Raw genomic sequence first — 115,343 nt, forward strand, 5'->3', positions numbered from 1 at the left:
GCGCTCCAAGCGTGCATAAATATAGCACGTCATAGCCAAAATTGCTCAGGATCAGTCCACCGGGGATGGCAAAAAACAGCCCAAGGGACGTGATATTGAACTGCAGCGCGATATATACCGGACGTTTGGCTTCCGGAGCAATGATAATAATCAGATTGTTCGCCACCAGCCGCATGCCATCCATTCCGGCTCCCAGCAGAAAAAAGACGAAACCGTAACTGAGGGCGCTCTGACTCTTCCACACCAGCAAAAATGCGGCGATCATCACGCTGAAGGACAGGGTCACCACCGCCCGGTTACGTCCCCGGGAGGCCAGTTGCCCCCACACCACATTTCCCGCCATGGCTCCCATCATCTGCACCGAAACGTAACCGCCGATCAGCCAGCCGCTCAGCGCTATGGTCTGGTTGGCCTGCAGGATGATAAAGGGCATGGCCAGGAGGTAGGAGTAGGAAAGGGTGATGACCACAATCTGCTGACGCAGGGCACGATCATCGCGCAATATCTCGGCGCAGTGGCGCAGGAAGAGCCCAAAGGAGTCTTCCCTGGCTGCCACGTTCCGCTTTACCGGCTCATCAACCGTGAGGAAGACGAGGTAGGCCACCACCAGAAAACCGGAGCTGACCATGAAGAGCCAGGCATAGCTGGCCGGAGGCTCAAAGTGCTGCAGCACCCAGCCCGCCACCGCACCGCTGAGCACCGCGCCAAAGGCGGCCAGAAACTGGCGCTGGGCCATGGTCTTCCCCAGAAAGCGGTGGCTGAAGATCTTGCCGAGAATTTCGCGGTAGTAGATGGAGCCAAACCCTGCGGAGAAGGAAAAAAGAAAAAGCCCGATGCCAAGCGCCCATAAACTGGCCACTGGCCAGTCGTCCCCGAAGATATACAGGGCCAGACCGATACCGAACCAGCTCAGAAAGCGAACCAGATAAACGATGCGCTGATAGGGCATCACCCGCGGCAGACTCTGGGAATAGAACGCGGCGAACATCTGCACCACAACGGCGCCTCCCCGCAGAAGGGAAGCGAAGAGTCCCACCAGGATATGGCTTGAGCTGAAGTGGTGAACAATCAGGGGCAGGATGGTGGAAGGCTCGGCAATGGTGGTGGCAAGGGAAATACAGAACCCATGCACGAGGTTCTTCCTGTGGCTTGATGGATGATCAACCCCATGGGCGGATGTGCGGGAAAGGGGAGCTGATGCCGGGGTGCTCACTCCAGCCCGTACTCTTTGATCTTGTAGTGCAGGGTGCGGCGGGCAATACCCAGGGCACGCGCCGCTTCCGACTTATTGCCGTCAGCTTTTTCCAGTGCTTCCTGGATCATGCGCTTCTGCTGGTCTTTCATACTGCTGCCGTTGCCGGTGGCAGCACCTGGCCTGGCCGTCATGGGTGGAAGGTGCTCTGCCTCCAGAACCGCTCCACGACACAGGATAATGGCCCGTTCCACCAGATTCTCCAGCTCACGCACATTGCCGGGAAAATCATAGGCCTGCATCTTCTTCAGGAAGCCTTCCGAGCAGCCACTGATAAGCTTGTTGAAACGTTTGGCGTGACTTGCCAGGAAGTGTTTGACCAGCAGAGGAATCTCCTCGCGCCGCTCCCGCAGAGGAGGCAGCTCCACCGGAAAGACATTGAGGCGGAAGTAGAGATCTTCCCGGAAATCCCCGCTGTGCACCATATCCTGCAGATTGCGGTTGGTGGCGGCCAGGATGCGCACATCCACGGGAATGGGTCTGGTGGAGCCGACCCGCTCTATAACTTTTTCCTGAATAGCCCGCAGCAGTTTTGACTGCGCCCCGGGCGTCAGTTCGCCAACCTCGTCGAGGAAGAGGGTTCCGCCGTGGGCCGCCTCAAAGCGTCCCTTCTGCTGGCCAGTGGCACCGGTAAAAGAACCCTTCTCATGGCCGAAGAGCTCACTCTCCACCAGATTTTCACTGAGGGCAGCACAGTTCACCGCCATGAAAGGCGCCCCGGCACGGGGTGAATTGTCGTGTATGGAGCGGGCCACCAGTTCCTTGCCGGTGCCCGACTCTCCCAGAATCAGCACCGACGCGTCCGTGGGAGCCACCATTTCCAGCAGATCAATCACCGCACCCAGGCCCTTGTCACTGTAGACCCCGGGGAAGTGATAGGTGCTCTTCTTCACTGGAGCAGCCACCATGCTGGGATCACGCTGCAGAGCCGCGTCGATATGCTTCTTCAGCTCATCCACATCCACCGGCTTGGACAGAAAGTCTGTGGCGCCCAGCTTCATGGCCTCTACAGCGCCTTTGACGGTGGAAAAAGCGGTGATGACAATCACTGGTGTCTGCAGGCCGCGCTTGCGCAGCTGCGCCAGAAAGGTCAGACCATCCATGACCGCCATCTTCATATCCAGCAGGATCAGATCCGCGCTGTACTCCTGCAGCAGATCAAGGGCCTCCTGGCCATGGCCAGCCTCCAGGATATCCTCATAGCCATGGTCCGAAAGATTGACCTTCAGCATGAAACGATGATTCGCTTCGTCGTCGACAATCAGAATACGCTTTTGCTTTTTCACGGGCTCACCTGGAAGTCGATATGTACGGTAAAGGGGTTCGTGGCGAAAATGCGGCACTGGAAACCATGCAGCTCCAAAATCTTGCGGCTGATGGACAGCCCCAGCCCGGAACCCTTGGTTTTGGTGGTGAAAAAGGGGCGGAAGAGGTCATCGGCATGGCACTGCAGCGACGATTCAACGGCATTTTTCACCTGAACACTGCGAACAGCGCTGTCCAGGAGAATTTCCACCGGCTGCCCATGGGGAGAGGCTTCCACCGCGTTCAGCAGGAAGTTCACAAAAGCCTGCAGCAGTTTTTCACGATCGGCCAGGATGGAAAAATCACTCCCCGTAATGCGCAGGTCGATCTCCTTGTGGGTAATCTCATGCTCCAGCAGATCCGCCGCCTTCTGCCACAGTTCACCCAACTGCACCGGAGCTTTTTCCAGGGGAATATCCTTACCGTAAGCCAGAAAATCATTGGCAATGGTGTTCAGGCGATTGGTTTCGTCCAGAGAGCGCTGCAGAATATCGCGGATATGGGGATCATTTTCCTTTTTCAGGGCAAAGCCGATCAGCCCGGCCATGGAGCTGAGGGGGTTCTTGATCTCATGGGCCAGCACGCTGGAGAAGCGCCCCAGTTCCGCCTCCTGCTCCATGCGCTTGAGCTTCTCCTCCCGCTGCACGTGGATATTGATCAGCTTTACCAGGAAGCCATAGATAACCACCAGCAACACCTGCACAAAAATCACCAGGGAAACATCGAAGTAGTGTTTGTTGCGCAAGGCATTGATAGGGGTTTTGTCGATGCTCAGCATGATGTAGAGGCCTTTGCGGAACATTTCTTCGCGATGGAAGCGGTTCCAGACACCCATAATGCGGCCACCATCGGTCAGACGCAGCTTCCGGTAGATAAAGTAAAAGTCTGCCGTCTCCACCACGAACTCACCCTCAAAGTCCGTCACCAGCCACTGGTGATCAACGGGCTTCAGGGAGACCAGTGGCGAACCGTCACCGGCGTAGATGACCACATTCGCCACCGCCTCCTGCTGAGAGATCTCCTGCAGAAGGACCTCCACCTGTCCGGCATGCATGGGAGAAAACATCATCAGGACACGGTTTCCACTCTCAAAGGCGTGGATAACCGCCCGCCCGAACTCCATGAGGTTGGCCCGGTAGGCTTCCATGGTGCGGTGGGCCGAATAAAGACTCAGCACAATAATGACCGCGTTCAGACAGACCGCAACCAGCAGGAGTGCTTTGAGTTTCTGGGGAATATGCTTCATGAAGAATGACATAAATAAAAACCGGTTTTATTTTCGTTCATATTAACGTAGTATACGAATTTGTGCCCATTACAAACAGGGCACCTTATACACCGTTTTCCCACAAGAAAGCAATGCAGGGGGGCCGCCGACTCCACTTCTTTTCCTGCGAGAAGAGCGCGGACGAAAAGCGAACCCTTGACAAGCATTGCGGGTATCTATATATTCGCTCGGTTTTTCCCTGACAAGAAGGGAAACACGCGTAACCTTGTCAACCATTTACACCGAAATACGTGTACATCAAAGGAGAAGTATTGCCATGGCAGTGCCCAAGAAGAAAACGAGCCGTTCCAGAAGAGGGAGCCGTCGCGCTCACCAGGCTCTGAGCCCCGTACAGACTGTAACTTGCTCTAACTGCAGCGAACCCAAGCGCCCCCACCGGGTCTGCCTTTCCTGCGGCAGTTACAACGAAAAGCAAGTGGTTGAAGTTGATCTCTAGGATCAATCCATCCTTTCCACTTGGAGTCGTCGTTGCATAGGATAGTCATTGACGTCATGGGGGGTGACTTTGCCCCCCAGAACCCCATTGAAGGCGCCGTTCTGGCCCTGGAAGAGTATCAGGACATCGAAATCTGTCTGGTCGGACCGGAACAGGTGATTGCGCAGGAGCTGCAGCGCTACCCTGACTGTCCCCGCGAGCGGCTGCGCATCGTGCATGCCAGTGAGTACATCACCATGGAGGAAGCGCCGGGGATCGCCCTGCGGCGCAAAAAGGACTCCAGCATCCGCGTGGGACTGGAACTGGTTAAAAAGGGAGAGGCGGACGCCTTCATCAGTGCCGGCAATACCGGCGCCGTGATGGGTGGTTCCCTGCTCTACCTCAAAACCATGCCCGGTGTCGCCAAAGCCGCCATCGCCACCTTTCTGCCGACCCTTTCCGGTACCAGTATCATGCTTGACGTGGGCGCCAATGTGGATTGCCGTCCGGAACACATTCTGCAGTTTGCCCTCATGGGCAACTCCTATGCCCGCTACGTCCTCAACAAACCCGCCCCTACGGTGGGTATTCTCAGCATCGGCGAAGAAGACAGCAAGGGCAATGATATCACCCGCCAGACTTTCCGCCTGCTCAACGAGTGCAGCCTGATTGACTTCAGGGGCAACGTGGAGGGCAAGGAAGTCTACAAGGGCGTTGTGGATGTCATCGCCTGCGATGGTTTCACCGGAAATATCGCCCTCAAGGTCAGCGAAAGCCTCGCCTACATGATCTCCACCATGCTCAAGGAAGAATTGGGGCGTGGCTGGTTCAACAAGCTGGGAGCGGTGCTCTCCGTCAAAGCCCTCAAGCGCCTGAAAAAACGCCTCGACTACACCGAGTACGGTGGAGCACCACTTCTGGGCGTTAACGGAGCCGTCTTCATCAGTCACGGCAGCTCCAGCCCCCAGGCACTGAAAAACGCCTTCCGCGCCGCCAGAATCTACGTTGAGCGCGGAGTCAACCAGCACATATACGACGACATCACCAAAACATTCGCTCAACTCAACCATATCGAGAACAATGGACAGGTGTAAGGTGCTCTACAGTAAAGTTGCCTCCATTGCCTACCATGTCCCGTCCAGGGTGCTGAGTAACCAGGACCTGGAAGCCATGGTAGACACCAATGACGAATGGATACGGACGCGCACCGGGATTCACCAGCGCCATGTGGCCGAACCCGGCGAAAAGACCTCCGATCTGGCTTGCGAAGCTGCCAGGAAAGCACTGAATAATGCGGGGCTGAGACCGGAAGATATCGATCTGATCATCCTGGCCACCATTACCCCCGACCACTTCTGCATGCCCAGTACCGCCTGCGAAGTCCAGCGGAAGCTTGGGGCCACCAGGGCTGCCGCCTTTGACCTGCAGGCCGCCTGCACCGGTTTCATCTATGCCATGAAAGTTGCCGACTCCATGATACGTGCCGCTGGCTACCAGCGCGTACTGGTGATTGGAGCCGAAACCCTCTCCTCCATAACAGACTGGACCGACCGCGGCACCTGCATACTCTTCAGTGATGGTGCCGGCGCAGCCGTACTGGTTCCCTCGCAGGAGCCCGGCGTACAAAGCTGTATCCTTCACTCCGATGGCAATTACGGCGACATGCTCATGACGCCCCGCGTCAACTCGGACACCCCCTTCGCCGAGCGCTCCCGCGGCGGAGACGTCGGCTTTATTCAGATGCGCGGCAACGAACTCTTCAAAGTCGCCGTCAAAAACATGTCGGACGTCCTGCAGGAAGCGCTGGAAGCAAGTGGCGTCAATGAAAAGGACATCTCCCTGGTCATTCCGCACCAGGCCAATATACGTATTATCGAAGCTGTTGCCAAACGCTTCGGACTCTCCATGGACCGCGTGATGGTGACGGTGGATCGTTACGGCAACAATTCTGCGGCAACCATTCCCATTGCCTGGGCTGAAGCCCTTGAGCAGGGAAAAATTCAAACCGGTGACACCATTGCCCTGACTGCCTTCGGCGGTGGGCTCACATGGGGCAGCGCCATCGTCACCATTTAAGAGGAGCACTCATGCTACAGGAAAAAAATATTGCCTTTCTCTATCCCGGCCAGGGCTCACAGGTGGTCGGAATGGGCAAGGATCTTTGCCAGCAGTACCACTATGCCCGCCACCTTTTCGAGCAGGCCGGCGATGTACTGGGCTTCGACCTCATGAATATCTGCTTTAACGGTCCCGAAGAAGAGCTGCGCCTGACCAGCATCACCCAGCCCGCGCTGCTGGTGACCAGCGTCATCGCGCACCAGGTCCTGACCCGGGAACTGGGCATGACCCCGAAAACCGCTGCCGGACACTCCCTGGGCGAATACTCTGCCCTGTGCTGCGCTGGAGGTATCGACTTTGCCGACGCGGTAAAGCTGGTTCACCTGCGCGGCAAATACATGCAGGAAGCGGTTCCCGTGGGTAAGGGCGCCATGGCAGCCATTATGAACCTGGACATCGACTCCATCCGCGAAGCCTGTCGCCGCGCGGCCCAGGAGGAGCAGGAAGTGGTTATGGTGGCGAATTACAACCTCCCAAGCCAGATCGTCATCGCCGGCGATACCTCGGCCGTTGAGCTGGCGTGCACCTACTGCAAGGAAATGGGAGCAAAGAAAGCGGTCATGCTGCCCGTCAGCGCTCCGTTCCACTGCTCCCTGATGCAGCCCGCCCAGGACCGCCTGCAAAGGGACATGGAATCCATAACCTTCAACGACCTGCAGTACACCATCATCAATAACGTGGATGCTGCCTACATGTACCGCGCCGAGGATATCCCCACCTCTCTTACCCGTCAGGTGACCGGAACCGTACGCTGGTACGAGAGCATGGAAATTCTGCTGGGAGATGGCATTCACTCCTTTGTGGAGCTGGGCTCCGGCAAGGTGCTCTCGGGCATCATGCGCAAGATCAACAAAGAAGCGCGTATCCTCAACCTGGAGTCCTGTGAGGATCTGAAGAAAATCGAGGAGGCCTTCTATGCTGCTGCACAATAAAGTGGCGCTTGTCACTGGAGCATCCCGCGGTATCGGCCGCGCCATTGCCCTGGAACTGGCGAAAAACGGCGCTGACATCGCAGTGAACTACGCTTCCAGCGAGGGTCCGGCCCGTGAAGTCGTCTCTGAAATCGAAGCCTTGGGACGTCGCGCCATCGCGATCCGCGCCAATGTCTCCGATGCTCAGGAGTGCGCCGCCCTGGTGGAAAGAACCATCAGTGAGCTCGGCACCATCGACATCCTCGTCAACAACGCTGGCATCACCAAAGACGGTCTGCTCATGCGCATGAAGGAAGAGGACTTTGACGCCGTCATCAACACCAACCTCAAGAGTACCTTCCTGATGTGCAAGGCGGTTACCCGCCCCATGATGAAAAAAAGCAGCGGCCGCATTATCAATATTTCCAGCGTGGTCGGGCAAATGGGCAATGCGGGCCAGGCCAACTATGTCGCCAGCAAGGCCGGCATCATCGGCATGACCAAGTCCATCGCCAAGGAACTTTCCGGGAAGAATATCCTGGTCAATGCCGTCACTCCCGGGTTTATCGAATCGGATATGACTGCCGAGCTCAAGGATGACATCCGCCAGACCATGCTCAGCCACATCCCGCTGGGAAGCTTTGGAAAACCCGAGGATGTCGCTGGAGCCGTCGTCTTCCTGGCCTCCAGTCTGGCCGACTATGTCACGGGACAGGTGATTGCCGTCAACGGCGGCATGTACATGTAACACTCCGCCAGCGAGGCAGATCGGGACGCAACTCCCCCCGGAAGCTCCCCTGCACCGGTGACAAACCACTCGCGGTTTTTTACTTGACACCACTATCAACTTTCCCCTAAAGCAGGGGAGAAGTTGGGTGATGAACAATAAACCAGACAGATATTGAGTTTTCAATGCAAAAGGAGTCTTTATGTCCATTGAGCAAAAAGTGAAAGAAATTGTAGCAGAGCAACTTGGTGTAGGAATCGACACGGTAAACAACGAGAGCTCTTTCATTGATGACCTGGGCGCCGACAGCCTGGATACCGTGGAACTGATCATGGCCCTGGAAGAAGAGTTCGGCCTTGAGATTCCCGATGACGAAGCGGAAAAAATTGTCACCGTACAGGACGCCATCAGCTACATCGAAAACAACGGCTGATCTTGAATGCTCACCGCCTGCGGTGAGCATTTTTCACTGCTGAAGCGGAGTACGCGGAATTGACGGAGCTGACCCCGTTCTCTGCGTAACTTCCAGGTACTCTGTACGGGCAGTCTCTGAAAAACCGACTCTCGCAAGAGAATGAACAGGAAGAGGCACATGAAAAGAAGAGTTGTTGTCACCGGACTTGGAGCTGTCAGCCCTGTAGGGAACACCGTTGCACAGTCCTGGGAGTCGCTGATCGCCGGAAAATCCGGTATCGCTCCCATCACTCACTTCGATGCCAGCGAATTTCCAGCACGTATTGCCGGTGAAGTGAAAGACTACGAGATCGACGAGGCCATTGTCTCTAAAAAAGACCAGAAGAAAATGGATCGTTTTATTCATTTTGCCATGACCTCAGCGGCTGAAGCAGCCAAAGACGCCGGCATCACCTATCCTCTTGCCGAGGCCGACGCCGTACGCTGCGGCGTCATCATCGGCTCAGGCATGGGAGGTCTTCCCGCCATTGAGAAATGGCACACGACCGCCCTGGAGAAGGGCTACAAACGCCTGACGCCCTTTTTTATCCCCATGGTCATCGTCAACCTGGCATCGGGACAGGCGGCCATTCTCCTGAACGCCAAAGGCCCCAACGCCTGTAACGTGACGGCATGCGCCACCGGAACTCATTCCATCGGCGACGCCTTTAAAATCATTCAGCGTGGTGACGCTGACCTGATGTTTGCCGGTGGCACAGAAGCCGCAATCACCTCCCTGGGCATTGGCGGCTTTGCTTCCATGACAGCGCTGTCAACCCGCAACGATGAGCCCCAGAAAGCCTCCCGCCCCTTTGACCGCGATCGCGACGGCTTTGTCATGGCCGAAGGGGCCGGTGTCCTCGTACTCGAGGAACTGGAGCGCGCCAAGGCACGTGGAGCACGGATTTACGCTGAAGTGCTCGGCTATGGCATGACCTGTGACGCCTACCATATGACCAGCCCGGCCCCAGAAGGCGAAGGCGCAGCACGCTGCATGCAGATGGTACTCGACGATGCCGGCATGAAGCCCGAGCAGGTCGATTACATCAACGCCCACGGCACCAGCACCTTTTACAATGACCTCAACGAAACCAAGGCCATCAAGAGCACCTTTGGCACCTACGCCTCAAAGCTGAAAGTCAGCTCAACCAAATCCATGGTGGGGCACATGCTTGGAGCAGCCGGGGGCTTTGAAGCCGTCGTATGCTGCAAGGTTCTGGAAACCGGCATCATGCCTCCTACTATCAACTGTGATAATCCCGGCGACGAGTGCGACCTCGACTACATCCCTCACCAGGCGGTGCGGGGTGAAGTAAACTGCACCATCAGCAACTCCTTTGGTTTTGGTGGTACCAACGCCTCACTGCTCTTTGCCAAATACACAGGCTGATGAACGACCACTGCTGCAGCCAGGAACGTATCGCCCCCCTGGAGGAACGGCTGGGTTATGTTTTTATGCGCAAGGAATTGCTGCATACCGCCCTCACCCACCGCTCCTTCTTTCATAGCAATCGAAAATCGGCCGAGAACAACGAGCGCCTGGAATTCCTGGGCGACTCGGTTCTCGGCCTTATTATCAGCCACTATCTGCTTGAGAGCTTCCCCGCCCAAAGCGAAGGAAAGCTCAGCAAGATCCGCTCCTTTATCGTCAACGAAAAGACCCTCTCCCGCGTTGCCCGTGAAAAGATTCAGCTGGGGCGCTATCTCTTCATCGGCAAAGGAGAAGAGAACACCGGCGGACGGAACAAGGCCAGCATTCTCGCTGATGCCATGGAGGCTGTTGTTGCGGCGATTTACCTGGACGGCGGTCTTAATGCCGCTCGCAACGTCATACTGGAACTCATGTCAGAGGAGATTGAGTCAACCGTCTTCAGTAATCGCCACCGCGACTACAAGACCGAGTTGCAGGAACTCAGCCAGGGCTCGCTGTCACTGGCACCGGAATACCGGGTAGAACGGGAGTGGGGCCCCGACCACCAGAAACACTTTGCGGTCAGCCTCTATTTGCACGACCAGGTTTACGGCCATGGTGAAGGAACTTCAAAAAAAAGTGCCGAGCAGAAGGCAGCCCGAGCTGCCATGGAAAAGCTGCGGGCAGAACTCGAAAAAAAGCGGGATGAGGTTACGGGATGAAAAACTTTTCTTATTACACCGTTGTGCCAAAACTGCCTGAACCCCTCAAACCCTTGCAGGAAATATCCCAGAACATGTGGTGGAGCTGGCAGACCGATGCCATAGAGCTCTTCTACCGCATAGATCAGGATCTCTGGAACAACCCCTCCATTGAGCACAACCCCATCCGCCTCATTGGCGCCCTGAGCTGGGAGCGGCTGGAAGAACTGGCCGAGGATGAGGGTTTCCTCAACCACATGAACAGCGTCTACCGCGAATTCCAGCACTATATGACCCTGGAGACCTGGTACTCACGCCTGTCGCGGGACTGGCAGAATTTTACCATCGCCTACTTCTCCCTGGAGTATGGCATCCATGAATCCCTGCCCATTTACTCTGGCGGCCTGGGCATCCTCTCCGGCGACCACCTGAAGTCAGCCAGTGAACTGGGGATCCCCCTGGTGGGAGTGGGGCTGCTCTATCGCCACGGCTATTTCCGACAATCCCTCAACGCCGACGGATGGCAGCACGAGCGCTATCCGGAAAATGACTTTCACAACATGCCCATCAGCCTGGTACGCGACAAAAGCGGGTCCCCCATCAAACCCTACATCGACTATCCCTTTGGACGCGTCTTTTTTCAGATCTGGCAGGTCGCCGTCGGCCGCATCACCCTCTACCTCCTGGATGCCTGCCTGGATGAAAACGCCCCGGAAGGGCGTGAGATCACCAAACAGCTCTATGGTGGCGACGAAGAGATGCGTCTGAAGCAGGAAGTCCTGCTGGGCATCGGGGGTATTCGTGCCCTGAAATCCATAGGCATCAATCCCACCGTCTGCCATATGAACGAAGGCCACAGCGGCTTCATGCCCCTGGAACGCATCCGCTACCTGATGCACGAACAGAGCCTTGGCTTTGACGCCGCTTTTGAAGCCGTATATGCCACCAATATCTTCACCACCCACACACCGGTTCCAGCCGGCAATGATCGCTTCACTGCCGAGCAGGTCATGAAGTATCTTGGGAAATACATCAAGGAGCTCGGCATAGACGCAGAAAGCTTCCTGGGGCTTGGACGGGAGAACCCCGACAACAAGAGCGAACTGTTCTGCATGACTGTGATAGCCATCCGCATGGCCGGCTTCAAAAACGGCGTCAGTCAGCTGCACGGCAGCGTCTCACGCCAGATGTGGAAAAACATCTGGCCCACCGTGCCCGAACAGGAAACCCCCATAGAACACATCACCAACGGTGTACACGTGCTCTCCTGGCTCTCCCGCGATATGAAAGACCTGCTGGAGCGCTACCTGGGCGAACGCTGGGTGGATGACCCCTATGACAAGGAAATCTGGAAAAAAGTCCGCAGCATTCCGGATCCTGAACTGTGGCACGCCAGGGAGGGGCTGCGCCGTCGCCTGATAACCTTTGTGCGCAAGCGACTCAAGGAATCCCTGCAGCGCCGCGGTGCCTCAAAAAGCGAAATGGCCCTGGCCGATGAGGTGCTCGACCCTAAAGCCCTGACTATCGGTTTTGCCCGCCGCTTCGCCACCTACAAGCGTGGCAACCTGCTCTTCAATGACCTGGATCGGCTGCGCAGCATACTGGCTGACGAAAGCCGGCCAGTGCAGTTTATCTTTGCCGGCAAGGCCCACCCCCGCGACGAGGGCGGCAAGCGCATCATCAAGGAGATAATCCACACCGTCGGACTGCCGGAATTCCGCCATAAAATCGTCTTTCTGGAAGACTATGACATCAGCCTTGGCCGCAAGCTGGTTCAGGGTGTTGACCTGTGGCTCAATAATCCCCGTCGCCCCCTTGAAGCCTGTGGCACCTCGGGCATGAAGGTGACACCCAACGCCGGACTCAACATGAGTATTCTCGATGGATGGTGGGAAGAGGGGTACGACCCGGAGCTGGGCTGGAGTATCGGCGGACGCGAAACCTACGACGACCTGAGTTTTCAGGACGAGGTGGAAAGCAATTCCATCTATTCACTGCTGGAAAACGAAGTGCTGCCAGCCTTCTACACCCGCTCCGCCGATGGTATCCCGCGAAAGTGGCTCCAGATGGTCAAAGAGGCCATGGTCAATCTGTTGCCGGTATTCAACACCAATAACATGGTGGAAAACTACACCACCAGATATTACCTGAACGCCAGTATTAACTGGAATCAGTTTGAGTTTGAAAATTTTGCCCACGCCCGCCACGTGGCCACATGGAACAGCCGTGTCAGAGCCCACTGGAACAGTGTCTCTGTGCGCAGCGTCACCATCGGCCAGGGCACTGAACTGGGAGTTGGAGAACTGGCACCGGTGGTGGCCGAAGTCAACCTGGGCAATCTGACTCCCCAGGATGTCATTGTCGAAGCCTACTACGGCAGGATGGAGCACACCGGTCGCAGCATCCAGCAGGGGCAGACGCAGGTGCTCAACAGTGTCGAACACATAGATGGCAACCTCTATCGCTTCCATGGCATGCTGCCCTGCCCCAACAGCGGACGCTTCGCCTGCACACTGCGCGTCATCAATAACTCGCCGCTGGATATCCGACGCCTGGATATCACACCCCTGATCTGGTGGTAATACCCATCAGCGCCTGGATCCAGGCGCTGATGGGCCATCCGGCTCCCGCCCGATCTTCTGCCATGACGCCCCTCCCCGCCCTTGTCTTTCGACGGAAGAGCGTCTATATTGAAGCACGAGCACACAGAATGCAAAATGCCATGACATTGTCATGCCCAGCTTACATCCCCACAGGAGCCCCCGCGAATGAAACCGGAATCACGCGCTACCTGGCTCAGCGTAGCCGCCATCACCATACTCTTTGTTACCCTGCTCGCAGGATTCATCATCACGCATCAACCAGGTGAACGCCTTCAGGAAGAGAGCCTTCTGGAAGAGGAAACTCTCCCGCTGGCCCTGGAAATCGTCGACTTTTCAACACTGCTGGCAGTGGTCGACCTGAATCAGTGCATCGTTCCTCCCGTAGCCATCAGAGACGTTCCTCCAGAGCTGCAGGACATGGACGTCATCCAGGAGAAAAAGGACGCGTTCTTCAAGATGCTCTTCCCCATCATCCTCAAGGTCAACCACGATATCCTCGAGCTGCGGGAGGAAATCCTGGCGGGGAATGTCGACGACGAGCTTTATGAACAGTTCCAACTCAGCCCGGAAGATGGCATTGAACGTCTGCTCAAGCGAGCCGATACCATCCCTCCCAGCCTCGTCTTTGCCCAGGCTGCCATTGAATCGGCCTGGGGAACCAGTCGCTTCGCCCTGGAAGCCAATAACATTTTTGGCCACTGGACCTATGTCCCCGGCACCGGCATTGTTCCCGCAGATCGACCCGCAGGGGCCACCTACGAAGTGCGCATCTTCGAAACCCTCAAGGATTCCGTGCGCGCCTACTACCACAACCTGAATACCAATCGCGCCTACCGCGAATTCCGCGAAGCGCGAACCACAACCAAGGACCCCCTGGAGCTGACCCGCTACCTGCACCGCTATTCCCAGCTGGGCGCGGAATACGGCAAGCGCCTGAACAGCATCATCCGCTTCAATGACCTCCTTCCCTATGATGGCTGCACCCTTTTGCTGGATGAAGACGTCGTGCTCGCCATGGAAAACGGCGACTAAGCTCCCCACGGCTTGGTACCATTGTCTTTACGCAGGCATCCATCAGGATAACCTCTGAAAGTGAAATTTTTCCCTTGCAACCTCCAGGAGCTAGTGATAATAACTATCATTATCATTCACTAGGAGGATCACATGGGAAGGATCATTACCGTACTGCTGAGCGCAGCCTTGCTTTTCACTCTCGTCGCATGCAGCGACAGCAACACTTCTTCGACACAGACCCAGGAACCTGCTTTTATCAAAGATGAACCCGTACCACCGGGAGCCGAGGATGCCCGCGTTGTCGAACTGATCTTCACCCCCCAGGATATTGAACCTGACCACATCACGGTGCAAAGCGGGGAAAAGATCCTCTTCGTCATCACCAATATCGACGAAGAGGGCGAGCACAATTTCCTCTCTGCAGGCGCCGCCATTCCTGAAATCATGGTGTACGGCGGACAGACGGTACGCCGACTGTGGACCGCCCCTGAAGCGCCCGGCGTCTATGATGCCATGTGCACAATCCACCCCTGGATCAAAATGAAACTCACGGTCGAATAACCCCATGTTTCACTCCAAAGCACAAAAGCAGGACAGCCGCTTCACGGTTCTCCTGCTCATACTGATGCTTCTGGCAGTCGCGCTGCTCATCAGTGGCTGTGAGCAGAAACCGGCGCCCTCATCCGGTGAGGAAACTTCATGGCCTCCCCTTGAGACCAGACAGGTGGTAGCCGAGCAACGCCTGTATGTCACCGCCATGCACGAGGACAAGGTCTCCGTCATCGACCTCGCCACAGCCAAAGTTGTTTCAGAACAACGGGTGGGCAGCAAACCCTACGGCCTGGCCATTGACCGCACACACAATCAGCTGCTGGTCGTCTGCGCTCTGGCCCATGAGCTGTGGTTTCTGGATCTGGACAGCCTGGAAATTCTCGCAACCCTGCCCGTCGGTCGAGTGCCGGCCATGGTAACCGTGGATGAGAGCTCCGGAAAAGCTTATGTTTCCAATACCCGCGGCGACGGCATCACTGTTGTGGACACCCAGACCCACCAGGCCGTCGGCCACCTGGTAACCGGCAAGGCTCCCTACAATATTGAGCTTCTGCAGAACGGACACCTCGCTGTACTCAACCACGATGACGCCTTGCTGGTAGTTATTGACCCCACAGATGGAGAAATTGTCCAGCGCTTTGCCGCCATGCCAAAATCCGCTGGCATGGCCCTGCACCCGTCCCGCAACCTGCTCTTCAGCGGCGGACACGGCAGTGCCGATAATGCCGACGAAATCCATATTCACGACCTGAACCTGGGAATCAACACCGGCACCATCCCGACAGGGCAAATGGCGGCCTATATGAGTGTCGCCGATCCCTACCTCCATGTTGTCCTGCACGACAAGGAGGAACTGATTTCCTTTGACCTGGAAACGTACCAGGAAGTAGTCCGCATACCTACCGGCAAGTACCCCTTTGCCGTGGTTCCCGTTGGCTCATCCACACTGGTAGCGGTATCCAACATGGACTCCGAAAATGTGCAGATTTTTGATATAGAACTGCGCGCCGTCCGCCATACCATCGATGTTCAGGGCGGTCCTGTTGGACTTGCGTATCACACCCCGTAAAATGAGAGGAAATTCCATGCAACCACAAGGCAGCATTTTGACGCGTATCCTTCTGTACGTTCCACTGATTCTGGGTCTGTTGGTTTTTCTCACCCCGGAAGTTCTGGTACCCGTCTGCACCGAACTGGTGGAGATGAAAAGCGGAGCCCTGCGCCCCATGCGCTGCGCCTATGCCGCCAAAGCAGAGATGCTGCTGGGCGCTCTGCTGATGGTAACCGGTCTGCTGATCATTCTGTACCGTAAGACGACAAAGCTGGTGGCCGCGCTGGGCCTTATCGTCAGCGCCATCGGCATTGCCATCATTCTGGTTCCCCAATCGTACATTATCGGCGTCTGCATGCACCACACCATGCCCTGCCGCGAAACCCAGAAGTGGCTGGTGGCAGAGGGCGCGCTGGCCATCGCCACGGGCCTGCTGCTGTGGTACCGCTACCGCCGGAGTACCTGACATGCTGCTCCTGGCCTGGCGAAATGTGACACGCCGATTTTCCCAGTCGCTGATAACCATCATCATCGTCGGGGTAGCCATTGCCACCTTCACCGTCGCCCACATGGTTTTCAGCCTGCTGCAGCAGAGCGTGGATCTTTCTTCACAGCGCATGGGCGCCGATATTATCGTGCTGCCCCGAGCTGTCGGGGTCAATCCCCACCAGGCACTCTTTACGGCAGAGCCCGTCAATATGTACATGGACAAGGAGATCCTGAGCACACTCGCCAGCCTGCCGGGAGTACGTCAGGCGACCCCCCAGTTTTTCACCCAGTCACTGGATGAAAGCTGCTGTGATCTGCGCGAGGCGCGCCGCCTCATTGGCTATGATCCAGAGACGGATTTCGTCATCGCGCCATGGCTGAAGGGCAGGGAGCTGGCGGAACTGGCTGACCACGAAATCGTCATCGGTGGCATCGTGCGCCCCTTCTTCGGCAACCGGGCCATCATCCTCGATGGCATCTTTGAGGTGGCCGGGCAGCTGGAGCCCACGGGTACCGGCATGGATGAGACGGTATTCATGAACATCGCCACCGCGCGCCGCCTGGCTGCTGAAAGCCCTGCCTTCACAAGCCTGTGGCATGAGCAGCAGCCCGATGAGCTCATATCCGTAGTACTTATTCAGGCAAATCCCGGACTCCCGCCATCCATGGTCGTCGAGACCATCAGCGAACTCGGGCTCAACATTCGGGCAGTGACCTCCGGTGAACTGGTCTCGGAGATGCGCAATCAGGTTCGGGCCATGGGACAGATATTCCTGTGGCTGTGGGTTGCCCTGGTGCTTATGGCTGGCCTGGCGCTCCTGGGGCGCTTCCTGGCCCTGGCCCGTGAACGCAAGCGCGAAATCGGCGTCATGCGCGCCCTGGGTGGCCAGCGCCTGGATACCTTTGCCATGGTTCTCTGGGAGGTACTGCTGGTAGTGGTGGCCGGTTGGGCAATTGGAGCTGTCTCGGGTGTACTGGTGGCCATCAGGGCACTGGAATGGCTGAAAACTACACTGATCGTTCCTCCCTGGAATCTGACCTGGCACGTGATTCTCACCAGTGGCGCCGCTGGCCTGGCCATTGCCACAGCGCTCGGTGTTGCCTGTGCCCTCTATCCCGCCTGGAGCAGCGCCCGCCTCGACCCCCAGGAAGCTATCGCCCGCAGTGACCTGCGCTGAACACGAGGAGACCCTATGTCACTTTGCAAATTACACAATGTGGTGAAAGAGTATCAGGGTGAAGAGCATGTGCGCCCGGTGGATGGCGTCACCATGGAAGTTCAGCCAGGGGACTTTCTGACCATTGAGGGCCCATCGGGCACAGGCAAGAGCACCCTGCTCTACATGATGGGTGGGCTACTGCGGCCCACCAGTGGTGAAATACACCTGTCAGGGCAGGATATGACCTCCCTTGATGATGCGCAATTAACCAAACTGCGATCCCGCTGTATCGGCTTCATCTTTCAGGAAGCAAACCTCCTGCCAGCGCTCAGTGCACTGGAAAATCTGCTCTTTGCCCTGAGACTGCGTCGCGGCGCATCACCCACTGGCGAGGAGCGCCGCAGGTCCATGGCCATGCTCGACACCCTTGGCCTTGGAGAGCGGATGCACTTTCTGCCCTACCAGCTCAGCGTCGGCCAGCGCCGTCGCATTGCCATAGCCAGAGCTCTTATTACCAACTCGGCACTGCTGATCGCCGATGAACCCACCAACGACCTTGACCCCCACTGGGCCCAAAGGGTCATGGAACTTCTGCAGGAGCAGTCACAGCAGGGAAAGGCGGTGGTGATGGTAACCCACCACGATATCTGGGCCAGCTGGGCCAGGCACCGTTATTACCTGGATAACGGTCAGCTGCGCGCACGCGAGGAGCCTGCTGAAGCCAGACAATTGAAGAACCCACAGACGCAAGGCACCCGCAGAGTCTGAAGCGAAGTACGCTCCCCGTACGCTTCTGCACGCGAACATCCAGCAGGCAGGGTCTCAGTTGGGGACTTTCTGCAGCCTGCGAGACTCTCCAGGCAATCTGGCTGCTCCTGTATCCTCAGAGTAGCCAGATTGCCATTAATCAAACGACATCTCATATCTTCACCTGATTTCATGCAACAGAAATATGGCAATATCCCCAAATAATTAAATAAAGTCCTTATAAAAAAAGGCTTGCTCTCGCGGCGATAGCTTGGTAAAAAAAGTACAAGATAACGATTACTATTACTATTTAATTAAGGCGGTGGAAAATGAAACGGTTTTTGCTCTTGACAGCGGCGTTTGCGCTTGCATTCACAATCATGGCCTGCAGCAGTGACACGAGCTCAGAATACGCTACTCCAGACTATATCAAAGATGAACCGGTTCCTCCCGGAGCTGAAGGCGCCCGCGTTGTGGAGCTGGAATTCACGCCGGAGACAATTCTCCCCAACACCATCACCCTCAACGCCGGCGAAAAGGTTCTCTTCGTTATCCGCAACACCGACGAGGACGGGGAGCACAACTTTCTCTCCTCCGAAGCGGAACTTTCAGAAATTCTTGTCTATGGTGGCCAGACCGTACGCCGTCTCTGGACCGTAACTGACAGGCCCGGTACCTACGAGCCCCTGTGCACGCTGCATCCATGGATCAAAATGACCATGATTGTTGAATAACTCTCGTTACATGAAGGAGGAGAACGTGAAAGAGAAGAAGAGCAAAGGTATTATTTTCGGCACACTGGCAATCGTGGGCACATCGCTCATCATCGCCGCCTGCAGTGGCTCATCCCAGCAGGCCCTTGATCCCAAGGAAGTCTTTTCCAACCTGGGCCCCATGCCCGTTCCGGCTGACAACCCCATGACTCCCGAGAAAATCGAACTGGGCAAGATGCTCTACTTTGACACGCGCCTGTCCGGGGACAACACGCTCAGCTGCGCCAGCTGTCACGAACCGGAAAAGGGCTGGAGCGACGGACGCCGCACCTTCCTGGGCTTCCAGGGGCATCAGGGGCACCGCAACTCCCCCACTATCATCAACAGCGGCTACCACAGCCTGCAGTTCCTGGATGGCCGCATGAAGACCCTGGAAGATCAGGCTCTCGGCCCCATTCAGGATCCTGGCGAAATGAACCTCTCCCTGGATGAACTGGTTGAAAAACTCAATGCGGTTCCTGGCTACGTGCAGAAATTCGATGCGGTTTTCGGCCCTGACAGCATCAACCCGACAAATATTGGCAAGGCCATCGCCACCTTTGAGCGCACCATTGTCATCGACAACACGCCCTTTGACCAGTACCTCAGGGGCAACAGCAACGCCATGTCTCGGGATGCCCAGGAAGGCATGAAGCTCTTTGCCGGCAAGGCCAGCTGCATCAGCTGCCATAACGGCCCCAGCCTCTCCGATAATAACTTCCACAATGTGGGCGTCCTCAATGACAACCCCGGCCGCGCCGGTTTCACCGGAAACCCTGAAGATGACGGCAAGTACAAGACCACCCATCTGCGTGGTATCGGCCACACGGCTCCCTTTATGCACAACGGCAGTCTGCGCACCCTGCGTGATGTCGTGGAATTCAAGAACCGCGGCGGCGATGGGCACCCCAACACCAGCCCCCTGGTTCGTCCTCTGAACCTCAGCGATAAGGAAAAAGCACAGCTGGTTGCCTTCCTGGAAGCTCTGACCGGCGAGCTGCCCCTGGTTGCCAAGCCACAACTGCCATAGATCTCCCACTCTCCCGGGAAGTCGCCCCCTCACGGGGGCGGCTTTTCCTATCTGCACACATGAAGGGAAAAACATGAAGTACTTCACAACCTGCCTGCTTGCGGCTCTTTTTCTTCTGGGCTTTTGGGTTGCCACTCCAACCATGGCACAGGCTGAAAGACTGGTGGAAATAGATGTCCATGCCAGTCAGTTTGAATACAAGCCCAGTATTCTCCGGGTACAACAGGGAGACCGGGTTCGCATCACCCTCATCTCGGAAGATGTCACCCACGGGCTCTATATAGACGGATATGATATCAGCGTCCAGGATATGCCCAAGGATCGCCAGGTAAACACCCTGGAATTTGTGGCCGACAAGGCCGGGAACTTCACCTTCCGCTGTAATGTGGTCTGCGGGCCCATGCACCCCTTCATGGTGGGTACCCTCATCGTTGAGCCCAACGCCAAAACGCCTTTTTTCCTGATCCTGGGCGTCCTGGTGGCCCTGGGCAGCCTCTTCTATGTGTACCGCAAACGCGATCGCATTCTCGGTGGACAGGATGAGTCTGCCACGTATATCGACCTTTCCAGCCGCTACCGCTGGGTAGCCACCCTGCTGAAACAGCGCTGGCTGCAGTACGTACTGATGGCCGTCAATGTCTTCTTCTTCACCATCATTCTCTACGCGGGATTTGCGGGAACCAAGGTGGGCAACGCCAATTTCTCCCTGATCTTCGTGTGGATCGTGTGGTGGGCTGCTCTGATTCTCCTGCTGCTGCCCCTGGGAGGCCGCCTGTGGTGTACCATGTGCCCCCTGCCAGCTCCCGGCGAGTGGATGGACCACCGCGCCTTTGTGGACAAGGGGAAAGAGCGTCCCCTGACCCTGGCCAACAAGTGGCCCAAGCGCTTCAAGAATATCTGGCTGCAGAACTGGTCGTTCCTGCTGGTGGCCATGTTCAGCGGCATTATTCTCACCCGGCCCTTTGTCACCGCCGTGGTACTCTCCCTGTTTATCGGCCTGGCCATCGTCTTCTCGCTGATGTATGGCAAGCGCATTTTCTGTCGCTACCTTTGCCCCGTCAGCGGATTTATCGGCCTCTACTCCCTGGTTGCCCCTCTGGGCGTGCGGGTAGCCGACAAGGACGTATGCCGCAACCACAAGCAGAAGGAGTGCATCGTGGGCACAGAAAAGGGCTACGGCTGCCCCTGGCTGGAAGTGCCCTGGAACATGGATCGCAATGCCTATTGCGGCATATGTACCGAATGCTTCAAGACCTGCTCCCAGAACAACGTGCGCCTGGTATGGCAGAAGTTCGGTCAGGACCTGCTGGTCAGCAAGGGCAAAAGCATCGATGAAGCCTACAAGGCCTTTATCATGCTCTCTTGCGCCCTGGCCTATTCGGTGATTTTCCAGAGCTCCTGGGGCGCGGTCAAGTCCTGGGCCAACCTGAGCATGCCCGGCTTTGCCTATTTTGCCAGCGGATTCCTGGCCCTCAACCTGGTAATCGTCCCGGTGCTCTTTGCCCTGAGCGTCTGGATAGGTCACGGGATGGCCCAGAAGCGTCTGTCCTCGTTCACCAATATCTTCTATCCCGTGCGACAGCTGGCAATCATCACCAAGGGTCTGATTGTAGGGCCCAAAGAAGAGAGCAAAAAGGCTGAAGTCAAAGACGAGGCGGGCGGTATTGCCTTCTCCGATCTGTTTATCACCCTCTCCTACGTGCTGGTACCCCTGGGCCTGGCATGCTGGATGGCCTTCAGCGTCTCTTTCCTCTTTATCAACGGGATATATATCCTGCACGTGATTTCTGACCCCTTTGGCTGGGGCTGGAATCTCTTCGGCACACGTGACCTGGAGTGGAAGCCCGTTGGCACCAGCTTCTACCCCTATATCCAGGCCCTGATCCTGCTGGTCGGTCTGTATTTCTCCAATAACACCGGCGCCAGGCTGCTGGCCAAGTATCCCCTGGAAGCCGGACAGAAAATACGCCTCCTGCTGCCGGTAACCGCTTTTTTGACCATCGTGACCGGCCTGTTTCTCTGGCTGTTCCTGTAAGCATCAAAGGGAGGAATCATGAAATCGTACCGAGAGATTCTGGCAGCAGCGGCCATAGCCCTGATGGTTATCGGCATCCCCATCGGCGTAACCCTGGCCAAAAATATCGGCCAGCCACCCCACACCATCGACCTGATTATTCGCACCGTGGAAAACGGTGGCTACTCCCCAAGCCGCATCGTCGTCAAGCAGGGAGAGCCGGTTCGCCTGCGCCTGATCAGCGAAGACGTCACCCACGGACTCATCATCGGAGAGCTGGGTATTGACGCGGGCGTTATTCAGCCAGGCAAAATGAAGACCATTGAATTCACCCCTGAGCGCAAGGGGGAATTCGGTTTTGTGTGCAGTGTCATCTGCAGCCCTCTCCATACGAGACTGCGAGGGACACTGGTCGTAGAATAGCCCAAGCCACAAGCCATTATAGCGATCTCCTGTTTCCCCTGAATCTGTGCGAAAGCCCTGGTTCAGGGGCTTTTTTTATGGAGCCGCCAGCACCTGGCGCGCCTCCAGCAGGTCATGGGGCACCGCGAAGCTCCCCTGACCTGCCATATAGTCGGCCATCAGGCCGCACAGCTGGTAAACGGCCACGGGAAGGCTCTGCCGCGCCAGAGCCGTGAGTTCATGCTGGTAGGGTTTCTCCTTGCCAGGCTCCAGCTTGTCTGCCAGAAAGAGAATCTGGGCGATGGGGTTCAGGGCAGACTGACCACTGAGATTGGTGTGCTCGGCAACAGCCTGTAGAACAGGCCAGTGGTGATACTCAAAGGTTTCGCGCATATAGGCTGCAGCAAGAGGTCCGTGGTACATCAATGGGAACTCTTCATAGTCCGGGCGGCTCAAGCCGTACTCCCGCGCCTTTTGCCGGTAGAATTCTGCGGAGCGGGAGCGGAAGAGGTCGTGCCCCAGGGCAGCTGTCTCCACATCTACCAGATCAACACTGTGAACACACGCCAGTTCCAGGGCAAGCGCCACCACCCGCTCCACATGCTGACGAAGCTTTAAAGGCTCATTTTGGTAGTGTTTTCTGAGCTGAGGACGTATATCTGAATGCATGTTTTTCCCTGCCTGGGGTGAAGATTTTTCCTGTCGATGCTACAGCACTCTAGCATAAGCGCCTGTAATCAGAAAGACGCTCTCTTGGCTCGACCCTTGCATCCAGCTCTGTCGGCAGTCAGGAAAGACTGCCGACTACTCTGGCTGGAGGAAAGCGATGACCATTGTGGACAAATCCAGGGCGGTATACCTGCTGCGTCAGGCCTGCGCCGAAGATGTCATACACTACCTTTCCGGTGTCTGCGACGAAGAGTACCTCTTTCAGATCACCCGGGGCGAAACCCACCTCAGGGAGCAGCACGCCAAGATGATCAAACTCCTGGGAGACACCTACCATTTTCTCGACGAAATACTCATGCACCTTGCCGGCTACATGGGGTACCCCGCGCAACTTGACCAGTGGACAGATGCCGAACCCGTGGAAGCCATGGAGATAATTATACCGAATCTCTCCAAATCCCAATGGAAGCGACTGAAACTGGAGGAGATCTTCTCCCTCTAGGAATTGCCCCAAAAACTTCACCGCTTGTGACTTTTGATCCGCCCCGGCGGTAAAGCAGCAGCTGTTTCCTGCAGAGCAGGAAACAGCTGCTGCTTTTTTCATGTCACATTTTATGGTAAAAAGTACTTTTGCAGTATTGTGCCGCTGAATATCCTGTTTCTGACAGGTCAAAGGAAATATACCATGAAGCGTTTGGATTGCAGCCTCTTTCACTCCCTGGCCCAACGCGCCAGGGAAAACCCCCGCAAACAGCATATTGATGAGTTCCACAGCTCCACCGATGGAACCATCCGTCGCCTTCTGCATGCCCTCGAACCCGATGGCTATATTCGTCCCTTTGCCAGCCACGGCACCGACAAGATGCTGTTGTGCGTGCAGGGAAAATTCCTGGTGGCAACCTTCACGCCAGATAATACCATTGATGATATCAGTATTCTGGGAAGCGATCTGCACTGCCGGGGCGCGGAAATTCCCTCTGGCACTTTCCACAGCGTCCTGGCTCTGGAGCCATCCAGTATCCTCTATGAGTCCCACTACGGCAAACCTCAGCGCTTCACTGAAGCCCCCTGGGCCCCCGAACACTCCGACAGGGAAGGGGCAAAAGCCTTTCTGCAGCGAATCATCCTGGCCAATTCCCGTGAACAGGTGCTCTCACACCTGCTGAACCACGGAATGATGGAGCGCTACTACGACCACAAGACACCCACCAGAACCGCTGAAGAGGCAGCCGCCGCTCTGAATGTCAACGTGAGCCAGATCGCCAAGAGTATTGTCCTCAGCGACGACACAGCACAGTGCATTATCGTCGTACTCCCCGGTGACCGCAGAATCGACATGGGCAAAGTTCGCCAGCACTTCGGACATCGCTTCACCATGGCCTCGCCGGAGCGCACGCTGGCAGCCACCGGATTTCTGGCCGGTTCTGTCAGCCCCTTTGCTCTCCTGGGAGCACTTCCGATATACGCCGACATCTCCCTGAAGAGCCACCCGGAAATATTCCCCGCTGCCGGTGGAATCAATAATGGATTCCGCACCAGCTTTCACGAACTGACAACTCTCCTTGGCCTGCACAAATGCGACTTTGCCAGGGACACACAGGGCGCATAACCATGAACGGACGCTTTATCAGCTTTGAAGGGCCGGACGGAGCCGGGAAAACCACCCAGCTCTCCCTGCTCTCCCGCTATCTGGATGACCGCGATATTCTGCACCACTGCACCCGCGAGCCCGGTGGCACACCTGGTGCCGAGGCTATCCGCAATCTGATTTTCGATTCCCGCCATAACCTGGTTCCCCGGGCAGAGCTGCTGCTGTTTGCCGCAGCCCGCGCCCAGCATGTTGAGGAGCGCATTGTGCCTTTACTGGAGAAGGGCATCTGGGTGCTCTGCGATCGCTTCACTCTTTCCACCCTGGTGTATCAGGGGTACGGGCGGGGTCTGGACCGGGAGCTGATTGGCCAGCTCAATGCCATTGCCACCTGTGGCCTGGCTCCCCATATGCAGCTGGTGCTGGACGTGGAGGCGGAGGCTGGGCAAAATCGTATTCAGCAGCGCCTGGAGAATAACAACAGCTTCGATGCCCTTTCGGAGGACTTTCACCGTCGGGTAGTTGCCGGCTTCCGGGAAGTGGCCTCCCACGATGCGCACTGTCGGCTGATTGATGGCTCCCGCAATCCTGAGCAGGTCCATGGATCCATAGTAGCAGCACTGCGCGAAGGCGGATTGCTGGATGGCTGATACACCGCCCTATCTGGACCTCTATCAGCGGGAAATGGGCCGCCAGCGACCCCACCACGGCTACCTGGTGGGCAGCGGCGCCCCCCTGGCACTGGATTTCGCCACCTATTTTGTCAAGGGCCTCAACTGCCTTGATCCCCGGGGCGTGCAGCCGTGCGGCCAGTGCTACTGTTGTTTGCGTGAGTACATGGCGATCCGACACATTGAGCCGGAAAAGGGGCAGATTACCATTGATGATATTCGCGAAGGCAGCGACTTTCTGGAGTCCACCTCCGTGGATGGCAATTTCCGCTACAAGGCGCTGATTATCGAGCAGGCGGAGAAAATGACCTCCAGCGACGCCGTCAACCGGGTACAGGAGAACGCCCTGCTCAAAACCCTTGAAGAGCCCCCGGAAGGCAGCATCCTCTTCCTGCTTTCCGATGTCCCCTCCTTCTTCCTGCCCACGGTGCGTTCCCGGTTGGCGTATATCCACTTCCAGCCACTGATTCTGGAAGAGTACCGGCGTCATCTAATGGATTTACAATTTTCGGAAAATGAAATACAGTTGCTCCTTAAAGTTGCGGACACCAGCTGTACCAGCCGCGACGACCTGCAGTTCATCGTTCAGGCAGTGGCTCTGGCACGGGGCATCCTCGCGGGAACCCTTGATGAAAGCAGTATGCAGTATCTCATGGACAATGCCGACCAGTGGCAGCGAATTCTGCGTGTGTTTCACGTGTACTTCCGCGACGCCCTGGTTTTTGTGGAAACCGGAAAATATGACAAGGTGTATAAAATACTCCCATGCAGCCCTTACCGTATAATAGAAACTCTTCAGGATATCGCGAAGATTCGCCGGATCCTTTCGACGACGCACTCAAGCCCGAAATTTCAGATGCTGAGCTTGCTGAGCAAGCGGCGCTGCCGGATCGCATAAAGGTCGTCAGCGTCAAATTCCGCACCGCCGGAAAACTCTATGAATTCCTTCACAATGAATCACTGGAGCTGGCGGCCAACGACTACATTATCGTCTCCCTGGAAAAAGGCGTTGGTATCGCCACGGTTGTCCATCCTCCCTACATCACGGACCGCGACAAGGGTCGCGTCTACCGCCGGGTCGTGCGACGGGCCACCGAAGAGGATGTGGCCATGCACAAGGCCAACCTGGAGATGGAGAAGTACGCCTTTGAAACCGCCCTTCACCGCATCAAAAAACACAAACTTCCCATGAAGCTGGTGCGGGTGGAATACCTCTTCGACGCCACCAAGATCACTTTCTACTTCACCTCTGACGGACGAGTGGATTTCCGTGAACTGGTCAAGGATCTGGCCCAGGAATTCAAGACCCGCATTGAAATGCGTCAGATCGGCGTACGCGATGAAACCAAACTGCTGGGCGGCTTTGCCCCCTGTGGACGCACCTGCTGCTGCAGCACCTTCCTGCGCGACTTTGCCCCTGTTTCCATCCGCATGGCCAAAGAGCAGAACCTCAACCTCAGTCCTTCCAAGATATCCGGCCTGTGCGGCCGCCTCATGTGCTGTCTGGTTTATGAGCACTCCCAGTACGAACAGGCCCTGGAAGGCATGCCCACCATCGACTCCGAATACGATGATGGTCGCATCCGGGGAACCGTCAAAAAGCTCAACCCCCTCAAGCGCACCATCCTCGTCTACACCCATGATGGTAAGTACGAGGAGATCGACCTGACCGGGAAAATCCCCAAGTCCGGCGCAGGCTGTTCCCGCTGCCATGACGGCAAGAGTGCCTGCATGTGTGAACACAAGAAGGCACCGGCCATTGAAAAAGCACCTCCCGCCGATGAAGGGGACTCTCTGGCTGAACTGGCTTCGCTGCACCGCGAAAAGATGGCCAGCCTGGGTATAACTGAAGATCAGGCCTCGCCAAAAATCGCCCGCTCGCAGCCCCAGGAGCAGCAGCCCGGGCAGGAGCCCTCTGCTCCGCGCAGTCGCAAAAGGCGTTCTGGCAAAAGCAGCCGCCGCAGCAAGGATCGCCGTGAGAATAAAGGTGGCGAACGCACCGAGCAGCGGGAGAAAAAGTCCCCCACTGCGGCTACCGGTGGAGCCGACTCCGGCAGGAACCAGAACTTCTCCATCTCCCGCGCCGCTCCCCAGTGGAAAGAGCGTCGCAGTGGGACAGTTCACGATCACAGTAAAGGCGGAAACTCCGACCAGAAGTAGACTCGCGAACTGAGACGACTACTATTACAATGAGGTTCAGCATGTCCCAGACCTACTATGTCACCACGCCAATCTATTATGTTAATGACGTCCCCCACATAGGCCATGCCTATACCACCGTGGCCTGCGACGTGGCAGCCCGGTTTCAGCGCCTCATGGGACGCGACGTTATGTTCCTTACCGGCACTGACGAACACGGCATGAAGATAGAGCAGGCCGCCCGCAAGAACGGCGAGACCCCCATTGAGCTGGCCAATCGCGTGGTGAAGCGTTTCCAGGAACTGTGGACCACCCTGGATATCTCCCACGACGACTTTATCCGCACCACGGAGAAGCGCCACGAAATGGGAGTACACAAGCTCTTCCGCCAGCTGCGGGAGCAGGGTGACATTTACCTGGGCGAATACGAAGGCTGGTACTGCACTCCCTGTGAATCCTTCTGGACCGAGACCCAGGTGGGCGAAGCCATCAACTGCCCCGACTGCGGGCGCAGTGTGGACAAGCTCAAGGAGAAATCCTACTTCTTCCGCATGAGCAAATACGCTGAACCCTTGCTGGAACACATAAAAACCAACCCCGGCTTTATCCAGCCCGAAAGCCGCCGCAACGAGATCATCCGCTTTATCGAAAGCGGCCTGCGCGACCTGTCCATCTCCCGCACCACCTTCGACTGGGGCATCAAAGTCCCCGATGATCCCGAGCACGTGATCTACGTCTGGTTCGACGCCCTCTCCAACTATATGACCGCCATCGGCTACGGCAGTGATGAGGAAAAGTGGCAACGCTACTGGCCCGCTTCCGCCCACGTCGTCGGCAAGGATATCCTGCGTTTCCACACGGTCTATTGGCCCACCTTTCTCATGGCCGCCGGCATTGAGCTGCCAAGGCAGGTCTTCGCCCATGGCTGGTGGACCGTGGAAGGCAAGAAGATGAGCAAGTCCCTCATGAACGCCGTGGATCCCAACATCCTGGTGGAGAAATTCGGCGTGGATCCCATCCGCTACTTCCTGCTGCGGGAAGTGCCCTTTGGCCTGGACGGTGACTTCAGCATGCAGGCCCTGGTGGGACGCATCAACAGCGACCTGGCCAACGACCTGGGCAACCTGCTCAGCCGCACCTCCGGCATGATGTTCCGCTACTTCGATGGCCTGACCCCCGCCTCCGGCCCTCTGCAGGAACGCGAACAGGCGCTGATTCAGGCCACAGGCGAGCGCATGGAGGGCTACCGTGCCGATATGGAGGTCATGGCCTTCAACCGCGCTCTCATGAAAATCTGGGAAATCGTAGGCAGCCTCAACAAGTACATAGTGGAAACCGAGCCCTGGGCCCTGCACAAGGCCGGCAAAACCACCGAGCTGCAGACCTCCCTGGCCACCACCGCTGAAGGCCTGCGCGTCATCGCCAACGCCGTCTATCCCTTTATGCCCTCCTCGTCCCGTAAAATTCTGCAGGCGCTAGGCTGTACCCTGGACGGCGACTTCAGCTTCAGCTTTGCCGCCAGCGGCTGCCATATGGAGCAGATGCCCGCCCTGTTCAGCCGGGTGGAAGAAGTGCCCGTGGTACAGGAAGAGTCCCCCGCCTCCCAGACTCCAGCCGAGTCGGAGCGCATCGAGTTCGACCAGTTCCTCAGCGTCTCCATACGGGCCGGCAAAGTGCTCACCTGCGAAAAGGTGCCCAAGTCCAGCAAACTGCTGCTGCTTTCCGTGGATCTGGGTGAAGGCACCCCCCGCACCATCGTCAGCGGCATCGCCCAGTCCTATAAACCCGAAGATCTGCCGGGCAGAACCGTACCCGTGGTAGCCAATCTCAAGCCCGCCAAAATCATGGGTATTGAATCCGATGGCATGATTCTGGCCGCCAAGAACCGCGCCAACCGCCACGAAATCCCCTTCCTCAGCGACGAGGTGGCCCCCGGCACGGAAATCCGCTGATGCAACTGGTGGACATCCATACCCACCTGGCCCTCAAGGACTACGCCTACGGAGCCAGTGTGGATGAACGAATCAAGCGCGCCCGCTCCAATGGAGTGGGCCGCATCATTACCGTGGGCACCGACGACGAAGATAACTTCACCAACCGCACCCTCTGCGAAACCTATCCTGAAGTCTTCATGAGCGTAGGCATCCACCCCTCGGAAAGCCAGGACGCCAAGGCCGTTGAGCGAAGCCTGCAAAGCTTCAGCGAACTGGTACGGTACCCCAGAACCGTCGCCATCGGCGAAACCGGACTCGACTACTACTGGACCCGTGACTTTATCAAGGACCAGCAGGAATCCTTCCACCACCACCTGCAGCTGGCACAGCAGCACGACCTGCCCGTCATGGTCCACAGCCGCGACGCCTTCGAAGATACCGCCGCCATCCTGCGCCAGTACTCCTGCCGCGGCGTCATCCACTGCTTCACCGGCACCTGCCAGGAAGCCGCCACCTACCTGGATATGGGATACCTTATCTCCCTGCCCGGAATCGTGAGCTTCCCCAAAGCCACCGCCATGCACGAAGTGGCCCGCTTCCTGCCCGCCGATCGTCTGCTGTGTGAAACCGACGCCCCCTACCTGGCCCCCGTTCCCCAGCGCGGCAAAGAGAATGAAAGTGCTCTGGTACTGCACGTCTACGAAGCCGTGGCCCGCCTGCGGGAAGTGGAAGTGGAAGAGCTGGCGCAGCAGATATGGGGGAATGCAGAGGGGTTGTTTCGTTTTGAAAAACGAAGTAACTTTTAATAACCGTATCCAGTAAATTGCTTGAGTGGTTCTGCTCTCCCGCTACTTCCTGCCACTTTTGACTCGCCAAAAGTGGCGCAAAAGCGACCCCCAGTGCTGTCCTTTTCAGCCGTCCGCTTGCCTGGAACTGGGGACCGCAAACAACCGCCCTCCGTGGCTTTTGGTTTGCGGTTGCCGCCCTCGTGGCGGCAACCCTTCGGGTCTACCGCGTTATGCAGGCAATTGAAAAGCTCTCAGGTGCAAGGCGCGAGCAAGGTGAGGAGTGAGGCGTACTTCCTGTACGCCGCAATGACGAGAACTTGTGAGCAACGCCGCAGATGAGAGCTTTTCAGCAGCCTGACAGTCGGCGCGTCCTGGCTGGGCCAGAACACGGGGGAGAGACAGAAGCAGGCCGTCCCCCCCTGAGCCCGTCCGGTGAGTGTGAAGCCTGGCTGGCAAGACCCACACGGGACACCTGCAGGAAGCGGTGGCACGATGGCTTCGCTCTTTTGCTCTTTCTTCGCGCCCTTCGCGGCTTGAGTGAGCGCAGCGAACGGGCGAGAGACATTGTCTTTCTTTGGGCCTTTGTGGGCTTTGTGTGAAACTCAGCTATTTTGCGCTGAATACCGTGAAAGGATATTACATGACCACCCTCCCCACCCGCATAGCCGTCGAACTGGTTCCCCGCAGCGATGAATCCCTGCAGGAGGAGCTGACTATTCTGGAGCAGTTTCCCGTCGTCACGGCGGTCAATATTCCCGATATCCTGCGCTTTGACATGCGCAGCTGGCAGGGATGCCGCCTGGTGCGCGGCCATGGGCTGGACGCCATCGCCCATATCCGCGCCATCGATATCCACCCCCGCAAGCCGCTGCCCATGCTGGAGTACCTGGTGGAGCACCGTATTGAGGAGGTGCTGGTTATCGCGGGGGATATTCCCCAGAACCACGCCCGCACCATCTACCCCTCCACCAGTGTGGATATCATCCGCAAGTTCAAGCGCGAAGCGCCCCATATCCGGGTATACGCGGCCATTGACCCTTACCGCCAGAGCTTTCGCGAAGAGATGGAGGATGTGCAGCACAAGCTGGACGTGGGGGCTGATGGGTTTTTTACCCAGCCCTTCTTCGACATGCGCCTGATGGAGCTGTACGGCGAGCTGCTGGAGGGGGAGCAGGTCTACTGGGGGGTGAGCCCGGTGCTGGCGGAGCGCTCCCAGCACTACTGGGAGACGCGCAACGCGGCGGTCTTCCCCCGCAGCTTTGAACCCACTATGAACTGGAACCTGGAATTCGCACGGCAGGCGCTGGATTTTGTTCACGCCACCGACGGATTTCATATATACTTCATGCCCATCAAAACCAATCTGAACAGCTACCTGCAGGGGATTTTCCCCCGCTGACATCACAACCAGGAGAAGAAGCGATGCAACATACGATCGGCGTTATCATGGGTTCCGACAATGACATGGAGATTATGAAAGAGGCGGTTACCACGCTGCGGGAATTCGGCCTGAAGGCGGAAGTTATCGTCGCTCTGCCCACCGCACCCCCGAGCGCACCATTGAGTGGGCCAGAACCGCCCGCGAGCGCGGCCTGAAGGCTATCATCGTGGGTGCTGGTGCCGCAGCCCACCTGGCGGGAGTCGTCAGCGCCAAGACCACCCTGCCCGTTGTGGGTGTGCCCATTGACGCCACCTCCCTGGGCGGCCTGGACGCCCTGCTCTCCACCGTGCAGATGCCCGGTGGCGTACCCGTGGCATCCATGGCCATCGGCAAGGCTGGCGCCAAAAATGCCGGCATTTACGTGGCCATGATTATCGGCACCTTCGATCCCGAAGTGGCTGCCAAGCTGGATGCCTTTAAAAAGGACATGGCCGACAAGGTCATTGAGAAGTCCAGGCGCATTGAGCAGGAGTGGAACGTGTGAGCACCGTCCACACGGAATTCCTGGTTTTCAGCCAGCTGCTGCAAATCGTCAAGACCGTCAAGGCCGAAAGCCTGCTGTGCTTTCCCACCGAAACCCTCTATGGCCTTGGTGGGCTGGCCACCAGCCAGAAAGTTGCCGACGAAGTCTTCCAGGTCAAGGGGCGCCCCCAGGGTGCTCCCTTACCGGTTTTGTTTGCCCACCGCCAGCAGGTGGAGCGCTACCTGGAGATTCCGGCGGAACTGGAGGTTCTGCTGGAGCATTTCTGGCCCGGACCACTGACCGTGGCCCTGACTGCCAGAGTTCCCTTCCCCAGCGGTGTACTGGACGGCAAAGGCCGGGTGGCGGCACGCATTACCTCCCACCGTCTGCTGAAAACCGTCATTGACTACGCCGGCCCCATGATCGCCACCAGCGCCAACCGCAGCGGCGAAGCCCCGGCCATGAGCGCCGAGGCGTGCCTGCACCTGCAGCCCGACGCCATCATCATGGACGACCCCAGCACCAGCAGTGTGCCTTCCACGGTCATTGGCTGGGACGACGGGGAGCTGCGAGTGTACCGGGAAGGGGTAATACCTGAGGCACAGTTGCGTGCCGTGTTTATAAAAAAATAAAGGGCCTTTCTCACGCCCGTTCGCTGCGCTCACTCAAGACACAAAGTTCGCCAAGAAAGAGAAGGAACTCTTCACGGTGAACAACGACAGAGAAGGACGCAGGGGAAATACAAGGAGACTTGATTTGACTGACCATCTTCTTGGCGTTCTCTGCGGCTTTGCGAGAGAAAATTGTCTTTGTTTTGCTGCATGCCTTTCTTGGTGCCTTTGCGGGCTTGGCGTGAGAGACTCTTCTCTTCTTTACATGCACTGACGAGGAATACATGACCCAGCGCGCTTTTATCAAAACCTACGGCTGCCAGATGAACTCCGGCGACTCCGAGCGCATCCGCGGTATTCTCGTGGCCCACGGCTACGAGATGGTCAGCGATGTGAAAGAGGCCGATCTGGCAATTTTCAATACCTGCAGTGTGCGTGAGAAGGCGGAGCAGAAGGTCTTCTCCGATATCGGACGTCTGCGCGGTCAGAAGGAGCGCCACCCCGGCTTCAGGATCGCCCTGTGCGGCTGCATTCCCCAGGTACAGCGCGAGGGTATTCTGCGCAAAAATCCCCTGATCGATATCGTCTTCGGCGTGAACAATATCTCCGGTCTCATGGACTTTATCGCCGAGGCGCAGCAGGGCAAACGCACCTGCCGGGTGGAGGATGAGTTTTTCGAGAGCGAGTACGATATGCCCAGCCAGCGCGAAGATGCCATGAAGGCGTTCGTGACCATCATGAACGGCTGCGATAACTACTGTTCCTACTGCATCGTGCCCTATACCCGAGGGCGGGAGCGCTCCCGCTCGGCGCCTTCCATCCTGGCGGAAATCCGTCAGCTGGTGGACGATGGCGTACGGGAAGTCACCCTGCTGGGGCAGAATGTGAACTCTTATCGCTGGCAGGACAAGGCAGGGGCGCTGGTGGACTTTCCACAGCTCCTGCACCTGGTGCACGATATCCCCGAATTGCAGCGCATCCGTTTTGTCACCTCCCACCCCAAGGATTTCAGCGAAGCCATGATGGAAGCCATGGCCCTGCCCCGGGTGTGTAAATACCTCCACCTGCCCATCCAGGCTGGCTCCAACCGCATCCTGAAGCTGATGAACCGGGGCTATACCCGCGAGGAGTACCTGGCAAAGATCGCCCGGCTCAAGGAGCGGATTCCCGGCGTGGCTCTGTCTTCCGACTTCCTGGTGGGCTTTCCCGGCGAGACCGAGGAGGATTTCCTGCAGACCATGGATATCCTGGAGCAGGTGGAGTACAAGCAGATTTTCGGCTTTAACTACTCGGTGCGACCCGAGACCAAAGCCGCCACCATGGCTGATCAGGTGCCCTTTGAGGTGATGAACGAGCGCCTCAACCGCCTCTTTGCCGCCCAACAGTCCATCTCCCACCGCCTGCAGCAGACCTACCTGGGCACCACCCTGGGGGTGCTGGTGGAGGGCGCTTCAAAAAATAATCCCGCCATGCTGGCAGGGCGCACCGATTTCAATACCATTGTTCACTTTGCTGGTGGTGCGGAGCTGATCGGCAGGCTGGTGGATGTCCATATCAACGAAACCCGTGAGTTTACCCTGTACGGCGAGGTGCTTGCCCATGCCCACTGACATGAATCACTATCTGGAGCAGCTGCTCAAGCGCACCGAAGGCCACGTGAAACTGGGCCTGGAAAACACCACCCGCGCCATGGCCCTCTTCGGCAATCCCCACCACCAGTACCGCAGCATCCTGGTGGCGGGCAGCAACGGCAAGGGAACCACGTCTGCCTACATCCATCGCGGCCTGCAGCTGGCAGGCTATAAAACCGGCCTCTTCAGCTCGCCCCATGTGGTGCGCCTCAATGAACGCATCAGCATTGGCGGCAGGCCCATCGAGGACGAAGAGCTGCGCCAGCTGCTGGAGGAGACCTTCGAGGCCTGCGAGAACAACCAGGTCCACCTGACCTTCTTCGAGATGATGACGGTGGTGGGTGCCCGCTACTACGCCCGCCACCAGTGCGATATCGCCGTCATTGAAGTGGGACTGGGCGGTCGCCTGGACTCCACCAACGTGCACCCCAACTTCGCCTCCATCGTCACCACCATCGCCCTGGAGCATGTGGCCATTCTGGGAAAAGACATCGAGACTATTGCCAAAGAGAAGCTGGCCATTCTCAAGGAGAAGACCCTACTGGTAACCGATGCCAGCGCGGCCTGGGGAGAGCTGGCCAGGCAGAAGGCCACTGATACGAAATCACAGCTGGTGGATGCATCCGCCTGGCAGCTGCCCGAAACTGTGGGTGCTGCCCTCAGCTACCCCTATTTTGAGGAGAATTTTCGCCTGGCTGCGGCCTTTCTGGCCGCCATGGACATCACCGATACAAACCTGCTGGAGGAAGTGGCCCGTACCCGGGTTTTCGGCCGCATGCAGCCCTTCTGCTACCGGGGCAATCCGGCCCTCATGGACAGCGCCCACAACCCCCCGGCCCTGGAAAAGATGGGTTCCCATATTCTGGAACACGCCCGCCGTGGCGGACACAAAACCGTGTTGATCACCACCCTGCTGGCAGACCGCGAGCTGGACCCCATCACCAAAGCCTTCTGGGAGTCCTTTGACATCATCGTGCTCTTCCCCCTGAAGCACCATCGCGGCCGCAAGACCTTCCAGGAGCTCTTCTCCCTGGTGTCCCACCTGGACCACAGCCGCGTCATGGTTGTCCAGGGCCCCGTGAAGGGTATCTCCATGGTGGACAACATCCTGGCTGAAGGGAAACATTACTCCCTGGTTATCACCGGATCCATCTACCTGCTGGGCGAAATCCTGCCCCTGCTTGAACCTCACATGGCCTGGGAGTGCTGAGGTGCGACACTGGCAATTCTGCCTGGTGGTCGTCCTTCTCTGGAGTACTCCGCTCTGGGCCACGCAGCAGACCATCACCCTGCATGCCGACTCCATGAACTACAACGAGGCCACTGGCGATATGCACGCCTGGGGATCTGTGGAAATGATTTCGCCGCTCTACCATATCCAGGCGGATGAGATCTTCCTCAATCAGGCAAACCACACGGCCCTGCTCCGGGGGAATGTCGTCGTGCGAAGCAAAGAGGTGTCTGAACTCCTGGAGGGCGCAGGTGAACAGGTTCTCGAAGCCGACGAGATAACCCTGGACACCCGCGAGTTCACTGGCAGTGCCAGCTGCTCAGTGCTCTTCTTCAGCGAGCGACATACCCTGACCAGCCGGGAGCTGCGGAAAACCGGGCCTGCCACTTACGAGGTGCAGGACAGTGTCTACAGCGCCTGCCGTGGTGATGCCATTTCATGGGCGTTCCGCATGCGCAGCGCCACCGTTACCAGTGAGGAGTATCTGCAGGCCCGGGGAGTCACCTTCAGCCTCTCGGGCGTTCCTCTGCTCTACGTCCCCTATATGATTTACCCCGTCAAGAATCAGCGACAGTCCGGCTTTCTCGTGCCATCCTTCAGCAGCGGCAACACCACGGGGCTGGGCATTCACAACACCTACTACCACACCCTGGATGACCAGTCCGATATCTCCGTCTTTGCCAACGTGCATACGCGCACTGGACTGCTCTACGGGGGAGAATACCGTTACCGCGACTCTGCCCATGGCGATGCTTTCTTCTCCCACCGGCGCATCAGCGAAAACAACACCACCGTGGACGATCCCGATCGTTTCCGAACCTACGCCACCTACGGGGTACAGACTGACCACTGGAAATTCAACCTCCAGTACGACCGCGTTTCCGATATGGACTTTGTCAAGGATTACCTGAAAGACGAACAGGCCATCGACGGAGAGTTTCATCTCTTCGACAATCACCGCTACTGGAGCCATATTGCCCTGACCCACGAGACGCCACGGCTGGCCACAACCATCCTGGTGGATCAGAAGCAGCAGTACCGCCGCTTGCCGGGAAATCGCATGGGCGAAGTCTCCGTCGCCAGGGAACCCGAAATCTCGCTGGTCCTGGGACGTATCGGCGACCAGTGGCAACTGGGTGGCAATCTGCGCACGGGACAGGTGGAGAAGGATCAGATCACCCGCGACTACGACCTGATTGCCGCTGACTCCGGTGTACGCAGCTACGATTACTTCGACCGCTATCGCTCCCGCTACGTCTATACGGGCAGCCAGGAGCGCGTACGCTCCATGCAGTACGCCAACCTCAGCGCCTTTGTGGCCAAGCCCGTTCACAGTCAGTACTGGGCCATGGAAGCCCGCATCGGCATCCGGGCCGATGCGATACGGGAGATGGAGCAGGATGGACTCCCCACAGCCTTTTTCTCCCTGGATGAGCAGAAAACCAATGCCCCCTGGTACCGCCAGGATGAAGACGGGTTCGCCTACCTCCTGCCCTTTGCCCAGGCCCGCTTCAACACCGTGGAGCCCGCCGCCACCTTTGGACAGCTGCGCCACTCCATACGCCTGGAAGCGGACTTTGACTCTGTGGGTGAATCTGGCCGAACGGGTTCCGATCGCGACCTGCTCCCATTTTTCAGCGCCCAGCCCCTGGGCTATCGCCTCTATGACGACACACAGACCACCGTGCTCTTTGTACCCCGCCTGGTCAACACCCTGCGTTACGGGCGCGCCACCATGACCCACAGCCTCTCCCAGGCCTTCGCACCCACCAACTCTGTGGAAAAGCGCAGCGGCGACATGGTCAGCGATACCAGCCTGGGCTTCGGAGGATTCCATACCACCTGGCAGGTTCTCTACGACCCCCATGAAGATGAGGCCCTGCGTCAGCGGCTGCGTCTTGGCTACACCATTGCGGATGCCCTGACCCTCTCCACGGACCACCAGTATACTCGCTATCGCAATGCTGCCAGAAACGAGCCCGGATTTGATTACAATACCCTCGCCCTGACCCTCACAGCGATTCCCCGTTGGACGCTCAGTGCAGAGTACGAGTACACGGCCCAGGAAGAGCACTTTCAGGACTCCATCCGCAAACTGGATCCGGCCCGTGGAAGCCTGAGCGCCCTGTACGAAAACGACTGCTTCTACTGGGTCATACGCTACAGCGAAGACTATACCCGTGGCGATGAGGTGGACAGCAGCATCTATTTCGGCTTCGGCCTGCGCACCTGAGCGCAACCTGTCACACCGCCGCCATATTGTTTCAACCCACGACCACCACTCTATACCGCAACACCATCCCTTATTGGGGCTCAGCGTCATGTTACGTAATATTTTTTTTTGAGAGAACTAATTATCCTTGGGTATTACCCCGCTTTGTGATATAGAAGTAACAATTGCGTGTGACACTCAGAAGAGTCCCGAGCGCTTCGTGATACATAGCGAATAGTGGAACAAGAGATTTTTCTGTAACATACCGCCAGCAGTAGCCGCTGGAGAAAATACGAAGAAAGTGGTGCGGACTTCCATGAATATTTCTGAGATCATCGGCAGGAAAATACGCATTATACGCAAAAGCAAACGCTTGTCTTCCGAGAAGCTCGGAGAAGCGGTCGGAATCGAGGGCTCCTATGTGCGCCAGATCGAGACCGGAAAGCGCAAACTCAATCTGATCATCCTGGAGCGACTGGCCAGTGCCCTTGAGGTTAACATCGCCGCGCTCTTTGACCCACAACTGCCTGTCGAAAAGAAGGATATCCCTGCGGAAGAGCGGCTTGACCTTATCAATCTCCCTGTGTTCGAAGGCGTCAACCAGGTCAGCGGTTCCATCTTTGAGGAGCGCTCCGCCGTTGACTACCTGCCCGTATCCCAGGTGCTTGTCTCCTCCATACCCAACCCCAAGGAAACGGCGGTCTGGGTCAAGGTAAACGACGAAAGCATGCTGCCACTGCTTAACCGGGGCGACCTGGTACTGCTCAACCGCATCTCTTCACTGCCGGTTCCCGATGGCACGCCACTGCTGGCCGTCATGAATGAAGATATTTTCCTGGGCAGGATCTACAGCAACAAAGGCATTGTCCTGCTGGCATCCATGGATCTGAGCGGGCAATCCATCATGCTGCCCAATAATCTGGAAGAAGATCAGAGCCTGAGCCTGTTCCAGATTCTCTGGAAAATGCAGAAGCTCTCCTGACAGAGACATCAACTTCACAAAAAGCCGCTCTCCGGAGCGGCTTTTTTTATGGCTGCTGCCGCTCAATGAAGCTGAAATAAAAGCCATCCAGACCATGGGCAGCGGGATTCAGAAAAAAGCCATGGGGGGTGATCTCCAGGGAGTCTGCCAGCAGGTGACGGCAACTGGCGTCAACATTCTCGAGGCCGACTGATGGGCGCAGAACACGTGCCCGTGACTCCTGGGCACAGAACCAGGCAACCACACCATCGTTTTCCCGGTCGAATACGGAGCAGGTGGCATAGCACAGGACCCCACCAGGTCTGAGCAGGTGAAAAGTCCGGGCCAGCAGCGCCCGCTGAGTCACCAGCAGCTCCTCCAGCCCCTGGGGTGTCCGCAGAAACTTTCCCTCCGGATGCTTGGTGAAGGTGCCACTGGCGGTGCAGGGAACATCCAGATAGAGGCGATCAAAACTCTCGTCCGCAAAAGGCGGACTCATACCGTCACCGCAGATCAGATGGGGCCTCGGCAAACCAAGGCGCTCCGCCTCGGCATACATTGTCCCAAGTCTTTTCACAGAAATATCGCACCCGGTCAGTGAGCGAGGATCTAGCTCCTGCAACAGAAAGAACTTTGCCCCAGGCGCGCACCCCATGTCGAGGACATCGTGCCCGGACCCCACCCCCAGGTGCAGCACCGACAGAAAACCGCCCGGCGATATCACCGCCGCTCCCTGACGCAGATCATCCTGAACAGTGGCAGTGCGTCGCAGATATCGGCCATTGCGCACAAAGGTTTTCTGGGGTTGATTCAGGCCCTCCAGAATGGATGCATAGTCCCCACGGGAAACGCGCAGCTCTTCAACGATCCACCGGGGCACGCTGAAGCGTTCGCTGAGGTGACGATCCGTATCTTTACCGTGATAGATGAAATGCTCAAGGGGCTTGCGGTAGCGCGTCACATTGCGCAGCACGCCATTGACAAAACTTTTCTGCCCATCGTGAGCACAAAGCCCGTTCGCTTCGTCCACCACCGTATAATCAGGGTCCTGCAGAAAGTAGATACGGTACACTGAAAGCACCAGGAGAGCTTTGACAAATGGCTCCAGCTCCCGCAACGGACGGTCACAGGAAGCCTTCAGGATGGATTCAAGTAAAAGGAGCTGACGAAAAGCGCCACTCACCATCTCCCTGAAGTTTCCCCGCTGTTCAGGCGGAAGTTTTCCCAGTACGGCTTTGATGGAAAAAGGCTGAGCGGAGAAAAAGGCGGTCAGTATTCCGGCCGTTTCTCGCAGATAGACCTTGGCGGAAGCGGCACTCACGATAATGCCTTCACCCGCTGCAACGCCTCAAGCTGCTCATCATCGAAAGTCAGCCCCGCCAGCTTCACGGATTTCAGGCGCGCATTGAAATCCCGCTGAATATCACAGAAAAACCGCGATATGCGGCAGATGGGCTGCAGCTGACAGAACGAGGCGTCCTCCAGGCAGGTGTTGATGCTGTGGTCAGCACTCATGGAGACCAGGACATCGTACACGCTGATCTCTTCCGGTGGGTGGGCAAGGCTCAGTCCCCCATATTTCCCGGTTTTTGACGCGACCAAGCCGTGACGCTTCAGCATCTGAATGACTTTGATCACGACGGGCTTGGTGAGATTCAGCTTCTGACATATTTCCGAAACCTTGACACGTTCCTGCTTATTGGCCAGGTAGACGGCAATACGCAGGGCGTAGTCGGTTTCCTTGCGAATGAAAGTAGACACAGAACCTCCGTGGCGTGCGCCGGAAAGTGGGAATTCGGACAGACAGGACAGAGAGCGCCGGGAGTCAGTTCACAAAGACATCCCGATAGGTCGCCATATCCTCAAGGGCCCAGCCGGTGCCCCGCACCACGCTGGTCAGTGGATCATCGGCGATGATGACATTGACGCCGGTAACCTTTTCCACATAGACATTGAGGTTACGCAACAGCGCGCCGCCACCGGTGATAACGATCCCATAATCGGCCACGTCGGAGATAAGTTCGGGGCTCGTCTTCTCCAGAGCGCGGAAGACGGTCTTCATGATGACATCCACCGGTTCGCGAATGGCTTCGCGAATTTCCTGACTGCTGATCTCCTTGGAAGCGGGTATGCCCGTCTCCACGCTGCGTCCTTTGACGGTATAGGTGAGCTCCTGCTCCAGGGGATAGGCACTCCCGATGGCGATTTTCACCTGCTCGGCAAGGTTTTCACCCACCAGCAGGTTATGCTCCAGGCGCAGATACCGGATAATGGCCTCGTTGATCTCATCGCCGGCCACCCGCATGCTTTCAGAGTAGGCAATGCCGCCAAGGCTGATCACTGCCACCTCGGTGGTGCCTCCACCAATATCCACAATCATGCTGCCCGTGGGTTCAGATATGGGAAGTCCTGCACCGATAGCCGCGGCCATAGGCTCTTCAATGAGAAAGCACTCACGGGCTCCAGACTGTTCGGCAGCATCAATAACCGCCCGTTTCTCGACGGAAGTAATGCCAGCAGGCACACAGATGATCATGCGCGGGTGCACCAGGTGGGCGCGATTATAGGCTGCCTCCAGCATCTTGCGCATCATCTTGTTGGTGACATCGAAGTTAGCAATAACCCCATCCTTCAAGGGCCGGATGACTTCAATTTCCTTATTGGTACGGCCGAGCATGCGCTTGGCCTCCATGCCCCAGGCGATGACTTCTCCCGTGTAACGATCAATGGCAACGACACTTGGCTCATTCAGTACAATACCTTTTCCACGGCAGAAAATGAGCGAATTGGCCGTTCCGAGATCCATGGCAATGTCTTTGGAGAAAAACCTCTTGAAAAGCCTGAGCATGGCAAGACCCTTTTGAAGTAGTGTGTTCCTGATTTTTTGCACATTTGAGGCAATGCGTCAACAGGAAAGAACCTTCGCAGCGGCCATGAAGTCCGCTCCAGAGCAAAAAAGCCACAGTCTCCCCAAACTGGTGGACGGCGAAAACCTGAACAGAACCTCTACAGAAGAGCGCGCTGCGGCAGTTTCACTACATTCCTCCTGCCAGCAAAGCCATCAGCGCGCTCAACAGGGCAATGCCCGCAAGCAGGAGAATCAGCACCACCACCCAGTTATGGTAGCCGCCAAGCTGGCGCATGTTGGACTTCACCTCGACAAAGGTCTGGCTGCCAAAGCCGGCCACCTGCAGATCATCGGTGAATTTCTTTAAATAAAGGTACTTGGCGCTGATCCCCGCCGCAACCATCACCAGCAGATTCAGACCGACCATGCCGGTAATCACATTGACAAGAAAAAACACCGCCGCCCACAGGTACAGCTTGCGGTAGAGGAAATAGGCCCAACTGAAAAAGAAAGCCCACCAGCTCCAGGTCGGTTTGAAAATCAACTGTCCATTGACCAGCATCTTTTCAAGGGCTCCCATGAAGAGCGGCACCTTCTCAGGCTTCTGGCAGTGCTGCCCGATCAGCTCCTGAAGTTCCGTTTTACTGGCGTTCCGTAACACTTCTCCTCCTCAGACAGGTTGCTGCACAGTCTGCAGAAATTGCTTCAACGCCACTATAGCTTTGTAACGATGGGAAATACGATTCTTCACTTCCTTGGGAAGGCTGCCGAAGCTCTCCTCAAAACCCGTGGGCTGGAAGAGGGGGTCATAGCCGAAACCACCTTCGCCCCGGGGTGCCCGCAAGACAACGCCCTCGCAGAAGCCTTCCACAGTGTGGCTCTGCTGGTCATCCACATAGGCGATAGCGCATGCAAAGCGCCCACGCCGATCCTCCACCTCGCTCAGCGCGTCCAGGAGTTTACGGTTATTGTCATCATCGTCACAGTGATCGCCGGCATAACGGGCCGAGTAGACGCCGGGAGCTCCACCGAGAGCATCCACGCAGATACCGCTGTCATCGGCAATGGCCGGAAGCCCGGAGTAGAGGTACGCTGAGCGCGCTTTTTTCAGGGCGTTTTCCACAAAAGTACTGCCATCCTCCTCCACATCGGGGATGTTGATTTCAAGCTCTTCGGGAGAGTACACCTCAACCCCGATATCTCGCAGGATCTCACGGAGTTCTATCAGTTTTTTGCGATTCTTTGATGCCAGGATGATCTTCATAGTGCTACTCCAGGTGCTGTCTGATTTGGGCACTCAACTGTTCGAACTGCAGGGCGCTGATCTGTCCGATACCATCCAGCGCCAGTTCCAGCAGAATATCGTGATCTTTGCGGGAGAAGGGACGACTCTCGCCGGTCCCCTGAATCTCCACAAACTCCCCTTTTCCCGTCGCCACCACGTTCATATCCACCATGGCCTGGCTGTCTTCCAGATAATCCAGATCGGCAAGCGGCCAGTTGTTGAATATGCCGACACTGATAGCTGCCACCGTGCTGCGAAGAGGGGACTCACTGATCATGCCCGCCGCGAGCATCGAATCCACGGCGTCGGCCAGAGCAATAAAGGCTCCGTTCACGGAAGCGCAGCGGGTTCCCCCGTCAGCCTGCAGCACGTCACAGTCAATGGTAATAGTGTAGCCGCTCATGGCGTGCAGATCGATGATACTGCGCAGCGAACGCCCAATCAGGCGCTGAATTTCCATGGTGCGCCCCGAGGGCCGCCCCTGCTGGGATTCCCGGCGATTACGCACATCGGTGGCGCGGGGCAGCATGGAGTACTCAGCCGTTACCCAGCCGCTGTCCTTGCCGATCAGAAAGCGGGGAACCGTCTTCTGAACCGTGGCGTTGCACAGCACGATGGTCTCGCCCATGGCAATCAGCACGCTGCCTTCGGCGTATTTGGTGTAATTTCTCGTGATCGTGATCGGTCGCAGCTCGTGGGGAGCCCTCTGAGTTCGCATGTATATCCTTTCAAAATAACATTTCACCGTGCAGCCGAGATTTCAGCAGGTCATCAGAGATCGATGTGCTCAATGCTCCCCACGGACTCACCCAGAAAACTGCTGGCAATTTCCGCAAAACGCTGTGAAGTATCGGTCATATAGTAGGTTGTCGTCCCCAGCGTTCCCGGGGCAGGTACTCCAGTCAGGCCGACAATGGTCCGCGCGGTCTCTTCCGCCGAGTCCACCTGGGTAACCCCCGGCAGCACGCGGGCGATATCTTCCTTCAGCATGGGGTAGTGGGTACATCCCAGCACCAGGGTATCCACCTGGCCACGCAGCTGGCCAAGATAGCGCTGCAGAATCAGGTGAGCCACATCAGTGCCACACCAGTTTTCCTCCACCAGGGGCACCAGCATGGGGCAGGCGATCTCACGGACATCGGCATCGGGAAGATAGTGCTGGATAGTCGAGCGGTACTGACCGCTCTGCACCGTAGCATTGGTACCAATCACTGCGATGCGACCACTGCGACTCAGGGCAACCGTCGCCTGGGCACCCGGTTCAATCACGCCAATCACGGGAATGTCGTAGCGTGCACGTATTTCATGGAGCCCATAAGCCGTAGCCGTATTACAGGCAATCACCAGTAAATCGATTCCCTTACGGTAAAGGAAGTCACCTACCTGCAGAGAGTAGCGCAAAACGGTCTCCCGCGACTTCGTCCCATAGGGAACCCGTGCCGTATCACCCAGGTAGAGAATATCAAAGGTGGGGAGGGCGCGACGAATGGCTTTGAGTACGGTGATTCCACCCACACCGGAATCAAATATGCCGATGGTTTTCACGAGTCCATGGCCCCCATGAGGTGCATGCGGGCTGTGGGAATATTCAGCATGAGCTCCTGGTGAATATCCAGCGGCTCAAAGGAGTTGACCACAAACTCTTCGCCCAGCTGCCCCATCAGCTCAACCCGAAAGGCCGTGCGCCGGAAGGAGCACTGCTTCACCTGAACCGGTATAGCCAGGCAGCCAGGCGCGTTATGGGTACTGAGGGTGGGGGCTTCAGGGCGGAACATGATCGTATAGGGGCGCTTCTCCTGAACGCGACACCGAGTTGGCGGATAGCTGATGGGATAGCCGTAGGGCAGCTGCAGATGATTCTGCTCAACACCGACAGCGCTGATATAGTTCACCTCGCCCGTGCGCTCGGCACCAAGGCGAGTGCGGGGATGGTAGTACAGCGCTTCGGGAGCTCCGGCCTCCACAAAATCGGCATCGTCGACGACAATCAGCTCGTCGCTGCCTTCCATGGCCGCACGGGAGCAGCCGGTAAAGTGAAGAATCAGACTCCCCAGTGGAGTCAGGGCCTCCTTGAGAACCTGCAGACAGTACAGCCCCTCCGCAAAACCCAGACGATCCACAGGGTTTTCCAGCAAGAGAACCTGGGGTTTGCGGGTCAGTGCCCGTGCCATGCTCACCCGTTGCAGTACTCCCAGATCGAGCTTCCTGCAGGAACGATGAACATAGTTGCCAAGGCCCATCAGATCTGCGGCTTCCAGGGCAATCCGGCGTTCTGCCGAACGAAAGAGCATGATGTTTTCCATAACCGTCTGTTCCATATCAAAGATCGGCTCGGAAGTAATGGTGATCATCCCGCGTTTTGAGGGGTGGAATCCGGTGATATCGCGGCCACCAAAGACTATTTTCCCGGAAGCAGGAGCCTGCAGACCGGCAATGGTTCGAAATAACTCTGGTGCACCAGAGTCATCATCACCCAAAAGGCTGTAGAAAAGACCTTTCCTGAAGGTAAAGTCGCATTCATTCTGGGCACCGTCTATGACGATTCCTTTAAGATGGAGCATGACCTATATTCCACCAAAACTGAATTGAGGCTTCAGCCATGATACCAGAAAAAGCAGGGGTATGGCGAAATATTTCCCCACCGGATCGAAGGAGAGAATAATGGCGCCGTAGAGGATCATGGCAGCCAATGCCGTCTTCCACGACCCCGACCAGAAAGCGGACATGGTCACCGCCGCCACCAGCGCCACACAGACCTGCCGAACCGACAGAACATCGGAAACCACCAGCAAAGAAGAACCGTAAAGGCTGAAATCCCCTACTCCCACCACCATAACACCCAGAGCCAGCAGGGTTTTACGCGCCGTTGTCCCCGCGTCAGCCATCAAGGCTCCCAGAGCTGCCAGTGGGGCAAACAGCAACAGCATTGCCCTCGAAACCCACTGAATTTCAGCCAGCGGCCACTGGTCCACCAGCGCATACCCCTGATTCGCCAGAGTCCCAAGCACCAGCACCAGGAGAAAAAGCGTGGCAGGCGCGGAGGAACTGTAGGGATCCCTCAGGTGCGAAACCTGCCAGGAACCCATTACGAAGAAGGCAAATGGGATAATCATCGCAAAGACTACTTTCCCTGCGTTGATGGACGGGTCAAGGTTCCAGTTCATGGCACAGTAGAGACACAGAGCCAGTGAACACAGGTACATCCAGTGCAGGTTCTTCAGAACCCGAGGCAGCACAGAGTGCACGAACTGCCGCTGCGGCGACACTCCCAGCAAAAACAACTCCCGAATACGCGCCGCCGGATCGTGGAAAACCTTGGTGACGACATACACCTGAATGGCAACAGAGAGCATCAACAGCGAAAGTATGATGCTGTGCGCCGGAATAAAGAAATTGCATAAAAGGGTAAATATCAGTATAACGGACTGGTTTTTACTCAGGTAAACTATCGCGGCGCCAAGGCCAATGGAAATCGGCAGGCAGATCATGGGCACCAGCAGCACCCAGCCCCATGATATACCAACAGGCGCAAGGTGCGGGGTTTTTTGCGCCAGCAGCATTGCCGCTGTCGGCATAAAGGCCGCACACAGAAGTAAACTGAACAGCCCCATGGTTTGCCAAGGCTGTTTTATTTTGGCAAGGCCTCTTTTTGCCATGAACTCCTCTGAAAGAAACAGGATGTATGGAAAAGCTACTGGTATTCCTTCCAAGTCGGATAAACTACGCCATCATGGCATTCAAAGCGATCAGATCCCTGCGGGAAAATCACCCAGACATACCCATTGACCTGGTTGCGGACGCCAGCACCGCACCTCTCTACATGGACACCCCTTATATAGATAAATTGCTGCCGTTTCGCAAGGACTCAAGCAGCAGTGCCGAAGAACTCGGCCTGCGCCTGGCACCCCAGAAGTACAGCACAGCACTTCTCCTGGAGGAAAATCCCGATCACCTGTCCATCGCACGCCATGCCCGCATCGCCTGCCTGATGGGCTCCGAGGGGAAAAACTGGAAACGCTCCGCCCTGCACAAAAAGTCGACCCTGTGCCTGCATAACACCACCAACCATCGCAGCTCCTACTTCGTAAGCCTGCTCCAGGATCTTGGGCTCATCAAGACATCAGCTCGAACCGCTGAACCCTGGGAACCCCCTGCGCGCTCTTTGCGGGCAGCCTCACGCGTACTACGGGAACATTTCGGTCACTACGCGCTGATCTGCACCGGCCCTGCCGATGAACCACTGAAATGCTGGCCCGCCGAGCGAATGGCGGATGTAGCCAAAGGGCTCCGTGCAAACCATCAGCTGCACATCGTGCTCACAGGCGCAGCCAAGGACGAGTACATCGGCCAAAGCATCACCCGCGCCCTGGGAGATATTCCCCACACCAACCTGGTGGCCCAAACCGATATAACCACCCTGATCGGCCTGGTTGCCGGCGCAAAGATAGTACTGGGCGGAGAAGCGGCACCGATTCACCTGGCAGACAGCATGCATATCCCCCTGGTTACCGTGTTCGGCCCCTCGGACTCCCAGCTCTGGGGCCCTATCTCCCCCAAGGCGGCCCTGATGCAGGCGGAAGGAATTCTCTGCACCCCGTGCAACAGCGACACCTGCGACAAGCCAGGACACTACTGCATGGATCTGGTGGACACTGACGAAGTATACTGGACCTGTGAGCGGGTGATGCAATGAAAACACTTTTTATTCTGCCAGATACCATTGCCGGCATTACCAAGTCGTCCCTGGCCCTCAAAGGCGTTCGGGATACAGATCGCATGAATGGCACCATCGCGCTGGCCGCGCGGGAAGATCACGCCAGCTTTGTCAGCTCTCTCGGCATTGCCGATGATGTCATTCCCCTGAAACCCTCTCAGAAAATGAAAAATTACTGGAAGTTGCGCCGCCATCACTTCGACCGCGTCGTTGACCTGCAGGGACACCGCGAAAGCGCCTCTCTGGGGCGCTGGGTACGTAAACAGGACAACTGGGGCTTCGGCGACCTGCCCGAAAACATCCAGAAAAAGTACAGCAATGTGGTCTCCTTCCCTGCCAGCAACCCTTCCCAGGAGTATCGCTACCACCACCTGCTGAAAAATGCCACCGGCATCCACAGCTTCTCCATCGCCCCGAGCATCCTTCCCGGCTCCGACGAAGTCACCCGTGGCGAAATGTTTGCCCGGCAGCTGCAAAACCCGGTCATTCTCTCGGTGCAGGGAACACTGCCATCCCAGCAGTGGCCCGTAAAGTTCTTCATTGAGCTGTGTCAGTGGCTGACCAGTCGCGGCAGAACTCCAGTGCTGGTCGGCAGCGCTGAAGACGCTGCCAAAGCAACCACCATCATTGAAACAGCTGGCATGGGCATATCCCTGTGTGGCAATACCTCCCTGGAATCCCTTGCGGGCATGACCATGGTGGCCGGGATCTACACCGGCGTGCAGTCCGATGCCATGTATGTGGCGGATATGGTTGGAGCCCGCGTCAGCGCCCTCTACGGGTCAACCTCCCTCGCCCTGCAGGGCCCGGTTCACCACCGCGCAACCTGCATCGAAAGCACCATCAGGTGCGCTCCATGCAGCCTGGCCCACTGCCCAGCCGATAACAGCTGTACCAACCATATTTACCCCGAAGATATCATCGAGCAACTGCAAGCCTTCGGCGTGTGAGGCAATACCATGATCCATCCCATACTCACGTACCCAGATCCCCTACTGAAAAAGATATCCCAGCCAGTCACGCAATTTGACAATGCCCTGCAGCAGCTGGTCAGCGACATGTTTGACACCATGTACAATGCCAACGGCGTCGGCCTGGCCGCTCCACAAATCGGCATCCTGCGCCGGATATGCGTGCTGGATCCCGCCAGCGGCAAAGAGGAGGAAGCGCAGCCCCTGGTGCTCATCAATCCGCAAATTCTCTCGGGCGAAGGCCTGACCACCTTCGAGGAAGGCTGCCTCTCCGTTCCCGGCTATTACGGTGAAATAAAGCGTTACGAGCGCATACAGGTGCAGTTCAACGACCTGCAGGGCCAGGAGCAGACCGCGATCCTTGACGGGTTTACCGCCATCATCGCCCAGCACGAAATGGATCATCTCAACGGCAAACTCTTCATTGAACACCTGGGTTCTTCAGAACGCGATCTGATCAGGCGCAAAATCCGCAAAGCCATGAAGGAAGGTTCGTACCAGTGAATACCCCATCGGCAAAGCGCGTCGGTTTCATGGGCACCCCGGAATTCAGTGTCCCCGCACTTGAAGCCTTGGCAAGCGTCTACGAAATACCCATTGTCATCACTCAGCCAGATCGGCCCGCCGGGCGCACACTGCAACTGACCCCGTCAGCGGTAAAGACAAAGGCACTCCAGCTGGGCATTCCCGTACTGACTCCGGCAAGGGTTCGCAAAAACCCCCAGTTCCTTGCGCAAATAGCGGATTTGAACCTGGACGCCATTGTGGTCGTCGCCTACGGCCAGATCCTGCCCCAGGAATTCCTGGATATCCCACCATTCGGCTGCTACAACATCCACGCCTCCCTGCTGCCCCATTTCCGGGGAGCCGCGCCGATTCAACGCGCCATCCTGGAGGGCTGCCCCGAAACCGGCATCACCATCATCCGCATGGACGCCGGGCTGGATACCGGTGACATGGTTCTGAAAAAAGCGACCCCCATAGACGCCATGAACGCCGCCCAACTCCATGACCACCTGGCCCCTCTGGGCGCTGAGGCCATCCTGGAAGCCCTCGCGGCAGTTTTCCAGGGAACAGCGCAGTTCACCCCCCAGGATCATTCCCAGCACACCTACGCCCCGAAACTGCGCAGAGAAGAGGGAATCCTCACCTGGCATGAAGATGCTGTCACGCTTGAACGACGCATCCGCGCTTTTACCCCATGGCCGGGCTGTCGCTGCCGCTGGCGGGACAAGGATGTCAAGATACTGGAGGCTGAACCAACCCAGGGCAGTGGCGCTCCAGGTCAGGTGCTGTCCATTGATCTGCAGGGCATAGAAATTGCCTGCAGGCAGGGCGCCCTGCGACTGAAAAAAGTTCAACCCCAGGGCAAACGCGTCATTGACGCCCATGCCTTTGCCAATGGCTATGGAGTACAGGTTGGCAACACTTTCCTCTAACTGAAGTTTCGCACCTTGTCGACTTGAGTTAAGGCACTATTATCCTGATATTTACCACACGAAAAACCATATTGATTTTGTATGCTTGACTCATCGAGTATTCCTCGTTTCGTTTACGGATATTGTCCTTTTTGACCGCGCAAAAAGGACTCAAAAACGCGCCCCCCGAACGCCCGTTTATCCGGCTCCTTTACTCGCCTGTTCTGGAGATCCGGCAGCAGGCTGCTCAAAGAGCCCCATCTGCGGCGTTGCCGGGCATCGCTCGTCACTGCGACGTACAGGGAGTACGCCTCCCTCCTCGCTTTGCCCGCGCCTTGCACCTGGGTCTCTTTGCGTTGCCTGACCCCTGCTTCCCTGCAGTGCTGCCGGACCACTCACTTCCTGTGAGTGTCCCTGCGGGTCTTGCCAGCCAGGCGTGGCACTCACCGGACGGGCTCAGGGGGGGGGGCCTGCTTCTGCCTTTCCCCGTGTGCTGGCCCAGCCAGAACGCGAAGACTGGAACGCTATGGACCCGCAGGTTTGACGCCACGACGGCGGTTGTTTGCGGTCCCCAGTTCCAGGCGAGTGGACGGCTGATAAGAACAGCACTGGGAGTCGCTTCCCAGCCACTTTTGGCGAGTCAAAAGTGGCAAAAGAAACTCATAAACAGGGTGAGGGCAATGTCAAGAGATATCGTCTGTGTAGAACCATTTTCACCATTACTGCATGGCATCAGGGTCGGCGCCAAAAACCTGCCATTTCGGAGGTGCGAAAGTTGAGCTCTCAGAAACCCTACTTCAAGATACTCTTCTTCCTGCTGACAGCGCTCCTGCTGCTCTTTTCCTTCGCCACCGGCTACGCAGCCATGCGCTTTGCCCCGGTCAGCATGAAGGCCGCCGCCGTATGGGCCATGCCCTCCCTGCTGGCCGCAGCCATGGCCACCTTGCCCATAGTCTTTTACCTCTGCCTCAAAAGCGGCTTTCGGACATTCCTCTTCCAGATTGCCAACCGCTACTGCATCCGGGTATTCTTCCCGCTGATCCTCTTCTTTGGCGAGCGGCTGCGCATTGAGCGGGATCTGCTTATCCAGGAGCTGGTGCAGTACAACAACAAATACGTGTTGCGCAAGCACGCCGGGAGCTTCGAACCACAGCGGATGCTGGTACTGTTGCCCCACTGTCTGCAAATGCGCGACTGCGATTACCGGGTCACCACGGATATCAGCCGCTGCGCACTCTGCGGCCGCTGCAGCATTCACAAGTTTGTCGAACTCTCCCGGAAATACGGCGTCCATGTTCAGGCCGCCACCGGTGGAACCCTGGCCCGCCGGATCATCCAGGAACTGCGCCCCCGCGTTATCATCGCCGTGGCCTGCAGCCGCGATCTCTACAGTGGCCTCTCCGATACCTTTCCCTTGCCGGTGGTGGGAATCTTCAACGAGCTGCGTCACGGCCCCTGCGTGGACACCTCCGTGGATGCCGCAAAAGTGGAAGAAACCATACGTGAACTCATAAAACCCGAGTATGTGACAAAAAGTTTCGTTCAAGACTTGTAAAGTTGTAGCCGAAAAGGTAAGTAAGTGTCATACTCTCGCCAGTTACTCCATTCTGTGCATAGCAGCACGGAAGGGTGAAAGAGCGGAAATCTTGCGAGGTTCGCAATGTTCAAACGGGTCGCGGTCAATCAAAGCGTAGCGGTGGAAGTCACCGATGATAAGCTGGAAGCTTACCTCATCGCCAGGGCTCCCCGTGATCTTGCTATCAGCGTCTGGGAAGATGCCTATATGGCTGCCGAAATCGCCGAGCCCTATGTCATCGACCTGACCCACGACCTGGTTGATCTGCTTGACGAGGCACAAAGTGGCAACAGCAACGCTTTTCCTGCTGAACTCCTGCTCGCCAAAGGCATCCCCCCCAAACACGGCAAGAACTCCTTTATAAATTACATTATCAACTTCGAGGAAAACCCCGGAACCGTTGACGAAAAAACGGGCAAGATCAACTTCAAAGAGCGTGATCTGGTCAAGGAAGTGGATGAAGGGGATGAAATCCTGGAGCTGATCAAGGCCTCCAGGGGTGAAGCCGGATTCGACATTTTCGGTGAACCCGTGCCCGCCAAGGACGGAGAGAACGTCACCACCGTCAACGCCGGTGAAGGAGTCATCGTCGATGACATGGGCGACAAGGTCGTCTACCGCGCCGCCAAGAAAGGCGTTGTCCTGCTGCAGGGCAAGGAAGTGCACGTCAGTGAAATCCTGATCATTAAAACCGATGTGGACTACTCCACCGGGAATATTCGCTTCAATGGCTCGGTGACCATTTCGGGCAGCGTCAAGTCCGGCTTCGAGGTGGAAGCCACTGGCGACGTCGTCATTGAAGGTTTTGTGGAAAAAGATGCTCTGGTCAAGGGCGAAACCATCATTGTCCAGAGCGGCTGCTACGGGAAAATTCACGCCCGCAAAACCGCTCAGCTGGAGTTCCTGGAAAATGCCACAGCCTTTTCCGCCAAGCACATCGCCATCAAATCCGTCAATCGCTCCGTTGTCGTCGCGCCCCATGTCATCATAGACAAGGTTGCCTCCAGCCGTATCTTTGCCTATCAGGAGCTGTCCATCGTTGATGTCAACTCCTCCATGGCCACACCCTGCAATCTGTCCATCGGCTACGACCCCAACGCGCTGGAAGTCATCAACCACCTGCGCAGCGAATATTCCAGCCTGAAATTTTCCGTGGAGATGAGTAAGCTCTACCTGGCCAATGCCGGGGTAAATGTCAGTGAAATCCTTGAGCAGCGAAAAATTCCTGAAGGACTCAGCGCGGAACACCTGGAAAAAGCCAAGCAACTTATCCATAATCTCAATGTGATCAACCGATTCAAATCCGTCTTTCAGGAGCTCATATCCAAAACAAATGGTGTCATCTATATTCTCTCCAAGGTCGACAAGTACACCATCCTGGATATGTACGGCATTGAGAAACAGTTGTACGAACAAATGGCCCGCTGTTCGTTTCGCTTTGACATGGATACCTACAGCATAGTGGAGGGACGTATCAGTGCGGATAGTTGACATCAGATCACTGAAAACCGGCACCCGGGTCGCCCGGAACATCTATAAAGACCGCGTGCTGCTGCTCTCAAAGGGATATATCATCGACGATGCCATCATCGAGACAATCCGCAACCGTGAGCTGCGCAACGTCAAGGTCTTTATAGACGATGGTCAGATCTCCGAGTTTGAAAAACGGGGCGGGGTCTACAATGTGGACGTCGTGGAGCGCCACCATAAAAGTGTCCGGCTGGACGCTCCCCTGGTGGTGAATGGATTTATTGATGTCCACTCCCAGGTCTTTGTGGCTGGCGAACTGAAGGTCATGAAGGAAGTCATGCCCTACAGCCATGTCAGCTGCCATGGTCCGGCAATTGTCTATGGAGAAGTCTATGGCTGCTGCCTGGTAGCCTGCGAAAAAATGGAATTTTCCAGCCTTGGCAGCCCCGACGGCATGCGCACCATGATCTCGCTGCAGGAATATTCCCTGGAGAAGCTGGTACTTCTCAAGGAACTCAACGAGATGAAAGCCGCCAAGATCCAGCCCCTGATGGCCAAACTGGTGCCACCGGTCACCAAGGTTGCCAAGCTCGGCAAAAAAGTGAATATGCTGCCCGATGAAACCAAGATGAAACTGCTCGGTGCCTACAAGAAATACATCGAGCTTAACGAAGAGAAAAAGAAAATAGCAACCCAGCTGCAGATACTGGAAAACAAGATCACTGAAGTCGCCACCAGGCCGCGCATCCTGGTACGCGGCCCCGTTCACCCCGGCGTGACCATCCGCATCAAGGATTCAGTCATGCGGGTGGAGGAGCCCCTGCACAGTGTCGAGTTCACCCTGGAAGATGAGAAGGTCCAGTTCAAGAAGATACGCGAATAGATCTCACATCCTGCTGAAAACGGAAAAACCTGGCCTTATACAACGTCCACAAAGATTCAGAAAGACCATATCTCACGCCCGTTATCGCTACGCATTGAAACCGTGAAGCACATGCAAACGGAGAACAAAAAAAGAGCCCCCTCTCCACAGGAGAGGGGGCTCTTGTCATTTACAGGGAATTACTTCCAGTAACCGAATGCGTTGCCCTGTTCCATGACGAAGTCATGCAGTGCCGCAGCAGCGCGCTTGGCCTGACCCATGGCGTTGATAACCGTAGATCCACCGGTAATCAGGTCTCCGCCGGCAAATACTGCCTTCTTGGAGGTGGCTCCCGTCTCGGGATCAGCAACCACGACACCCCACTTGTTCACTTCGATTTCCGGAGTGCTGGTGGGAATGATGGGGTTCACATCACAGCCAAGAGCCATGATAGCAGTATCACAGTCATCAATAAAGGATTCGCCGGTAGCCTCGGGCTTGCGACGGCCAGAGTCATCGGGCTCACCCAGCTTCATTACATCGCACTTGATCTGCTTGATGAAGAAGTTGTCATCACCAATGAACTCCACCGGGTTGGAGAGGAACTTAAAGTTGATAAACTCTTCCTTGGCGTGGTGCAGCTCCTCTGTACGGGCAGGTGCCTCTTCCTCGGAACGACGGTAGTACAGGGTAACATCAGCACCCAGACGCTTGGCAGTTCGCGCCGCGTCCATTGCCGTGTTCCCGGCACCGATGATACCAACCTTTTTGCCCTGGTACAGGGGCGTGACGTTATCGGGGAAGTTACCGGCGCCCATCAGGTAGACGCGGGTCAGGTATTCGTTGGCAGAGTAAACGCCATTGAGGTTCTCGCCGGGAACGCCGGTCATTTTTGGCAGACCTGCGCCCGTTCCCACGAATACGGCATCAAAGCCCCACTCGGAACCGAGCAGGTCATCAAGTGACATGGACTTGCCAACAATGGTGTTGTAAATGAACTTCACGCCCATCTTCTCGAGGAAGTTCAGATCCTCATCGATAACGGAGAGGGGCAGACGGAAGCGGGGAATCCCATAGACCAGAACACCACCACCGCGGTGGAAAGCCTCGAATACCGTAACATCATGTCCACGCTTACGGATTTCGTAGGCTGCAGTCATACCAGCGGGACCGCTGCCAACAACGGCGATCTTCTTGCCAGTGGCTGCGGCCACTTCGGGAATTTCACGGATTTTATTCTCACGTTCGTAGTCGGAAATCCAGCGCTCCAGGGAGCCGATAGCCACGGGTTTGCCACGCTTTCCAACAATACAGACCAGCTCACACTGCTGATCCTGCGGACAGACGCGACCGCAGATAGCTGGCAGGAAGTTGGTTTCACGTATCTTCTTGACCGATCCCTTGAAGTCACCTTTTTCGATGAGCTTGAGGAATCCGGGGATATCGATGCTGACAGGGCAACCTTCCACGCACTGGGGAGACTTGCAGTCGAGGCAGCGGGCCGCTTCGCGCATGGCCACTTCCTGGGCAAACCCAAGGGGTACTTCGTCAAAGTTTTTCACACGATCTTCTGGGCGCTGCTCGGGCATGGGGTGACGTTCAATTGCCATGCGCTCTTTGGGGGTCAGTTCAGCCATCTATTTCACCTCTTGGAGTTTTTCCATTGCGATTTTTTCCTGTGTGACAAACATCTTCTGACGCAGCATGAGCTCTTCGAAGTTCACCTCATGGGCATCGAAATCGGGACCATGGAAACAGGCAAACTTGGTTTTCCCGCCAACGGTCACACGGCAGGCACCGCACATACCGGTGCCGTCAACCATGATGGCATTCAGGGAGACAAAGGTTTTGACCTTCTTGGGCTTGGTCATGTTTCCGACCGCCTGCATCATGGGCACAGGGCCAACAGCCAGCACCCACTGCACATCCTCTTTTTCCATCAGCCCGGCGAGGCCGTCCGTGACAAAGCCTTTGACGCCCTGGGAGCCGTCATTGGTGCACACAATCACTTCGTCGCACACTTCTCGCATTTCCTTTTCCAGCAGGACCAGATCCTTGCTGCGCGCACCGATAATACCAACCACGCGGTTGCCCATGGCCTTCATGGCGCGGGCGGGAGGCATAACCGCTCCGGTTCCGTAACCACCACCGATAACCACGGCAGTACCTTTGAGTTTTTCCACATGGGTCTCTTCACCCAGGGGGCCAACCACATCCTGGAAACAGTCACCTTGCTTCAGGGCAACAGCTTCGGTGGAAGTGCGTCCGGCGGCCATGATAATAATGCGCACCGTGCCTTTTTCAGCATCCCATCCGGAAATGGAAATGGGAATGCGCTCACCGTTGGCGCTCACCCGCAGGATGATGAACTGGCCAGGCTTCATGTTTTTCGCGGCCATGGGGGCGTATACGTGGAACAAGGCCATGCCGGGAACAAGGTCTTGCTTTTCCACTATTTCGTAGAGCTTTGGCATTCTATTCTCCTTAAATGATTTGCTTCAGTTACAGACTGTGAGCTTGTTCTGGCTGTGGTCGTAGCTGACAGAGAACTCGACCGTTGCCTCGCGGGGCAGAGCTTCCAGGCTCTGGATAAGATCACCTACTGTCATGCCCTTGATGGTACAGGAGTCATCAAGGCTGGACTGGATGTATTCCTGGCTCTTGGTCATGTACATTTTCTGAGCGCTGTTATAGTCATCAAAACGGGCCAGCACAGCACCCTTGACCAGATCCTCCACGACAAAACGGCCTTCGCCTTTGGCGGGCTGATTATCTTCAACCACCTGAACGTAGTTGTTTCCAAATACTCGGACACTTTGTTTTTTCATGATTCGAACACCCTTTTCCGTTTTTGTTTGGTTTCACAAAACTCTTATCACAAGCCACTATAAGGGATAAGGGCCGGGAAGGTCAAGGAAATTGTATACAATGCAATCCGGTTTTCAAATAATGTTATAAATAAACCCGAGCCAGGAAAATCCCACCTGCCGCCTGCGGGGAAATCCGGACTGCTGAGCTGTTTTTTTTGACATATGGGCCAAAAAAAAGCGGCGAACCAGTGGTTCGCCGCTGCAAAGCATTGATCATATTCAGGCGGAATTCTTCTTGAGCACTTCCACCACGGGCTTCTTGGTTCCCTGCACGACTTCCGCATCAATAATACAGCGTTTGCGATCGCCCTTCTGATCGGGAATATCGTACATGATGTCCAGCATGACCTGCTCCATGATGCTGCGCAGCCCTCTGGCACCCGTCTTGCGTTTCAGTGCCTCGCGAGCCACTTCCGTACAGGCCTCCGGCGTAAAGACAAGCTCTGTGCTGTCCATGGCCAGCATATGGGCGTACTGCTTGACAAGGGCATTCTTCGGTTCCTGCAGAATCTGGATCAGGGCCGCCTCGTTGAGCTCCTCCAGGGCAGCGATAACCGGCAGACGTCCCACCAGCTCAGGAATCAACCCGTAACGGATAATGTCCTCAGGGTGAACTTTGGCCAGCAGCTCATCCTTCTGGAGTTTGCGGTTCTCGCTGAGCTCCTGTCCAAAGCCGAGCATCTTCTTGCCCAGTCGCCGTCCGACAATACCGTCAAGCCCTTCAAAAGCTCCACCACAGATAAAGAGGATATTGGTGGTGTCAATCTGAATGAACTCCTGGTTGGGGTGTTTGCGACCACCCTTGGGAGGAACATTGGCCACCGTGCCCTCGACGATTTTCAGCAGTGCCTGCTGCACACCCTCACCCGAGACGTCGCGGGTAATGGAGACGTTCTCGCTCTTGCGGGAGATCTTGTCGATTTCATCGATATAGATAATCCCGCGCTGGGCGCGTTCCACATCAAAGTCACAGCTCTGCAGCAGTTTCAGCAGAATATTCTCCACATCCTCGCCCACATAGCCCGCCTCGGTCAGCGTGGTGGCATCGGCGATGGCGAAGGGCACATTGAGCACCCGCGCCAGGGTCTGGGCCAGCAGGGTCTTTCCACTGCCCGTCGGCCCGATAAGCAGGATATTGGACTTGCTGATCTCCACATCTTCGCCTTCCGCCCCGCGGCTGTCCAGCAGGGAGTAAATGCGCTTATAGTGGTTATAAACCGCCACGCTGAGAATTTTCTTACTGCGCTCCTGCCCGATCACATACTCATCAAGGGACTCCTTGATTTCCGAAGGGCGAGGCAGGGAGCCCATATACTCTTCCACATCCTGAGGAGCCTCATCGGCACCATGGGCATGTTCGGTTTCAATAGCATCATTGCACAGATACACGCACTCATTGCAGATATACACGCCGAAGCGGCCCTCGATGAGGCGATCCACTTCGTCATAGTTCTTCCCGCAGAATGAGCACTGGGGGCCACTGCTGTCGGAAGTTTTCTTCCTTGCCATTACTCTGCACTCCTGCTCTGGATAACCTCGTCAATAATACCATAGGCGCGGGCCTGCTCGCCGGTCATGAAGAAATCCCGGTCGGTATCCCGTTGGATTTTTTCCAGATCGGCTCCCGTGTGACGAACCAGGATATCGTTGAGCATCTCCTTGATGCGCAGGATCTCGCGGGCCTGGATTTCGATATCGGTGGCCTGCCCCTGGGCACCACCCAAAGGCTGGTGAATCATGATGCGGGAGTGGGGCAGCGCAAAGCGCTTGCCCTTCTCACCGGCAGCCAGCAGCACCGCGCCCATACTGGCAGCCTGCCCCACACAGATGGTGGAGACCTTGGGCCGGATATACTGCATGGTGTCATAGATAGCCATGCCGGCGGTTACCACACCGCCGGGGCTGTTGATATAAAGGAAAATGTCCTTTTCCGGGTCTTCCGCTTCCAGAAAAAGCAGCTGGGCGATGATCACATTGGATATCTGATCATCGATCTGGGTACCCAGGAAAACGATGCGATCCTTGAGCAGCCGCGAGTAGATATCATAGGATCGCTCTCCGCGAGCTGTCTGTTCGACGACTATAGGTACCAATGGCATATTTCAACCTCTTATGCGTTCACTTCTTCACGTTGACGCTCCAGGTCCTCCTTGGTAACCGTCTTCTCGGTTACACTGGAGTTGGCGCCGATAAAATCCACCACTTTGTCTTCAATGATATTCGCCTTGATGCTCTCCAGTGCCTGGGCATTGAGGCGCTTTCTGGTATCCTCCACCGAAGCCTGGGCGCGAGTGGCCTCCTCGGCGATGGCCTTCTCCATGTCCTCTTCAGAGGCATCAATGCTTTCCAGCTTGGCGACGGCATGGAGCAGCACACTGGTGCGCACCTGCTTTTCCGCCATATCGCTATAGGCAGGGGCCAGACGCTCCATCTGCTGACGGAAGGTCTGCTCGTCAGGAATCGACTGCACATACTGCATCAGAATATTGCCGGCAATGCGACGGGCCTGATCCTGAATCATGGATTCGGGCACATCGAAGGCGTTGCTGTCCATAAGTTTCTGAGCAATCTGCTCACGGAACTTGCGCTTGCTTTCGGAATCCATGTACTCCTCGATATCCTTGCGGATCAGCTGGCGGAATTCGTCGGCGCCAGCCACCTCGCGATCACGGGAGACCTCCTTGGCGAGCTCATCAGTCAGAACCGGGGTCACCTTCTCGTTGACCTCGTGGAGGGTCACCTCAAACTGAGCTGCTTTGCCCTTAAGGCTTTCCGCGTGGTAGTCGTCGGGGAAGCTCACATCGATAACCTTCTCCTGGCCAATGGTCATGCCTTCCAGCTGAGGTTCGAAACCGGGAATAAACTGTCCGGAGCCAAGCACCAGTTTGAATCGCTCCGCCGTGCCACCTTCAAAGTACTCACCGTCGATTTTGCCTTTGAAATCGATCACCACCTCGTCACCAGTGCGGGCTTCGCGCTGTACCGCGCTGAACTCAGCCCTTTGCTCCAGAATGCGGCCGATTGCCTCTTCCACATCCTTGTCGGTCACCTCGTAGCGCTCGCGCTCAAGCTCAAAACCCTTGTAGATTTCGGGGGTCACTTCCGGGAACGTATCCACGGTGTATTTCAGAACCAGGTCATTGTCTTCGTTGCGCTGCAGATCCGTTACCTCCGGCCGGGAGACATAGCTGATGTCCTCCGACTGCAGCGAGGAAGTCACCGCATCCTGAATAACGCGCTCAGAGGCCAGGTTGTAGGCATTGGCACCATATTCCTGACGAACAACCGCCAAAGGCGCTTTCCCAGGACGAAAGCCCCTGATCTTGGCCTTTTTGGCTATTTTCTTGATTTCGCTCTCCAGGGCATCGTCCATCACCTTACCGGGAATGGTTACCGTCACTTCCTTCGCAGATTTCTCCAGGTTCTTCAGTTCGACTTTCATTTGCACCTCTTTTGACAAGCCTCTATTGGACGATTTTTATCAACAAACGATTGATATTACAGAAGTTTTTCGAAAATTCCCAGCAAAAAACGCTCTCCAGCCACAGGCAGGCATCAGCCCGCACCCTTTTCGCGCTCGCGCTGTCCGGCCACCTCGCGATAGTAGCGCACACCAGCGCCGCCCTGACCCTTCACCGTGGTCATCGCAAAATCCGCCCGCGCCACCAGCTCTTCACCATCGTCAGCGTCCTCAGGGTAGAAACTCACGCCAATGCTCAAACCAGCCATGATTTCATTCCCCTGAACACTCACCGGCCGACTGAAATGCTGCCGGATACGGCGGATCACCACATCGGGCGTGCTCTCACTCTCAATATCCTCCAGCAGAATGCCAAATTCGTCAGAACCGATACGGGCCACCAGATCCTCACCGCGCACACATCCCAGCAAGCGCTTGGCGAACGCCTTCAGAGCCTCGTCACCAACCCTGGTACCATAGGCTTCATTAATCTGCTTGAAGTGGTCAAAATCCACAATCAGAATCGCCGCCTTGCCTGCATGGGCATGGTGTGCTTTTGAGAAGCGGCGAATGCGCTCGTGGAGTAACTGGCGGTTGGCAAGCCCCGTAAGGGCGTCGTGGTGCTTCAGGTAGTGCAGGCGGTTCTCCTTCTCCAGCAGCTCCCGCTCCACACGCCGCATCTGGGTGATATCCACCATGACACCGATAATACCCCTGAGTTCGCCAGCCACATCGCGATAGGCGTCCTTGCTGATGATAAAGTCATGGCGACTGCCATCGCTGACGGGAAAACTCGCCTCGTAGGATATTGGCTGCCCGGGATTTTCCAGCAACAGGCGATCGCGCTGCTCCTCGTCCTCCACATCCTGGGAAGCGATCACATCGGGAAAACTGCGCAGGGAACGCCCTTCCACGTCGGCCGTGGTGACACCGAAAATATCGCGGGCGAAGGCCTCGTTACAGCCCCGGAAAACACCCCTGGCGTCCTTGTAAAATACCGGACTGGGGATAGTATCCAGGAAGGTGGAAAGAAACTGGATGCTGTTGCGCAGATCGTCTTCAGCCTGCTTGCGCTCCGTCACCTCGCGGATCAGGGCGCGGTTCATCTGGTCGAGCTTTTTGGTGCGGCTGCCCACTTCCGTCTTCAGGCGCTTGTTGAAGGTGAACAGCAGCACCGCCAGGGCCACCGACACCACCACCAGAAACACCAGCGCCCAGATAGCCCACAGGTACTTCAGGTAGCCCGGCGGAAACTTCACATTGTGCAGGAAACCCTCCAGGGAGAAGTTGCTGCTCATCAGGCCCACTTCACTGAAAATGGCCGCGATGTTCTGCCAGCGCTCCGGGTTGATATGCCCGATCTGAATCAGGTCGGGCAGCACCAGCTGACGCAGCGCCTTGGCTTCATATTCCAGGTGTTCACGGGTCTTGTCGGTGTTATAGCGCGTCAGAATCAGGTCAATGATCTCGTCCTGATGGAGGAAGGCATACTCCCAGCCGCGAATGGTCGCCCGGATAAAAGCGTCTATGCGCTCGGGATTTTTCTCAACCTGCTGGCGAGTAGTAAAGAGCGTGTCCCCGTAAGCATCCACCTGATGGTGGAAGGGCTGAATGGTCCGTACGCTCACCCCCATGGCCCGGAACAGGTAGGGATCCGAGGCGATGCTCCCACTGATGGCATCCACCTCGCGGCTCATCAGCTTCACCAGTGCCGAAGTATCCTTTTCCATGATAGTGACATCATCGCGGCTCAGGCCAGCCCGCGTCAGCATCGCCAGGAACTCACTCTGCTTGTTGCTGTTGATCATCACTGTCTTGCCCTTGAGGTCAGCCGGCCCGTGAATATCCGAATCCTGAGCAACCAGCAAAGCATAGGCAGAGTGTTGCATGATCGGAGCCAGCACCACCAGTGGCAGACCATGGGCCGCGCGGATCAGAATTTCCGAAGAGAGCACACCGAAATGGGCCTGCCCCGAGAGCAGCTCCTCATCAATGCGGATTTCCGGCCGCCCCTCGCGGATAACCACGTTCAGGCCTTCCTCTTTATAGAAACCCTTCTCCAGGGCCGCGTAATAGCCCGCGAACTGGAACTGGTGATACCAGTTCAACTGCAGAATCAGGGGAGCGTCAGACGTGCGGGACGCCTGCGCCAGGCCAGCCATCACCGAAAGAACAAGAAAAAAGACAAGGACCACTCTATAGGCAGAAAGCCGATATACCATGTATCATCTCCGGGGAAACAGAAATCGCGAAGCATCATAGAACAACAGCAGCACAAAAGCTACTCCAGCGCACTGCGAAAATACCAAATCAACAGACAGGCAATGGAAAAACACCCAGATGCCAGGCGTCCGCAGAACCAGAAGTGAAGCCCCTCGTACGGTGAATGACGAGCACAGCGGACAGCAATGCAAATGGGGGTTTTTCAGCCGCCTGCCAGCGGCATTTTTTGCAGCAGCGTAATCTCGCGACCATCAACGGCAATCGCCCCTTCTTCCACCAGTTTCTTCAGCAGGCGCGAAAAGGTTTCCGGCGTTGTCCCCAGCAGCAGCGCCAGCTCGCCCTTGGGAACCGGCAACTGAACCGTCTTGAGACGCTGGGAAGCACTCAAGTGGCCAAGATAGAGCAGAAAACGCTCCTGCACATCCCGCGAGCTCAGATGCTCCACCATGTTCACCAGGTACTTCAGACGCTTGGTCAGAGCACCAATATAGCGCAACGCAAAATCCGGATTCCCCTGAATAATCTGCCGCAGACGCCGCGCGCTCATACCCAGCAGCATACAGGGCTCCAGAGCCATGGCACTGACCGGGTAGCGGGTCTCGCGGGCCAGCAGGATCTCCGCGAACAATTCTCCGGCGTGCACAAAATGCACCACCGTCTCCTTCCCCTGGTCCGTAGTACGAAACAGACGCACACTGCCCTCCAGCAGGAAAAACACCTGTTCCCCCTCGTCACCCTCGTAGAAGAGGATATCCTTCTTTTCCTTGCCAACCAGCGTACACGCCGGAATCAAAGCGTCGGTAAGAGCGGCATCCACTTCACCCAGAAATTTCTTCTGAAAAACCTCAATGGCCTGCTTTTTTTCCATTTTTTGACCTGTATCAATTTCGTTTTCGCAGAGTTGTTTACTATTCCGGTCATGCATCAACGAAAACCCCAACAAACGGAGGATAAGTGTTATGAGTATGTTCTGCTACCAGTGTTCCATGTCCATGCCCGAAGGCTGCGGCGCCAAAGGCCAGACCGTCGGCACCTGCGGTAAAGACGAAAACCTTGCGAGACTCCAGGATATCATGATCTTCGGCCTCAAGGGCATCGCCGCCTATCGTGTCCAGGCTGCCCACTATGGCGCCGACTGTTCCGCCGTTGACAACGTGGTGAACGAGACCCTCTACTTCACCCTCACCAACTCCAACTTCAACTTCGACCAGCACGTCGCCCAGACCATGAAAGTCGGCCAGGCCGCCGTTGACATGATGAGCATTCTGGACAAGGCCCACACCGACACTTACGGCATGCCACAGCCTGTCAAAGTATCCCAAAACCGCGTTGAAGGAAAGGCCATTCTCGTCTCCGGCCACGACCACCACGCCCTGCGCAAACTGCTGGAACAGTCCGAAGGCAAAGGCGTCAACGTCTACACCCACTCCGAGCAGCTGCCCTCCCACGCCTACCCCGAACTGTCCAAATACAAGCACCTCAAGGGCAACGTCGGCAAGGCCTGGTTTGACCAGAAAGACCTGTTCAGCAAATTTAACGGCGCCATCCTCGTCAACACCAACTGCATCGTACCCCCCAAAGGCAAGGATTACGCCGACCGCGTCTTCACCTATGCCCAGGTGGGAATCGACGGCGCCACCCACATTGAAAACGACAACTTCAGCCCCATCATTGAAAAAGCACTGTCGCTGCCCGACACCAACTGGGCATCCGATGAAACCGTACCCACCGGCCACCACCACTCCGTCATCCTCTCCCTGGCCCCCCAGGTCGTGGAAGCCGTCAAGAGCGGAAAAATCCGCCGCTTCTTCGTCATCGCCGGCTGCGACTCCCCCGGCAAAGGCGGAGAATACTACCGTGAACTGGCGAAAATCGTTCCCCAGGACTGCGTGATCCTCACCTCATCCTGCGGAAAGTTCCGCTTTAACGACATGGAATTCGGCAACGTCCCCGGAACCGAAATTCCCCGCCTGCTTGACCTTGGACAGTGCAACGACTCCATCGGCGGCGTCATCATCGCCAGCAAACTGGCCGAAGTCTTCGGCTGTGGCGTCAACGACCTGCCCCTGAGCATCGTCCTCTCCTGGATGGAACAAAAAGCCGTCGCCATCCTGCTTGGCCTGCTCAGCATCGGAGTCAAGGACATCCGCGTCGGACCACGCGCGCCCCAGTTCTTCAACGAGGACATCTTCAACTTCCTCATTGACAACTTCAACCTCAAGCTCACCGGCGACCCCCAGCAGGACCTGCAGGACATGCTGGGCTGACCAACACCCATTCTCCTCCTTCACCAGATACAGCAAAAGCCCGGTCATGTGACCGGGCTTTTGCGCATGTACAACAACAGAGAAATTACTTCTGAACATCAGCCCCAAGAGGTGGATGCCCCGCCGGCAAGCCAGGCTGCTGCTGTGGCATCTCGCCACCCTCCAGCACAAAAGCACCCACAAAAATCAGCTTTTCAAACGTTCGGTCAAGGGAACGACTGTAAAAGTCCTCCATCACCATCCCGTCAATAACCATAACCCGGTCGCCCTCACTGACCACCGTCTCGGGACCAGCGAACCAGAGAATCTCACCATCAGCGTCAAGCTGCACATAGGTATAACCAGCCACATTCATCGTCTCGATAACCGTACCCATCAGATGAGCCTGCTGCTGCGCAGCAGCAGGAGCGGACGACGCACCCGAAACCTCGGGAGCAGACTGCTCACTGCACCCGCTCACAAACACCAGACCACTGACCAGCAGGGCAGCAACAAAACCTGCACGCATAAACCAAACCTCCGCAGAAACATAGCCTTCACCGGCATCCGCAGCAACAGGAAAACCGGGAACACAGCACCAGCATACGCCGGGAGAATTCTCACCGCAAGCCCCGCGATAGGGGGTAGGGGGTAGGGGGTAGGGGGTAGGGGGTAGGGGGTAGGGGGTAGGGGGTAGGGGGTAGGGGGTAGGGGGTAGGGGGAGTGATGAGCCTTCCCTCGTGGTCTGTCAACATTTTGCGCAATCTGCGGACACAATGCTTTCCATCCCCCGGTTGTCCTCAACCTTCTGCACCTTTGCGGCCATGGTGTGAAACCTGACCTCCTTCGCAACCTCCAAAACAGCCAAAGAAATTTATCCGCAGATTTTTCAGATTTTCGCAGATAAAGGCAAAAGCCAGTGAGCTCAGGGAAATCCATGGCAAGTGAATCGTTCCCGTGCTTTGCGACCCCCGTGAGCCAGCGAACAGGCGAGAGACCTGCATCATTCTTCAAAATGAGCGTTCATTCGTGTTCATTCGCGGTAAACCCGGCTGCTACTCCCTCTCACTGCCTTTCCCTGGTACCTTTGTGGCCTTTGTGTGAAACCCTGCCTTCTCCCCCTCCGCGTTTCCGGTGAGCACAGCGAATCGGCGAGAGACCCGCATTATTCTTCAATATTCGCGTTCATTCGTGTTCATTCGCGGTAAACCCGGCTGCTACTCCCGCTCACTGCCTTTCCTTGGTGCCTGGCAGGCTGCTGAAAAACCCTCATCTGCGGTGTTGCTCGCCGTCGCGTGTCATTGCAACGTACGGGGAGTACGCTTCATTCCACGCTCCGCGAGCGCCTTGCACCTGAGCATTTTTCAATTGCCTGCGTATTTTGAGGTATTTCAGTAAGCTGTTAGTAGGCCTTGTGTGAAACCCTGCCTTTTCCCCCTCCAAATCTGCGCCCATCTGCGGACACAATGGTTTCCATTCCCCGGTTGCCCTCAACCTTCTGCACCTTTGCTGCCATGGTGTGAGACCCGCATTATTCTTCAATATTCGCGTTCATTCGTGTTCATTCGCGGTAAACCCGGCTGCTACTCCCTCTCACTGCCTTTCCCTGGTGCCTTTGAGGGCTTTGTGTGAAACCTGGCCTTTTCCCCCTCCGAATCTGCGTCCATCTGCGTAATCTGCGGACAAATGCCCCCCACTCCCTCCTATCACAAACAACACTTTCCTTTGCCCGTACTCTGGTATATACTGCCTGGCATTCAAGGGGTGAGCCATGGAACAAAAGTACTTCGAAATTCTGATGGAAGAGATGAACAGCAAGTTTGAACTTGTACTGGAAAGCCATTCTGCACTTGACCTGAAGTTTGAAAAGAAATTTGACCAACTGAACCAAAAAATTGATGATGTTGACTTCAAGGTTGGCGTGGTCAATAACCGACTGAATGAAGTTAAAACCGAGCTCAGCAACCGCATGGATAAGCTTGATGGTCGCATGGACAAAATAGAAGGCCGCATGGACAAGCTGGATGGCCGCATGGAAAAAATAGAAGGTCGCATGGATCGGCTGGAAAGAAAAGTGGATGGTGTCGCTGACGACCTCTCCGCCCACCGCGCTGACACCGAACTTCACCGCGCCCATGGGTAGGGAAGAGGTGACGAGAAAGTAGCCTGCAGTGTGTAGTCGGTAGAGAGATGCCCTATAACCCTTCCCCATACCCTTCTTCGTGGCTCCGTGAATTTCGTGTGAGACCTGGCTTCCTCCACAACCTCCAAAACAGCCAAAGAAATTTATTCGCAGATTTTCGCAGATAAAGGCAAATTCCAGCAGGGAACTCTATTGCAAGTAAGTAGTTCCCGTGTCCTCCCTCGGCAGCTTGGCGACCCCCGTGAGCACAGCGAATCGGCGAGAGACCCGCATTATTCTTCAAGATTCGCGTTCATTCGTGTTCATTCGCGGTAAACCCGGCTGCTACTCCCGCTCACTGCCTTTCCTTGGTGCCTGGCAGGCTGCTGAAAAACCCTCATCTGCGGTGTTGCTCGCCGTCGCGTGTCATTGCAACGTACGGGGAGTACGCTTCATTCCACGCTCCGCGAGCGCCTTGCACCTGAGCATTTTTCAATTGCCTGCGTATTTTGAGGTATTTCAGTAAGCTGTTAGTAGGCCTTGTGTGAAACCCTGCCTTTTCCCTCTCCAAATCTGCGTCCATCTGCGTAATCTGCGGACACAATGGTTTCCATTCCCCGGTTGCCCTCAACCTTCTGCACCTTTGCGGCCATGGTGTGAGACCCGCATTATTCTTCAATATTCGCGTTCATTCGTGTTCATTCGCGGTAAATCCGGCCGCTACTCCCGCTCACTGCCTTTCCCTGGTGCCTTTGAGGGCTTTGTGTGAAACCCTGCCTTTTCCCCCTCCGAATCTGCGTCCATCTGCGCAATCTGCGGACAAATGACTCTCCCCCATCACCCATTCTCTATTCTCCATCTCCATCCCCAACCCCTAACCACTCCTACAACAAACAACACTTTCCTTTGCCCGTACTCTGGTATATACTGCCTGGCATTCAAGGGGTGAGCCATGGAACAAAAGTACTTTGAAATTCTGATGGAAAATATGAAAAGCGAATTCAAGGCAGTTGCCGAAGGGCACGACTCTCTGCGGCAGGAATTTGGTCGCAAAATTGATGATTTTCGCGATGAAGTGAATGGTCGCTTTGAGCGAGTGGACGCTCAGATCCTTGCTCTTAATCACAAGGTTGACACGGTAGATACCAAGCTCAGCAAGCGCATCGACGAAGTTGATACCAAGCTCAGCAATCGCATCGACGAAGTTGATACCAAGCTCAGCAAGCGCATCGACGAAGTTGATACCAAACTCAGCAAGCGCATCGACGAAGTTGATACCAAACTCAGCAGGAAGATCGACGCAGTGGCCACCGACCTCTCCGCCCACCGCGCCGACACCGAACTCCACCGTGCCCATGGATAGAGTCAGTAGTCAGTAGCGAGTAGTCAGTGGCGAGTAGCGAGTAGTCAGTGCTTTTCCTTGGCGCTCCCAGCGTCTTAAGTGAGCGTAGCGAACGGGCGTGATATATTGCCTTTTCTCTTGACTGCCCTTCCTGGTGCCTTTGAGGGCTTTGTGTGAAACCCTGCCTTTTCCCCCTCCAAATCTGCGCCCATCTGCGTAATCTGCGGACAAATGACTCTCCCCCATCCCCAACTCCCTCCTATCACAAACAACACTTTCCTTTGCCCACACTCTGTTATATATTGCCACCCATCAGGAGGTGAGCCATGGAGAAGCAAGATCGCTTTGAAATCCTGCTGGAAGACATAAACAGCAAGTTTGACCTTGTTCTGGAAGGGCATAATTCCCTGCGGCAGGAATTTGGCCAGAAGTTTGACCAACTGAACCAAAAAATCGATGATGTAGACTTCAAGGTTGACGTGGTCAATAACAGGCTGAATGAAGTCGACACCAAGCTCAGCAAACGCATGGATAAACTTGATGGACGTATGGACAAAATAGAAGGTCGCATGGACCGGCTGGAAAGAAAAGTGGATGGTGTCGCTGCTGACCTCACCGCTCATCGCGCTGACACCGAACTCCACCGTGCGCATGGATAGAGTCAGTAGCGAGTCGTCAGTGGCCAGTAGTCAGTGCTTTACCTTAGCGGCTTTGCGTCTTAAGTGAGCACAGCGAACGGGCGAGAGACCTGCATCACTCTTCAAGATGAGCGTTCATTCGTGTTCATTCGCGGTAAATCCGGCTGCTACTCCCTCTCACTGCCTTTCCTTGGTGCCTTTGTGGCCTTTGTGTGAAACCCTGCCTTCTCCCCCTCCAAATCTGCGGACAAATCCCAACTCCCTCCTATCACAAACAACACTTTCCTTTGCCCGTACTCTGGTATATACTACATTGTATTCAAGAGGTGAGCCATGGAACAAAAGTACTTCGAAATTTTGATGGAAGAGATGAGAAGTGAATTCAGAGCCGTTGCAGAAGGTCACGAGTCTCTGCGGCAGGAATTTGGTCGCAAAATTGATGATTTTCGCGATGAAGTGAATGGTCGCTTTGAGCGAGTGGACGCTCAGATCCTTGCTCTTAATCACAAGGTTGACACGGTAGATACCAAGCTCAGCAAACAGATTCACGAAGTTGACACCAAACTCAGCAAGCGCATTGACAAGTTGGAGAAAAAAGTTGATGACATTGCCACCGACCTCACCGCCCACCGCGCTGACACCGAACTCCACCGTGCCCATGGATAGAGTCAGTAGCCAGTAGCGAGTAGTCAGTGCTTTTCCTTGGCGCTCCCAGCGTCTTAAGTGAGCGTAGCGAACGGGCGTGATATATTGCCTCTTCTCTTGACTGCCCTTCCTGGTGCCTTTGAGGGCTTTGTGTGAAACCCTGCCTTTTCCCTCTCCAAATCTGCGCCCATCTGCGCAATCTGCGGACACAATGGCTTCTCTCCACCCCTCTACCTAACTACTAACTACCTGCTACCCGCTACCTGCTACTTGCTACTTGCTACTTGCCTCCCGCTCTCCCTGCCACAAAACCCCTCAATGACAATACACCTCTAATCAGCCAGTAACCGACACACATAGTCACCTTTTACTGCAAATCATCGCCAAAACGTAAACTCCAAGTAAAATAACAAGAAACGTCCCGGCGCTTTTTCCATGAACCGTTTCAGAGTTTTTTCAGGGGTACGCCAAAATTGCGCACTTCCTGCACTTTTTTCGTTGACAACCAGATTTTAAGCCAGTATATGTTGAACCACGATATTTTTTCCACAAATCCAAAAAAATGGAGAGACACATGAACAAAATGGTCAAAGTTTCCCTCGCTGGTCTGGCTGCCGCAGCCATGATCGCTCCCGCCTCCGTAGCCTTCGCTCAGAAAACCGGCCCCAACTTCTACGGTCAAGTCAACTACCAACTCCAGATGTATGACGATGGCACAGACACACTCTGGGAATCCAACAGCAACGCATCACGCCTTGGCGTTCGCGGAAATTATGCCCTGGATGGCGGCCTGACAGCTATTTACCAGATCGAAAGTGGTTTTAACTATGGCACAGATCATAATCCTGGCAACAATGGTCTTGCAACTCGAGACACTTTCGTAGGCCTGCGCGGTGACTTCGGCACCTTCACTGTAGGTCGTCAATCTCACTCTTTCCGTCAGTTCGCTGGCCTCCAGAACTACTCCACTGACGCACAGGAGCCTTGGTCAATCGGCCTTGGTTCGCGCCAGAACGACACCATCAAGTACACTGGTAAAGCCGGTGACATTGGCTTTGGCGTGAGCCTCATGCCTACAATGGGTGCAGAAACAGGTGACATGAGCTTTGCTCTTGGCCTGGGCGGCAAGATCAGCAACGAAATCAGCTTCGGTCTTGGTGCATTGATGACTTCTGATCCGGATGCAGATTTTCCAGCTCCCGGCTCTTTCGGTTACGGCTCAGCAAATCGTGATGAAACAGTTATAGGCCTCAAAGTAGAATACAAAGCCGGTCCTCTGACTGCTGCTCTTGGCTACCAAACCTATGATGAAGCTGACTACAGCGAAGTTGTTGTACCTGTCAAGTTTGACATCAACAGCCAATTCAGCGTTCAGGCAGCGGTCAACATGATCATGGACTTCAACGATGAAGATTCCATGAACTTCATGGCCGGCTTTGACTACCGTCTTGGCGGAGGCACCACCCTGTACCTCAACTACATCGCCATCGACGAAGACTCCGCTCCCCGTGGCAGCAGTCGCGAGGCTGACTCCACTACCATCGCGTTCGGCATCAACCACGCATTCTGATTTCCCGGTGCATAAGCACCATCTTTTATCCTCATAGGATGTTCTGCACCTCCGCATTTCGCGGAGGTGCTTTTTTTTTGCAAGTGTTCAGAATCGAAGACATGACACCCACTTTGTCATTGATGATTCTGCCATATATCCGCTAGGACGACTAAACGTCCAATAAAGGACGCCCATATGATTAGAAGGTAATGCAGCTGGTCGCTTGACCAATTCTCCCATTTGCGTTTATTCGTGTCCATTCGCGGTAAATCCTCCGGCTGCTACACCCTCTCACTGCCTTTCCTTGGTGCCTTTGAGGGCTTTGTGTGAAACCCTGCCTTTTCCCCCTCCAAATCTGCGCCCATCTGCGGACAAAATGGTTTCCATCCCGGTTGCCTTCCCCCTTTTAAACCTTTGCTGCCATGGTGTGAGACCTGACCTCCTTCACAACCTCCAAAACGGCCAAAGAAATTTATCCGCAGATTTTCAGCGACCCATGTAATAATCAAAGCAATCATTCAGAGTTTTCGAATGCACGAAAGTCAATTTCCTCTCGCCAAGCCGCAGAGAACGCAGAGAAGATAGGTGCCCAAATCAATTCACCTGTATTTCCTTGGCGCTCCCAGCGCCTTAAGTGAGCACAGCGAACGGCGAGAGACCCGCATTATTCTTCAATATTCGCGTGTATTCGTGTCCATTCGCGGTAAAACCGGCTGCTACTCCCGCTCACTGCCTTTCCTTGGTGCCTGGCAGGCTGCTGAAAAACCCTCATCTGCGGTGTTGCTCGCCGTCGCGTGTCATTGCAACGTACGGGGAGTACGCTTCATTCCACGCTCCGCGAGCGCCTTGCACCTGAGCATTTTTCAATTGCCTGCGTATTTTGAGGTATTTCAGTAAGCTGTTAGTAGGGCTTTGTGTGAAACCTGGCCTTTTCCCCCTCCAAACCTGCGGACAAATCCCAACTCCCTCCTATCACAAACAACACTTTCCTTTGCCCGTACTCTGGTATATACTGCATTGTATTCAAGGGGTGAGCCATGGAACAAAAGTACTTCGAAATTCTGATGGAAGAGATGAACAGCAAGTTCGAGCTGGTGCTGGAGAGTCATCATGCAATACGCTCGGAACTTCAGCAGTTCAGAGGCGAAGTACATGACCGTTTCCAGATGGTGGATACCAAAATCCTTGCTCTTAATGACAAGATTGACACCGTAGACACCAAGCTCAGCAAGCGCATTGACGAAGTTGACGCTAAGCTCAGCAGGAAAATCGACGCAGTGGCAGCTGACCTCTCCGCTCATCGCGCTGACACCGAACTTCACCGGGCGCATGGATAGAGCCAGTAGCCAGTAGTCAGTGCTTTACCTTTGCAACTCTGCGTCTTAAGTGAGCACAGCGAACGGGCGAGAAGCATTGCCTTTGTTCTTGATAGTCTTTCCTTGTGTCTTCGTGCCCTTCGTGTGAGACCTGCCTTTTCCCCCTCCAAATCGGCTGACACAATGATTCTCCCCCATCCCCTATTCTCTATTCTCTATTCTCCATCTCCATCCCCCAACCCCTAACCCCTCCTACAATAAACAATACTTTCCTTTGCCAGCACTCTGGTATATATTGCCACCCATCAGGAGGTGAGCCATGGAACAAAAGTACTTCGAAATTCTGATGGAAGAGATGAACAGCAAGTTTGAACTTGTACTGGAAGGGCATAACTCCCTGCGGCAGGAGTTTGGACGGAAGTTTGACCAACTGAACCAAAAAATCGATGATGTAGACTTCAAGGTTGATGTGGTCAATAACCGCCTGAATGAAGTTAAAACCGAACTCAGCAAGCGTATCGATGACGTTGATGACAAACTCAGCAAAAAAATCGATGCCGTTGCCACCGACCTCTCCGCCCACCGCGCTGACACCGAACTTCACCGTGCGCATGGGTAGGGAAGAGGTGACGAGAAAGTAGCCTGTAGTGTGTAGTCGGTAGAGAGATGTCCTATAACCCTTCCCCATGCCCTTCTTCGTGGCTCCGTGAATTTCGTGTGAGACCTGGCTTCCTCCACAACCTCCAAAACAACCAAAGAAATTTATCCGCAGATTTCACCGATTTTCGCAGATAAAGGCAAAAGCCAGCAGGGAACTCTATTGGCAAGTAAGTAGTCAGTGCTTTACCTTTGCGCCTCTGCGTCTTGAGTGAGCACAGCGAACGGCGAGAGACCTGCATCATTCTTCAATATTCGCGTGTATTCGTGTCCATTCGCGGTAAATCCGGCTGTACTCCCGCTCACTGTCTTTCCTTGGTGCCTGGCAGGCTGCTGAAAAACCCTCATCTGCGGTGTTGCTCGCCGTCGCGTGTCATTGCAACGTACGGGGAGTACGCTTCATTCCACGCTCCGCGAGCGCCTTGCACCTGAGCATTTTTCAATTGCCTGCGTATTTTGAGGTATTTCAGTAAGCTGTTAGTAGGCCTTTGTGTGAAACCCTGCCTTTTCCCCCTCCGCGTTTCCGGTGAGCACAGCGAATCGGCGAGAGACCCGCATTATTCTTCAATATTCGCGTGTATTCGTGTCCATTCGCGGTAAATCCGGCTGCTACTCCCGCTCACTGCCTTTCCTTGGTGCCTTTGTGGCCTTTGTGTGAAACCCTGCCTTTTCCCTCTCTAAATCTACGGACCAAAATGGCCTTTCTCTATTTCCCATCCCCCATTCCGGCAGGCTTGCCGTTTTGCTCAATACGCGTAGTACAGCACGGCAAAGAAATGGCTTGTGGTTCCGGCCATCACGAACAGGTGCCATACGAAGTGGGCGTAGGGAATCCTGACCAGGTAGAAGAGTACGCCGGTGGTATAGGCGCTTCCGCCCGCCACCAGCCAGAAGAGGCCCCATGGCTCCATGCTCTGCCACAGGGGTTTCATGGCAATGACTATCAGCCACCCCATGACCAGGTACAGCGCCGTGGAAAGCTTTTCGAAGCGGATGCCTCCCATGGATTTCAACACAATACCACCGATGGCGATGCTCCACACGAGGCCCAGCAGTGTCCAGCCCCAGGGGCCGCGCAGGACGCCCAGGGTGAAGGGGGTATAGGTTCCCGCGATCAGCAGAAAGATGGCACCGTGGTCGAGAATCTGGAATACCTGTTTGGCCCGGTTTTTCGCCAGGGCATGGTAGAGGGTGGAGGCAATGTAGAGCAGCAGCATGGTGGCGGCAAAGACGCTGGCACCCACAATGCCCCAGGCGCTTCCCCGTTCTGCGGCGAAGAGGATCAGCACTGGCGTTGCGGCAACGGCTGCCAGGAAACCGACACCGTGGCTGACGCTGCTGGCGATCTCTTCTCCCAGGCTCTCTGGTCGTGGTGTCATTGGAGAGCGTTTCATTGCCTCCTCCTTTTCCCGAGAGGCATGCTTACTGAAATACCTCAAATCATACAGGCAATTGAAAACCCACAGGTGCAAGGCGCCCGCAGAGCGAGGCGTGAAGCGTACTTCCCGTACGTTGCAACAACAAGCGGCAGCGGGCAACACCGCAGATGGGGGTTTCAGCAGCCTGTTAGCGTTTTTGCGCCTCCTGCTTTCGCGGCATGCGCCGCAGATCCAGCGTGTGGGGATAGTCGCGGTTCTTTTCGATGGAGAGGATCTGCACATCCGTGGATACATCGGTTCTGGGGGTAAAGGTGCGCCGTGTCACGGGGCCACTGGTGGGTACCTGCAGAACATCTTCCTGCACGCCAGCTGTGTGCCCCATGTCCCAGAAGCGGTTGATGCGGCGCGACTGGGCTTCAAATTCGTTGACGGGCAGGGTTTCATAGCTGCGCCCTCCGGGGTGGCTGACGTGGTAGACACAGCCGCCGATGGAGCGTTTATTCCAGGTATCAACAATGTCAAAGGTTATGGGCGAGTGAATGCCGATGGTGGGATGCAGGGACGAGTGGGGCTGCCAGGCCTGGTAGCGGATGCCGGCCACATATTCGCCGTGCACTCCTGTGGGCTGCATGGGCACGGGGTAGCTGTTGCAGGTGATGAGGTAGCGGGCGTCATTGAGACCGTTGACCTTCAGCTGCAGCCGCTCCACGGAAGAGTCCACATAGCGGGCGGTGCCACTGCTGGCACTCTCTTCACCCAGCACGTGCCAGGGTTCAATGGCCATGCGCAGCTCGATGACTATGTCCTTGACGCAGACGGATCCGTAATGGGGGAAGCGGAATTCGAAGAAGGGGTCGAGCCAGTCCATTTCAAAGGCATAACCAGCCTGGTTCAGATCCTCAACCACATCCGCCATATCCCGTCGCACATAGTGGGGCAGCAGAAACTGGTCGTGCAGCCGGGTTCCCCAGTGGATCAAGGGCCGGGTATACGGTTCACGCCAGAACCAGGCCACCAGGGAGCGGATCAGCAGCATCTGCATCAGGGACATGCGGCTGTGGGGCGGCATTTCAAAGGCGCGCATTTCCAGCAGACCCAGACGGCCGGTGGGGCTGTCGGGCGAGTAGAGCTTGTCGATACAGAATTCGCTGCGGTGGGTATTGCCGGTCAGGTCGGTCAGCAGGTTGCGCAGTACCCGGTCCACCAGCCACAGGGAGGCCTTCTCGTCGCGGCCGGGTATCTGGTTGAAGGCGATTTCCAGTTCATAGAGGCGGTCGTCGCGGCCTTCATCCACCCGGGGTGCCTGGCTGGTGGGGCCGATAAAGAGCCCCGAAAACAGATAGGACAGCGCGGGGTGATTCTGCCAGTAGCCAATCAGGCTGCGCAGGAGGTCGGGACGGCGCAGCAGGGGGCTGTCGGCGGGGGTGGGGCCGCCCAGGGTGACGTGATTGCCGCCGCCGGTGCCGGTATGGCGCCCATCCAGCATGAATTTCTCGGTACCCAGGCGACAGAGGCGGGCCTGCTCGTAAAGCTGTTCCGTATTACTGACCAGCTCCTGCCACGTATGGGAAGGGTGAATGTTCACTTCCACCACACCGGGGTCGGGAGTGATGGCCAGTTTTTTGAGGCGATTGTCGCGGGGCGGCTCATAACCTTCAATGACGATGGAAATATCCAGCTGCTCTGCCAGCATCTCCATAATGGCAATCAATTCCAGGTAGCTTTCCAGGCGCGCCATGGGAGGCAGGAAGACATGGATATTCCCCCGGCGCACTTCCGCGCAGAGGGCAAAGCGTACCAGGTCTTTTTCCGGCACGTGGGCACGGGGCCACGGTCGCTGGCCGGCAGCGCGCTCAGCAATCAGCTGATTGAAATCCTCCAGGGGAGCCTGCTGTTCCAGCTGGCTGTGGCCGGGGTCGTGGTAGCACTCGCTTTCGGGGGCGCTCTCCAGGGAGTCCAGGGGCAGGCGAAAGCCCATGGCCGAAGCACCGGGGATCAGAAAGAGCTCACCGCGCCGCAATTTCCAGACCGAGCTTTCCCAGCGGCAATGTTCATGGTGCCAGCGCAGAGGCAGCACAAAACCGGTGGGCTCTCCCATATCGCGTCCCAGCAGTTCGGCCAGATACTTGCGCTCCAGGGGGTCTTTCAGGTTGCACTGCAACGGGTTGACATTGGCAGGCAGGGTGCCCTCTTTCCACAGGTAGTAGAAAGCATCCTCATAGGCCGCCTTGATATGGGAAGGGTCGATGGAGAAAACCCCTGCCAGCGCCTCCAGCAGGCGGCGGGCGTCGCCGGGGGTATGGGAACCATCCGCCTGGGGATTCGCCATTCGCGACGGGCTGCGCCAGGCTGCCACGCCATCATGACGCCAGAAGCAGGCCATCTGCCAGCGGGGCAGGGGTTCACCGGGGTACCATTTACCCTGGCCGTAGTAGAGCAAGCCGCCGGGAGCAAAGGTCTGCTGCAGACGGCGCAGCAGTTGAGCCGAAAGGTGCCGTTTATGCTTGCCATCGGCTGTGATGTTCCACTGGGCCGAATCCATGTCGTCAATGGAGACAAACGTGGGTTCGCCACCCATGGTCAGGCGGACATCCTGTTCCTGCAGCTGCGCCTCCACCTGCTGCCCCAGAGCGTCTATGCGCTGCCACTGGCTGTCGCTGTAGGGTCGGGTCACCCGTGGGGTTTCGTAAATGCGCTCCACACGGTTATGGAAGGAGAACTCCGTCTGGCAGACGTCGGTATAACCGGTGACCGGAGCCGCGCTGACAGGGTCAGGGGTTCCCGCCAGGGGAATATGTCCTTCGGCGGTCAGCAGTCCGGAGGTGGGATCAAGGCCTATCCACCCCGCGCCGGGGATATAGACCTCCGTCCAGGCGTGCAGGTCGGTAAAGTCCTCACTGGGCCCCGAAGGGCCATCCAGGGACGGGACGTCGGCTGTCAGCTGCACCAGATATCCGCTGACAAAGCGGGCGGCCAAGCCAAGCCTGCGGGCAATCTGCACCAACAGCCAGGCGGAGTCGCGACAGGAGCCCAGGGCGCGCTGCAGGGTTTCGTCGGGCGACAGCACCCCCGGCTCCATGCGGATGGTGTATTTGATATCCTGGGCCAGCAGGCGATTCAGCTCCACCAGGAAGTCCACCGTTCGCACCTTGGTGGCGGGACGGTGTGCATTGGTCCATGCATCGGTCAGTGGGCAGCCCGGCAGAATTTCCAGATAGGGGATCAGTTCCCGCTCCATCTGCTCGTCATAGCGAAAGGGAAAGGTTTCCGCGTATTCTTCCACAAAGAAATCAAAGGCATTCAGGGGCGTCATATCGGCAATCAGCTCCACATCAATGGAAAGCCTGGTCGCCCTCTCGGGAAAGACCACCCGGGCCTGAAAATTACTGAAAGGGTCCTGAACCCAGTTAAGAAAGTGATGCGCCGGTTCAATCTTCAGTGAGTACGCTTCAATGGCCGTACGGCAGTGAGGAGCCGGACGCAGACGGAAAATGTGGGGCGAGAGATTCACCGGACGGTCGAAGGTGTAACTGGTCCTGTGGCGGATGGCAACGCGAATACTCAAGGGATGCCTCACTTTGCGGGTCAGGGTTCATAAGTGGAATGCAGAACACATCACCATGATAGCATACATTGCGATTTGGAAGGAGGAAAGGCAATGCCTCTCGCCCGTTTGCTGCGCTCACCTGGGATGCGGAGGAATACCATTGATAACTCGTCGCAGCGTAACGGCACTCGCGCCAGCATTCCTCCCAGAAACGCCCACTTTCGTCCCTGGTTCAGCCTCTGCCGCTCACGCCATCCAGGCTCGTACATTATCCTTTTTTGGTACGGCCAAAAAAGGACCAAAAAAGCCGCTCACCGGACGGGCTCACGGGGGAACGGCCTGCTTCTGCCTTTCCCCCGTGGGCTGGCCCAGCCAGGACGCGCCGACTGGAACGCGACGGACCCGCAGGGTTGACGCCACGACGGCGGCAACCGCAAACCAAAAGCCATGGAGGGCGGTTGTTTGCGGTCCCCAGTTCCAGGCAAGCGGGCGGCTGAGAAGGACAGCACTGGGGGTCGCTTCCCAGCCACTTTTGGCGACCCAAAAGTGGCAAGGAGAAACCCTTGCTATCCACGTACCAGGCGGTATTCAAGCTTGCCGGCGCGATTTTTACCCACGGTTACTCCGGCCAGATCCTGGTCGATGGTGATGTGGGCGCTGCTCTTGCCGTACTTGAGGATATTGCCTTTGGGCAGGCGCTTGTAGACGGTGAAGGAGGTGGTGGTTTCCACATACTGGATGCGATAGATGAAGTCCTCCAGGGTGGAGAGCTGGCGCACGATCACCTGGGCCTGCTGCTTCAGGCTGATGACTTCCTTGGTCAGGCTGTTATGGCGTTCAACGATATTCTGAAAGGCTGAGGGCACGGCACTTGACTGGCGGCGCAGCTTCTCGATCTTACCCCGCAGGGGTTCGTACTGTTTGCGCACGTCGGCCAGCTGGTTCTTCTTGCTGTTATAGGACTGACGAATGGCCTTCAGTTTTTTCAGCAGTTCCTTCTGCTGGCCGAGGGCCATCTGGTAGCGTGTATTGACACTCTCGATGGTCAGGGGATCAATGGTGAAAAAATTGGTGCCGTCGGAAACGGTGTTGATGCGGATCTGGTAGCCACCGGTGGTCACACTGCAATTCTTCAGCTCGTTGATGAAAATGCGCGGCGACTTGATGACGCTTTGCATGGATTTCCCCAGCACCTCCACACTGGAGGTGGCTTCGACGGTTCCCCCTTCCAGCATGTTGATTTTGGCGCGATCAGCCCGTACGGTTCCTTTGGAGATGTCCACCACCGCTTCATGCTCTGCCTCGATGCAGGCATCCTTGTGCAGGACACCGTTGATGGTGACATTGAGCCCCCGGATGATGGCACCCGCTCCCACGTGGCCGTTAATGGTGACATTGCGGCCTTCGATGACCTGACCGGCGCTGACGGCGTCTTTGGTTTCATCGCTGGCGCCAAGGACAATGTCCTCGCGTTTTTTTGCCTGGGCAGCATCTTTGCTGTCCAGGACATCGGACTCGAAGCTCACCTGGGGACGAATCAGCAGTGTGCCCTTTTCCACCGACAGGTAGCCGTCTTTTTCGGCGTAGTAGAGATAGGCTTCAGGGGTCTGTTCACGGCGGATATCGGGGGAAAAGTCATGGAAGGGCAGGCGCGGGCCGTTGACGGGATTGACAATGTAGCCGGAGGTGCTGATCTGCAGCTGCGACTCCCGCAGAATCGGCTCGGTGATCAGCAGCTCGCCTTCGCGGACGATAAAGGTGTCCTTGCCCATCTCAAAGGGAGAGAGCATGGGCTCCTGACCACCACCGCTGGCAATCAGTCCGTGGCGGTCGAAGTGGTAGGTGGGGTAGGCCAGATCAGCGCTGGCCCTGGGGTTCTGGCCACTGGCCACGGCGAAGGGTTCATCGGGAATATCGGATTTCTCCACAAAGGCCCGGTGCACGGCGGCGGCAATCCGGTAGAGGGTTTCGTCGTCATACACCCCGTAGACCACGCCCTCCTTGGCCAGCACCTTTTTGATTTCCGTAAGAACTTCCAGGGGAGTTGCCATGGTGACATCCACGCTGGAGCCCTGATAAAAACGCACAGAGGTGGTATTGGACGCGGTTTTCAGAGAGTAGTGCAGCTCCACCGGCGAAAACCCCCGCTGGAAGATATCGATGGTGTAATCACGGTAAAAAAACTCTTCTCCCCGCTGCAGATCAGAAATATTGTGGATGGAAAAATCCAGGTTCTCCAGGGCGATATGGTGCTTGTGGGATGCCTGCACCAGGGCATCCTGAATATTGCTGACCACAATCTGCTGTTCCACCATGCCAATATGCGAATTATCCATGCAGAACCCTCAATCGGCCATCGGGGCCAAGCTCCAACATCATGGCCCGTTTCTGGGCCGGTATCTCCTTGGGCTGACTCTGCCCGAAAAACCGTATGCGATTGCCGGCTTCAGCTCCTTCGCTGATATGCACGGCGGTTTTATGGGTGATCTCCAGCAGCTTTTCCTTTTTCATCCCGGTGCTCTTCTGCTGTTTTTTACCGGCTTCCAGGCGCACAAGTGCCTCTTCCAGAAAACTCTTGTTGTCGCGGAATTTCTTGACCAGCTTCACCATGGCAACCGGCGGCTCATTGCCCATCTTGCGAACCCGCGCGATCTCCTTCAGGGCGTTCTCCACCTGACCCCGGTCGTGCTGGATTTCCGTGGACTTATTGCGGATATCACGACTGAGGGTGGCCAGCTCCAGCTCCAGTTTTGCCAGCTCGCTGTCGTACTCCTCAACCAGCTTCTCCACCGAAGGAACTCCGTGGTAATCCACCTGGATGAGGTTGTCCGAACCAATCAGATGGCCCAGAATCACATCGGGGCCAGCGGCAGTAACCTGAGTGCTCTTCATGGTGCCCGCATGTTCAAGAGTACGGCAGAACACTTTCGTACTTACCACATTCCCCCAGATATACACTTTATCGGCAGTAATTGTGGCAGACTGAAAGGATTTCGCCTCGACCTCGGGAGCTGTGACAATCCCACTGCCCCGGCTCAGACGCACAGACTCCTCCCCTTCGATAGTTGCCGTGGAGTGAATACTGCCGGTGATTTCGATGCGACGCCCCTTGATCCTGGCATTGGGGCCGATATTGCCTTTGATGTAGATATTCTCGCCTTCAACACTGCGCCCCTGGCCCACAGCGTCCTCGTCCACCTCGTCATGGACGATGCGCACGTCCTTGCGCCGTTCGTCGAAGTAGATATCACCAGTAACGGCAATGTTCACCTCACCCTCAATATCCAGGTTATCCACAATGTCTGCCCGCCCATTGCGGTCAATGACAAAGTATCCTTCCTTGCGGGTGAGCACTTCCATGCGCCCCAGGCGATGAATGGTCTTGAGATTATCGGAGGTGATACGGAAGGGGAAGCGCTCCACATCCTGGCCAACGTGCTGGGGCAGAATTTCACCCAGGGGCGTGATGCCCGGCTGACCCTGAACCGGCATATAGTAGGTCATGATCACCTTGTTGGCGTAGACATACTGGGTGAAATCCTTTTTGGCATAGTCCATGGAGCCGTCCTGGCGCAGCTTTCCCACGGGATTGTATCGATCAAAGTTGTACTGCACCCGCGAGTCCTGCCCGTGAATGCGCTTCTGGCCGTGGGCAATGGGAAAATCCATATAGGGCGCCGGCCCGCTGGTGGAAGGTTTCTGCAGTTCATTGAATATATCCAGAGCCATTTTGCGAATGGCCCCCTGGCCCACGACACCAAAAACCACCTTGTTCAGGGCCAGGGTGCGATAGATCTCCTCCTCAATGGCCTGCAAGGGCTTTGCATCGTTCGCGTCCACCACGCTGCGGCGGAAGACCCGCAGATTCATGGTCAGAGGCTCCTTCTCATCGGGCGTAATACTCATGAAAAACTGGTGGCGGGACGGCTGCTTACTGTGAACAACCCGTACCTTCCAGGATTTTGCCATCTGGCGTTCACTCAGGGCATAGGGCTCCGTCTCGTCGACGATGGTGAAACGCAGCTCGCGCATGATAACGCGAAAGCTTTCGGACAGACGCTCCAGCGTTGCTTGTATATCTTCCGTGGAGTAGATCCCCAGGACTTTTTCTTCAGCTTTCTCCATATCCCCTGCTTTGGGCCGCATACGTGTCACAAACTACGGCAGTACAATATTGCTGCAGCATTATACGGTTTTTTGTGCTGAGATTAAACCTCAAGTTTCATCCGACCCCGCTCCTTGCACTCGCCCCTCTCTCTCGCCTTTGACCCGGCCGGTGCCTTGACGTATGATACCCTCATTAACTCAAGTTTCGCATCTTGCTATCTTGACTTAAGGCCTCAAGTTTCGCATCTTGTTACCTTGGGTTAAGATGCTATTATTCTGACATTTATCGTGCGGAAACTGTATTGATTTTGAATGCTTGACTTATCTGGTATTACACTTTTTGTTTCCGGATATTGTCCTTTTTGACCGCGCAAAAAGGACGCAAAAACGCGCCCCCCGAACGCCCGTTTTTCCGGTTCGCCTGCTCGCCTGTTCTGGAGATCCGGCAGCAGGCTGCTCAAAGAGGCTCAGGGGGCCGCTTCCCAGCCACTTTTGGCGACCCAAAAGTGGCAAAAGAAACTTATAAACAAGGTGAGGGCAATGCCGATCAATACTACCTGTATAGAATCATTTCATCCATTTCAGCACGGTATAAGGGTCGGCGCCGACAACCTGCCGTTTCGGGAGTTGAAACTTCAGTCATTAACCTACCCGCTGGAGGCACCATGGGATCATGCCTGAAGGGAAAATCTGAAGCCACGGCCAAGGCAGGCGCTTACAAATGCAAGCATTGCAAGGCGATATCCGAAAAAAAGGGCCACCTGTGTGAGCCGAAAAAGATAAAAAAAGATGAAAAAAAGAAGTCCTGACCGACTCTCCTACGTTGCCTCCAAACTGGGCAACCTATGGCAGACCGTCGCGCTGCTCAGTGGCATGGGCCTGCTGATGGCCCTGGTGGGGTACTTTCTGGCCGGAGCCCTGGGGGCCCTCTGGGTCGTCAGTTTCGGCATCACGCTGATTCTGCTGACCCCCGGCATAGATCCCCACATGGTGCTGCGCCTGTATCGCGCCAGAGTCATGGGCTACAGCCACGCGCCCCGCATTCACGACCTGCTGGCCATCCTGTGCAGCCGCGCCGGGCTGGAACGCCCTCCCCAGCTCTATTTCCTGCCCAGCTATACCATTACCGCCTTTACCGTGGGCAGCCGCAAAAACCCCGCCATCGCCCTTTCCCACGGCCTGCTGCACGTCATGGGCATGCGCGAACTGGGCGCCATTCTGGCCCACGAAATCGCCCACATCACCAGCGGCGATCTGCGCCTGATGTCCATGGCTGATATCGCCTCACGCCTGACAGCCACCCTGAGCTTCGCCGGGCAGATTCTGCTGATCATTAACCTGCCCCTGATTGCCGCCGGAAAAGCCACGGTCTCCTGGCTCCTGATCATCACCCTGATTGCCGCGCCCACCGTCAGCGCGCTTCTGCAGCTGGCACTCTCGCGGACCAGAGAGTACGACGCCGATCTGGAGTCCCTGCGGATCAGCGGCGACCCCGAAGCCCTGGCAGTCGCCCTGGAAAAAATCGAACGCTATCAGCACTCGTGGCTGGAGCGAGCCCTGATGCCCGGCACCAAAACTCCCTACCCCTCACTGCTGCGAACCCATCCGCCCACCGCTGAACGCATTGAACGCATACTGACCATGGCCCCTCCAGACCATATTTCCCCCGCCGTCCTGGAAACAGAACGCGCGCCTTTTGAATCACCCTTCGACACTATCCGGCGACCCAGACGCAACATCTGGGGACTCTGGTACTGAGAAAAACACGTTGCTGCTGGCCTGGCAAACCTCGCCTGCACAGCGAAAGCACGCCAGAATGGCGAGCGCCAGCCAGAACCGTACCCCAAATTTCGTATCCCCGAAACGGCAGGTTGTCGGCGTCGACACTGATGCCATATTGGAATGGCAAAAATGGTTCTGCACAGACTGCGTCGCTTGACATTATCCTCACCATATATACGAGATTCTTTTGTCACTTTTTACCCGCAAAAAGTGGCTGGGAAGCGGCCCCCAGTGCTGCCCTTATCAGCCGCCCGCTTGCCTGGAACTGGGGACCGCAAACAACCGCCATCCATGGCTTTTGGTTTGCGGTTGCCGCCCTCGTGGCGGCAACCCTGCGGGTCCATCGCGTTATACAGGCAATTGAAAAGTTCTCAGGTGCAAGGCGCAAGCAAGGAGTAAGGCGTACTTCCTGTACGTCGCAGCGACGAGCACTGGTGAGCAACGCCGCAGGTGAGGCTTTTCAGCAGCCTGACAGTCGGCGCGTCCTGGCTGGGCCAGCACACGGGGGAGAGACAGAAGCAGGCCGTTCCCCCCTGAGCCCGTCCGGTGAGTGCGACGCCTGGCTGGCAAGACCCGAACGGGACACTCACAGGAAGTGAGTGGTCCGGCAGCACTGCAGGGATGCAGTGTCTGCTGGATCTCCAGAACAGGCGAGCCAACGAGCCGGAAAAAAGGGCGTTCGGGGGGCGCGTTTTTGTGCCCTTTTTGCGCGGTCAAAAAGGGTAATATCCACAAACGAAAAGAGAAATAACAGATGAGTCAAGCATGCAAAGTTAATACGGTTTTCGCATGGTAAACATAATAATACCTTAAACCAAGACGACAAGATGCGTAACTTCAGAAAAACCTTGGGGCCTGTCACACCGGCGCTTTGCCGTCCTCCCACAGCAGGTGCCGGCACTCTGCGGTATAGGTCTGGCTGCCGGCATCGGTGTAGACGATCAGGGGCCCTTCCACCTCCATCCCCGGCCTTGCCCCTTTCTTGGCCTCCACCAGACAGATGCGGCTGCCCGCCGTCAGGGTGGAGTGAACAAAGCGCGCTCGCTTGGGCTCCAGGTTGTGGCGACGCAGATACTGGGTCAACTCGGCGAAGCGCTCGGTCAGAATCACCAGGGAAAGGCTGCCCCCGCCCCGCAGCATGGGAGAGGCGTGGGCGATCATCTGCTCCAGGGTCATCAGGCTCTCGTGGCGGGCCAACCGCCGCTGGCCCGTTGCCATCTCACCACTGGAGTGTTTGCGATAGGGCGGATTGGAAAAGATATAATCAAAGGCCTCTGCTGGTTCGTACTCCAGAAAATTCCCCTCAAACAGATCCACGTTTACCTGGTTTTCCCGAAAGTTCTCCCTGGCCAGATCAGCCAGTTCCGGCTGCAGCTCCACCGCGTGCAGAGCCTGCACACCGTACAGATAGGCCAGCAGCAGGGGAATAACTCCGGAACCCGTCCCGATATCCAGCACCCGCCTGCGGGAAGCCACCGGCGTAAAGCGGGCCAGTAAAACCGGATCTATCCCAAAACGATATCCATCGCGGTATTGCTTCACGCGGACCCGTTTCGCGTAAATGGTGTCATGTGTATACTCCATGGGAGCTCCCATCTTGGTTCAGTAAGCGCTCCGACGGATTGTCCGATAAAGACTCCACCCATTGCAATGGATATTTCACGCCCGTCAGCAGGAGTGAAAACGGCTTGCCGGTGTGCCAGCAGGCTGCTAGGGTAACATGAGGAGGTGTTTTTGATGCTGCGAAACCGATTCCTGCTTGCCACAAGTCTGGCCTTTGCATTCACCCAGGCTTCCCCGGCCCTGGCCGGGTGGAGCGGCAAGAACGGCTGGAGCGGACAGGCAGAAGTGGGCGGGCTCTTTGCCCGCGGCAATACGGACGCCGACACCCTCAACGCCAAATCCCGAATGCGTTTTGAAGAGGAGTCCTGGCGCTACACCGTGCAACTGGAAGCCCTGAACCGCGCCGAAGATGGCACCACCACCGCCGAACGCTATCTGGGCAGCGGCCAGGCCGACTGGAAATTCACCAATAACGACTACCTCTTCGGCGTGGTGCGCTATGAGAAAGATCGCTTCAAGGGCTACGATTACCAACTCTCGGAAGCAGTGGGCTATGGTCGTCGCCTGCTGGACGGGCCCACCCATGAGCTGGACGCGGAAATAGGCGCCGGTGCCAGGCAGGTGAAAATGCTCAGTGGCGAACGCGACCGTGAGGCCATCATCCGTGGAGCACTCTCCTGGAAGTGGCGCATGACGGACAGCACTCGCCTTGGCGAAGACCTGCTGATCCAGTCCGGCGCCGATAATACGGAAATCGAGTCGGTCCTGTCGCTGACCACCCAGATGCACCGGCAGCTTGCCGTGCGTCTGTCATTCACGGTAAAGCATCAGACCGATGTGCCCCCCAACAAGGAAAACACCGACACTATCACCGCCATCAGTCTCGTCTATGACCTCTGGTGAGCGGGGCCGAACCCCCACGGTGACCAGCCTGTCAGAGCGCCGCCAATCGAGCCACCACGCGACCGATAATTTCCAGACCCTTACGGGAAACATCCAGGTCAGTATCCCGATAAGCAGAATTATCGTTGGAGAGGGTCAGTGTGGAGCCCATGCGCTGCACCCTGCGAACGGCATGCATGCCATCACAGCAGATCAGGTAAATGCCCTCTATCGCGACTTCCTTGCAGCTTCCGTCCACCAGCAGAATATCTCCAGCCCGCAACGTGGGGTCCATATTGTCACCCTGCATACACAGTGACCAGACGACCTCCTTGCTGATTCTCAGGTGGCACTCGATCCACGGGCGGTAGAGCCACAATATCGAGTGCGCGTCCATCTGCCACACACAGGCCCCATGGCTCTGGCTTTCCCAGGCACGATAGGGCGTCACGCTGACAAAATCATACTCCGTCGTCCGCACAGGCGCTGATCCAGAGGGCAGGCTCCCCGCGTGCCCCTCGAGAAACATATCGCCACTTCCCGTCAGCAGCCAGTTGATATTGGCATTCAATTTTTCGCAGATCCGCCGAAGAATTTCTCCACCAGGAACTTTTTTTCCCTGCTCAGCTTCACTGACATAGCCCGGTGAAGTTCCTACGTGGAAGGCAAATTCGCCCTGGGTGAGCCCAAGCATTTTGCGGAGTTCACGAAGTCGTTGATTTAGCATTCATTTCCTCGCCATTGCATGTTAGAGTGTCTGCACGTTATTGCTATAGCATCACAACGTAAACTTCATAAAAGTTAAGTCATAGAGGATACTATGGGGACAGAAAAAAAGACAGAAAGATTACGGCTAATCATAGATGAAACCGGCATTAAGCAGAAAAAAATAGCCCAGATGGCTGGTGTCTCGCCATCTTGCGTTTCACAGGTAGTGAACGGCAAAGCCAGAAGCGCCCGCATAGAACAGATTATCGACGAAATAGGAGAAAAATACCTTGCGCGAAAATAATGCGTTTGCTACTCTCTTTTGCATAGCGGGAGACATTTGACGACTCAACAATTACCAGAAAGCCCCCTTGTTCATACGTCGAACTCCCAAACCCATACAACAAGTAACTCTCAATCGCAAAATATAATATCTGAGAAGCAGGCGCATTCACCACTGAACGAAAATATCACCCCCAGCACAGAATACCGGTTTGCCATATTCCATCAGGAAGCTGCCATCTCCACCGTCTTGCCAGGAGTACCCCCTTGCGAAAAGCAACGCTCAGCAGCCGCAACTGCCTGCTCCAGCTGGCGCAGATCACCCGCCACCATGAGCCGCTGACCATCCTCCACCTGAAGCGGGTGCGGTACTTCACGCAGGCTCTGACCCAGGAGCTGCTGCGCCTGGAGCTGCGCAGGCTGACGCCGGAACACGCCTGTCGCATCATGGAGCTCTCGTATATTCACGACATCGGCAAGGTGTGCATACCCGGAACCATCCTGCACAAGGAGGATTTCCTGACCACGCAGGAGCGCCACCTGATCCAGCAGCACCCCACCATCGGCAGCTACCTGGTGGATGACATCTGCCGCACCATGGACCTGCAGACCTACACCACCGCGCGGGATATCGTCCTCTATCACCATGAGCGTTTTGATGGACGCGGATACCCCCACGGACTGTGCGCTGAAGCCATTCCCATAGGCGCCCGCATAGTCGCCCTGGCCGACGTGTACGATGCCCTCAGCAGCCCGCGGAGCTACAAACCCGCCTATGAACGCCGGGCCTGCCGCGACATCATCGTCGAGCAGTCAGGCCAGCAGTTCGACCCTGTCGTTGTCAGTGCCTTTCTCAATATTGAAGTGAAACTCTGGCGCATTCACCAGCAAATCGGCTGTACGCCCTCCACCCAGGCAGGCAGCGCCCTTTTTCCACCACACCAGCAGGAGGAGTAATGGAGACAAACACCGCCCAGCCACCCCACGCCGGCGAGATCATTGAATTTCAGCTGCACCACCGCAGCGCTGACAATGTCTGCGTGCCCGTGCACTACGGCATTGATGTCAGCCATGTGCGGGAAATCATCAAAGTTCCCGCTTCCACACCACTTCCCGAAGCCCATCCCAGTATTCTCGGCATCTTTCACCTGCGCGAGCACATCATCCCCCTGATCAACCTTGCCCACTGGCTGAAGGCTGAAGCAGGGAGCCCGGCAGAGGAGAAAAGGGTCATCGTCACGCAATTCCAGGAGGGGTTCCACGGATTTCTGGTGGATGCGGTCAACCGCATCTACCAGGTTTGCCCGGAACATCTGGAATCGACAGCCAGCTTCCAGCAGAAGGGGCAGCGGGAGAGCATAACCTCCGTTATTCGCATGGATGATCGACTGATCATGATGCTGGACTTTGAATCCATCATCAGGGACACCAGCCCATGATACTGTAGAACTCAAAATTTTCTCACATCAATCTTTCGACGATGCTGTCACATTTTCAGTAAATTTCATGCCACATAAAGGAGAGACCATGTTCAAGAATCTGCGCGCCAGCGCCAAGCTGGGTGGTGGCTTCGGCCTTATCTTGTTGATAACTTTCTTCATCGGCCTAATCGGCTACAATGCACTGGGTGATACCCGCAGAGCTTCAGGGATTGCCATTGACATCAATCAGGCTGCCATGGAAATATATGATGCTGGCAGAGACATTTTACGCTATGCCCTCTTCGAAGACACGCAACAGGCAAGAAACGCCGCAGAAAAACTCAAACAAGGCAAAGCCAGGCTACAGTCAGCATCAGAAAACTTTTACTCAAGCTCATTGCAAGAGGCCATTGATGGAACTCAGGTAATAGAGCAAACATTCGAGCTCTACCAAAAAGCTCGCAATAATGCCAACACGGCATTCAGTCAAATGGACAACATTGGCCTGGAATTACGCCGTGATGCTCAGCAAATCGCACAACACATTCAACCCATGGTGGAAAAACAACTAGAAGCAACGAAAGATTTAACCGCAATCCAGGATCGTGTCGCCATTATCACAGCGCAGGGTGCACTGGTAGAAAACATCTTTCGCCTGCGCTACACTGCCGAACGTTATGACAATCGCAGCAATGAAGCCCACTTGAATTTACTCTGGGAAGTCCTGCAGGACGTATACACTAACCTTGAAGCGCTCCGTCAATGGTCTGTCAACTATAACGCCCCACAGGCTACCCTGGAGAGTATTCAAAACTCAAACCGACTACTCAACACCTACCGACAGACTATTGAGAGCTGGATCAATGAGAGAGAAACCATGACAAGTCTCTTCATTGACCTGCGCCATGATATTGCTCGCGCTACAGAGAGCATAGATGCAACAGTAAACGAAATAAGCCTTTACCAGGAACAAGAGGCAAGTAAAGCTGTTCGCGTCCTCATTATCGGCATCATCGTCGCCATGCTGCTGGGAGTTTTCCTGGCGATATCCATCACCCGCATGTTCGTCGGCCCCCTGCATCTCAGCATGGCCTTCGCCCGTGAAATTGCCGCTGGCAACCTTGACACCAGCCTGCCCCTGAACCAGCGCGATGAAATCGGTCAGCTGGCCCAGGCCCTGAACGAAATGATCACCAATCTGCGCGACATGATCCTCAATATCCGACGTTCCGCCGATGGGGTCGCTTCAGCCAGTGAGGAGCTCAGCAGTTCTTCCACCCAGATGAGCGCCGGCATGAACGTCCAGGCGGAAAGCGTTTCCCAGATTGCCTCCGCTGCCATGGAAATGTCCCAGACGGTCGGGGAGGTGACCCGCAACATTTCCGATATCCGCGAAAGTTCAGTGGAAGCCCTGAGCCAGGCCCGCCGCGGTGGGCAGATCGTCCAGCAGTCTACCCGCGAGATGGAAGCCATTGCCAATGAGGCAGAAGAGGCCTCCAGCGCAGCTCGCTCCCTGGAAGAAAAAGCAGCACGGGTGGAAGAGGTCATCCAGGTCATCAACGACATCGCCGACCAGACCAACCTGCTGGCTCTCAACGCGGCCATAGAGGCGGCCCGCGCCGGCGACGCCGGCAGAGGCTTCGCCGTGGTGGCCGACGAAGTGCGTAAACTGGCCGAACGCAGCACGGAATCCACCCAGGAGATCATCAGCATCGTCCAGAGCATTCAGGGTGGAGTCAACCAGGTCACCAGCGCCATGGCCACCGTCAATGAAAAATCCCAGAGCGGCAATCAGCTTGCCCAGCAAACCGACAGCGCTTTCGTGGAAATCCTGGGAGGAATGGAAAGCCTGCAGCAGCTGATTGAGCAGAATGTGGCCGCCATGGAGCAGATGTCAACCGCCGCCGACCAGATCAGCGGCGACATTCAGAACATCTCCGCCGCCGCCGAGGAAACCGCCCAGGCATCGGAAGAAGTGGGTCACGCCTCCAGCGACCTGGCCCGACTGGCCATGGATGTCCAGGATCACCTGAGCGTCTTCCGCATCGGCGACGACGCCGCACCAGCCAAAGCACCCGGACTGCCTCCCGCCACCGGCACACGGAAGCACGAGAATACCCACAACGACTGAACACGCCTGACGCGCAAAGGGCCCGGACAATGTCCGGGCCCTTTATTGCCTGCATCTGCAGCCTGTCAGTAGTGAATTCCCGCCGCCTGAATGCTGTCGGGGTCATGGGCGTGGCAGGGTGTCACGCCATAGGTCATATGGCAGCTGGGACACTGGGACTCCAGGGTTTCCATCATAAATTCCGTCTGACAGTTGGTGCAGGTGAAATGCACGGGAATGGGAAAAAACTGATTATTAAACCCCATCATCCGCAGCTTGTCCACCACCTGGGCACCACTCGTAAATGTTCCAGAACATCCGCTGTGCATCGTTATCTCCTTCGGGCATCATTGCAATTCCATGTGCACACAATGTACGCCAGAACAGCGGAAGAAAAATTGACGGGGCTCAAGTTTTCCCGAAAGAAAGACGGAACTCTTCACGGCTGCACCATGGACTTTTTTTCAGCAGAAGCGCCAGTGTTCCGAGAGCGAGCCTGGATGGCGAGCGGCAGAGACTCGAGCCATGGACGAAAGCGAGTGTCTCTGGGAGGAACACTGGCGGAGTGCTGCTCCACTGCACATTTCCCCATGCATATACATGGCTGCAACCCTACTCCCAGTAGGTAGCGCTGGAGGTGCTGGTTTCGTACACCTCCACCTTCCAGACGGTGGCGTTGGCCACCCCCTGTTCCGCCAGCAGGCGTTTGCACTCCTGATAGACATAGCGGGCGATATTCTCGCCGGTGGGGTTCCACTGGTCAAAGGGAAGAACATCATTCAGGTATTTGTGATCCAGGTACTCCATGACCTCCCGCAGACAGGTTTTCATCACCTTGAAGTCCACCAGCATTTCGTTGTGCTGCAGCTTTTCGCCACGCACATAGAGGTTCACCACGTAGTTATGGCCGTGTATATTCTCGCACTTGCCCTGGTAGTCCCGCAGATTATGGGCGCTGGCAAACTCTTCTGTCACTTTCAGTTCAAACATGTTTTTCTTCCTTTTCGCAGGCTGCTGAGGGTGATACTCCAAAAATCGCGTCCACAAAGCTTTCGGCGTCAAACTCCTGCAGATCCTCCACGCCTTCACCGATGCCGATGTAGCGCACGGGGACGCCCAGTTCGCGGATGATGCCGATGATAGCGCCGCCCTTGGAGGTGCTGTCGAGCTTGGTGAGGACAAAGCCGGTGATTTTCACCGACTGCAGAAACTGGCGCGCCTGGTTCAGGGCGTTCTGCCCGGTGGTACCATCCAGCACCAGCCAGGTTTCGTGGGGAGCGCCGGGGATATCGCGACCGATCACCCGTTCAATCTTGCTCAGCTCGTCCATGAGGTTGCTCTTGGTGTGCAGTCGCCCCGCCGTATCGATCAGGAGCACGTCGGCGTGGCGGGAGAGAGCCGCCTTGGTGGCGTCGTAGGCCACGGCGGAGGGGTCGGCGCCATGCTGGTGTTTGACAATATGGGCACCGGTGCGCTCGGCCCACATGGCCAGCTGCTCGATGGCGGCGGCGCGGAAGGTGTCAGCCGCCGCCAGCACCACCTTTTTGCCCTGACCGATGAACTTGTGGGCCAGTTTTCCCGTGGTGGTGGTCTTGCCCGAACCATTCACCCCGATCACCAGGATCACATGGGGTTTGGCAGGTTCGGTCTCTGCCTTTGCCGGCAGACTGATCATGCGGCCGATCTCACGGCGTAGAAAGGGCTGGATATCTCCGGGAACCTTCAGGCTCCGGCCCACATTCTCACGCACCAGGTCCATGATTTCCATGGTGGTCTTTACCCCCACATCGGCGCTGAGGAAGACCTCTTCCAGCTCATCCAGGTATTCGTCATCGATGGTGGTCTTGCCGGGAACCAGAGCCTCAATGCGCTGGGTCAGCGCCGAGCTGGTGCGACTGAGGCGACTCTTCAGGCGCGCGAACACGCCGCCCGATGTGACAGTTTCATCTTCTGTGGGAAGAGCTTCCGTTTGCTGGGGAGCTTCAGGGGAGGCAGGGGTTTCAGCGGAGTCGCTGCGGGAAAATATTTTTTTCAGAAAAGCCACGGGGAGAATTCTCCTTTGCAAAGTATGGCTCCACTATATAGTATAAGCGCCAGAGTGCAGCAAGAAAATTCCCATAATCATAAGGAGTAAGCATGAATTCAAAACAGCTCTTCGAACAGGCCCGCCAGTATATCCCCGGTGGAGTGAACTCCCCCGTGCGCGCCTTCGCCTCCGTGGGCACCGATCCCGTTTTCATCGACTCGGCTTTTGGCTCCAAGATCAAGGACGCCGAAGGCAAGGAATATATCGACTACGTGGGTTCCTGGGGCCCCATGATCCTGGGCCACGGCTACCCCGACGTGGTGGACGCCCTGCTGCGCCAGATGGTGCGTGGCATCAGTTATGGCGCCCCCACCGAACTGGAAGTGGAGCTGGCTCGCATGGTCTGCGAGCGTGTGCCCTCCGTGGAAATGGTGCGCATGGTCAACAGCGGCACCGAAGCCACCATGAGCGCCATTCGCCTGGCCCGTGGCTACACCAGGCGCGACAAGATCGTCAAGTTTGAAGGCTGCTACCACGGTCACAGCGATGGCCTGCTGGTGAAAGCCGGCAGCGGCGCCCTGACCTTCGGCGTCCCCACCAGCCCCGGCGTTCCCGCCGACTACGCCAAACACACCCTCACGGCCACCTTCAATGACCTCGCCTCGGTGGAAGAGCTCTTCAAGGCCCACCCCGAAGACATCGCCTGCGTGATCCTCGAACCCGTCCCCGGCAACATGGGCGTTATCCATCCCGACAAAGCCTTCATGTCCGGCCTGCGCCAGCTGACGGAAAAATACGGCAGCCTGCTGATCTTTGACGAAGTCATGAGCGGCTTCCGCCTCAGCCCCAGCGGTTATCAGGGCCTCAACCCCGACGTGCAGCCCGATCTGAGCACCTACGGCAAGGTCATCGGCGGCGGACTGCCCGTGGGCGCCTACGGTGGCAAAAAAGCCATCATGGAGATGATCAGCCCCGCCGGCCCCGTCTATCAGGCCGGAACCCTCTCAGGCAACCCCCTGGCCATGGTAGCCGGCATCCAGACTCTCAAGGCCACGGCCCGCGAAGGTTTCTACACCGAACTCGATGCCAGAAGCGCCCAGCTGAGCCAGGCCATGAGCGCCATCCTCAAGGAAGTCGGCATCCCCCACGTCCTCAACCAGCTGGGCAGCATGTTCACCATCTTCTTCACCGAACAGGCCAGCGTGAACAATTTTGCCGACGCCGTCACCTCCGACACCAAGCGCTTTGGCGCCTTCTTCCGCGCCATGCTGGAAAACGGCGTCTACCTGCCCGCCAGCCAGTTTGAAGCCTGCTTCATGGGCGGCGCGCACAGTGACAAGGACATCGACGCCACCCTCGAAGCGTGCCGCAAGGCGGCCAAGGCGCTGTGACAGTCTACTGACCCGTATACGCGAACCGCAAAAGGCATCCGGCCCACAGGGCTGGATGCCTTTTTTCAGTTGTAAAAGCGCTGGAAGTCAGGCGAACAATCGCGCGTCGATGGATGCCAGCAGGCCCTCAAGTTCGGCGGGATAGCTGGCAAAGCTCTCCAGTCGCGGAATCACTCCCAGCACCGGCACATCGCTGAAACGCTCGATGGCCTCGACGTTTTCGATGATCATGGACGATTCCGTCGCCGGGTCGGCCGCATCCACCAGCACCACGCCCAGGGGCTTGCTCCAGCGCTGACGCACGGCTTCTATGCTCAACAGGGTATGGTTGATGGTTCCCAGCCCCGCCCGGGCCACGATCAGGGGAGCCGCCTCCAGGTCTTCCATCAGGTCCAGCATCAACAGTTCTTCGGTGACGGGCACCATGACGCCCCCGGCACCTTCGATGATGACAGGGTCGTGTTCGGCTTCCCGCTGGGCCACGAAGGACGTGATTTCATCAATATCAATGGCAGCCGCGCCATGGCGGGCGGCAAACCAGGGCGCTTTGGCGGGAGAGAAGCAGTAGAGCACGCTGGCGGCGGGGTCCACGGGTTGTGCCGTCTGCAGGTGCTCCCACACGAAGCGGGCGTCACTCTCCTGGTCGTGGGGGTGAGCGCAGCCGGTCTGAATCGGCTTGATATAGAAAGGCGAACGACCCTGGGCCGTGAAGTAGTGCATGAGCATCAGGCTGACCACGGTTTTGCCCACGTCAGTGTCCGTTCCGGTTACGAAGAGTCGTTTGGGTTTCCTGTCCAGTTTCATGCCATGCCTCCTTGAGGGTCTGTATAAACTGTCGTATGTCCTGCTCATCGTGCAGGGCGCTGAGGCTGATGCGCAGAATGGCCTGTCCCAGGGGTACCGTGGGATAGCGGGCCGCAAAACAGAGGATACCGCGCCGGCCCATGGCCTGGGCCAACTCCCGGGCCCGATGCTCCTCGCCCACCTGCAGGGCCAGAATGTGGGCGTCGCCCGCAACCTCAAAGCCCTCCCGCTCCAGAGCTGCTTTCATGGTATCTGCCAGCCATGCCAGGTGCTGCCGCCGGGGCTCACTGTTCTCCAGCAGCTCCAGCATCTCCAGTACGGCCGCCCCATGGGCTTCGGGCAGCGAGGTGGAGTAGATCAGCCCCGAGCCAAAGTTCAGCAGATACTCCCGCACCACATGGGGCAGCAGGAGAAAGGCGCCAAACAGGCCCATGGCCTTGCCCAGGGTTCCGGTGGCAATGTCCGCCACCCCCGCGCCCAGACCCCGGCCACCAGGGCCGAGGACTCCAAAGGAGTGCGCCTCGTCCACCACGCACAGGAACTGCCAGTGGGTTTTCAGCGCATTCAGCCCCTCCACCGGCAACCGGTCTCCATCCATGCTGAAGAGCGCCTCGGTGACAACGGCGTTGCGTCCGGGGCAGCCCCGCTGCTCCATGCGGCGCTGCAGGTGCTCCATGGAATTGTGGTTGTAGCCGTGAAAGCTGGCTTCACTCAGCTGCAGACCTTTGACCATGCTGGCATGTATACGTTTATCAAAAAAAATCACATCCTGATACGCAAAAAGCGTGGAAACCAGTGTCAGGTTCGCCTGGTAGCCACTGGGCAGAATGATGGCGCTTTCGTAGCCGAAATAGCGAGCCAGCGCCTCTTCGGCACGGGCAATGGCAGAGTAGGCGGCGCACACCAGGCGCGAGGAGGAGGCGCTGCTGCCCAGGCGTTCGAAATGACGGGCTACGCGGTTCGCCAGCACCGGATCGCAACCAAGCCCCAGATAGTCGTTGGAAGCGAAGTTGAGCAGCCGGGAGCCGTCATCCATCACCAGGATCTTGCCACAGCGCTGCCGCACCGTCGGCGGTTGCCGATAGAGCCCCTGCTGGCGCTGCTGCTCTAGCTGTATCTGCCAGCGCTCAAGCATCGGATCACCTCCTGGTAGTGGGGCCGCAAAAGGCTTTCCGCAAAATCGCCCCCATAGGCCATGGTGCCCATCAGGAAATGCCCCTCGGCCAGCACAGCGCCCTGACGCACCAGAGCACCGTGGCAGGCAAAGCCCTCGCTGCTGGCCGCTGTGATGGTGGAGCGCACCGCCAGCGGGCCGGGAACAGCCTGACGGGCGACATGCAGCTGCCACTGCTGCAGCGCCAGCAAAAAGACGTGACGCTCGCAACGCAGGCGGTGGCGCACGTGCAGGGCGGCCAGCTGCACCACTGTCTCCTGAATGACAAAGTGCGAGTCATCATCGATGCGGGCACTCGCCAGCGCCTGGGTTTCATCCAGGGACACAATGTACTCCAGCAGCCGCAGGTGTGCTGTGGCCGGGGCAATTACCTGCCGTTCCATGCCCGCACCACCAGAGCAGCGTTCTGACCACCAAAACCGAAATTCTGCACCACCAGGTGCTCCACCGCAACTAGCTGGAATTCACGGGACAAACGTATCCCGTGGTGGCAGGGCTGGTGCAGATTGCGCACCGGGGGAACCTGCCCACTCTCCAGGCAGCCGAGGGCCAGCACCAGATCAGCGGCACCACTGGCCGCGCTCAGGTGTCCAATCCACGACTTGAAGGCCGTCACCAGCGGCCTGTCGCCAAACACCCGTCCAATGAGTTCCGCCTCCATGGCGTCATTGAGGGGTGTACCCGTACCGTGGGCGCACACCAGATCCACAACAGGATCACCGGCCCGCTCCAGGGAACGCCTGAGGGCCACCTCCGCCTGGCAGGCCAGGGGGTCCGGTGCGGTCAGGGAGAGGCCATCCATGGTGCAGGCGTAACCAGTGAGTTCGCCGTAAATGGCAGCGCCCCGCTCCTGGGCGCTCTCCAGGGATTCCAGCACCACAAAGGCGCCTCCCTCACCGCAGATAAAGCCGCTACGGGAGCTGTCAAAGGGGCGGCACGCCTCAGCAGGCGGTCCTTCGCCGCGATAGAGGGCATCGGCCCGCTTGTAACCGAGAATGCCGCCGGAGCTGATGCGGCTGTCGCCGCCACCGGCCAGGGCCTGACGCAGCTGACCAAAACGGATGCGATTCCAGGCTTCGCCAATGGCCTGCAACGACGCGGTGCAGGCCGTGGCAACGGTCAGGTTCTCCCCCCGCGCCCCCAGACGCTGGGCGATGGCCCCCGCCAGGGTATTGGGCAGAAAGCGCAGCAGCCACAGCGCCTCCATGCCCTGTTCATCCAGAACGCCATGGGCGATATGGGCAAAAGTGCCGGCAATATCCAGATGGGGACCAACGCCCGCGAAGAGCCCCATCTCCTGCCGCTGACTGTCGGCAATACCACTCTCCTGCAGAGCCATGGACGCCGCCGCCAGCCCCAGGGAAGCCCCCCGGTTCAGATAACGCCGGTGCTTCCAGCGCCCGATGTGGCGCGTCAGATCAAAATCCTCCACGGGACAGGTGACCACCTCGCCATCAAAATCCGGGCGGCAAAAAACCCCATCATCAGACGCCATGCGCGCCCGGATATCCGGCAGACGCTCCCCCAGGGAGCAGATAACGCCACGCCCGGTAATCACCACCCGCTGCATGAACCGTAGCTCACAGGGCACTTTTCCAGTCGATGTAACTCACCAGATCCCGCACCTGCAGCACCGGGCCACCCTCCAGATCACCCAGAATCTCGCGGCACCGCTCCTGACTCAGGTAGGGAAAGTGCCGCCGCAGGCAGGCAAAGGGATCGGTATCTTCCACCAGACACTGATCCAGCAGGCCGCGCAGCGGCTTGAGGAAAATCTCGCTGTCGCGCACCGGCACCGAAAAACGCGCGTTGAGAGCCACCGCCAGCTCCAGCAGATCAATGGACTCCGCCCCCAGATCCCGGACCACATAGGAATCCATCTGAATCTCCTCGGACTCCATGTCCAGCAGCTGGGAAAGCTCCTGTTGAATAACGTGAAATGTTTGCATGTAATGTTCCTTGTCTTTTTTCGTCAGCGCAAATGCAAAGAAAAGGGTAACCATTCACGGCTCCCCTGCGTTTATTTTCAGCAGGAGCGCCAGCATTCCGAGAGCGAGCCCGGATGGCGAGCGGCAGAGACGGAGGTCCTCGGACGAAAGTGAGCGTCTCTGGGAGGAATGCTGGCGCGAGTACCAACACACCGTAAATTGTTACAGAAAAGGCACTGGAACCTGTGGTCTGAGAGTCGTGCAGGCCACGGGTTTGCGGTGCTGCGTCCCCTGTTCACCCTTTCCCCGCCCTCATCCCCCCGTCCATGGTCACCACGGTGGCATTGATTCCTCTGGCAGACTGGCTGAGCAGAAAGAGTACCGTCCGGGCCACATCCTCCACTGCCAGCACCTCCCGGGCAGGGATGCGCTCCAGCAGTTGCTGGCCCTGTTCGTCAATCATGGAGCGGGCGCGTCCGCAGTGAATATAGCCGGGGCGCAGGCTGCATGTGGTAATGCCACGGGAGGCCAGCTCCAGCCCCAGCGAACGGTAGATGCCTTCCACGGCCAGTTTGCTGGCGGCATAGAAGCCCTGCCCGCTGGCGGGTTGTCCGGCGGCTCCGGAGGAAATGTGCACCATCCGCCCGCGGCGCCGCGAGAGCATGGCACGGCTGAGGTGCTGCAGCAGGCGGGTGCGCTGGATCAGGGCGCTGCCGAAGTAGTCCTCGACTTCCTCCATGGCAGCGGCGGCGACAAGCCCTTCCAGGTGAGGATGCAGGCAGTCCGCCAGGAGTCCGGGGGCTGTTTGACACCCATGCAGCAGCGCTTCAACGCTGCCCACGTCATTCATATCCAGCAGCTGGCCGTCGGCTTGCCCATCTCCATGGCCGATCACTTCAGCCATGCGCTCCAGTGACGCAGAGCCTGAGCCGGTCATGGTGACATGGAGCCCTTCGCTCAGGGCCTGGCGGGCAATGGCCAGCCCAAGATCACTGCTGCCCCCCAGTATCAGCAGCCGGTGGTCGCAGAAATCCAGCTTCATCGCACACACTCGCCACGCACGGCAGCAGTGCCGTCGCGCCACAGGCAGCAGCGTACACGGCCCGGTTCCACAGGCTCCACGGTGTAACGGTACTCCCCCGGCGGCACAAAACGCAGGAAACGAAAGCGCCGTGGCTGCCAGGGGCCCGTAGGCTCCAGCAGCTCCAGAAAAGCATGAATAATCAGGGTGCCAGGCACCACCGGGTTACCGGGAAAGTGCTCGCGGTACAGGGGCGCTTCCGGATCAAAGCGGAAAAAACCCTCCACGGGCGATTCAGGATGAGGTTGCGGCCGCAATGGACTCTCCGATCACCTGGCAGAGCAGGTCGATCTCTTCGGTGGTGATGGACAGGGGCGGCATCAGCACCACCACATTTCCCAAAGGTCGGGTGAAGACGCCGCGCCGGCGCGCCTCCAGAGTCACCCGCTGCCCCATGCGCAGGCGGTAGTCGTAGGGCTCCTTACTGGCCTTGTCGCGAACCAGCTCAATACCCACCATGGTACCCCGCTGACGGACATCACCTACCTGGGAATGCGCTTTCAGGGGAGCCAACCCCGCAGCCAGGCGCGCAATTTTGGCGGGCAGCTGCTCCAGGGTGCGCTCCTGTTCAAAGACCTCCATGGTGGCAATGGCAGCGGCACAGGCCAGAGGATTGCCCGTAAAGGTGTGGCCGTGGAAGAAGGTGCGCAGCTCGGCAAATTCTCCAAGGAAGGCCTGGTAAACCCGGTCGGTGGTGACGGTGGCGGCCAGGGGCAGATAGCCACCGGTGATGCCCTTGGCGATGGCCATGATGTCGGGGACAACGCCTTCGTGCTCGCAGGCGAACATGCGGCCGGTTTTGCCAAAACCCACCGCCACTTCATCGGCGATAAGCAGTACCCCGTGCCGCTGGCACAGTTCATGGGCACCCTTCAGGTAGCCGGGCGGATGCACCAGCATGCCCGCCGCTCCCTGCACCAGAGGCTCCAGAACCAGGGCGGCGATGGTCTGTCCATCCTGCTCAAGGGCCCTTTCCAGCACATCCAGACACGCCAGCCGGCAGCCGGGAAAGCTGGCCTGGCAGGGGCAACGGTAGCAGTTGGGGGCGGGCACGTGCTCCACCTCAAAGAGCAGGGGCCGGTACAGGGCGTGGAACAGGTCGATGCCACCCAGGCTGACTGAGCCGATGGTGTCGCCATGGTAGGCTCCACTGAGGGCCAGAAAACGGGTGCGCTGGGGCTGGCCCGTCTGCTGGTGATACTGGAAGGCCATCTTCAGGGCGACTTCCATGGCAGTGGAACCATTATCGGAGTAGAATATCCGTTCAAGACCCGGAGGCAGGATCTCCATCAGCTTGCGGGCACATTCAATGGCAGGCACATTGCTGAGCCCCAGCAGGGTGGAGTGGGCCACGCGGTCAAGCTGCCGCCGCAGCGCTTCGTCAATATGGGGATGGCAGTGGCCATGGACATTGGTCCAGATGGAGCCCACCGCGTCGAGATAACGCTTGCCCGAGGTGTCCTGCAGCCAGCAGCCCTGTGCCGACTCAATGACCACCATGGGCTCGCGTTCCAGCTCCTGCATCTGGGTAAAGGGATACCAGAGGTGCTGCCTGCTGACGCGCTGCAGTTCCTCCTGGTGAAAGTTTGTGATAGAGTTGGACATTGCAGCTCCGGTCTTATTGCGTGTGTTGTGCTCTTTTCCATGGCGAACAAAGGCCAAACTCAATGCGCACAATGATTCGCCATGAAAATCTTATACGTCAACCTTATAAATAATTCAAGTTTACAATAATGGTGAGTATCGTGAAAACGCCCAGCACCCGGGATCATATTCTGCAACACCTGTGGCAGCACCAGGATCAGTGGGTTTCCGGAGAGGAGCTCAGCGGACAGCTGGGCATCAGCCGCACCGCTATCAACAAGCATATCGGCCACCTGCGCAGCGCCGGTTACACTATTGAGTCCTCCCCCAAGAAGGGCTATCAGTTCCGCGCCGCCTCGCCACACCTGCTGGCCAGCGAAATCCACCACAATCTGCATACCCGCCTGCTGGGCCAGGAAGAGATCTACTGCCTGGAAAGCGTGGAATCCACCAATGAATATGCGCGCAAACTAGCCATGGATGGAGCTGCAGAAGGCACTCTGGTGGTCACCGGCAATCAGGTGCAGGGGCGCGGTCGTCGCCAGCGTCCCTGGTTTTCCCCCAGTGGCAGCAGTGTCAGTTTCTCCCTGATCCTGCGCCCCCGCATGAGCGCCAGCGATGCACCGCGCATCGCCCAGACGGCAGCCGTGGCCATCGCCACCGCCCTGGAAGGGCTCATCGGAAAATCCGTGCATATCAAGTGGCCCAACGATATTCTCATCGACGGTCGCAAAGTGGCGGGAATTCTGGCTGAGATGAGTACGGAAATGGACTCGGTGGAATTTCTGATCCTGGGAGTCGGCATCAACGTCAACACCGACGCGAACGACTTTCCGCCCGAGCTGGGAGAGACTGCTACCTCCCTGCGCATCTGCGGCAGCCAAACCTTCCACCTGGCCAGCGTGGTACGCGCCTGCCTGGAGTCTCTGGAACAGTGCTACAGCGGCCTGCTCAGCGAAGGTTTCGCGCCCATCGCCGCCAACTGGAGCAGGCGCTGCGCCATTGAAGGCAAACGCATTCAGGCCCACATGGTGGAACGCACGATTGAAGGAGTTGTCCAGGGCATGGATCACGACGGCGCGTTGCTGCTCAAAGATGACACGGGGCACCTCTGGCACCTGCTGGCTGCCGATGTAACCCTGAAACCAGGTGCAGTATGACCGTTCAACAGAGTATTTCCCTGGCCCTGGGCGGTGGCGGCGCACGGGGTATCGCCCACCTGGGTGTCCTGCGCGCCCTGGAGGAAGCTGGCATCACGCCTTCGCTGCTGGTGGGAACCAGCATGGGCGCGGTTATCGGTGCCATGTTCGCCTGCTACCGGGATACCAATGAAGTGGAAAGACGCATAGAAATGCTTGTGAATAGCGATTTTATGCGCAGCACCGGCCTTGACACCTACTCCAGATCCGGCGACAGCATTCAGAAGAAGGGATTTGACCTGCTCTTCAATCAGCTGCGCAAGAACATGCAGCTGGCGCGGGTCTTCACCAGCGCTGGCACTGTACCCAGCACAGCCCTGCTGCAGGCCATGGAGTTTCTCATCGATGATGTAAACATAGAGGATCTGTCCATCCCCTTCTGCGCCGTGGCAACCGACCTGGAGGAAGGCACCCCGGTACTCTTTCGCAGCGGTTCCGTGCGCACTGCCATCACCGCCAGCGCCGCCATTCCCGGCGTCTTCACTCCCCTGGAATACGACGGCATGAAGCTCATCGACGGCGCCGCCTCCTACCTCACTCCCACTCCACCCGCCAAGGAGATGAGCCCGGCCCCGGTGGTGGCCGTGGATGTAAGCAAATCCCTGGACATGCCCTTTCCCGAACGTGGCTACGGCGTTGTCTTCCGCAGCAGTGATATCATCCTCAGCAACTACAACACCCTGCTGGTGGAACAGGCCGATCTGATTCTGCGGCCCGATGTGGCCCAGATCAACTGGGCTGATTTCAGCCAGTACAAGGCGCTCATCGAAAAAGGATATAGAGCTGCCCAGGAGAGTATGCCCGCCATTGAAACGCTCCTGAAAAACAGCCGTTCGCCCCTGCGCCGCTGGTGGTCCAGATGGCGGCAGACCCGCTCGACCCCGGCCACATAAACTCCAGAAATATCAACACCCCCGCAAGTGCGGGGGTGTTATCCCGTGATTATTGCGGTATCCGGAGAGTGCTTCGCGCCATCTCCACACTTTCAATGCGGGGCGCATCCGCGCCATCGTGGAAGTCGAGGCTCTCCTGGGAGAAGGAGCGATACATCAGGCGCACCGTCGTCTCATAGACACCCTGCTCCGCCGGTAACCTGATGGCATAGGTTTCAGAGTCCCTGCCATTGGCAGGGATGCGACGGTCATAACCAATTCCCACCGCTCGCCAGCTCTTGCCGGTCAGATTTCCCTCCCCATCCTCAAAAAGCAGCCGGTAGAATACCGCTTCAGGATCAACGTGGTTCTTCGCGTCCACAGAGCCGGAGTGGTACACCGTGTTGCCCTGCTCATCCTCCACCTTCACTTCCAGCCACATCTTGCGGATATAGGTCACACCCGTGGGAATCTTGTGGCCCGCTCCCACGTTATCCACATGCACCGTCAGACTCAGGCTCTCTCCGTCCCGTTTCGCCTCCAGTTCCAACTCGGCCGCAGCCCGCAGCATCTCTTCAGCCATCTGCGCCTGGGCCTCATTACCCATCTTGCGCTGAGCAAAGGAGCTGCCGCCCACAAAACCATGGAAGGCCACGTTGGAGCGCTCCATGCCCATTGGGCTTGACTTGCCCGGATTCACTCCCTGACCGGGACCGGGGGTCATATGACAGTGCTGACAGGTAATGCCCTGCTCCGCATAGGGGCCAGACTTCCAGTCATCGTAGGTATCGATAATAGCGGTACCACCAGCAGGGTGCTTGACATTGTGACAGGAACCACAGAACTCCGCCGAACGGTGCACTGCTGAGTACTTGACGCCGTGGTACGGAGAGCTGCCATCACCGCGGTTACCGTATTTCAGATTGCCGGGGCTGGACACATGCCCCATATTATACAGGCGGTTGACATCGGAAACCGTGTGGCAGAAATCACAGGAGATACCCTGCCGGGCCGTTGCGTCAAACGCGCTGCCATCGTGGGGAGGCAGCTGCCCTGTGCGAGCGGCAATGGGCGCATGGCAGGCACCACAGAGCACATCGGTCGCGCCAGCCGTCTCGCGGTGGGCCAACCGGTAGTCATCCTGATACCAGCGATTCTGCCAGGCATAGGCATGCATGGAATGGGACCACTGAGTGTGAATTTCGTGGTGACAGCCAAGGCAGGTACCTGGCCCCTCGAAGGCACCAGCCGCGAATTGCTGCTCCTCCACCACCAGCTGGTTGTCAAGTGACACGGCAAACCCCGAAGAGGAAAAAACACATACCGAAATGATCAGTCCAATACACCCGATGAGCTTCTTCATGTCTGGCTCCTTGCTGGGAAATATCTATGGCGAATTCGGAATATACTAGCAGCGCTCACAGGGAAAAACCAGCGAAACCGCTTCCGAAAAAGCCACAGCGTTTCTCTTTCCCCTCGCATTCCCCGGCAAAATAGCTTACAAAATCGCCCAGGCAAAAGAGTGCGGAAAGGACGATACCACCATGCATACCACCATCGTCGGCGGCGGACTGGCCGGCAGCGAGGCAGCGCTGCTGCTGGCCGATCACGGCGTCAACGTCACCCTCTTTGAGATGCGCCCCCACATCATGACCCCCGCCCACACCAGCGGCGACTTCTGCGAAATGCTCTGCTCTAACTCCCTGCGTGGCGATTCCGAGGAGTCGGGGCCGGGAATCCTGAAGCGTGAACTGCTGCAGGCGAACTCGCCCTTTCTGCTGGCGGCCTGTCAGTTCCGGGTTCCTGCCGGTGGCGCCTTTGCCGTGGATCGCGCCGCCCTGGCGGCCCACATGACCCGCCTGATAGAAAATCATCCCCTGATTCGGGTGGTGCGCGAAGAATACTCCCACCTGGAATTTTCCCCTGAGCGCCCCCTGATCGTGGCTGCCGGCCCACTGGCTTCCCAGGCCCTGTGCGACTCCATGGGCAAGCTTTTCGGCCAGAGCCTCTACTTCTACGATGCCATTGCCCCCATTGTGGACGGCGACACGGTGAACCTGGAGATTGCCTTCCGCGCTGCCCGCTACGACAAAGGCGACGCCGACTACCTCAACTGCCCCATGAGCGAGGAGCAGTACCAGCGTTTTTACCACGAGCTCATCAGCGCCCAGCGGGTCAAGCCCCGCGATTTTGAGAAGGAGATTCACTTTGAGGGCTGCATGCCCATCGAGGAGATGGCCGACCGGGGCCAGGAGACCCTGTGCTTCGGCCCCATGAAGCCCGTGGGCCTGCCCCATCCGGTGACCGGTGAACGCTTTCACGCCGTGGTGCAGCTGCGCCGCGAGAGTCTGAATGACAACGCCTGGAATCTGGTGGGCTTTCAGACCAAGCTGATCCAGAGCGAGCAGAAGCGGGTCTTCCGCCTGATCCCCGGCCTGGAAGCGGCCAACTTCCTGCGCCTGGGCAGCATGCACCGCAATACCTACATCAACGGCCCCCGCTTCCTGGAGGCCGACTACCGGGTCAAAAACCACCCCGGCCTGTGGCTGGCGGGGCAGATAACCGGTGTGGAGGGTTATATTGAATCGGTGGCCAGCGGCCATGTGGCCGCCCTCAGCGTGCTGCACCAGCTTCGCGCTCAGGAATTCTCGGCGCCGCCAGCCACGACGGCCATGGGTGCCCTGGGCTGCCACGTCACCACCCCCAGTGCCAACTTTCAGCCCAGCAACATCAACTTCGGCCTCTTCGCCCCCATCGCCGAGCGCCACCGCAAAAAGGAGCGCAAGGCCCTCTACTCCCGCCGCGCCGAGGAGGAGTTCCGCTCGTGGTTGCAAAGATATGGCGGGCATGATAGAGGTTAGTGGGCTGCTGAGGAACACCTTCCGGTGGTGAGAGGGTGAGCGGTCCAGCGCCCTGAGAGCGAGCCCGGATGGCAAGCGGCAGAGACTTGAGCCAGGGATGAAAAGCGAATGTCTCTGGGAGGAGCGCTGGGCGCGACCTTTACATTTTCACATATTATTACCAAGGAATAACCTATGTTTAAAGGAACAACCATAGTCTGCGTGCGTCGCGACGGGCGCGTGGCCCTGGGTGGCGACGGTCAGGTCACCCTCGGCAATACGGTGATGAAGGCCACGGCCAAGAAAGTCCGTACCCTGGCTGATGGTGCGGTCATCAGTGGCTTTGCCGGCTCCACTGCCGACGCTTTTAATCTCTTTGAGAAGTTTGAAGGCAAGCTGAAAAAACACGGCAATATTCTGACCCGCGCCGCCGTGGAGATGGCCAAGGACTGGCGTAGCGACCGCATCCTGCGCCGCCTGGAGGCCATGCTTATCGTGGCCGACCGCGAGAACTCTTTCATCATCAGCGGTACCGGCGATATTGTGGAGCCTGAAGACGGCATCCTGGCCATCGGCTCCGGCGGCTCCTACGCCATGGCGGCAGCCCGCGCCCTGCGGGAAAACACCGATCTGACCGCCGTTGATATCGCCCGCAAGTCCCTGGAGATTGCCGCCGACATCTGCATCTATTCCAACCGCAACATCACTATTCTGGAACTGTAAGAGGATACCGTGGAACAACTCACCCCATCCCAGATCGTGGCCGAACTGGACAAGTACATCATCGGCCAGACCGAAGCCAAAAAAGCCGTGGCCATCGCCCTGCGCAATCGCTGGCGTCGCCAGCGCCTGGACAGCTTCCTGCGCGAAGAGATCTCCCCCAAGAATATCATCATGATCGGCCCCACCGGCGTGGGCAAGACGGAAATCGCCCGCCGCCTGGCCAAACTCACCAATTCGCCCTTCATTAAAGTGGAAGCCAGCAAGTTCACCGAAGTGGGCTATGTGGGCCGTGACGTGGAATCCATCATCCGCGACCTGACCGAAGCTTCGGTCAAGATGGTCAAGGATGAGCTCGTGAAGCGCTATCAGGATCAGGCCCAGGAGGCGGCGGTGGAGCGGGTGCTGGATACCATCATCCCCCCCAGCGAGAGCCCCAACTACCAGGACACGCGCCAGAAGTTCCGCAAAAAGCTGCTGGAGGGCGAATTCGACGACAAGGAAATTGAAATCGATATCACCATGCCGCCGCCCCGGGTGGAAATCATGGGCATGCCCGGCCAGCAGCCCGGCATGGAGGACTTCACCTCCGGCCTCAAGGATATGTTCGGCGGGCTCTTCGGCAATCGCCAGAAAAAGAAGAAAACCAAGGTGCGAGCCGCTCTGCGCCTGATTCAGGATGAAGAAGCCGCCAAGCTGGTGGACACCGAAGAGGTGAACACCAAAGCCGTGGAACTGGTGGAGCAGTCGGGCATCGTCTTTCTGGACGAGATCGACAAGATCGCCAGCAGCCAGGAAGTGCGCAAGGGTGGTGCCGATGTCAGCCGCGAAGGCGTCCAGCGCGACATTCTGCCCATTGTGGAGGGTTCCACCGTCTCCACCAAGTACGGCATGGTACGCACCGACCACATCCTCTTTATTGCTGCCGGTGCCTTCCACTTCTCCAAACCCAGCGACCTGATCCCCGAGCTGCAGGGCCGCTTTCCCATCCGCGTGGAGCTGGACTCCCTGGGCAAAGATGATTTCGTGCGCATCCTCAGCGAACCCCGCAGCGCCCTGGTCAAACAGTACCGCCACCTGCTGGCCACCGAGCACATCACCCTGGACTTCCAGCCCGAAGCCATAGAGGCCATTGCCGAATACTCGGTGCAGGCCAACGAGAAGATGGAAAACATCGGCGCGCGCCGTCTGCACACCGTCATGGAAAAGCTGCTGGAAGAAGTCAGCTTCCACGCGCCGGAAATGGACTCCATGACCATCGCCATCGACCGCAACTACGTGGACCTGCGCCTGAAAAAGCTGGTGGAAGACGAAGACCTGAGCCGCTACATCCTGTAATTTGATTGACAAGCGGACCCACTTCCAGTACAAGCTCCCTGACGTGCGAGGATGGCGGAACTGGCAGACGCACTAGACTTAGGATCTAGCGCCTTCGGCGTGGGGGTTCGACTCCCCCTCCTCGTACCACCGCAAAAAAATACAAGCCCGCAGTACCCACTGCGGGCTTCTTTTCTTTTAATGCTCACCATTCACCATGCTGGAACGCGGAAAAGCCCATCTCGCCCGTTCGCTGCGCACTCAGGACACGGGACACGCGAGGCGGAGGGTTTCTGCAGCCCGCTGCCTCAAGCGCACTTTGCGGACATCGCCGCCCCTGTTTTCCGTACGCCCATGAAGTCACCAACACTCCGCCATCACTCTTTCCCCATACCGGTAAATTCATGTTGTAAGCTTCCCCCTATACCCGACAGGTAGAAATTAGAGTATTCTGGAATTCTCCAGGAGGCTCATGATGAAGAAGTCCCGTTTCAGTGAATCGCAGATAGTGTCTATTCTCAAGGAAGTGGAAGCTGGCTTGCCGGTGAAGGAGGTATGTCGCAAGCACGGCATATCAGATGCCACGTACTATAACTGGAAATCCAAGTATGGTGGCATGCAGGCGTCAGATCTTCGTCGTATGAAGGAGCTTGAGCGAGAACTTTCCAAGCTTAAGCGAATGTATGCGGATATGGCTCTTGAGAATCACGCTCTTCGTGACTTGATCGAAAAAAAGCTCTGAGGCCGAGCGCGCAGCGTGATGCTGTAGAGCACCTTATCAGCGAACACCGTCTTTCTGTGCAGCGCAGCTGTCAGTGTGTCGGTCTGTCGCGCTCGGCCTGGTATTACAAGCCCAAAGAGAAGCCTTCTGATGATGCTGTGATCGAAGCTATTCATAAGGTACTGGAAAGCAAACAACAGTGGGGGTTCTGGAAAGTATGCCAGAGTCTTCGTAGAGAACACCCCTGGAACCATAAGCGCATTTACCGCGTATATCGCCTCCTGAAGCTGAACTTTCGAAACAAGGGGAAAAAGCGCCTGCCCGCTCGGGTGAAGATGCCACTGCTTGCTCCGCCACAGCCAAATCAGACCTGGTCTGCTGATTTCATGAGCGATGCGCTGTGCTCTGGACGGCGTTTTCGGACATTGAATGTCCTTGACGACTGTAACCGCGAAGTGGTTCACATCGAAATTGATACCTCAATAACTGGCAAACGGCTGATCCAGGTCTTTGAGCGCCTGCGCCAGGAACGAGGACTGCCGCAGGTACTGCGGACCGACAATGGCCCCGAATTTTTGCAGCATGAATTTGTGAACTGGGCGCAGGCCATGGGAATGAAGATGCAATACACACAACCGGGAAAACCAACCCAAAACGCTTACATTGAGAGGTTTAATCGCACCTACCGTAATGAATTACTCGACCTGTACATGTTCCGTAATCTCAACGAAGTGCGTGAAGCGACCTACTGGTGGATGATTGGCTATAACGAGGAGCGGCCTCATGACGCTTTAAATGGCATGACACCAGTGGAATACCTTGAAAAAATCAAAAAACAGGACTCTAATTTTAAACTGTCCTCTTGACAGGGAAGCTTACAATGTAAGTCTAATTATGGCGGTCATGTAGCACTTGTGATGTCTGGAAAAATAGTAGATAAAAAACTTCCAATTGCACCAAGCCAAACAGTTGCAAGAATAAACCAAAGTATATACCTAAAACGGCGCATAAGTTTAAAGGGCCATATGTGAAGGATGTGGCTATTGTTATTCAATGATTTCTCGAACAATAGATGTAATGTAATAAAAACACTTATGCCGAAAGTTAACATTAATGCGTATAGACTGATTAGGTTATTGATGTAAGATAAGAAGAGGTGTTTTGATTGCCAGCCTGCAAAACCTGATACTACAAGAGCGAAAAACATTGCGGTTAAATATACTATTTGCGCAAGACGTACGCTTTTTTTTCTATTCTCTTTACGCTTAGACTCTTCATGTTCCTCATGGATAGTTTCTATCAGTTTATTTTTTTGGATTTCGAGGTGTTTTACTGCTTCTCTCTCGCAATTCAACTCCTGTTGTAACTGCTCAATTATTTGGTCTCTTTCAATCTTTTCTGTGCTAGATATAGCTAACGCGGCGCCTGATACTTTAAGCTCGGCTTCCAATGATTTATTGTTCTGTTTTTCAAGTTCAACTTCTAAAAGAGCCTGTTTTGCTTTGGCTTGGTGGGACTGAAGCTCTATATTTAGCTCTTCAACAAGGGCATCTCTAACAAGCTGAACTTCTACCTCTTCTGAATGCCCTTCTCTAATGCGAGCTCGCAACCCCTCGTTAACAACCACGTTGAAAATAGTTTCTTCAGAAAACCCTTCATTCCCCTCGAAACGCCCAAGTTTACTAATAATAGCTACGCTGGTTTGCTCAGCTTTGATATCAAATTCTTGAAAGAGAAAAGGGAGTCTCATGCCTCCAAGCATCGCGATCTCAAATTCTTTTGAGCGAGGAACCCAAAACTGCAACAATTGAATTAGAGATGTAGGGTGCAAACATACTGGAATAGCTGCACCGTTAGTTTTTAACTTGTGTTGATCAAATCCTATAAATCTAAAATCTAGCGTTAAAATCCATTCTCGAGCATTAGCTGGTGACTCAATATATGTAGGCCGTTTATCTTTAACCAGATGCCAGAGAACTATATCATGAGAAATTGCCTCATAGGACTTGCGTCTATCCTCAGGGTAATTTTCTTCATATTTTAATACACGATTAATGTCATCTACAACATCTTGTCTTGTGGAGTAAGAATCTGTATTTTCATTAAAAACCTCTACGCCGGCGCTACGTGCCATTAGTGCAAAACTATTAAGGTATGGGTCAAACCAATCATCCACTTTAAGTGAATATTGTGACCGAACATGCTCCATCAAATACTTCTGGGTTATCCCAGAAATATTTGAACGTAGAGAAGCCGATGTAAAGTTACTTCCGGGAGGAATATTTCGAGCTTGAAATTTCGCTCCAATAATTGCTTTTTTAGCCTCATCGATAGTGCGGGGCGTAACATGAAAACTGACCTGAGGGTTACCTGCAAGAGTAGAAAGTAATGTTTTCAATTCTTGGGCAGAATTGTTCGACGGATTTTCGTGCAATCCTAGAAGAGAAAATAGAAAGTTTGTATCTACAAATAAACGAAACTGAGTTGACTTTCCAATAGCCTGCGCCCATCGGTCTATCACGTTTTGCGACAACCCACTGGATTCAACGCAAAATTGAGCATGGAGCAATCTTGAAATATATCCGCGCACATCATCCATATTTGAGTCCATAAAAGAGCGGGAAATTTCTTTTAAACTGTCTCGGTGCTCGTGGCCAAAATATTCAATGAACTTATCTGAGTAGTTTGATTCTATGGCACTCATCTCTCCTGTCAAAAGGTTATATGTATTTGCGCCAATGTCTCGCACTAGGGGGAGTAACACGAGATCTTCAAACTTTGTCCATATCATATATGCATCTATTTCTGGACAATACTTCGCGGCGAGCGACTGAAAATACGCGATAACTATTTTCTCATTTTGTTCTGTTGACTTTATCTCTTGTTCCAGGGACTTTCGGACCTGCTCTGGAATGCGAAATTGACCATTTGTCACTTGAATAAGAAGTTGTTCATCTATAAGCTTTAATATAATCCTTGAAGTCTTTTCAGAAGAGATAGATAGCCCGAATGAATTTTTTAAAGTATGTTCAATTTCATGTTTTTGCGGATTACTACCTGTTAACCAAACTGCTGCTAGCATTAAACGCTCAAGTGTTTTATTCCACCAGCCAGCTTTGTTTAATTCTACATGGTGAACTAATGCTGAGACTTCTCTTGGTAGCCTTTTGGTTAAAGTAGCCATACCTTCACATCCCTACTCAAAATTTCTAGCCGGAGTATGTTGCGGACTTTAGTAAGTTGAGTGCAAATAGCTTTCTTCACTACTGATGAATAAAACATAGGCACTACAGTCCATTTCGCAAAATCTTTATATTGTTGGTATTATTGAGCTCCCATGGAGCCAATCTAAATTATTCGTCACTCACAGCCAGGCAAATACCATCGCACTCTATAACCGACATACTTGCGGTGTGGACTATGAGCCTTGCCCGTAGCGTAAATTCTCATTGAGGCCCTTAACCCTGTATGAAACATACCTCAAAACAGTAATATCAACTTCAATGTGACGCATTTCACACTTTATACAAAATTCTCACACAAGTATACCCTATTAAGAAACTATACCTCCTGGCAGCTTGCCACTCAAGGACAATTGCCCGCAATTCGATATTCTGCACCTTCTTCTGCCCTATGAACTGGTCATGAATGGGTACCAGCTCAATGAGTCCGCCTGGAAACGGGTGGTCAATACCATGAGGGGCGACTGACCAGCGCCCTTGTCTTTCCCACAAAAACCCCCAGCCATCCGTGGCTGGGGGTTTTTTGCTGCTGATCAACGGAAAACAGGCTGCACGTTACTGGGCAGGCAGCGGCACATCGGCCAGTTCTATCCCCTTGGCCGGATCATCCAGATAGCCCTGCAGAATATTCTGGGCCGCCATGGTATCCACCACTTTCTTGCGCTTCTTGCGGGAGAGGTCAGCTACGCCGATGAGGAAGTCGTTGCTCTTGCTGGTGCTGAAGCGCTCATCCACACCGATGACCGGCACTGCGAAGCGTTCCTGCAGCTGCCTTGCTTCGGCGCCGATCTCCATGGCTTTGGGGGTAAAGGAACCATCGCGGGAATCCAGGGGAATGCCCACCACCAGCAGATCCACCCCGTACTCTTCAATATACTTGCCGATGCGGTGGAGCATCTGCTGATAGTCCTGGCGCTCCAGGGTTTTCAGGGTAGATGCCATCCTGCGCTGGCTGTCGCTGACGGCGACGCCAACGCGCCGACTGCCGATATCAAGTGCCAGTATTCGGCCCATCTTCCCCCCACAGTGCCTGGTAGAATTGTTTCATCTTGGCCTCGTAGCCGTTTTCTGTTGGTTCATAGAAGGTGCGTTTTTCCGTCATATAGTTCTGGCGCACAAATCCCCCGAAGTCATGGGGATACTGGTAGCTGGCCTTGCCTGCGCGCAGCTTGAGGTTCTTCAGGTGGTCGGGCACCTCCAGCACCCGCTCACGGCGCACACTGGCCAGGGCCTTGTCGATGGCCAGATAGGCGGCGTTGGACTTGGGACTGAGGCAGAGGTAGACCGTGGTCTGGGCCAGGGTAATGCGCGCTTCGGGCATGCCGATGCGCTCCACGATGGTCATGGTGGAGGCGGCCATGTTGATGGCACCCGGAGCGGCGTTGCCGATATCCTCCGAAGCCAGGATCGCCAGCCGCCGCGCGATGAAGAGGGGGTCTTCCCCCGCTTCCAGCATGACCGCCAGGTAGTAGAGGGCGCTGTCGGGGTCGCTGCCCCGCACCGACTTGATAAAGGCGCTGATATAGTCGTAGTGGTTGTCTTCGTTCTTGTCGTAACGCACGATCTTGCGTGGCGTGCTGTCCTGGATATCCTGCCGGGTGATGTGATTCCCCTGGCACAGCAGGGCGGCGGCCTCAATGGTGTTGAGGCAGCGACGGCCATCGCCGCTGCACAGGGTCATGATGGCTTCGCGGGCTTCGTCATCCATGGTAACACCCAGCTCCGCGCAGCCGCGCTCAACAAGGCGTCCCATATCCTCGTCATCCAGCGCGTGCAGTTCAAAGAGCACGGTCCGGGAGAGCAGGGCAGGAACCAGGGCGAAGGAGGGATTCTGAGTGGACGCGCCGATGAGGATGATATTGCCGCTCTCCACCTCCGGCAGCAGGGCGTCCTGCTGAATCTTGTTGAAGCGGTGGATTTCATCGATAAAGAGCACCGTGCGCTGCCCCTGGTGCAGGCGCAGCTCTTTGGCGTCTTTGCAGATAGCCCGGATATCCGCCGTGCCCGCGTTGACCGCGTTCAGGGTGGCAAAATGGCTCTGGGTGCGCTGACTGATAATATGGGCCAGGGTCGTCTTGCCCGTACCCGGCGGGCCGGTGAAAATGGCACTGACCAGCTTGTCCTCTTCCACCATGCGCCGCAGCAAAGAGCGCTCACCCAGCAGGTGACGCTGGCCGACGAAGTCGGCAAAGTCGGTGGGCCGCAGCCGCGCCGCCAAAGGGCGGGGTGTGTTGTCGAAGAGGGAAGAGTTCATGGGGCACCTGTAAACCGTTTGCAGGGGAGCAGGAAATTAACGATAAAAGCAAAAGGCAGGACCTCACGCCCGCTCGCTTTGCTCGCTCAAGACGCAAAGTCGCCAAGGGGGAGAGTTGCCAGCGTTCAAAAGTGTACTATTTAAGCGGACAACCCTAAAATTCCCTTGCCAATTCTTGTGCCTTTTGTGTGACAGATCCGGGGACACGATTTGAATCAGCAACAATTTCCAGTGCATCCCCTGCGCGGCCCTCGCGGATGATGCGACGCGACTGGGATACCCTTGTCTTGGAACCAGACTCTGTATAGCCCTCTTTTTGCATTAATAAGTCAATGAGGTCGCTGTTGGGAATTTGCATGTTTGAAAATTCCTCGAAGTAATTTACGAAACAAGCCTTTCCTATTGACCTGAGACTTCTGTCAAGCTGCTCATCATTCATAGAGCCTCCCTTTGGTAAATGGAGGGTGTACGCATTCTTCCCTATGAGCATTTCTAAGTATCAAGGCCAAGCCGCTTTCCATGCCACAAAGGATCACGCCTGCAATCGAGTATTGCATAAACCTGAACCCTGTCACCGCTAGGTTTATAGTAGATAGCATATGGAAAACGTTTGGCAAGCATTCGCAAATACTTGCCAAAAGCTTCGTGTACACCTGCATAAATCCGAAGCGAATCAATATCTGAGAATAGAGAGTTAATAAAGTACTCTCCAAGTCCTTCACGCTGATGTTCATAAAAGAAAAAGCCGTCAACTAAATCAGCTTCTGCCTCTGGGAGGAGTTCTATATTCATTACTCGCCTGTGGTCTGCTTTCGGATGCGCTCTTTTGCCTCAGCCCATGGGGAAAAACGGCTTACTCCTGATTGCACATCTGCTTCACGCCTGGCAAGGACGCTGGAATGCCATTCCGGGCTGGGCACATTGTTCCCGAGGTTTGTCCACAGTTGTTCCATGGCATCAATTTTCTCTTCCAGTGACATACTTTCCAGCGGCAGGGTAACGCGCATTCTTCCCTCCTGTCGAGTTGTTGAGTTCATGACAAACTGCTTCCTGTGTCCAGCGGTTTTTTGCAGTCATTCTTCACGGCAATGTATGTGCACATTGCATCCAAATGAGCTTCTGCCATTTCGGTCCAATGAACCTTCATTCAGGCAGCCCGTACTTCCTTCGTATTTCGGCGACATCTTTCGTTCGTTGATTTTTGCTGTCTTGCAGTCCCCGTCCGATGGTTTCACGAACGTAGATTTCATACATCAGGCATCCCACGTTGCATTCGCGGAAAGCTGATCAATCAGCTTATGAGCAACTTCTTTACTTACGATTGCTGACATTGATACCTCCCTGACAATTGCACTCAACGTTTCCATTATCCCGTTTGGTCCGCTTTCGGATACAGCCTTTCGCCTCAGTCCATGGGGAAAAATGACTTACCCCAGCAGCTCCCGCAGCAGTTTGTTCAC

At 56.4% G+C, this 115,343-nt stretch carries 107 protein-coding genes, 1 tRNA gene and 2 pseudogenes (2 of these 110 only partly in view); 63 read left to right on the plus strand and 47 right to left on the minus strand.

Annotation, left to right across the window (positions count from 1 at the left end; translation table 11 throughout):
• The 3 genes from ACZ46I_RS01110 to ACZ46I_RS01120 form a co-directional block, all read right to left on the minus strand.
• On the minus strand, positions 1-1,132 hold the 5' portion of the coding sequence (locus ACZ46I_RS01110) for an MFS transporter (RefSeq protein ID WP_464281169.1). The gene continues 47 nt to the left of window position 1, outside the view; the window shows 1,132 of its 1,179 coding nt (coding positions 1-1,132); it begins with the start codon at positions 1,130-1,132; its stop codon lies off the left edge, out of view.
• Between the two features lie 77 nt (positions 1,133-1,209).
• On the minus strand, positions 1,210-2,538 hold the full coding sequence (locus ACZ46I_RS01115) for a sigma-54-dependent transcriptional regulator (protein WP_013505222.1): 1,329 nt from the start codon (positions 2,536-2,538) through the stop codon (positions 1,210-1,212).
• Positions 2,535-3,815, minus strand: a complete 1,281-nt coding sequence (locus ACZ46I_RS01120; RefSeq protein ID WP_464281170.1) for a histidine kinase dimerization/phospho-acceptor domain-containing protein — start codon at positions 3,813-3,815, stop codon at positions 2,535-2,537. Before ACZ46I_RS01120 ends, ACZ46I_RS01115 begins: the two co-directional genes overlap by 4 nt.
• 286 nt (positions 3,816-4,101) lie before the next feature.
• Between ACZ46I_RS01120 and rpmF the strand changes: the two genes are divergently transcribed.
• From rpmF to ACZ46I_RS01215, 19 genes are all read left to right on the plus strand, one after another.
• Complete coding sequence (gene rpmF, locus ACZ46I_RS01125; protein WP_013505220.1) at positions 4,102-4,281, plus strand: 50S ribosomal protein L32; 180 nt, start codon at positions 4,102-4,104, stop codon at positions 4,279-4,281.
• 32 nt (positions 4,282-4,313) lie between these two features.
• Positions 4,314-5,354 carry a phosphate acyltransferase PlsX gene (gene plsX / locus ACZ46I_RS01130; RefSeq protein WP_013505219.1) on the plus strand — a complete coding sequence of 347 codons (1,041 nt, stop codon included), beginning with the start codon at positions 4,314-4,316 and terminating at the stop codon, positions 5,352-5,354.
• A 1-nt stretch (position 5,355) separates the two neighbouring features.
• Positions 5,356-6,336 carry a beta-ketoacyl-ACP synthase III gene (locus tag ACZ46I_RS01135; protein WP_041725887.1) on the plus strand — a complete coding sequence of 327 codons (981 nt, stop codon included), beginning with the start codon at positions 5,356-5,358 and terminating at the stop codon, positions 6,334-6,336.
• Positions 6,337-6,347: 11 nt separating this feature from the next.
• Entirely contained in the window at positions 6,348-7,310 is a 963-nt protein-coding gene (fabD, locus tag ACZ46I_RS01140) for an ACP S-malonyltransferase (RefSeq protein WP_464281171.1), read from the plus strand.
• Positions 7,294-8,037, plus strand: a complete 744-nt coding sequence (gene fabG / locus ACZ46I_RS01145; RefSeq protein ID WP_464281172.1) for a 3-oxoacyl-[acyl-carrier-protein] reductase — start codon at positions 7,294-7,296, stop codon at positions 8,035-8,037. The genes fabD and fabG overlap by 17 nt, the downstream gene beginning before the upstream one ends.
• 181 nt (positions 8,038-8,218) lie before the next feature.
• Positions 8,219-8,449, plus strand: a complete 231-nt coding sequence (gene acpP / locus ACZ46I_RS01150) for an acyl carrier protein (protein WP_013505215.1) — start codon at positions 8,219-8,221, stop codon at positions 8,447-8,449.
• Between the two features lie 159 nt (positions 8,450-8,608).
• Positions 8,609-9,859, plus strand: a complete 1,251-nt coding sequence (gene fabF, locus ACZ46I_RS01155; RefSeq protein WP_013505214.1) for a beta-ketoacyl-ACP synthase II — start codon at positions 8,609-8,611, stop codon at positions 9,857-9,859.
• Positions 9,859-10,602 carry a ribonuclease III gene (rnc, locus tag ACZ46I_RS01160; protein WP_226508589.1) on the plus strand — a complete coding sequence of 248 codons (744 nt, stop codon included), beginning with the start codon at positions 9,859-9,861 and terminating at the stop codon, positions 10,600-10,602. Before fabF ends, rnc begins: the two co-directional genes overlap by 1 nt.
• Positions 10,599-13,163 (plus strand): alpha-glucan family phosphorylase, encoded by a 2,565-nt coding sequence (glgP, locus tag ACZ46I_RS01165; RefSeq protein WP_464281173.1) that lies wholly within the window; start codon positions 10,599-10,601, stop codon positions 13,161-13,163. The genes rnc and glgP overlap by 4 nt, the downstream gene beginning before the upstream one ends.
• Before the next feature lie 186 nt (positions 13,164-13,349).
• Entirely contained in the window at positions 13,350-14,216 is an 867-nt protein-coding gene (locus ACZ46I_RS01170; RefSeq protein ID WP_464281174.1) for a glucosaminidase domain-containing protein, read from the plus strand.
• Positions 14,217-14,348: 132 nt separating this feature from the next.
• Positions 14,349-14,759: a cupredoxin domain-containing protein gene (locus ACZ46I_RS01175; protein ID WP_464281175.1), complete on the plus strand. Its 411-nt coding sequence runs from the start codon at positions 14,349-14,351 to the stop codon at positions 14,757-14,759.
• Positions 14,760-14,763: 4 nt separating this feature from the next.
• Complete coding sequence (locus ACZ46I_RS01180; RefSeq protein WP_464281176.1) at positions 14,764-15,819, plus strand: YncE family protein; 1,056 nt, start codon at positions 14,764-14,766, stop codon at positions 15,817-15,819.
• 16 nt (positions 15,820-15,835) lie between these two features.
• Positions 15,836-16,267 carry a DUF4418 family protein gene (locus ACZ46I_RS01185; RefSeq protein WP_464281177.1) on the plus strand — a complete coding sequence of 144 codons (432 nt, stop codon included), beginning with the start codon at positions 15,836-15,838 and terminating at the stop codon, positions 16,265-16,267.
• A 1-nt stretch (position 16,268) separates the two neighbouring features.
• Entirely contained in the window at positions 16,269-17,468 is a 1,200-nt protein-coding gene (locus tag ACZ46I_RS01190; protein ID WP_464281178.1) for an ABC transporter permease, read from the plus strand.
• 15 nt (positions 17,469-17,483) lie between these two features.
• A complete protein-coding gene (locus ACZ46I_RS01195; RefSeq protein WP_464281179.1) occupies positions 17,484-18,218 on the plus strand; it encodes an ABC transporter ATP-binding protein in 735 nt (244 codons plus the stop codon).
• Between the two features lie 308 nt (positions 18,219-18,526).
• On the plus strand, positions 18,527-18,931 hold the full coding sequence (locus ACZ46I_RS01200) for a cupredoxin domain-containing protein (protein ID WP_464281180.1): 405 nt from the start codon (positions 18,527-18,529) through the stop codon (positions 18,929-18,931).
• 25 nt (positions 18,932-18,956) lie between these two features.
• Complete coding sequence (locus ACZ46I_RS01205; protein WP_464281181.1) at positions 18,957-19,979, plus strand: cytochrome-c peroxidase; 1,023 nt, start codon at positions 18,957-18,959, stop codon at positions 19,977-19,979.
• Positions 19,980-20,052: 73 nt separating this feature from the next.
• Positions 20,053-22,014 (plus strand): cupredoxin domain-containing protein, encoded by a 1,962-nt coding sequence (locus tag ACZ46I_RS01210; protein ID WP_464281182.1) that lies wholly within the window; start codon positions 20,053-20,055, stop codon positions 22,012-22,014.
• Between the two features lie 18 nt (positions 22,015-22,032).
• Positions 22,033-22,416 carry a cupredoxin domain-containing protein gene (locus ACZ46I_RS01215; protein WP_013505202.1) on the plus strand — a complete coding sequence of 128 codons (384 nt, stop codon included), beginning with the start codon at positions 22,033-22,035 and terminating at the stop codon, positions 22,414-22,416.
• A 75-nt stretch (positions 22,417-22,491) separates the two neighbouring features.
• Here the strand turns inward: ACZ46I_RS01215 and ACZ46I_RS01220 are convergent, their stop codons facing one another.
• A complete protein-coding gene (locus ACZ46I_RS01220; RefSeq protein WP_464281183.1) occupies positions 22,492-23,064 on the minus strand; it encodes an HD domain-containing protein in 573 nt (190 codons plus the stop codon).
• Positions 23,065-23,221: 157 nt separating this feature from the next.
• Between ACZ46I_RS01220 and ACZ46I_RS01225 the strand changes: the two genes are divergently transcribed.
• The 14 genes and pseudogenes from ACZ46I_RS01225 to ACZ46I_RS01290 all read left to right on the plus strand — a co-directional run bounded on the left by ACZ46I_RS01225 (position 23,222) and on the right by ACZ46I_RS01290 (position 38,755).
• Complete coding sequence (locus tag ACZ46I_RS01225; protein WP_013505200.1) at positions 23,222-23,566, plus strand: hypothetical protein; 345 nt, start codon at positions 23,222-23,224, stop codon at positions 23,564-23,566.
• A gap of 183 nt (positions 23,567-23,749) precedes the next feature.
• On the plus strand, positions 23,750-24,673 hold the full coding sequence (locus ACZ46I_RS01230) for a WbuC family cupin fold metalloprotein (RefSeq protein WP_464281184.1): 924 nt from the start codon (positions 23,750-23,752) through the stop codon (positions 24,671-24,673).
• A gap of 2 nt (positions 24,674-24,675) precedes the next feature.
• Complete coding sequence (gene tmk, locus ACZ46I_RS01235) at positions 24,676-25,302, plus strand: dTMP kinase (RefSeq protein ID WP_464281185.1); 627 nt, start codon at positions 24,676-24,678, stop codon at positions 25,300-25,302.
• Positions 25,295-25,777: pseudogene (locus tag ACZ46I_RS01240) on the plus strand (hypothetical protein); the annotation flags it as partial. The gene tmk and the pseudogene ACZ46I_RS01240, both read left to right, overlap by 8 nt.
• 311 nt (positions 25,778-26,088) lie before the next feature.
• On the plus strand, positions 26,089-27,483 hold the full coding sequence (locus tag ACZ46I_RS01245; RefSeq protein WP_083805891.1) for a PSP1 domain-containing protein: 1,395 nt from the start codon (positions 26,089-26,091) through the stop codon (positions 27,481-27,483).
• A gap of 41 nt (positions 27,484-27,524) precedes the next feature.
• Positions 27,525-29,414, plus strand: a complete 1,890-nt coding sequence (metG, locus tag ACZ46I_RS01250; RefSeq protein ID WP_013505195.1) for a methionine--tRNA ligase — start codon at positions 27,525-27,527, stop codon at positions 29,412-29,414.
• Positions 29,414-30,202 (plus strand): TatD family hydrolase, encoded by a 789-nt coding sequence (locus tag ACZ46I_RS01255; protein WP_464281186.1) that lies wholly within the window; start codon positions 29,414-29,416, stop codon positions 30,200-30,202. Before metG ends, ACZ46I_RS01255 begins: the two co-directional genes overlap by 1 nt.
• Positions 30,203-30,824: 622 nt before the next feature.
• Complete coding sequence (locus ACZ46I_RS01260) at positions 30,825-31,583, plus strand: methylenetetrahydrofolate reductase (protein ID WP_464281187.1); 759 nt, start codon at positions 30,825-30,827, stop codon at positions 31,581-31,583.
• Positions 31,584-31,606: 23 nt separating this feature from the next.
• Positions 31,607-32,109, plus strand: a pseudogene (purE, locus tag ACZ46I_RS01265) (5-(carboxyamino)imidazole ribonucleotide mutase).
• A complete protein-coding gene (locus tag ACZ46I_RS01270) occupies positions 32,106-32,720 on the plus strand; it encodes an L-threonylcarbamoyladenylate synthase (protein ID WP_464281188.1) in 615 nt (204 codons plus the stop codon). Before purE ends, ACZ46I_RS01270 begins: the two are co-directional and overlap by 4 nt.
• A 263-nt stretch (positions 32,721-32,983) precedes the next feature.
• On the plus strand, positions 32,984-34,309 hold the full coding sequence (miaB, locus tag ACZ46I_RS01275) for a tRNA (N6-isopentenyl adenosine(37)-C2)-methylthiotransferase MiaB (protein ID WP_013505190.1): 1,326 nt from the start codon (positions 32,984-32,986) through the stop codon (positions 34,307-34,309).
• On the plus strand, positions 34,299-35,540 hold the full coding sequence (locus tag ACZ46I_RS01280) for a bifunctional folylpolyglutamate synthase/dihydrofolate synthase (RefSeq protein WP_464281189.1): 1,242 nt from the start codon (positions 34,299-34,301) through the stop codon (positions 35,538-35,540). Before miaB ends, ACZ46I_RS01280 begins: the two co-directional genes overlap by 11 nt.
• 1 nt (position 35,541) lies before the next feature.
• On the plus strand, positions 35,542-37,794 hold the full coding sequence (locus ACZ46I_RS01285; RefSeq protein ID WP_464281190.1) for an LPS-assembly protein LptD: 2,253 nt from the start codon (positions 35,542-35,544) through the stop codon (positions 37,792-37,794).
• Positions 37,795-38,089: 295 nt separating this feature from the next.
• Entirely contained in the window at positions 38,090-38,755 is a 666-nt protein-coding gene (locus ACZ46I_RS01290; protein WP_013505187.1) for a helix-turn-helix domain-containing protein, read from the plus strand.
• A gap of 46 nt (positions 38,756-38,801) precedes the next feature.
• Here ACZ46I_RS01290 and ACZ46I_RS01295 read toward each other — a convergent pair whose 3' ends face one another.
• The 9 genes from ACZ46I_RS01295 to ACZ46I_RS01335 all read right to left on the minus strand — a co-directional run bounded on the left by ACZ46I_RS01295 (position 38,802) and on the right by ACZ46I_RS01335 (position 46,442).
• Positions 38,802-40,055, minus strand: coding sequence for an RsmB/NOP family class I SAM-dependent RNA methyltransferase (locus tag ACZ46I_RS01295; RefSeq protein ID WP_464281191.1), 1,254 nt, complete (start codon positions 40,053-40,055; stop codon positions 38,802-38,804).
• The gene (locus ACZ46I_RS01300) at positions 40,052-40,495 is read right to left on the minus strand and encodes an RrF2 family transcriptional regulator (RefSeq protein WP_013505185.1); all 444 of its coding nucleotides are present in this window, start codon (positions 40,493-40,495) and stop codon (positions 40,052-40,054) included. The genes ACZ46I_RS01295 and ACZ46I_RS01300 overlap by 4 nt, the downstream gene beginning before the upstream one ends.
• Before the next feature lie 64 nt (positions 40,496-40,559).
• The gene (gene mreB, locus ACZ46I_RS01305; RefSeq protein WP_013505184.1) at positions 40,560-41,582 is read right to left on the minus strand and encodes a rod shape-determining protein; all 1,023 of its coding nucleotides are present in this window, start codon (positions 41,580-41,582) and stop codon (positions 40,560-40,562) included.
• Positions 41,583-41,769: 187 nt separating this feature from the next.
• A complete protein-coding gene (locus ACZ46I_RS01310; protein WP_013505183.1) occupies positions 41,770-42,243 on the minus strand; it encodes a DUF2628 domain-containing protein in 474 nt (157 codons plus the stop codon).
• 9 nt (positions 42,244-42,252) lie between these two features.
• Positions 42,253-42,846, minus strand: a complete 594-nt coding sequence (gene rdgB, locus ACZ46I_RS01315) for an RdgB/HAM1 family non-canonical purine NTP pyrophosphatase (RefSeq protein ID WP_464281192.1) — start codon at positions 42,844-42,846, stop codon at positions 42,253-42,255.
• A gap of 4 nt (positions 42,847-42,850) precedes the next feature.
• Positions 42,851-43,585, minus strand: a complete 735-nt coding sequence (gene rph, locus ACZ46I_RS01320) for a ribonuclease PH (protein ID WP_226508574.1) — start codon at positions 43,583-43,585, stop codon at positions 42,851-42,853.
• Between the two features lie 53 nt (positions 43,586-43,638).
• Complete coding sequence (gene murI, locus ACZ46I_RS01325) at positions 43,639-44,412, minus strand: glutamate racemase (RefSeq protein ID WP_464281193.1); 774 nt, start codon at positions 44,410-44,412, stop codon at positions 43,639-43,641.
• Positions 44,409-45,428, minus strand: coding sequence for an ATP-binding cassette domain-containing protein (locus tag ACZ46I_RS01330; RefSeq protein ID WP_464281194.1), 1,020 nt, complete (start codon positions 45,426-45,428; stop codon positions 44,409-44,411). Before ACZ46I_RS01330 ends, murI begins: the two co-directional genes overlap by 4 nt.
• A gap of 3 nt (positions 45,429-45,431) precedes the next feature.
• A complete protein-coding gene (locus ACZ46I_RS01335; protein WP_156788009.1) occupies positions 45,432-46,442 on the minus strand; it encodes a hypothetical protein in 1,011 nt (336 codons plus the stop codon).
• 107 nt (positions 46,443-46,549) lie between these two features.
• Between ACZ46I_RS01335 and ACZ46I_RS01340 the strand changes: the two genes are divergently transcribed.
• The 7 genes from ACZ46I_RS01340 to ACZ46I_RS01370 all read left to right on the plus strand — a co-directional run bounded on the left by ACZ46I_RS01340 (position 46,550) and on the right by ACZ46I_RS01370 (position 53,899).
• The gene (locus ACZ46I_RS01340; RefSeq protein ID WP_013505177.1) at positions 46,550-47,560 is read left to right on the plus strand and encodes a glycosyltransferase family 9 protein; all 1,011 of its coding nucleotides are present in this window, start codon (positions 46,550-46,552) and stop codon (positions 47,558-47,560) included.
• Positions 47,557-48,531 (plus strand): glycosyltransferase family 9 protein, encoded by a 975-nt coding sequence (locus tag ACZ46I_RS01345; protein WP_464281195.1) that lies wholly within the window; start codon positions 47,557-47,559, stop codon positions 48,529-48,531. The genes ACZ46I_RS01340 and ACZ46I_RS01345 overlap by 4 nt, the downstream gene beginning before the upstream one ends.
• Before the next feature lie 9 nt (positions 48,532-48,540).
• Positions 48,541-49,056 carry a peptide deformylase gene (def, locus tag ACZ46I_RS01350; protein ID WP_464281196.1) on the plus strand — a complete coding sequence of 172 codons (516 nt, stop codon included), beginning with the start codon at positions 48,541-48,543 and terminating at the stop codon, positions 49,054-49,056.
• Positions 49,053-49,991, plus strand: coding sequence for a methionyl-tRNA formyltransferase (gene fmt, locus ACZ46I_RS01355; protein WP_013505174.1), 939 nt, complete (start codon positions 49,053-49,055; stop codon positions 49,989-49,991). The genes def and fmt overlap by 4 nt, the downstream gene beginning before the upstream one ends.
• A gap of 754 nt (positions 49,992-50,745) precedes the next feature.
• Positions 50,746-51,525, plus strand: coding sequence for a DUF116 domain-containing protein (locus ACZ46I_RS01360; RefSeq protein WP_464281197.1), 780 nt, complete (start codon positions 50,746-50,748; stop codon positions 51,523-51,525).
• Between the two features lie 105 nt (positions 51,526-51,630).
• Positions 51,631-53,037: a DUF342 domain-containing protein gene (locus ACZ46I_RS01365; protein ID WP_226508571.1), complete on the plus strand. Its 1,407-nt coding sequence runs from the start codon at positions 51,631-51,633 to the stop codon at positions 53,035-53,037.
• Complete coding sequence (locus ACZ46I_RS01370) at positions 53,024-53,899, plus strand: FapA family protein (RefSeq protein WP_226508570.1); 876 nt, start codon at positions 53,024-53,026, stop codon at positions 53,897-53,899. The genes ACZ46I_RS01365 and ACZ46I_RS01370 overlap by 14 nt, the downstream gene beginning before the upstream one ends.
• Before the next feature lie 179 nt (positions 53,900-54,078).
• Here the strand turns inward: ACZ46I_RS01370 and gltA are convergent, their stop codons facing one another.
• The 8 genes from gltA to ACZ46I_RS01410 form a co-directional block, all read right to left on the minus strand.
• Entirely contained in the window at positions 54,079-55,515 is a 1,437-nt protein-coding gene (gene gltA / locus ACZ46I_RS01375; RefSeq protein ID WP_013505169.1) for an NADPH-dependent glutamate synthase, read from the minus strand.
• Positions 55,516-56,352 carry a sulfide/dihydroorotate dehydrogenase-like FAD/NAD-binding protein gene (locus ACZ46I_RS01380; RefSeq protein WP_013505168.1) on the minus strand — a complete coding sequence of 279 codons (837 nt, stop codon included), beginning with the start codon at positions 56,350-56,352 and terminating at the stop codon, positions 55,516-55,518.
• 24 nt (positions 56,353-56,376) lie between these two features.
• Positions 56,377-56,706 (minus strand): hypothetical protein, encoded by a 330-nt coding sequence (locus tag ACZ46I_RS01385; RefSeq protein WP_013505167.1) that lies wholly within the window; start codon positions 56,704-56,706, stop codon positions 56,377-56,379.
• Positions 56,707-56,967: 261 nt separating this feature from the next.
• A complete protein-coding gene (gene clpX / locus ACZ46I_RS01390; RefSeq protein ID WP_013505166.1) occupies positions 56,968-58,257 on the minus strand; it encodes an ATP-dependent Clp protease ATP-binding subunit ClpX in 1,290 nt (429 codons plus the stop codon).
• Positions 58,257-58,847 carry an ATP-dependent Clp endopeptidase proteolytic subunit ClpP gene (clpP, locus tag ACZ46I_RS01395; protein WP_013505165.1) on the minus strand — a complete coding sequence of 197 codons (591 nt, stop codon included), beginning with the start codon at positions 58,845-58,847 and terminating at the stop codon, positions 58,257-58,259. Before clpP ends, clpX begins: the two co-directional genes overlap by 1 nt.
• Before the next feature lie 11 nt (positions 58,848-58,858).
• A complete protein-coding gene (gene tig, locus ACZ46I_RS01400; protein ID WP_013505164.1) occupies positions 58,859-60,190 on the minus strand; it encodes a trigger factor in 1,332 nt (443 codons plus the stop codon).
• Between the two features lie 113 nt (positions 60,191-60,303).
• Entirely contained in the window at positions 60,304-62,430 is a 2,127-nt protein-coding gene (locus tag ACZ46I_RS01405; RefSeq protein WP_464281198.1) for an ABC transporter substrate-binding protein, read from the minus strand.
• A gap of 203 nt (positions 62,431-62,633) precedes the next feature.
• Positions 62,634-63,299 carry a Crp/Fnr family transcriptional regulator gene (locus ACZ46I_RS01410; RefSeq protein ID WP_013505162.1) on the minus strand — a complete coding sequence of 222 codons (666 nt, stop codon included), beginning with the start codon at positions 63,297-63,299 and terminating at the stop codon, positions 62,634-62,636.
• A 91-nt stretch (positions 63,300-63,390) separates the two neighbouring features.
• Between ACZ46I_RS01410 and hcp the strand changes: the two genes are divergently transcribed.
• The gene (hcp, locus tag ACZ46I_RS01415; RefSeq protein ID WP_013505161.1) at positions 63,391-64,698 is read left to right on the plus strand and encodes a hydroxylamine reductase; all 1,308 of its coding nucleotides are present in this window, start codon (positions 63,391-63,393) and stop codon (positions 64,696-64,698) included.
• An 85-nt stretch (positions 64,699-64,783) separates the two neighbouring features.
• Here hcp and ACZ46I_RS01420 read toward each other — a convergent pair whose 3' ends face one another.
• The gene (locus ACZ46I_RS01420) at positions 64,784-65,206 is read right to left on the minus strand and encodes a hypothetical protein (protein WP_013505160.1); all 423 of its coding nucleotides are present in this window, start codon (positions 65,204-65,206) and stop codon (positions 64,784-64,786) included.
• Between the two features lie 1,242 nt (positions 65,207-66,448).
• Here ACZ46I_RS01420 and ACZ46I_RS01425 point away from each other — a divergent pair.
• The 7 genes from ACZ46I_RS01425 (at position 66,449) to ACZ46I_RS01455 (ending at position 72,911) form a co-directional block, all read left to right on the plus strand.
• Positions 66,449-66,820 (plus strand): coiled-coil domain-containing protein, encoded by a 372-nt coding sequence (locus ACZ46I_RS01425; RefSeq protein WP_013505159.1) that lies wholly within the window; start codon positions 66,449-66,451, stop codon positions 66,818-66,820.
• A 931-nt stretch (positions 66,821-67,751) separates the two neighbouring features.
• On the plus strand, positions 67,752-68,162 hold the full coding sequence (locus ACZ46I_RS01430) for a hypothetical protein (protein WP_464281199.1): 411 nt from the start codon (positions 67,752-67,754) through the stop codon (positions 68,160-68,162).
• 305 nt (positions 68,163-68,467) lie between these two features.
• Entirely contained in the window at positions 68,468-68,800 is a 333-nt protein-coding gene (locus ACZ46I_RS01435; RefSeq protein WP_013505157.1) for a hypothetical protein, read from the plus strand.
• 312 nt (positions 68,801-69,112) lie between these two features.
• Complete coding sequence (locus tag ACZ46I_RS01440; RefSeq protein ID WP_464281200.1) at positions 69,113-69,445, plus strand: hypothetical protein; 333 nt, start codon at positions 69,113-69,115, stop codon at positions 69,443-69,445.
• A 562-nt stretch (positions 69,446-70,007) separates the two neighbouring features.
• Positions 70,008-70,994, plus strand: a complete 987-nt coding sequence (locus tag ACZ46I_RS01445; protein ID WP_464281201.1) for a porin — start codon at positions 70,008-70,010, stop codon at positions 70,992-70,994.
• Between the two features lie 1,019 nt (positions 70,995-72,013).
• On the plus strand, positions 72,014-72,313 hold the full coding sequence (locus ACZ46I_RS01450; protein WP_464281202.1) for a hypothetical protein: 300 nt from the start codon (positions 72,014-72,016) through the stop codon (positions 72,311-72,313).
• 298 nt (positions 72,314-72,611) lie between these two features.
• A complete protein-coding gene (locus ACZ46I_RS01455) occupies positions 72,612-72,911 on the plus strand; it encodes a hypothetical protein (protein WP_464281203.1) in 300 nt (99 codons plus the stop codon).
• A gap of 784 nt (positions 72,912-73,695) precedes the next feature.
• Here ACZ46I_RS01455 and trhA read toward each other — a convergent pair.
• The 4 genes from trhA to ACZ46I_RS01475 form a co-directional block, all read right to left on the minus strand.
• Positions 73,696-74,343, minus strand: coding sequence for a PAQR family membrane homeostasis protein TrhA (gene trhA, locus ACZ46I_RS01460; protein WP_013505153.1), 648 nt, complete (start codon positions 74,341-74,343; stop codon positions 73,696-73,698).
• Positions 74,344-74,515: 172 nt separating this feature from the next.
• Positions 74,516-77,893 (minus strand): transglutaminase family protein, encoded by a 3,378-nt coding sequence (locus ACZ46I_RS01465; protein WP_464281204.1) that lies wholly within the window; start codon positions 77,891-77,893, stop codon positions 74,516-74,518.
• Between the two features lie 548 nt (positions 77,894-78,441).
• A complete protein-coding gene (locus ACZ46I_RS01470) occupies positions 78,442-80,211 on the minus strand; it encodes a FapA family protein (protein WP_464281205.1) in 1,770 nt (589 codons plus the stop codon).
• Positions 80,204-82,000 (minus strand): flagellar assembly protein A, encoded by a 1,797-nt coding sequence (locus ACZ46I_RS01475; protein WP_464281206.1) that lies wholly within the window; start codon positions 81,998-82,000, stop codon positions 80,204-80,206. The genes ACZ46I_RS01470 and ACZ46I_RS01475 overlap by 8 nt, the downstream gene beginning before the upstream one ends.
• A 344-nt stretch (positions 82,001-82,344) precedes the next feature.
• Here ACZ46I_RS01475 and ACZ46I_RS01480 point away from each other — a divergent pair, with 344 nt between their 5' ends.
• Both ACZ46I_RS01480 and ACZ46I_RS01485 read left to right on the plus strand, forming a co-directional pair.
• A complete protein-coding gene (locus tag ACZ46I_RS01480; RefSeq protein WP_464281207.1) occupies positions 82,345-82,791 on the plus strand; it encodes a hypothetical protein in 447 nt (148 codons plus the stop codon).
• The gene (locus ACZ46I_RS01485) at positions 82,772-83,740 is read left to right on the plus strand and encodes a zinc metalloprotease HtpX (RefSeq protein ID WP_464281208.1); all 969 of its coding nucleotides are present in this window, start codon (positions 82,772-82,774) and stop codon (positions 83,738-83,740) included. The genes ACZ46I_RS01480 and ACZ46I_RS01485 overlap by 20 nt, the downstream gene beginning before the upstream one ends.
• An 882-nt stretch (positions 83,741-84,622) precedes the next feature.
• Here ACZ46I_RS01485 and ACZ46I_RS01490 read toward each other — a convergent pair.
• On the minus strand, positions 84,623-85,348 hold the full coding sequence (locus ACZ46I_RS01490; protein WP_464281209.1) for a tRNA1(Val) (adenine(37)-N6)-methyltransferase: 726 nt from the start codon (positions 85,346-85,348) through the stop codon (positions 84,623-84,625).
• Positions 85,349-85,501: 153 nt separating this feature from the next.
• On the opposite strand from ACZ46I_RS01490, the gene ACZ46I_RS01495 reads away from it, so the two are divergent.
• Positions 85,502-86,230, plus strand: a complete 729-nt coding sequence (locus tag ACZ46I_RS01495) for a DUF481 domain-containing protein (protein WP_013505144.1) — start codon at positions 85,502-85,504, stop codon at positions 86,228-86,230.
• A 31-nt stretch (positions 86,231-86,261) separates the two neighbouring features.
• Here the strand turns inward: ACZ46I_RS01495 and ACZ46I_RS01500 are convergent, their stop codons facing one another.
• A complete protein-coding gene (locus tag ACZ46I_RS01500; protein WP_013505143.1) occupies positions 86,262-86,936 on the minus strand; it encodes an XRE family transcriptional regulator in 675 nt (224 codons plus the stop codon).
• A gap of 93 nt (positions 86,937-87,029) precedes the next feature.
• Between ACZ46I_RS01500 and ACZ46I_RS01505 the strand changes: the two genes are divergently transcribed.
• From ACZ46I_RS01505 to ACZ46I_RS01520, 4 genes are all read left to right on the plus strand, one after another.
• On the plus strand, positions 87,030-87,221 hold the full coding sequence (locus ACZ46I_RS01505) for a hypothetical protein (RefSeq protein WP_464281210.1): 192 nt from the start codon (positions 87,030-87,032) through the stop codon (positions 87,219-87,221).
• 245 nt (positions 87,222-87,466) lie between these two features.
• Positions 87,467-88,156, plus strand: a complete 690-nt coding sequence (locus ACZ46I_RS01510) for an HD-GYP domain-containing protein (RefSeq protein WP_464281211.1) — start codon at positions 87,467-87,469, stop codon at positions 88,154-88,156.
• Complete coding sequence (locus tag ACZ46I_RS01515) at positions 88,156-88,638, plus strand: chemotaxis protein CheW (RefSeq protein WP_464281212.1); 483 nt, start codon at positions 88,156-88,158, stop codon at positions 88,636-88,638. Before ACZ46I_RS01510 ends, ACZ46I_RS01515 begins: the two co-directional genes overlap by 1 nt.
• 88 nt (positions 88,639-88,726) lie before the next feature.
• Positions 88,727-90,751, plus strand: a complete 2,025-nt coding sequence (locus tag ACZ46I_RS01520) for a methyl-accepting chemotaxis protein (RefSeq protein WP_464281213.1) — start codon at positions 88,727-88,729, stop codon at positions 90,749-90,751.
• Positions 90,752-90,816: 65 nt separating this feature from the next.
• Here the strand turns inward: ACZ46I_RS01520 and ACZ46I_RS01525 are convergent, their stop codons facing one another.
• The 3 genes from ACZ46I_RS01525 to ftsY form a co-directional block, all read right to left on the minus strand.
• Entirely contained in the window at positions 90,817-91,059 is a 243-nt protein-coding gene (locus ACZ46I_RS01525; protein WP_013505140.1) for a hypothetical protein, read from the minus strand.
• A gap of 283 nt (positions 91,060-91,342) precedes the next feature.
• The gene (queD, locus tag ACZ46I_RS01530) at positions 91,343-91,720 is read right to left on the minus strand and encodes a 6-carboxytetrahydropterin synthase QueD (protein ID WP_464281214.1); all 378 of its coding nucleotides are present in this window, start codon (positions 91,718-91,720) and stop codon (positions 91,343-91,345) included.
• Positions 91,713-92,774, minus strand: coding sequence for a signal recognition particle-docking protein FtsY (gene ftsY, locus ACZ46I_RS01535; RefSeq protein ID WP_013505138.1), 1,062 nt, complete (start codon positions 92,772-92,774; stop codon positions 91,713-91,715). The genes queD and ftsY overlap by 8 nt, the downstream gene beginning before the upstream one ends.
• Before the next feature lie 92 nt (positions 92,775-92,866).
• On the opposite strand from ftsY, the gene hemL reads away from it, so the two are divergent.
• Positions 92,867-94,147 carry a glutamate-1-semialdehyde 2,1-aminomutase gene (gene hemL, locus ACZ46I_RS01540; RefSeq protein ID WP_013505137.1) on the plus strand — a complete coding sequence of 427 codons (1,281 nt, stop codon included), beginning with the start codon at positions 92,867-92,869 and terminating at the stop codon, positions 94,145-94,147.
• A gap of 87 nt (positions 94,148-94,234) precedes the next feature.
• Here the strand turns inward: hemL and bioD are convergent, their stop codons facing one another.
• The 8 genes from bioD to bioA all read right to left on the minus strand — a co-directional run bounded on the left by bioD (position 94,235) and on the right by bioA (position 100,739).
• Positions 94,235-94,951, minus strand: coding sequence for a dethiobiotin synthase (gene bioD / locus ACZ46I_RS01545; RefSeq protein ID WP_013505136.1), 717 nt, complete (start codon positions 94,949-94,951; stop codon positions 94,235-94,237).
• Positions 94,899-96,086 (minus strand): aminotransferase class I/II-fold pyridoxal phosphate-dependent enzyme, encoded by a 1,188-nt coding sequence (locus ACZ46I_RS01550; RefSeq protein ID WP_464281215.1) that lies wholly within the window; start codon positions 96,084-96,086, stop codon positions 94,899-94,901. Before ACZ46I_RS01550 ends, bioD begins: the two co-directional genes overlap by 53 nt.
• Positions 96,059-96,508: a hypothetical protein gene (locus ACZ46I_RS01555; protein ID WP_013505134.1), complete on the minus strand. Its 450-nt coding sequence runs from the start codon at positions 96,506-96,508 to the stop codon at positions 96,059-96,061. The genes ACZ46I_RS01550 and ACZ46I_RS01555 overlap by 28 nt, the downstream gene beginning before the upstream one ends.
• Positions 96,493-97,695, minus strand: a complete 1,203-nt coding sequence (locus ACZ46I_RS01560) for a beta-ketoacyl-[acyl-carrier-protein] synthase family protein (protein ID WP_464281216.1) — start codon at positions 97,693-97,695, stop codon at positions 96,493-96,495. The genes ACZ46I_RS01555 and ACZ46I_RS01560 overlap by 16 nt, the downstream gene beginning before the upstream one ends.
• Before the next feature lie 10 nt (positions 97,696-97,705).
• Entirely contained in the window at positions 97,706-98,074 is a 369-nt protein-coding gene (locus tag ACZ46I_RS01565) for an acyl carrier protein (protein ID WP_464281217.1), read from the minus strand.
• Between the two features lie 274 nt (positions 98,075-98,348).
• Positions 98,349-99,095, minus strand: a complete 747-nt coding sequence (locus ACZ46I_RS01570) for an SDR family NAD(P)-dependent oxidoreductase (RefSeq protein WP_226508546.1) — start codon at positions 99,093-99,095, stop codon at positions 98,349-98,351.
• Entirely contained in the window at positions 99,092-99,361 is a 270-nt protein-coding gene (locus tag ACZ46I_RS01575; RefSeq protein ID WP_226508545.1) for a hypothetical protein, read from the minus strand. The genes ACZ46I_RS01570 and ACZ46I_RS01575 overlap by 4 nt, the downstream gene beginning before the upstream one ends.
• 7 nt (positions 99,362-99,368) lie before the next feature.
• Positions 99,369-100,739 carry an adenosylmethionine--8-amino-7-oxononanoate transaminase gene (gene bioA, locus ACZ46I_RS01580; protein WP_464281218.1) on the minus strand — a complete coding sequence of 457 codons (1,371 nt, stop codon included), beginning with the start codon at positions 100,737-100,739 and terminating at the stop codon, positions 99,369-99,371.
• Positions 100,740-100,879: 140 nt separating this feature from the next.
• Between bioA and ACZ46I_RS01585 the strand changes: the two genes are divergently transcribed.
• Both ACZ46I_RS01585 and ACZ46I_RS01590 read left to right on the plus strand, forming a co-directional pair.
• Positions 100,880-101,878 carry a biotin--[acetyl-CoA-carboxylase] ligase gene (locus ACZ46I_RS01585; RefSeq protein WP_464281219.1) on the plus strand — a complete coding sequence of 333 codons (999 nt, stop codon included), beginning with the start codon at positions 100,880-100,882 and terminating at the stop codon, positions 101,876-101,878.
• Positions 101,875-102,810 carry a patatin-like phospholipase family protein gene (locus ACZ46I_RS01590; protein ID WP_464281220.1) on the plus strand — a complete coding sequence of 312 codons (936 nt, stop codon included), beginning with the start codon at positions 101,875-101,877 and terminating at the stop codon, positions 102,808-102,810. Before ACZ46I_RS01585 ends, ACZ46I_RS01590 begins: the two co-directional genes overlap by 4 nt.
• Before the next feature lie 49 nt (positions 102,811-102,859).
• Here the strand turns inward: ACZ46I_RS01590 and ACZ46I_RS01595 are convergent, their stop codons facing one another.
• A complete protein-coding gene (locus ACZ46I_RS01595) occupies positions 102,860-104,152 on the minus strand; it encodes a multiheme c-type cytochrome (protein WP_013505126.1) in 1,293 nt (430 codons plus the stop codon).
• A gap of 142 nt (positions 104,153-104,294) precedes the next feature.
• On the opposite strand from ACZ46I_RS01595, the gene trmFO reads away from it, so the two are divergent.
• The 5 genes from trmFO to ACZ46I_RS01620 all read left to right on the plus strand — a co-directional run bounded on the left by trmFO (position 104,295) and on the right by ACZ46I_RS01620 (position 109,253).
• Positions 104,295-105,650: a methylenetetrahydrofolate--tRNA-(uracil(54)-C(5))-methyltransferase (FADH(2)-oxidizing) TrmFO gene (gene trmFO, locus ACZ46I_RS01600; protein ID WP_464281861.1), complete on the plus strand. Its 1,356-nt coding sequence runs from the start codon at positions 104,295-104,297 to the stop codon at positions 105,648-105,650.
• Between the two features lie 174 nt (positions 105,651-105,824).
• Positions 105,825-106,352, plus strand: a complete 528-nt coding sequence (gene hslV, locus ACZ46I_RS01605) for an ATP-dependent protease subunit HslV (protein WP_013505124.1) — start codon at positions 105,825-105,827, stop codon at positions 106,350-106,352.
• 9 nt (positions 106,353-106,361) lie between these two features.
• On the plus strand, positions 106,362-107,687 hold the full coding sequence (gene hslU / locus ACZ46I_RS01610; protein WP_013505123.1) for an ATP-dependent protease ATPase subunit HslU: 1,326 nt from the start codon (positions 106,362-106,364) through the stop codon (positions 107,685-107,687).
• Between the two features lie 45 nt (positions 107,688-107,732).
• Positions 107,733-107,816 (plus strand) — tRNA-Leu (locus tag ACZ46I_RS01615).
• A gap of 325 nt (positions 107,817-108,141) precedes the next feature.
• A protein-coding gene (locus ACZ46I_RS01620) for an IS3 family transposase (protein ID WP_464281847.1) occupies positions 108,142-109,253 on the plus strand; the annotation gives its coding sequence in 2 pieces (ribosomal slippage) (positions 108,142-108,403 and positions 108,403-109,253; 1,113 coding nt in all).
• Positions 109,254-109,288: 35 nt separating this feature from the next.
• Here the strand turns inward: ACZ46I_RS01620 and ACZ46I_RS01625 are convergent.
• The 7 genes from ACZ46I_RS01625 to gatB all read right to left on the minus strand — a co-directional run.
• Positions 109,289-111,571, minus strand: a complete 2,283-nt coding sequence (locus ACZ46I_RS01625; protein ID WP_464281221.1) for an ABC-2 family transporter permease — start codon at positions 111,569-111,571, stop codon at positions 109,289-109,291.
• 613 nt (positions 111,572-112,184) lie between these two features.
• Positions 112,185-112,643, minus strand: a complete 459-nt coding sequence (ruvX, locus tag ACZ46I_RS01630) for a Holliday junction resolvase RuvX (RefSeq protein WP_013505114.1) — start codon at positions 112,641-112,643, stop codon at positions 112,185-112,187.
• Positions 112,621-113,883 (minus strand): replication-associated recombination protein A, encoded by a 1,263-nt coding sequence (locus tag ACZ46I_RS01635; protein ID WP_013505113.1) that lies wholly within the window; start codon positions 113,881-113,883, stop codon positions 112,621-112,623. The genes ruvX and ACZ46I_RS01635 overlap by 23 nt, the downstream gene beginning before the upstream one ends.
• A 154-nt stretch (positions 113,884-114,037) precedes the next feature.
• Complete coding sequence (locus ACZ46I_RS01640; protein ID WP_464281222.1) at positions 114,038-114,322, minus strand: hypothetical protein; 285 nt, start codon at positions 114,320-114,322, stop codon at positions 114,038-114,040.
• Between the two features lie 53 nt (positions 114,323-114,375).
• Entirely contained in the window at positions 114,376-114,675 is a 300-nt protein-coding gene (locus tag ACZ46I_RS01645; protein WP_464281223.1) for a type II toxin-antitoxin system RelE/ParE family toxin, read from the minus strand.
• On the minus strand, positions 114,675-114,890 hold the full coding sequence (locus ACZ46I_RS01650) for an addiction module protein (protein ID WP_464281224.1): 216 nt from the start codon (positions 114,888-114,890) through the stop codon (positions 114,675-114,677). Before ACZ46I_RS01650 ends, ACZ46I_RS01645 begins: the two co-directional genes overlap by 1 nt.
• Positions 114,891-115,310: 420 nt before the next feature.
• A protein-coding gene (gene gatB, locus ACZ46I_RS01655) for an Asp-tRNA(Asn)/Glu-tRNA(Gln) amidotransferase subunit GatB (protein ID WP_464281225.1) crosses the window boundary here: on the minus strand, positions 115,311-115,343 show its end. 1,407 nt of this gene lie beyond the right edge of the window; the window shows 33 of its 1,440 coding nt (coding positions 1,408-1,440); its start codon lies off the right edge, out of view; the stop codon is at positions 115,311-115,313.

Source organism: Desulfurispirillum alkaliphilum (assembly GCF_055378285.1).

Excerpts from the sequence above, each read along its gene's own strand:
- ACZ46I_RS01120 (WP_464281170.1), bottom strand. The coding sequence starts at position 3,815 with ATGTCATTCTTCATGAAGCATATTCCCCAGAAACTCAAAGCACTCCTG.
- rpmF (WP_013505220.1), top strand. The coding sequence starts at position 4,102 with ATGGCAGTGCCCAAGAAGAAAACGAGCCGTTCCAGAAGAGGGAGCCGT.
- fabD (WP_464281171.1), top strand. The coding sequence starts at position 6,348 with ATGCTACAGGAAAAAAATATTGCCTTTCTCTATCCCGGCCAGGGCTCA.
- fabG (WP_464281172.1), top strand. The coding sequence starts at position 7,294 with ATGCTGCTGCACAATAAAGTGGCGCTTGTCACTGGAGCATCCCGCGGT.
- acpP (WP_013505215.1), top strand. The coding sequence starts at position 8,219 with ATGTCCATTGAGCAAAAAGTGAAAGAAATTGTAGCAGAGCAACTTGGT.
- fabF (WP_013505214.1), top strand. The coding sequence starts at position 8,609 with ATGAAAAGAAGAGTTGTTGTCACCGGACTTGGAGCTGTCAGCCCTGTA.
- rnc (WP_226508589.1), top strand. The coding sequence starts at position 9,859 with ATGAACGACCACTGCTGCAGCCAGGAACGTATCGCCCCCCTGGAGGAA.
- glgP (WP_464281173.1), top strand. The coding sequence starts at position 10,599 with ATGAAAAACTTTTCTTATTACACCGTTGTGCCAAAACTGCCTGAACCC.
- ACZ46I_RS01170 (WP_464281174.1), top strand. The coding sequence starts at position 13,350 with ATGAAACCGGAATCACGCGCTACCTGGCTCAGCGTAGCCGCCATCACC.
- ACZ46I_RS01175 (WP_464281175.1), top strand. The coding sequence starts at position 14,349 with ATGGGAAGGATCATTACCGTACTGCTGAGCGCAGCCTTGCTTTTCACT.
- ACZ46I_RS01180 (WP_464281176.1), top strand. The coding sequence starts at position 14,764 with ATGTTTCACTCCAAAGCACAAAAGCAGGACAGCCGCTTCACGGTTCTC.
- ACZ46I_RS01185 (WP_464281177.1), top strand. The coding sequence starts at position 15,836 with ATGCAACCACAAGGCAGCATTTTGACGCGTATCCTTCTGTACGTTCCA.
- ACZ46I_RS01190 (WP_464281178.1), top strand. The coding sequence starts at position 16,269 with ATGCTGCTCCTGGCCTGGCGAAATGTGACACGCCGATTTTCCCAGTCG.
- ACZ46I_RS01195 (WP_464281179.1), top strand. The coding sequence starts at position 17,484 with ATGTCACTTTGCAAATTACACAATGTGGTGAAAGAGTATCAGGGTGAA.
- ACZ46I_RS01200 (WP_464281180.1), top strand. The coding sequence starts at position 18,527 with ATGAAACGGTTTTTGCTCTTGACAGCGGCGTTTGCGCTTGCATTCACA.
- ACZ46I_RS01210 (WP_464281182.1), top strand. The coding sequence starts at position 20,053 with ATGAAGTACTTCACAACCTGCCTGCTTGCGGCTCTTTTTCTTCTGGGC.
- ACZ46I_RS01215 (WP_013505202.1), top strand. The coding sequence starts at position 22,033 with ATGAAATCGTACCGAGAGATTCTGGCAGCAGCGGCCATAGCCCTGATG.
- ACZ46I_RS01220 (WP_464281183.1), bottom strand. The coding sequence starts at position 23,064 with ATGCATTCAGATATACGTCCTCAGCTCAGAAAACACTACCAAAATGAG.
- ACZ46I_RS01225 (WP_013505200.1), top strand. The coding sequence starts at position 23,222 with ATGACCATTGTGGACAAATCCAGGGCGGTATACCTGCTGCGTCAGGCC.
- ACZ46I_RS01230 (WP_464281184.1), top strand. The coding sequence starts at position 23,750 with ATGAAGCGTTTGGATTGCAGCCTCTTTCACTCCCTGGCCCAACGCGCC.
- tmk (WP_464281185.1), top strand. The coding sequence starts at position 24,676 with ATGAACGGACGCTTTATCAGCTTTGAAGGGCCGGACGGAGCCGGGAAA.
- ACZ46I_RS01245 (WP_083805891.1), top strand. The coding sequence starts at position 26,089 with ATGCAGCCCTTACCGTATAATAGAAACTCTTCAGGATATCGCGAAGAT.
- metG (WP_013505195.1), top strand. The coding sequence starts at position 27,525 with ATGTCCCAGACCTACTATGTCACCACGCCAATCTATTATGTTAATGAC.
- ACZ46I_RS01255 (WP_464281186.1), top strand. The coding sequence starts at position 29,414 with ATGCAACTGGTGGACATCCATACCCACCTGGCCCTCAAGGACTACGCC.
- ACZ46I_RS01260 (WP_464281187.1), top strand. The coding sequence starts at position 30,825 with ATGACCACCCTCCCCACCCGCATAGCCGTCGAACTGGTTCCCCGCAGC.
- miaB (WP_013505190.1), top strand. The coding sequence starts at position 32,984 with ATGACCCAGCGCGCTTTTATCAAAACCTACGGCTGCCAGATGAACTCC.
- ACZ46I_RS01280 (WP_464281189.1), top strand. The coding sequence starts at position 34,299 with ATGCCCACTGACATGAATCACTATCTGGAGCAGCTGCTCAAGCGCACC.
- ACZ46I_RS01290 (WP_013505187.1), top strand. The coding sequence starts at position 38,090 with ATGAATATTTCTGAGATCATCGGCAGGAAAATACGCATTATACGCAAA.
- mreB (WP_013505184.1), bottom strand. The coding sequence starts at position 41,582 with ATGCTCAGGCTTTTCAAGAGGTTTTTCTCCAAAGACATTGCCATGGAT.
- rdgB (WP_464281192.1), bottom strand. The coding sequence starts at position 42,846 with ATGAAGATCATCCTGGCATCAAAGAATCGCAAAAAACTGATAGAACTC.
- rph (WP_226508574.1), bottom strand. The coding sequence starts at position 43,585 with ATGCGAACTCAGAGGGCTCCCCACGAGCTGCGACCGATCACGATCACG.
- ACZ46I_RS01330 (WP_464281194.1), bottom strand. The coding sequence starts at position 45,428 with ATGCTCCATCTTAAAGGAATCGTCATAGACGGTGCCCAGAATGAATGC.
- ACZ46I_RS01335 (WP_156788009.1), bottom strand. The coding sequence starts at position 46,442 with ATGCCGACAGCGGCAATGCTGCTGGCGCAAAAAACCCCGCACCTTGCG.
- ACZ46I_RS01340 (WP_013505177.1), top strand. The coding sequence starts at position 46,550 with ATGGAAAAGCTACTGGTATTCCTTCCAAGTCGGATAAACTACGCCATC.
- ACZ46I_RS01345 (WP_464281195.1), top strand. The coding sequence starts at position 47,557 with ATGAAAACACTTTTTATTCTGCCAGATACCATTGCCGGCATTACCAAG.
- def (WP_464281196.1), top strand. The coding sequence starts at position 48,541 with ATGATCCATCCCATACTCACGTACCCAGATCCCCTACTGAAAAAGATA.
- ACZ46I_RS01365 (WP_226508571.1), top strand. The coding sequence starts at position 51,631 with ATGTTCAAACGGGTCGCGGTCAATCAAAGCGTAGCGGTGGAAGTCACC.
- gltA (WP_013505169.1), bottom strand. The coding sequence starts at position 55,515 with ATGGCTGAACTGACCCCCAAAGAGCGCATGGCAATTGAACGTCACCCC.
- ACZ46I_RS01380 (WP_013505168.1), bottom strand. The coding sequence starts at position 56,352 with ATGCCAAAGCTCTACGAAATAGTGGAAAAGCAAGACCTTGTTCCCGGC.
- ACZ46I_RS01385 (WP_013505167.1), bottom strand. The coding sequence starts at position 56,706 with ATGAAAAAACAAAGTGTCCGAGTATTTGGAAACAACTACGTTCAGGTG.
- clpX (WP_013505166.1), bottom strand. The coding sequence starts at position 58,257 with ATGGCAAGGAAGAAAACTTCCGACAGCAGTGGCCCCCAGTGCTCATTC.
- clpP (WP_013505165.1), bottom strand. The coding sequence starts at position 58,847 with ATGCCATTGGTACCTATAGTCGTCGAACAGACAGCTCGCGGAGAGCGA.
- tig (WP_013505164.1), bottom strand. The coding sequence starts at position 60,190 with ATGAAAGTCGAACTGAAGAACCTGGAGAAATCTGCGAAGGAAGTGACG.
- ACZ46I_RS01405 (WP_464281198.1), bottom strand. The coding sequence starts at position 62,430 with ATGGTATATCGGCTTTCTGCCTATAGAGTGGTCCTTGTCTTTTTTCTT.
- ACZ46I_RS01410 (WP_013505162.1), bottom strand. The coding sequence starts at position 63,299 with ATGGAAAAAAAGCAGGCCATTGAGGTTTTTCAGAAGAAATTTCTGGGT.
- hcp (WP_013505161.1), top strand. The coding sequence starts at position 63,391 with ATGAGTATGTTCTGCTACCAGTGTTCCATGTCCATGCCCGAAGGCTGC.
- ACZ46I_RS01420 (WP_013505160.1), bottom strand. The coding sequence starts at position 65,206 with ATGCGTGCAGGTTTTGTTGCTGCCCTGCTGGTCAGTGGTCTGGTGTTT.
- ACZ46I_RS01425 (WP_013505159.1), top strand. The coding sequence starts at position 66,449 with ATGGAACAAAAGTACTTCGAAATTCTGATGGAAGAGATGAACAGCAAG.
- ACZ46I_RS01430 (WP_464281199.1), top strand. The coding sequence starts at position 67,752 with ATGGAACAAAAGTACTTTGAAATTCTGATGGAAAATATGAAAAGCGAA.
- ACZ46I_RS01435 (WP_013505157.1), top strand. The coding sequence starts at position 68,468 with ATGGAGAAGCAAGATCGCTTTGAAATCCTGCTGGAAGACATAAACAGC.
- ACZ46I_RS01440 (WP_464281200.1), top strand. The coding sequence starts at position 69,113 with ATGGAACAAAAGTACTTCGAAATTTTGATGGAAGAGATGAGAAGTGAA.
- ACZ46I_RS01445 (WP_464281201.1), top strand. The coding sequence starts at position 70,008 with ATGGTCAAAGTTTCCCTCGCTGGTCTGGCTGCCGCAGCCATGATCGCT.
- ACZ46I_RS01450 (WP_464281202.1), top strand. The coding sequence starts at position 72,014 with ATGGAACAAAAGTACTTCGAAATTCTGATGGAAGAGATGAACAGCAAG.
- ACZ46I_RS01455 (WP_464281203.1), top strand. The coding sequence starts at position 72,612 with ATGGAACAAAAGTACTTCGAAATTCTGATGGAAGAGATGAACAGCAAG.
- trhA (WP_013505153.1), bottom strand. The coding sequence starts at position 74,343 with ATGAAACGCTCTCCAATGACACCACGACCAGAGAGCCTGGGAGAAGAG.
- ACZ46I_RS01470 (WP_464281205.1), bottom strand. The coding sequence starts at position 80,211 with ATGGATAATTCGCATATTGGCATGGTGGAACAGCAGATTGTGGTCAGC.
- ACZ46I_RS01475 (WP_464281206.1), bottom strand. The coding sequence starts at position 82,000 with ATGGAGAAAGCTGAAGAAAAAGTCCTGGGGATCTACTCCACGGAAGAT.
- ACZ46I_RS01485 (WP_464281208.1), top strand. The coding sequence starts at position 82,772 with ATGAAAAAAAGAAGTCCTGACCGACTCTCCTACGTTGCCTCCAAACTG.
- ACZ46I_RS01490 (WP_464281209.1), bottom strand. The coding sequence starts at position 85,348 with ATGGAGTATACACATGACACCATTTACGCGAAACGGGTCCGCGTGAAG.
- ACZ46I_RS01495 (WP_013505144.1), top strand. The coding sequence starts at position 85,502 with ATGCTGCGAAACCGATTCCTGCTTGCCACAAGTCTGGCCTTTGCATTC.
- ACZ46I_RS01500 (WP_013505143.1), bottom strand. The coding sequence starts at position 86,936 with ATGCTAAATCAACGACTTCGTGAACTCCGCAAAATGCTTGGGCTCACC.
- ACZ46I_RS01505 (WP_464281210.1), top strand. The coding sequence starts at position 87,030 with ATGGGGACAGAAAAAAAGACAGAAAGATTACGGCTAATCATAGATGAA.
- ACZ46I_RS01515 (WP_464281212.1), top strand. The coding sequence starts at position 88,156 with ATGGAGACAAACACCGCCCAGCCACCCCACGCCGGCGAGATCATTGAA.
- ACZ46I_RS01520 (WP_464281213.1), top strand. The coding sequence starts at position 88,727 with ATGTTCAAGAATCTGCGCGCCAGCGCCAAGCTGGGTGGTGGCTTCGGC.
- ACZ46I_RS01525 (WP_013505140.1), bottom strand. The coding sequence starts at position 91,059 with ATGCACAGCGGATGTTCTGGAACATTTACGAGTGGTGCCCAGGTGGTG.
- queD (WP_464281214.1), bottom strand. The coding sequence starts at position 91,720 with ATGTTTGAACTGAAAGTGACAGAAGAGTTTGCCAGCGCCCATAATCTG.
- hemL (WP_013505137.1), top strand. The coding sequence starts at position 92,867 with ATGAATTCAAAACAGCTCTTCGAACAGGCCCGCCAGTATATCCCCGGT.
- bioD (WP_013505136.1), bottom strand. The coding sequence starts at position 94,951 with ATGAAACTGGACAGGAAACCCAAACGACTCTTCGTAACCGGAACGGAC.
- ACZ46I_RS01550 (WP_464281215.1), bottom strand. The coding sequence starts at position 96,086 with ATGCTTGAGCGCTGGCAGATACAGCTAGAGCAGCAGCGCCAGCAGGGG.
- ACZ46I_RS01555 (WP_013505134.1), bottom strand. The coding sequence starts at position 96,508 with ATGGAACGGCAGGTAATTGCCCCGGCCACAGCACACCTGCGGCTGCTG.
- ACZ46I_RS01560 (WP_464281216.1), bottom strand. The coding sequence starts at position 97,695 with ATGCAGCGGGTGGTGATTACCGGGCGTGGCGTTATCTGCTCCCTGGGG.
- ACZ46I_RS01565 (WP_464281217.1), bottom strand. The coding sequence starts at position 98,074 with ATGCAAACATTTCACGTTATTCAACAGGAGCTTTCCCAGCTGCTGGAC.
- ACZ46I_RS01570 (WP_226508546.1), bottom strand. The coding sequence starts at position 99,095 with ATGAAGCTGGATTTCTGCGACCACCGGCTGCTGATACTGGGGGGCAGC.
- bioA (WP_464281218.1), bottom strand. The coding sequence starts at position 100,739 with ATGTCCAACTCTATCACAAACTTTCACCAGGAGGAACTGCAGCGCGTC.
- ACZ46I_RS01590 (WP_464281220.1), top strand. The coding sequence starts at position 101,875 with ATGACCGTTCAACAGAGTATTTCCCTGGCCCTGGGCGGTGGCGGCGCA.
- ACZ46I_RS01595 (WP_013505126.1), bottom strand. The coding sequence starts at position 104,152 with ATGAAGAAGCTCATCGGGTGTATTGGACTGATCATTTCGGTATGTGTT.
- hslV (WP_013505124.1), top strand. The coding sequence starts at position 105,825 with ATGTTTAAAGGAACAACCATAGTCTGCGTGCGTCGCGACGGGCGCGTG.
- ACZ46I_RS01625 (WP_464281221.1), bottom strand. The coding sequence starts at position 111,571 with ATGGCTACTTTAACCAAAAGGCTACCAAGAGAAGTCTCAGCATTAGTT.
- ruvX (WP_013505114.1), bottom strand. The coding sequence starts at position 112,643 with ATGGGCCGAATACTGGCACTTGATATCGGCAGTCGGCGCGTTGGCGTC.
- ACZ46I_RS01635 (WP_013505113.1), bottom strand. The coding sequence starts at position 113,883 with ATGAACTCTTCCCTCTTCGACAACACACCCCGCCCTTTGGCGGCGCGG.
- ACZ46I_RS01640 (WP_464281222.1), bottom strand. The coding sequence starts at position 114,322 with ATGAATGATGAGCAGCTTGACAGAAGTCTCAGGTCAATAGGAAAGGCT.
- ACZ46I_RS01645 (WP_464281223.1), bottom strand. The coding sequence starts at position 114,675 with ATGAATATAGAACTCCTCCCAGAGGCAGAAGCTGATTTAGTTGACGGC.
- ACZ46I_RS01650 (WP_464281224.1), bottom strand. The coding sequence starts at position 114,890 with ATGCGCGTTACCCTGCCGCTGGAAAGTATGTCACTGGAAGAGAAAATT.